Source organism: Pseudomonas sp. NFX224 (genome assembly GCF_048565165.1).
Lineage (GTDB): Bacteria > Pseudomonadota > Gammaproteobacteria > Pseudomonadales > Pseudomonadaceae > Aquipseudomonas.
Genome location: NZ_CP183416.1, coordinates 2,921,486 through 3,036,356 on the forward strand (window position 1 = coordinate 2,921,486; position 114,871 = coordinate 3,036,356).

Annotated in this window: 103 protein-coding genes and 4 pseudogenes (2 of these 107 cut by a window edge); 63 read left to right on the forward strand and 44 right to left on the reverse strand. The window is 58.0% G+C overall.

The genetic code is table 11. The features are described 5' to 3' along the window. Positions 1-174, forward strand: the end of a protein-coding gene (locus ACNYC6_RS13115) for an EAL domain-containing protein (protein WP_419712632.1). It extends 1,440 nt beyond the left edge of the window; the window shows 174 of its 1,614 coding nt (coding positions 1,441-1,614); the start codon falls outside the window, past its left edge; the stop codon is at positions 172-174. A gap of 4 nt (positions 175-178) precedes the next feature. Here the strand turns inward: ACNYC6_RS13115 and ACNYC6_RS13120 are convergent, their stop codons facing one another. Together ACNYC6_RS13120 and algB are read right to left on the reverse strand one after the other, a co-directional pair. After that, positions 179-1,969: a KinB sensor domain-containing domain gene (locus ACNYC6_RS13120; protein ID WP_419712633.1), complete on the reverse strand. Its 1,791-nt coding sequence runs from the start codon at positions 1,967-1,969 to the stop codon at positions 179-181. A 10-nt stretch (positions 1,970-1,979) separates the two neighbouring features. Continuing rightward, positions 1,980-3,326 (reverse strand): sigma-54-dependent response regulator transcription factor AlgB, encoded by a 1,347-nt coding sequence (gene algB / locus ACNYC6_RS13125; protein ID WP_419712634.1) that lies wholly within the window; start codon positions 3,324-3,326, stop codon positions 1,980-1,982. Positions 3,327-3,761: 435 nt separating this feature from the next. Here algB and ACNYC6_RS13130 point away from each other — a divergent pair, with 435 nt between their 5' ends. From ACNYC6_RS13130 to ACNYC6_RS13150, 5 genes are all read left to right on the forward strand, one after another. Then, on the forward strand, positions 3,762-4,049 hold the full coding sequence (locus tag ACNYC6_RS13130) for a hypothetical protein (RefSeq protein ID WP_419712635.1): 288 nt from the start codon (positions 3,762-3,764) through the stop codon (positions 4,047-4,049). Positions 4,050-4,121: 72 nt separating this feature from the next. Next, positions 4,122-4,286 (forward strand): DUF1328 domain-containing protein, encoded by a 165-nt coding sequence (locus tag ACNYC6_RS13135; protein WP_003170804.1) that lies wholly within the window; start codon positions 4,122-4,124, stop codon positions 4,284-4,286. A gap of 2 nt (positions 4,287-4,288) precedes the next feature. Beyond that, positions 4,289-4,756, forward strand: coding sequence for an inhibitor of vertebrate lysozyme family protein (locus tag ACNYC6_RS13140; RefSeq protein ID WP_419712636.1), 468 nt, complete (start codon positions 4,289-4,291; stop codon positions 4,754-4,756). Positions 4,757-5,467: 711 nt separating this feature from the next. Further along, positions 5,468-6,799 (forward strand): glutamate/aspartate:proton symporter GltP, encoded by a 1,332-nt coding sequence (gene gltP / locus ACNYC6_RS13145; protein ID WP_150702318.1) that lies wholly within the window; start codon positions 5,468-5,470, stop codon positions 6,797-6,799. A gap of 127 nt (positions 6,800-6,926) precedes the next feature. Beyond that, the gene (locus ACNYC6_RS13150) at positions 6,927-8,156 is read left to right on the forward strand and encodes a nucleoside recognition domain-containing protein (protein WP_419712637.1); all 1,230 of its coding nucleotides are present in this window, start codon (positions 6,927-6,929) and stop codon (positions 8,154-8,156) included. Between the two features lie 84 nt (positions 8,157-8,240). Here the strand turns inward: ACNYC6_RS13150 and ACNYC6_RS13155 are convergent, their stop codons facing one another. The 9 genes from ACNYC6_RS13155 to ACNYC6_RS13195 form a co-directional block, all read right to left on the reverse strand. Continuing rightward, entirely contained in the window at positions 8,241-8,864 is a 624-nt protein-coding gene (locus tag ACNYC6_RS13155) for an ABC-type transport auxiliary lipoprotein family protein (RefSeq protein WP_419712638.1), read from the reverse strand. Continuing rightward, positions 8,861-9,799 (reverse strand): MlaD family protein, encoded by a 939-nt coding sequence (locus tag ACNYC6_RS13160; protein ID WP_419712639.1) that lies wholly within the window; start codon positions 9,797-9,799, stop codon positions 8,861-8,863. The genes ACNYC6_RS13155 and ACNYC6_RS13160 overlap by 4 nt, the downstream gene beginning before the upstream one ends. Position 9,800: 1 nt before the next feature. After that, the gene (locus ACNYC6_RS13165) at positions 9,801-10,604 is read right to left on the reverse strand and encodes an ABC transporter ATP-binding protein (protein ID WP_419712640.1); all 804 of its coding nucleotides are present in this window, start codon (positions 10,602-10,604) and stop codon (positions 9,801-9,803) included. Beyond that, positions 10,601-11,749 (reverse strand): MlaE family lipid ABC transporter permease subunit, encoded by a 1,149-nt coding sequence (locus ACNYC6_RS13170; RefSeq protein WP_419712641.1) that lies wholly within the window; start codon positions 11,747-11,749, stop codon positions 10,601-10,603. The genes ACNYC6_RS13165 and ACNYC6_RS13170 overlap by 4 nt, the downstream gene beginning before the upstream one ends. A 55-nt stretch (positions 11,750-11,804) precedes the next feature. After that, positions 11,805-12,833: a DUF5924 family protein gene (locus ACNYC6_RS13175; protein ID WP_419712642.1), complete on the reverse strand. Its 1,029-nt coding sequence runs from the start codon at positions 12,831-12,833 to the stop codon at positions 11,805-11,807. Between the two features lie 65 nt (positions 12,834-12,898). After that, a complete protein-coding gene (locus ACNYC6_RS13180) occupies positions 12,899-14,275 on the reverse strand; it encodes a M16 family metallopeptidase (RefSeq protein WP_419712643.1) in 1,377 nt (458 codons plus the stop codon). Between the two features lie 56 nt (positions 14,276-14,331). Next, a complete protein-coding gene (locus ACNYC6_RS13185) occupies positions 14,332-15,990 on the reverse strand; it encodes a Na/Pi cotransporter family protein (RefSeq protein WP_419712644.1) in 1,659 nt (552 codons plus the stop codon). A 208-nt stretch (positions 15,991-16,198) separates the two neighbouring features. After that, positions 16,199-16,966 (reverse strand): TerC family protein, encoded by a 768-nt coding sequence (locus ACNYC6_RS13190; protein ID WP_419712645.1) that lies wholly within the window; start codon positions 16,964-16,966, stop codon positions 16,199-16,201. An 85-nt stretch (positions 16,967-17,051) separates the two neighbouring features. Then, complete coding sequence (locus ACNYC6_RS13195) at positions 17,052-18,359, reverse strand: CitMHS family transporter (protein ID WP_419712646.1); 1,308 nt, start codon at positions 18,357-18,359, stop codon at positions 17,052-17,054. 416 nt (positions 18,360-18,775) lie between these two features. Between ACNYC6_RS13195 and ACNYC6_RS13200 the strand changes: the two genes are divergently transcribed. Further along, entirely contained in the window at positions 18,776-19,177 is a 402-nt protein-coding gene (locus tag ACNYC6_RS13200; protein ID WP_419712647.1) for a GFA family protein, read from the forward strand. Here ACNYC6_RS13200 and ACNYC6_RS13205 read toward each other — a convergent pair whose 3' ends face one another. After that, entirely contained in the window at positions 19,178-19,504 is a 327-nt protein-coding gene (locus ACNYC6_RS13205; protein WP_419712648.1) for a DOPA 4,5-dioxygenase family protein, read from the reverse strand. 84 nt (positions 19,505-19,588) lie between these two features. On the opposite strand from ACNYC6_RS13205, the gene ACNYC6_RS13210 reads away from it, so the two are divergent. Beyond that, positions 19,589-20,251: an NAD(P)-dependent oxidoreductase gene (locus ACNYC6_RS13210; protein WP_419712649.1), complete on the forward strand. Its 663-nt coding sequence runs from the start codon at positions 19,589-19,591 to the stop codon at positions 20,249-20,251. Here ACNYC6_RS13210 and ACNYC6_RS13215 read toward each other — a convergent pair. Continuing rightward, positions 20,248-21,198 carry a choline sulfate utilization transcriptional regulator gene (locus ACNYC6_RS13215; RefSeq protein WP_419712650.1) on the reverse strand — a complete coding sequence of 317 codons (951 nt, stop codon included), beginning with the start codon at positions 21,196-21,198 and terminating at the stop codon, positions 20,248-20,250. The two genes, ACNYC6_RS13210 and ACNYC6_RS13215, sit on opposite strands and share 4 nt — an antisense overlap. Before the next feature lie 114 nt (positions 21,199-21,312). On the opposite strand from ACNYC6_RS13215, the gene betC reads away from it, so the two are divergent. The 3 genes from betC (at position 21,313) to ACNYC6_RS13230 (ending at position 25,520) form a co-directional block, all read left to right on the forward strand. Further along, positions 21,313-22,827: a choline-sulfatase gene (gene betC, locus ACNYC6_RS13220; RefSeq protein WP_419712651.1), complete on the forward strand. Its 1,515-nt coding sequence runs from the start codon at positions 21,313-21,315 to the stop codon at positions 22,825-22,827. Positions 22,828-22,843: 16 nt separating this feature from the next. Continuing rightward, positions 22,844-23,761, forward strand: coding sequence for a choline ABC transporter substrate-binding protein (choX, locus tag ACNYC6_RS13225; protein WP_419712652.1), 918 nt, complete (start codon positions 22,844-22,846; stop codon positions 23,759-23,761). A gap of 190 nt (positions 23,762-23,951) precedes the next feature. Then, positions 23,952-25,520, forward strand: a complete 1,569-nt coding sequence (locus ACNYC6_RS13230) for a SulP family inorganic anion transporter (RefSeq protein ID WP_419712653.1) — start codon at positions 23,952-23,954, stop codon at positions 25,518-25,520. A 125-nt stretch (positions 25,521-25,645) separates the two neighbouring features. On the opposite strand, the gene aroE is transcribed toward ACNYC6_RS13230, so the two are convergent. Together aroE and hemF are read right to left on the reverse strand one after the other, a co-directional pair. After that, positions 25,646-26,467: a shikimate dehydrogenase gene (gene aroE, locus ACNYC6_RS13235; protein ID WP_419712654.1), complete on the reverse strand. Its 822-nt coding sequence runs from the start codon at positions 26,465-26,467 to the stop codon at positions 25,646-25,648. Positions 26,468-26,478: 11 nt separating this feature from the next. Further along, complete coding sequence (gene hemF, locus ACNYC6_RS13240; protein ID WP_419712655.1) at positions 26,479-27,393, reverse strand: oxygen-dependent coproporphyrinogen oxidase; 915 nt, start codon at positions 27,391-27,393, stop codon at positions 26,479-26,481. A 171-nt stretch (positions 27,394-27,564) separates the two neighbouring features. Between hemF and ACNYC6_RS13245 the strand changes: the two genes are divergently transcribed. After that, positions 27,565-28,542: an NADPH:quinone reductase gene (locus ACNYC6_RS13245; RefSeq protein WP_419712656.1), complete on the forward strand. Its 978-nt coding sequence runs from the start codon at positions 27,565-27,567 to the stop codon at positions 28,540-28,542. Positions 28,543-28,622: 80 nt separating this feature from the next. On the opposite strand, the gene ACNYC6_RS13250 is transcribed toward ACNYC6_RS13245, so the two are convergent. The 3 genes and pseudogenes from ACNYC6_RS13250 to ACNYC6_RS13260 all read right to left on the reverse strand — a co-directional run. After that, positions 28,623-29,180: an L-threonylcarbamoyladenylate synthase gene (locus ACNYC6_RS13250; protein ID WP_419712657.1), complete on the reverse strand. Its 558-nt coding sequence runs from the start codon at positions 29,178-29,180 to the stop codon at positions 28,623-28,625. A 54-nt stretch (positions 29,181-29,234) separates the two neighbouring features. Next, positions 29,235-30,341: a DNA-processing protein DprA gene (gene dprA, locus ACNYC6_RS13255; protein ID WP_419712658.1), complete on the reverse strand. Its 1,107-nt coding sequence runs from the start codon at positions 30,339-30,341 to the stop codon at positions 29,235-29,237. An 81-nt stretch (positions 30,342-30,422) separates the two neighbouring features. Beyond that, positions 30,423-31,163: pseudogene (locus tag ACNYC6_RS13260) on the reverse strand (peptidoglycan-binding protein); the annotation flags it as partial. Between the two features lie 255 nt (positions 31,164-31,418). Between ACNYC6_RS13260 and def the strand changes: the two are divergent. The 5 genes from def to ACNYC6_RS13285 all read left to right on the forward strand — a co-directional run bounded on the left by def (position 31,419) and on the right by ACNYC6_RS13285 (position 36,048). Next, a complete protein-coding gene (def, locus tag ACNYC6_RS13265) occupies positions 31,419-31,925 on the forward strand; it encodes a peptide deformylase (RefSeq protein ID WP_007969867.1) in 507 nt (168 codons plus the stop codon). 57 nt (positions 31,926-31,982) lie between these two features. Continuing rightward, positions 31,983-32,942, forward strand: a complete 960-nt coding sequence (gene fmt, locus ACNYC6_RS13270) for a methionyl-tRNA formyltransferase (protein WP_419712659.1) — start codon at positions 31,983-31,985, stop codon at positions 32,940-32,942. Then, positions 32,939-34,249, forward strand: coding sequence for a 16S rRNA (cytosine(967)-C(5))-methyltransferase RsmB (rsmB, locus tag ACNYC6_RS13275; protein ID WP_419712660.1), 1,311 nt, complete (start codon positions 32,939-32,941; stop codon positions 34,247-34,249). The genes fmt and rsmB overlap by 4 nt, the downstream gene beginning before the upstream one ends. A gap of 21 nt (positions 34,250-34,270) precedes the next feature. Next, entirely contained in the window at positions 34,271-35,647 is a 1,377-nt protein-coding gene (gene trkA, locus ACNYC6_RS13280) for a Trk system potassium transporter TrkA (protein WP_104450374.1), read from the forward strand. 86 nt (positions 35,648-35,733) lie between these two features. Continuing rightward, positions 35,734-36,048: a tetratricopeptide repeat protein gene (locus tag ACNYC6_RS13285; protein WP_419712661.1), complete on the forward strand. Its 315-nt coding sequence runs from the start codon at positions 35,734-35,736 to the stop codon at positions 36,046-36,048. Here the strand turns inward: ACNYC6_RS13285 and ACNYC6_RS13290 are convergent, their stop codons facing one another. The 3 genes from ACNYC6_RS13290 to ACNYC6_RS13300 form a co-directional block, all read right to left on the reverse strand. Beyond that, positions 36,049-36,288, reverse strand: a complete 240-nt coding sequence (locus ACNYC6_RS13290; protein ID WP_419712662.1) for a PilZ domain-containing protein — start codon at positions 36,286-36,288, stop codon at positions 36,049-36,051. Between the two features lie 71 nt (positions 36,289-36,359). Beyond that, entirely contained in the window at positions 36,360-37,247 is an 888-nt protein-coding gene (locus ACNYC6_RS13295; RefSeq protein ID WP_419712663.1) for a lysophospholipid acyltransferase, read from the reverse strand. Between the two features lie 40 nt (positions 37,248-37,287). Beyond that, entirely contained in the window at positions 37,288-37,845 is a 558-nt protein-coding gene (locus tag ACNYC6_RS13300; RefSeq protein WP_419712664.1) for a DNA-3-methyladenine glycosylase I, read from the reverse strand. Between the two features lie 81 nt (positions 37,846-37,926). On the opposite strand from ACNYC6_RS13300, the gene glyQ reads away from it, so the two are divergent. From glyQ to ACNYC6_RS13330, 6 genes are all read left to right on the forward strand, one after another. Continuing rightward, entirely contained in the window at positions 37,927-38,880 is a 954-nt protein-coding gene (gene glyQ / locus ACNYC6_RS13305) for a glycine--tRNA ligase subunit alpha (protein WP_003213601.1), read from the forward strand. Further along, a complete protein-coding gene (gene glyS / locus ACNYC6_RS13310; protein ID WP_419712665.1) occupies positions 38,877-40,931 on the forward strand; it encodes a glycine--tRNA ligase subunit beta in 2,055 nt (684 codons plus the stop codon). The genes glyQ and glyS overlap by 4 nt, the downstream gene beginning before the upstream one ends. Positions 40,932-40,937: 6 nt before the next feature. Beyond that, the gene (gmhB, locus tag ACNYC6_RS13315) at positions 40,938-41,471 is read left to right on the forward strand and encodes a D-glycero-beta-D-manno-heptose 1,7-bisphosphate 7-phosphatase (RefSeq protein ID WP_419712666.1); all 534 of its coding nucleotides are present in this window, start codon (positions 40,938-40,940) and stop codon (positions 41,469-41,471) included. A 67-nt stretch (positions 41,472-41,538) separates the two neighbouring features. Then, the gene (locus tag ACNYC6_RS13320) at positions 41,539-42,318 is read left to right on the forward strand and encodes a lysophospholipid acyltransferase family protein (RefSeq protein WP_419712667.1); all 780 of its coding nucleotides are present in this window, start codon (positions 41,539-41,541) and stop codon (positions 42,316-42,318) included. Positions 42,319-43,233: 915 nt separating this feature from the next. Further along, on the forward strand, positions 43,234-43,824 hold the full coding sequence (locus ACNYC6_RS13325; protein ID WP_419712668.1) for a c-type cytochrome: 591 nt from the start codon (positions 43,234-43,236) through the stop codon (positions 43,822-43,824). A gap of 9 nt (positions 43,825-43,833) precedes the next feature. Further along, positions 43,834-44,889, forward strand: a complete 1,056-nt coding sequence (locus ACNYC6_RS13330; RefSeq protein ID WP_419712669.1) for a c-type cytochrome — start codon at positions 43,834-43,836, stop codon at positions 44,887-44,889. A 404-nt stretch (positions 44,890-45,293) separates the two neighbouring features. Here the strand turns inward: ACNYC6_RS13330 and gyrB are convergent, their stop codons facing one another. The 4 genes from gyrB to dnaA are packed head-to-tail and all read right to left on the reverse strand — an operon-like array spanning position 45,294 to position 51,513. Beyond that, entirely contained in the window at positions 45,294-47,711 is a 2,418-nt protein-coding gene (gene gyrB, locus ACNYC6_RS13335; protein ID WP_419712670.1) for a DNA topoisomerase (ATP-hydrolyzing) subunit B, read from the reverse strand. Between the two features lie 5 nt (positions 47,712-47,716). After that, on the reverse strand, positions 47,717-48,820 hold the full coding sequence (gene recF, locus ACNYC6_RS13340; protein WP_419712671.1) for a DNA replication/repair protein RecF: 1,104 nt from the start codon (positions 48,818-48,820) through the stop codon (positions 47,717-47,719). Positions 48,821-48,840: 20 nt separating this feature from the next. After that, positions 48,841-49,944, reverse strand: coding sequence for a DNA polymerase III subunit beta (dnaN, locus tag ACNYC6_RS13345; RefSeq protein WP_419712672.1), 1,104 nt, complete (start codon positions 49,942-49,944; stop codon positions 48,841-48,843). Positions 49,945-49,983: 39 nt separating this feature from the next. Beyond that, positions 49,984-51,513, reverse strand: a complete 1,530-nt coding sequence (gene dnaA / locus ACNYC6_RS13350; RefSeq protein ID WP_419712673.1) for a chromosomal replication initiator protein DnaA — start codon at positions 51,511-51,513, stop codon at positions 49,984-49,986. A 568-nt stretch (positions 51,514-52,081) separates the two neighbouring features. Here dnaA and rpmH point away from each other — a divergent pair. The 25 genes from rpmH to ACNYC6_RS13475 all read left to right on the forward strand — a co-directional run bounded on the left by rpmH (position 52,082) and on the right by ACNYC6_RS13475 (position 78,566). Beyond that, the gene (gene rpmH, locus ACNYC6_RS13355; protein ID WP_003213577.1) at positions 52,082-52,216 is read left to right on the forward strand and encodes a 50S ribosomal protein L34; all 135 of its coding nucleotides are present in this window, start codon (positions 52,082-52,084) and stop codon (positions 52,214-52,216) included. Between the two features lie 16 nt (positions 52,217-52,232). Continuing rightward, positions 52,233-52,634, forward strand: a complete 402-nt coding sequence (gene rnpA / locus ACNYC6_RS13360) for a ribonuclease P protein component (RefSeq protein ID WP_010465490.1) — start codon at positions 52,233-52,235, stop codon at positions 52,632-52,634. Then, positions 52,627-52,872, forward strand: coding sequence for a membrane protein insertion efficiency factor YidD (gene yidD / locus ACNYC6_RS13365; protein ID WP_010207715.1), 246 nt, complete (start codon positions 52,627-52,629; stop codon positions 52,870-52,872). The genes rnpA and yidD overlap by 8 nt, the downstream gene beginning before the upstream one ends. A 2-nt stretch (positions 52,873-52,874) precedes the next feature. Further along, complete coding sequence (yidC, locus tag ACNYC6_RS13370; RefSeq protein WP_419712674.1) at positions 52,875-54,554, forward strand: membrane protein insertase YidC; 1,680 nt, start codon at positions 52,875-52,877, stop codon at positions 54,552-54,554. Between the two features lie 79 nt (positions 54,555-54,633). Beyond that, on the forward strand, positions 54,634-56,004 hold the full coding sequence (gene mnmE, locus ACNYC6_RS13375) for a tRNA uridine-5-carboxymethylaminomethyl(34) synthesis GTPase MnmE (RefSeq protein ID WP_419712675.1): 1,371 nt from the start codon (positions 54,634-54,636) through the stop codon (positions 56,002-56,004). Positions 56,005-56,552: 548 nt separating this feature from the next. After that, positions 56,553-58,451 (forward strand): tRNA uridine-5-carboxymethylaminomethyl(34) synthesis enzyme MnmG, encoded by a 1,899-nt coding sequence (mnmG, locus tag ACNYC6_RS13380; protein ID WP_419712676.1) that lies wholly within the window; start codon positions 56,553-56,555, stop codon positions 58,449-58,451. Next, entirely contained in the window at positions 58,448-59,092 is a 645-nt protein-coding gene (gene rsmG / locus ACNYC6_RS13385) for a 16S rRNA (guanine(527)-N(7))-methyltransferase RsmG (protein WP_419712677.1), read from the forward strand. Before mnmG ends, rsmG begins: the two co-directional genes overlap by 4 nt. An 18-nt stretch (positions 59,093-59,110) precedes the next feature. Further along, complete coding sequence (locus tag ACNYC6_RS13390) at positions 59,111-59,908, forward strand: ParA family protein (RefSeq protein WP_095194531.1); 798 nt, start codon at positions 59,111-59,113, stop codon at positions 59,906-59,908. A gap of 9 nt (positions 59,909-59,917) precedes the next feature. Continuing rightward, positions 59,918-60,790 carry a ParB/RepB/Spo0J family partition protein gene (locus ACNYC6_RS13395; RefSeq protein WP_419712678.1) on the forward strand — a complete coding sequence of 291 codons (873 nt, stop codon included), beginning with the start codon at positions 59,918-59,920 and terminating at the stop codon, positions 60,788-60,790. Between the two features lie 148 nt (positions 60,791-60,938). Next, the gene (locus tag ACNYC6_RS13400; protein ID WP_056854266.1) at positions 60,939-61,346 is read left to right on the forward strand and encodes a F0F1 ATP synthase subunit I; all 408 of its coding nucleotides are present in this window, start codon (positions 60,939-60,941) and stop codon (positions 61,344-61,346) included. A 16-nt stretch (positions 61,347-61,362) separates the two neighbouring features. Next, on the forward strand, positions 61,363-62,232 hold the full coding sequence (atpB, locus tag ACNYC6_RS13405; RefSeq protein ID WP_150702274.1) for a F0F1 ATP synthase subunit A: 870 nt from the start codon (positions 61,363-61,365) through the stop codon (positions 62,230-62,232). A 134-nt stretch (positions 62,233-62,366) separates the two neighbouring features. After that, positions 62,367-62,624 carry a F0F1 ATP synthase subunit C gene (gene atpE, locus ACNYC6_RS13410; RefSeq protein WP_003097235.1) on the forward strand — a complete coding sequence of 86 codons (258 nt, stop codon included), beginning with the start codon at positions 62,367-62,369 and terminating at the stop codon, positions 62,622-62,624. 58 nt (positions 62,625-62,682) lie between these two features. Then, positions 62,683-63,153 (forward strand): F0F1 ATP synthase subunit B, encoded by a 471-nt coding sequence (locus tag ACNYC6_RS13415; protein ID WP_008064601.1) that lies wholly within the window; start codon positions 62,683-62,685, stop codon positions 63,151-63,153. A gap of 12 nt (positions 63,154-63,165) precedes the next feature. After that, positions 63,166-63,702 (forward strand): F0F1 ATP synthase subunit delta, encoded by a 537-nt coding sequence (locus ACNYC6_RS13420; RefSeq protein WP_007934341.1) that lies wholly within the window; start codon positions 63,166-63,168, stop codon positions 63,700-63,702. Positions 63,703-63,723: 21 nt separating this feature from the next. Continuing rightward, complete coding sequence (gene atpA / locus ACNYC6_RS13425; RefSeq protein ID WP_030132553.1) at positions 63,724-65,268, forward strand: F0F1 ATP synthase subunit alpha; 1,545 nt, start codon at positions 63,724-63,726, stop codon at positions 65,266-65,268. Positions 65,269-65,318: 50 nt separating this feature from the next. Continuing rightward, complete coding sequence (atpG, locus tag ACNYC6_RS13430) at positions 65,319-66,179, forward strand: F0F1 ATP synthase subunit gamma (protein WP_008045673.1); 861 nt, start codon at positions 65,319-65,321, stop codon at positions 66,177-66,179. A 27-nt stretch (positions 66,180-66,206) separates the two neighbouring features. Further along, on the forward strand, positions 66,207-67,586 hold the full coding sequence (gene atpD, locus ACNYC6_RS13435) for a F0F1 ATP synthase subunit beta (protein ID WP_060540274.1): 1,380 nt from the start codon (positions 66,207-66,209) through the stop codon (positions 67,584-67,586). A 45-nt stretch (positions 67,587-67,631) separates the two neighbouring features. Beyond that, positions 67,632-68,057 carry a F0F1 ATP synthase subunit epsilon gene (locus ACNYC6_RS13440; protein WP_007985046.1) on the forward strand — a complete coding sequence of 142 codons (426 nt, stop codon included), beginning with the start codon at positions 67,632-67,634 and terminating at the stop codon, positions 68,055-68,057. 113 nt (positions 68,058-68,170) lie between these two features. After that, a complete protein-coding gene (gene glmU, locus ACNYC6_RS13445; protein ID WP_419712679.1) occupies positions 68,171-69,538 on the forward strand; it encodes a bifunctional UDP-N-acetylglucosamine diphosphorylase/glucosamine-1-phosphate N-acetyltransferase GlmU in 1,368 nt (455 codons plus the stop codon). Between the two features lie 136 nt (positions 69,539-69,674). Further along, positions 69,675-70,454, forward strand: coding sequence for a DeoR/GlpR family DNA-binding transcription regulator (locus tag ACNYC6_RS13450; RefSeq protein WP_419712962.1), 780 nt, complete (start codon positions 69,675-69,677; stop codon positions 70,452-70,454). Position 70,455: 1 nt separating this feature from the next. Next, the gene (gene glmS / locus ACNYC6_RS13455; protein ID WP_419712680.1) at positions 70,456-72,288 is read left to right on the forward strand and encodes a glutamine--fructose-6-phosphate transaminase (isomerizing); all 1,833 of its coding nucleotides are present in this window, start codon (positions 70,456-70,458) and stop codon (positions 72,286-72,288) included. A gap of 268 nt (positions 72,289-72,556) precedes the next feature. Further along, a complete protein-coding gene (locus ACNYC6_RS13460) occupies positions 72,557-73,456 on the forward strand; it encodes a TnsA endonuclease N-terminal domain-containing protein (RefSeq protein ID WP_419712681.1) in 900 nt (299 codons plus the stop codon). Next, positions 73,449-75,620 (forward strand): transposase, encoded by a 2,172-nt coding sequence (locus ACNYC6_RS13465; RefSeq protein ID WP_419712682.1) that lies wholly within the window; start codon positions 73,449-73,451, stop codon positions 75,618-75,620. The genes ACNYC6_RS13460 and ACNYC6_RS13465 overlap by 8 nt, the downstream gene beginning before the upstream one ends. Beyond that, entirely contained in the window at positions 75,613-77,058 is a 1,446-nt protein-coding gene (locus tag ACNYC6_RS13470) for an ATP-binding protein (protein ID WP_419712683.1), read from the forward strand. Before ACNYC6_RS13465 ends, ACNYC6_RS13470 begins: the two co-directional genes overlap by 8 nt. Positions 77,059-77,081: 23 nt before the next feature. Beyond that, positions 77,082-78,566, forward strand: coding sequence for a TnsD family Tn7-like transposition protein (locus ACNYC6_RS13475; RefSeq protein WP_419712684.1), 1,485 nt, complete (start codon positions 77,082-77,084; stop codon positions 78,564-78,566). A 43-nt stretch (positions 78,567-78,609) separates the two neighbouring features. Here the strand turns inward: ACNYC6_RS13475 and ACNYC6_RS13480 are convergent, their stop codons facing one another. Beyond that, a complete protein-coding gene (locus tag ACNYC6_RS13480) occupies positions 78,610-79,449 on the reverse strand; it encodes a hypothetical protein (RefSeq protein ID WP_419712685.1) in 840 nt (279 codons plus the stop codon). A gap of 906 nt (positions 79,450-80,355) precedes the next feature. Here ACNYC6_RS13480 and ACNYC6_RS13485 point away from each other — a divergent pair. After that, a complete protein-coding gene (locus ACNYC6_RS13485) occupies positions 80,356-80,583 on the forward strand; it encodes a BPSL0761 family protein (protein WP_419712963.1) in 228 nt (75 codons plus the stop codon). A 484-nt stretch (positions 80,584-81,067) separates the two neighbouring features. After that, entirely contained in the window at positions 81,068-81,484 is a 417-nt protein-coding gene (locus ACNYC6_RS13490; protein WP_419712686.1) for a hypothetical protein, read from the forward strand. Between the two features lie 125 nt (positions 81,485-81,609). On the opposite strand, the gene ACNYC6_RS13495 is transcribed toward ACNYC6_RS13490, so the two are convergent. Continuing rightward, on the reverse strand, positions 81,610-81,819 hold the full coding sequence (locus tag ACNYC6_RS13495) for a hypothetical protein (RefSeq protein ID WP_419712687.1): 210 nt from the start codon (positions 81,817-81,819) through the stop codon (positions 81,610-81,612). A gap of 106 nt (positions 81,820-81,925) precedes the next feature. Between ACNYC6_RS13495 and ACNYC6_RS13500 the strand changes: the two genes are divergently transcribed. Next, a complete protein-coding gene (locus ACNYC6_RS13500) occupies positions 81,926-82,708 on the forward strand; it encodes an SIR2 family NAD-dependent protein deacylase (protein ID WP_419712688.1) in 783 nt (260 codons plus the stop codon). A gap of 528 nt (positions 82,709-83,236) precedes the next feature. Here the strand turns inward: ACNYC6_RS13500 and ACNYC6_RS13505 are convergent. The 8 genes from ACNYC6_RS13505 to peaA form a co-directional block, all read right to left on the reverse strand. After that, positions 83,237-83,689 (reverse strand): MaoC family dehydratase, encoded by a 453-nt coding sequence (locus tag ACNYC6_RS13505; RefSeq protein WP_105641099.1) that lies wholly within the window; start codon positions 83,687-83,689, stop codon positions 83,237-83,239. Continuing rightward, entirely contained in the window at positions 83,686-85,305 is a 1,620-nt protein-coding gene (locus ACNYC6_RS13510; RefSeq protein WP_419712689.1) for an acyl-CoA synthetase, read from the reverse strand. Before ACNYC6_RS13510 ends, ACNYC6_RS13505 begins: the two co-directional genes overlap by 4 nt. Positions 85,306-85,418: 113 nt before the next feature. Next, entirely contained in the window at positions 85,419-86,468 is a 1,050-nt protein-coding gene (locus ACNYC6_RS13515; protein ID WP_419712690.1) for an AraC family transcriptional regulator, read from the reverse strand. Between the two features lie 260 nt (positions 86,469-86,728). Then, positions 86,729-88,216: an aldehyde dehydrogenase family protein gene (locus ACNYC6_RS13520; protein WP_419712691.1), complete on the reverse strand. Its 1,488-nt coding sequence runs from the start codon at positions 88,214-88,216 to the stop codon at positions 86,729-86,731. A gap of 33 nt (positions 88,217-88,249) precedes the next feature. Then, a complete protein-coding gene (peaD, locus tag ACNYC6_RS13525; RefSeq protein ID WP_419712692.1) occupies positions 88,250-89,377 on the reverse strand; it encodes a quinohemoprotein amine dehydrogenase subunit beta in 1,128 nt (375 codons plus the stop codon). Between the two features lie 17 nt (positions 89,378-89,394). Then, the gene (gene qhpC, locus ACNYC6_RS13530) at positions 89,395-89,718 is read right to left on the reverse strand and encodes a quinohemoprotein amine dehydrogenase subunit gamma (RefSeq protein WP_419712693.1); all 324 of its coding nucleotides are present in this window, start codon (positions 89,716-89,718) and stop codon (positions 89,395-89,397) included. A 1-nt stretch (position 89,719) separates the two neighbouring features. Continuing rightward, positions 89,720-91,150: a quinohemoprotein amine dehydrogenase maturation protein gene (peaB, locus tag ACNYC6_RS13535; protein WP_419712694.1), complete on the reverse strand. Its 1,431-nt coding sequence runs from the start codon at positions 91,148-91,150 to the stop codon at positions 89,720-89,722. 87 nt (positions 91,151-91,237) lie between these two features. Further along, a complete protein-coding gene (gene peaA, locus ACNYC6_RS13540) occupies positions 91,238-92,779 on the reverse strand; it encodes a quinohemoprotein amine dehydrogenase subunit alpha (RefSeq protein WP_419712964.1) in 1,542 nt (513 codons plus the stop codon). A gap of 480 nt (positions 92,780-93,259) precedes the next feature. Here peaA and ACNYC6_RS13545 point away from each other — a divergent pair, with 480 nt between their 5' ends. After that, complete coding sequence (locus ACNYC6_RS13545) at positions 93,260-94,726, forward strand: DUF1254 domain-containing protein (protein WP_419712695.1); 1,467 nt, start codon at positions 93,260-93,262, stop codon at positions 94,724-94,726. Then, positions 94,693-94,914, forward strand: a complete 222-nt coding sequence (locus ACNYC6_RS13550) for a DUF1214 domain-containing protein (RefSeq protein WP_146117307.1) — start codon at positions 94,693-94,695, stop codon at positions 94,912-94,914. Before ACNYC6_RS13545 ends, ACNYC6_RS13550 begins: the two co-directional genes overlap by 34 nt. Positions 94,915-95,014: 100 nt before the next feature. On the opposite strand, the gene ACNYC6_RS13555 is transcribed toward ACNYC6_RS13550, so the two are convergent. Next, entirely contained in the window at positions 95,015-96,310 is a 1,296-nt protein-coding gene (locus ACNYC6_RS13555; protein WP_105641089.1) for a DUF1254 domain-containing protein, read from the reverse strand. A 102-nt stretch (positions 96,311-96,412) separates the two neighbouring features. On the opposite strand from ACNYC6_RS13555, the gene ACNYC6_RS13560 reads away from it, so the two are divergent. From ACNYC6_RS13560 to ACNYC6_RS13575, 4 genes are all read left to right on the forward strand, one after another. Beyond that, the gene (locus tag ACNYC6_RS13560; RefSeq protein WP_158259213.1) at positions 96,413-96,571 is read left to right on the forward strand and encodes a hypothetical protein; all 159 of its coding nucleotides are present in this window, start codon (positions 96,413-96,415) and stop codon (positions 96,569-96,571) included. Between the two features lie 92 nt (positions 96,572-96,663). Then, a complete protein-coding gene (locus ACNYC6_RS13565) occupies positions 96,664-97,182 on the forward strand; it encodes a 2,4'-dihydroxyacetophenone dioxygenase family protein (RefSeq protein ID WP_105641088.1) in 519 nt (172 codons plus the stop codon). A 58-nt stretch (positions 97,183-97,240) separates the two neighbouring features. Further along, positions 97,241-98,263, forward strand: a complete 1,023-nt coding sequence (locus ACNYC6_RS13570; RefSeq protein ID WP_218274684.1) for an NAD-dependent epimerase/dehydratase family protein — start codon at positions 97,241-97,243, stop codon at positions 98,261-98,263. Positions 98,264-98,314: 51 nt separating this feature from the next. Next, entirely contained in the window at positions 98,315-99,394 is a 1,080-nt protein-coding gene (locus ACNYC6_RS13575) for a zinc-binding dehydrogenase (protein WP_419712696.1), read from the forward strand. 10 nt (positions 99,395-99,404) lie between these two features. On the opposite strand, the gene ACNYC6_RS13580 is transcribed toward ACNYC6_RS13575, so the two are convergent. After that, positions 99,405-100,445, reverse strand: coding sequence for an AraC family transcriptional regulator (locus tag ACNYC6_RS13580; RefSeq protein WP_419712697.1), 1,041 nt, complete (start codon positions 100,443-100,445; stop codon positions 99,405-99,407). A gap of 313 nt (positions 100,446-100,758) precedes the next feature. On the opposite strand from ACNYC6_RS13580, the pseudogene ACNYC6_RS13585 reads away from it, so the two are divergent. Next, positions 100,759-101,165 (forward strand): annotated as a pseudogene (locus tag ACNYC6_RS13585) (DUF1302 family protein). On the opposite strand, the pseudogene ACNYC6_RS13590 reads toward ACNYC6_RS13585, so the two are convergent. The 5 genes and pseudogenes from ACNYC6_RS13590 to ACNYC6_RS13610 form a co-directional block, all read right to left on the reverse strand. Further along, positions 101,055-101,282 (reverse strand): annotated as a pseudogene (locus tag ACNYC6_RS13590) (transposase); the annotation flags it as partial. The pseudogenes ACNYC6_RS13585 and ACNYC6_RS13590 overlap by 111 nt on opposite strands. Next, a complete protein-coding gene (locus ACNYC6_RS13595; RefSeq protein WP_419712698.1) occupies positions 101,227-101,382 on the reverse strand; it encodes a hypothetical protein in 156 nt (51 codons plus the stop codon). The gene ACNYC6_RS13595 and the pseudogene ACNYC6_RS13590, both read right to left, overlap by 56 nt. Positions 101,383-101,432: 50 nt before the next feature. Further along, positions 101,433-102,206 (reverse strand): transporter, encoded by a 774-nt coding sequence (locus ACNYC6_RS13600; RefSeq protein ID WP_419712965.1) that lies wholly within the window; start codon positions 102,204-102,206, stop codon positions 101,433-101,435. 72 nt (positions 102,207-102,278) lie between these two features. Continuing rightward, positions 102,279-103,385: a DUF1254 domain-containing protein gene (locus ACNYC6_RS13605; protein ID WP_419712699.1), complete on the reverse strand. Its 1,107-nt coding sequence runs from the start codon at positions 103,383-103,385 to the stop codon at positions 102,279-102,281. 149 nt (positions 103,386-103,534) lie between these two features. Further along, positions 103,535-105,040 (reverse strand): DUF1254 domain-containing protein, encoded by a 1,506-nt coding sequence (locus tag ACNYC6_RS13610; protein ID WP_419712700.1) that lies wholly within the window; start codon positions 105,038-105,040, stop codon positions 103,535-103,537. A gap of 400 nt (positions 105,041-105,440) precedes the next feature. On the opposite strand from ACNYC6_RS13610, the gene ACNYC6_RS13615 reads away from it, so the two are divergent. After that, positions 105,441-106,961 carry a DUF1254 domain-containing protein gene (locus tag ACNYC6_RS13615; RefSeq protein ID WP_419712701.1) on the forward strand — a complete coding sequence of 507 codons (1,521 nt, stop codon included), beginning with the start codon at positions 105,441-105,443 and terminating at the stop codon, positions 106,959-106,961. A gap of 144 nt (positions 106,962-107,105) precedes the next feature. After that, a pseudogene (locus ACNYC6_RS13620) lies at positions 107,106-107,254 on the forward strand (transporter); the annotation flags it as partial. An 86-nt stretch (positions 107,255-107,340) separates the two neighbouring features. Here the strand turns inward: ACNYC6_RS13620 and ACNYC6_RS13625 are convergent. Together ACNYC6_RS13625 and ACNYC6_RS13630 are read right to left on the reverse strand one after the other, a co-directional pair. Further along, on the reverse strand, positions 107,341-108,354 hold the full coding sequence (locus tag ACNYC6_RS13625; RefSeq protein ID WP_419712702.1) for a DUF1214 domain-containing protein: 1,014 nt from the start codon (positions 108,352-108,354) through the stop codon (positions 107,341-107,343). Positions 108,355-108,854: 500 nt separating this feature from the next. Continuing rightward, on the reverse strand, positions 108,855-111,488 hold the full coding sequence (locus tag ACNYC6_RS13630) for a LuxR C-terminal-related transcriptional regulator (RefSeq protein WP_419712703.1): 2,634 nt from the start codon (positions 111,486-111,488) through the stop codon (positions 108,855-108,857). Positions 111,489-111,669: 181 nt separating this feature from the next. Here ACNYC6_RS13630 and ACNYC6_RS13635 point away from each other — a divergent pair, with 181 nt between their 5' ends. The 3 genes in view from ACNYC6_RS13635 to ACNYC6_RS13645 are tightly spaced (at most 10 nt apart) and all read left to right on the forward strand, a layout consistent with a single transcriptional unit that may run on beyond the window. Beyond that, positions 111,670-112,902 carry an acyl-CoA dehydrogenase family protein gene (locus ACNYC6_RS13635; protein WP_105641080.1) on the forward strand — a complete coding sequence of 411 codons (1,233 nt, stop codon included), beginning with the start codon at positions 111,670-111,672 and terminating at the stop codon, positions 112,900-112,902. 10 nt (positions 112,903-112,912) lie between these two features. Continuing rightward, a complete protein-coding gene (locus ACNYC6_RS13640; protein WP_105641079.1) occupies positions 112,913-114,157 on the forward strand; it encodes a thiolase family protein in 1,245 nt (414 codons plus the stop codon). After that, positions 114,154-114,871, forward strand: the 5' portion of a protein-coding gene (locus ACNYC6_RS13645; RefSeq protein WP_419712704.1) for an AMP-binding protein. It continues 887 nt past the right edge of the window; the window shows 718 of its 1,605 coding nt (coding positions 1-718); the start codon lies at positions 114,154-114,156; the stop codon falls past the right edge of the window. The genes ACNYC6_RS13640 and ACNYC6_RS13645 overlap by 4 nt, the downstream gene beginning before the upstream one ends.

Below are 114,871 nucleotides of genomic sequence, written 5' to 3' on the forward strand. Positions count from 1 at the left end.
AAAGTGATTGCCGAAGGCATCGAGCATGAAGCCCAGGCAGCGCTCCTGAGCAGTGAAGGTGTGAAGTTTGGCCAAGGCTGGCTGTTCGCCCATGCGTTGAGTGCGGTGCAGTTCATTGAGCTGATTACCCGTGGCCGCCGGCTGGCCAACCGACGCCTGGATGACGAGGCGTAAGGCGCTACACCGTCAACGCCATGTAGAACTGTGTGCCCTGCCCCGGCCGCGAATAGACACCCATCCGCCCGCCATGCAACTGCACGATTTCCTTGCACAACGCCAACCCGAGCCCGGCCCCGCCTTTTTTGCGCCCGACTTGCACAAAGGGTTCGAAGATCCGTCCTTGCTGGCCGTAGGCAATCCCTTCACCGTTATCTTCAACACTGATGATGACCCGCTCGCCATGGCGTCGGGCCTGCAAGCGTATGAGTCCGCCCGCGGATGTGTGGCGCAGAGCGTTGTCGATCAAGTTGTCGAGCACCCGGTCCAATTGCGGCTGATCGGCCTGCAAGCGCGGCAACGGCCCCTGCACTTCCACCAACAACTCGATGCCCTTTTCTCCAGCGCCGCTGGAAAAGCGCAGCTGCGCCTGTTCCAGCAAATCCTCGATGGAACACGGTGCCAGGCTGAGTTTCTGCAGACCGTTCTGGTAACGCGAGAAATTCAGCAGGTCGTTGATCAACTGCATCAGCCGCTGCATTTCTTCGTTCACAGTGTCCAACAAATCGGCTTCACGGGAGTCCTGGGGGAAATGCGCGCGCTCACGGAACAGACCGAACGCCATGTGCATGCCGGTGACCGGCGTGCGCAGTTCATGGGAGGCGCGCAGCACGAACTCGCTGCGCACCCGTTCGAAGGCGCGCTGCTCGGTAACGTCATGCAGCACCATCACCGCGCCGAGAATATGGCCCTGAGTATGGCTGACCGGCGTCAGGCTGTAGGTCAGCAAGCGCGTCTCACCATCGACCTCGATGTTCAGATCCTCCGGCGCCCGCTCCAGCGTGCCGCCGCGCAGTACCAGTTGCAACTGCTCATCGAGTTCAGGACGCTGCAGAGCGGTGCCCAGCCCCTGGCCGAGTCGATCCTCGTCCCAGCCCAATTGACGCTGGGCCACCGGGTTGAGGTGTTCCAGATGCCCCTGGCGATCGATCATCAGCAAGCCGTCGTCGATGCTGTCGAGTACGGCCTGCAAGCGTTGCTGACCCGCCAGCAACTCGTCGACATTGGTAGCCTGATGTTCACGCAGCGCCTCGGCCATGATCCCGAAACGCCGGGTCAACTGGTTCAGCTCCACGGCCGAGGAAACCGGCAGGGTGACATCGAAGTTGCCCTGGCCAATGTTGTCCGCCGCCTGCGCCAGGGCTTCGATGGGCTCGCCGAAACGCCGGGCAATGGCATGCGCGGTGACGAAACCGATGATCAAAACCGCCAACCCGACCAGGCCAAGCAGTCCGGCGATGAGCAATGCACGTTCTCGGGCATGGCGCTCAGTGGCACCGATGTTATCCAGTGCACGCTTGTGTTCATTGATCAAACCATTGCGCAGCGCGTTGAATTTTTCGGTGAGTTCGTCGTTGCCGCTCAACACATGGGCCGGATCGGGCGACATTTCGTAGGCCTGAATGAAACTCAGGTAATCCGCCTTGGCTTTCTTGAAACCGTACTCGCTGCCGTCGATTGCAGGTTCTTGGGCGATTCCCTGCTCCAATAACTCGAAATAACGCTGTTTTGAGGCTTCGAAGGCTTGGGAATCCGGTTGCTCGCTGAGCATGATGATCAGCTGATCACCCAAGGTCTGACGCAGCTTGAGCCCCAGATCCAAGGTGACGAAGTTATTGCGCACCAGCGCTTCCTGGCTTCCGGCCATCTGCATCACGCTGACCAGCCCGAGCAACAACCCGAACAGCGCTACGGTGATCAGCGCGGAAATGCTCAGGAACAGCCGGGTCCGCAACTTCATCGCCAGTTTCATCGGTGACGGCTCACAAGTTGTACTGTTTGCGTTTGCGGTACAGCGTCGACGCGTCGATGCCCAGGGTCTTGGCGGCTTGATCCAGTGTCCCGGCAGTGGCGAGGACCGCGCCGATGTGGGCTTTTTCCAACTCATCGAGGCTCAAGGCGGCGCCGATGCGGGGCGCATTGTTGACCGGTGCTTCAGCCATGCCCAAGTGGCTGAGCTCAACCCGCTCCTGCGGGCAAATGATGCTCGCTCGCTCCACCACGTTGCGCAGTTCGCGAATGTTCCCCGGCCAGCGATAACCCAGCAGCGCTTCCCGGGCCTCATCGCTGAACCCTCGCGCCGGGCGTGCATACTCTTTGACGAAGCGCGCCAGAAAGCGATCGGCAAGGTTGAGGATGTCTTCCCTGCGCTCACGCAGCGGTGGCAAGTGCAAGGTGATGACGTTCAGGCGATAGAGCAAGTCTTCGCGAAAACGGCCGTCGCGGACCATGTCTTCGAGGTTTTGGTTGGTGGCCGCAAGAATGCGCACATCGGCGCGGCGGGTGACCGGGTCGCCCACTCGCTCGTATTCTTTATCTTGAATGAAACGCAGCAATTTTGGCTGCAAAACCAACGGAAAATCGCCGATCTCATCGAGAAACAGTGTACCGCCATCGGCTTGATTGACCCGCCCCAAAGTGCTTTCACTGGCCCCGGTGAACGCGCCACGGCTGTGGCCGAACAATTCGCTTTCCATGAGTTCGGCGGTCAGCGACGGGCAGTTGATGGTGATGCAGGACTTCTTCGCCCGTTTGCTCCAGCCGTGAATCGCCTGGGACAACTCGCCCTTACCGGTGCCGGATTCGCCGAGAATCAAGATATTGGCATCAGTCGTCGCCACCTGCCGGGCGGTTTCAAGGACCACTTTCATGGCCGGGCTGTGGGAGTCCAGACCATCCTTGGGTTTGCGCACCTCGCCTTCGAGGGCTTCCAGACGTGCCGACAGTTGCCGCACTTCCAACTGCTTGGCCGTGGCCAGGCGTAATTGATCGGGGCTGCAAGGTTTGACCAGATAATCGGCAGCACCGGCCTGAATGGCATCGACGGCGGTGTCCACGGCCGAGTGCGCGGTGACGATCACCACGCGCATCCACGGTGCCTGGATGCGCATCTGGGCCAACACGTCGAGGCCGTTGTCTTCACCCAGGCGCAAATCGAGGAAGCACAAGTCGAAGACCTGACGTTGCAACAGCGCATCGGCTTGTGCGGCGCTGTTGGCCGTCGCCACGCTGTAGCCTTCGTCTTCGAGGCAATAGCGGAAGGTTCGCAGGATGGCGGACTCATCATCCACCAGAAGAATACGGCCTTGATGCTCAGTGGCTGATTCCATTTTCCTACGCTCCTTAATGAATAGTCTTGGTTTAGTCCCGGAAAAATCGGGCAAGTTGCATGGTTCATTCTGATCCATTCCCGCCACGCCAGGGTAGATATCTCCCCCCCCGCCGGTTTTCGCCTGATTTTGTAGGCCTTTTATAGGTAACAGCTTTTCAGACGATGAATCACGTCCATTTCTGACAGCTGCGCCCTCCTCTCAATTCAAAAAAATTGCGATCTCTGCCAAGTCGATCGTGCATAACGCACGACCTCGTCAGGGGCCATCGTGCAGGATGCGCACGAAGGGTTTCGCGACACCATCATAAGCTACTGATTTACAAAGTATTTTTAATACAAAAAAACTGGCATGCGGGCTGCAATAACCCAAATAACGCAGGGCACCAATAAAACGCCCTCAACCCGATTACCCCCGAGTGGGAGGAGCTTCAGGATGAATCGCCAACGTGCCACCCAATTGCAACTCTCGCCACTGCATCTCCAGCAAGGTTTGTTTGCGGTACTGGCGCTGTTGATCACGTTGATCGGCGGCCAACAGTTTCTGCGCTGGGAGCAGAGCCAGCAGCAAGATGGGCCAAGCGTTTCGTTTCAACACCCGACCCAAACCCACTTCAGCGCCGCCCGCAGCGGTATGGCCGACAGCACTGCGCTGCGGATGATGGACGTCGACCAGCATCAGGCGATGGACGAATCGCCACGTCAGGAACGCTGGGTGTTCTAAGTACTCACACTTGGCGCGATCGCTGCGCCGGGAAACGCAACACCTCTAAATAGAAGCGTAAGGAGAATCACCATGTTGAGCTGGGCAATCACATTCTTGATCATTGCCATTGTCGCCGCCGTACTGGGCTTCGGTGGTATCGCGGGCACCGCCACGGGTATCGCCAAGATTCTCTTTGTCGTGTTCCTGGTGATGTTCATTGCTTCCTTCTTCTTTGGCCGTCGCGGTCGAGGCTGAATATGAGTTTTTCGTTGTTAAAGACACTGGCAGCCGCCCTGCTACTGGGCGGTAGTGCCATGGCAATTGCCGCCAATGACGGGCAGGCACGGGTCAACGAACTCTTGAACGCAGACCCGCAGTACCGTGAAACCTGGCAAGGCGTGGTGAAGAAAGAAGAACGCCTGCCGGAATGGGTGATGAACCTGTCCGGCGATGCCGAACAGATGAATGCCGTTGAAGAGGACGGCGATCAGTATCTGGTGGGGCCGCTGTGCGAATCGCAAGCGACTTGCCTTGACCGACGCTTGATCGTTGCCGTCAGTTTCGACAAAAAGGACGCTTACGCCATGCTGGTCGAAGTGCCTTCCGGGCTGCCGGCCGACAAGTCGCCGACGCGACATGCCACCTACCGTTTCCTCGGCAAACCGGACCAAGGTATGCAGGAAATGTTGATGGAGCAGCTCAAGAAGGATCCGAACTGGTACTGATTTCAGAATGCGAAAGAAGCGCCGTGCTTCTTTCCCCTGCGCCCACCTGAGGAAGGTCGGCGCATGACCAAGGGGTCGGGACGTTCTGCCTGTTTCAGGGGCGGAGTGACCTACGGGTACAGGGAGTGCCTGCGCAAGGGCCGGGTCAGGAAAAGCTGCGACGCAAGTTCGCCGGTCAAGCATGGCTCGACGGACTTGCGAAGAGCTTGCGTGCAGAGCTTTGCAATAGACCGTTCCCCTCTGTTTCTTCCGCTTCCCGACAATTCCTCTCGCCCATCAATGGAAAATACTTGTCCCGACATTCACCGGCGACCGTATATCGAGAAAAATCCCCCTTCTTTTGACGCGATGCCTTCGCGAGCGCCGGGAGATTTTCCCGAAAATCCTTCTTTATTCGGCTGATCAAAAAACATTCAATCTGCCCTGTGATGACCGGTACACGGCACTTATGCCTGACGAAATGTCGTATTCGAACCGATTGCGACGTCGCTTACAGCTAAAAAACCTCATGCCGATTCGGCATGGGGTAGGCGTTTACGGCATTAGACGTCGCTTCCTTGCATCGGAATAGTTGCGCCTTTTTTCGCCTGCCAGAGAGCCACTAACAAGCGCTCCGGGGCTCCTTATACGGGGGCGGATGCACTGACATTTTCGCCACAAGCGATCCCGTTCATGCATCTGCCCGAGTCAAACTGAAGTAAGGGTAAAGATATGAAGAAGGCAAAGCTTAGCCTCGCCTGGCAGATCCTCATCGGTCTGGTATTGGGGATTGCAATCGGTGCGCTGCTCAACCATTTCAGTGCCGAAAAAGCCTGGTGGATCAGCAACGTCCTGCAGCCAGCGGGCGATATCTTTATCCGTCTGATCAAGATGATTGTGATTCCGATCGTGATCTCTTCGCTGATCGTCGGTATTGCCGGCGTCGGTGATGCGAAGAAGCTCGGCAGCATCGGCCTCAAAACCATCCTCTACTTTGAAGTCGTCACCACCATCGCCATCGTCGTCGGCCTGCTGCTGGCCAACCTGTTCCATCCGGGTGCCGGCATCGACATGAGCACGCTGGGTACTGTGGACATCTCCAAGTACCAGGCAACGGCAGCCGAGGTTCAGCATGAACACGCGTTCATCGAAACCATCCTCAACCTGATCCCGTCCAACATCTTCGCGGCCATGGCTCGCGGTGAAATGCTGCCGATCATCTTCTTCTCGGTGTTGTTCGGTCTCGGTCTGTCGAGCCTCAAGCCTGAACTGCGCGATCCGCTGGTCACGATGTTCCAGGGCGTGTCGGAAAGCATGTTCAAGGTCACTCACATGATCATGAACTACGCCCCGATCGGCGTTTTCGCACTGATCGCGGTCACCGTGGCCAACTTCGGCTTCGCTTCGCTGCTGCCGCTGGCCAAACTGGTGATCCTGGTTTACGTCGCCATCGCCTTCTTCGCCTTCGTGGTGCTGGGCCTGATCGCTCGCCTGTTCGGTTTCTCGGTGATCAAGCTGATGCGCATCTTCAAAGATGAGCTGGTGCTGGCCTACTCCACCGCCTCCTCCGAAACCGTGCTGCCGCGCGTGATCGAGAAGATGGAAGCCTACGGCGCGCCGAAAGCCATTTGCAGCTTCGTGGTGCCGACCGGTTACTCGTTCAACCTCGACGGTTCGACCCTGTACCAGAGCATCGCGGCGATCTTCATTGCCCAGTTGTACGGCATCGATCTGTCGATCAGCCAGCAACTGCTTCTCGTGCTAACCCTGATGGTCACTTCCAAAGGCATCGCCGGCGTACCGGGCGTGTCCTTCGTGGTGCTGCTGGCCACTCTGGGCAGCGTCGGTATTCCGCTGGAAGGCCTGGCCTTCATCGCCGGTGTCGACCGCATCATGGACATGGCGCGTACCGCGTTGAACGTGATCGGCAATGCCTTGGCCGTACTGGTTATCTCCCGCTGGGAAGGCATGTACGACGACGCCAAGGGCCAGCGCTACTGGAACTCCCTGCCGCACTGGCGCAGCAAAGAGAAGCTGCCGGTTGGTGAAGTTTCCAGCAACTGATCGCTGAACCCTGTGGTGGCTGCCACAGTTTGTGAGTCAGCCAAACCGACAAACCCCGGAGAAATCCGGGGTTTGTCGTTTCTGGTCACCCCGCTATCATTCGCGCATCTTTTGGGGGATTTGACTGATGCTTAATGGCCTGTGGCTTGGCTTCTTCATCGTAGCCGCGATATCGGCGCTGGCGCAGTGGCTGATCGGCGGCAATGCCGGAATCTTCGCGGCGATGGTGGAAAGCATCTTCGCCATGGCCAAGCTGTCGGTCGAAGTGATGGTGTTGCTGTTCGGCACCCTCACCCTCTGGCTGGGTTTTCTGCGCATCGCCGAGAAAGCCGGGATCGTCGAATGGCTGGCCAAGGTGCTTGGGCCACTGTTTCTGCGCTTGATGCCGGAGGTTCCGCCCGGCCACCCTGCCTTGGGCCTGATTACCCTCAATTTCGCCGCCAACGGCCTGGGCCTGGACAACGCCGCCACGCCGATCGGCCTGAAGGCCATGAAAGCCCTGCAGGAGCTCAACCCCAGCGCCACCATCGCCAGTAACGCGCAGATCCTGTTCCTGGTGCTCAACGCTTCCTCCCTGACCCTGTTGCCGGTGACGATCTTCATGTACCGCGCCCAGCAAGGTGCGCCGGACCCGACACTGGTGTTCCTGCCGATCCTGCTGGCCACCAGTTGCTCGACCATCGTCGGCTTCCTGGCTGTGTCCTTCATGCAACGCCTGCGTATCTGGGACCCGGTGGTGCTGGCCTATCTGATTCCCGGTGCACTTTTGCTGGGTGGCTTCATGGCCTTGCTGGGGACGATGTCGGCCACTGCTTTGGCGGGTTTATCGTCGATCCTCGGCAACTTGACGCTATTCGGTTTGATCATGCTGTTTCTGATCATCGGCGCGCTGCGCAAAGTAAAGGTCTACGAAGCGTTCGTCGAAGGCGCCAAAGAAGGCTTCGATGTGGCAAAGAGTCTGCTGCCGTATCTGGTGGCGATGCTCTGTGCGGTGGGCGTGCTGCGGGCCTCCGGCGCACTGGATTTCGGTCTGGACGGCATTCGTCACCTGGTGGAATGGGCCGGTTGGGATACGCGCTTCGTCGATGCGTTGCCGACCGCCATGGTCAAGCCGTTCTCCGGCAGCGCCGCCCGGGCGATGCTGATTGAAACCATGAAGACCTCAGGCGTCGACAGCTTCCCGGCACTGGTGGCGGCGACGGTACAGGGCAGTACCGAAACCACGTTCTATGTGCTGGCGGTGTACTTTGGCGCGGTGGGCATCCAGCGCGCGCGGCATGCGGTGGGGTGTGCGTTGTTAGCGGAACTGGCCGGGGTGCTGGGCGCTATCGGGGTTTGCTACTGGTTCTTCGGATAAAGCAAAGGATCGCAGCCTTCGGCAGCGCCTACAGGTGTGCACCTACCCATGCAGGCGCTGCCGAAGGCTGCGATTTTGGCGATTTCAAGGTTTGACCGGCGCTAACAGCCGTCCTTGCTCTACCGCCCAATTCACCACCTGCGCCGTCAGTTGATCACTGGCCTGGCCAAACCCGGCCACCACCGCCGGGACTTTCACATCGCTCAACGGCTGTCGTACTTCGAAGCGGCGGCTGGCGAGGATTCGCTGGTCGTAGCCGCGCACCAGCAACGCATCCAGACGTACCACCACGCTGGCACTGGCTCCTTGGTATTCAGTCTGGAACGCCTGCAACTGGCCACCCAGTTCCAGGTCTGCGTGGAAAAGACTGTCATCGGTGCTCAGCAACGTCACTCGACCATCACGCTGGAAACCATCGAGCAGACGATTGCGCAGCAGCACCGGCGCCGGATCGCTCCAGCGCGAGCCCTTGTAGCTGCTGATCACGTCGCCCTGGGGAATGACCGCAATGTCCGGCCTGTTCAACGCTTCGCTGGCCAAGGGTTTGTTCAAGCGCAACGACCATTGCTGCGCCGCGCCATGACTGCTCGGCGCATTGCTCTGGGCCGAAGGCAATCGATAGACATCGAACGGCTCGGGCTTGGGCAGGATCGAGCACGAACTGATCAGCAAGAAGCCGGCGAGGAGGGCGATACGGGTCAGCTTCATGGGGTGAATTCCTTGTGCTTGTCACTGCCCAGCAAGTAACCGCTGGGGTTGGCCTCCAAGCGTTGAGCGATGGCGCGCAGCGAGGTCAGGGTTTCACGCAGCTCGCGCACCGCCGGGGCCAAACCGTTGAGGCCCTGCATGCCGTTGTTGATCGAGTCCTGATTGGCGCTCAGCAATTTGTTGATCGTCGCACTGCTTTGTTCCAGCGACTTCATCGCGTGCTCAGCGCTGCCGAACATCTGCTTGCCCTGATCGTTGAGCAAGCCGTTGGCGTTGCGCATCAACGCTGAGGTTTGTTCCATCATGGTGCCAGCCTGCTTGCCCAGCGATGCCAGCTGCTGCATCGCCTGACGTATATCGCCGCGCTGCTCGGCAATGACCCCGGTGGTTTTCTCCAGATGCTCAAGCGTCTTGCTGATGCGCTCGATATTTTCTGTGGAGAACATCAGATTGGCGTTGTGCATCAGCGTATTCACGCCAGCCATCAGGTCGTTGCTGTCGTTGAGCAAACGGGCGATAGGCGAGGGCGACGCCACGATGGTCGGCAGATTACCGTCCTTGCCCTTGAGCGTCGGGCTTTGTGGCGTGCCGCCGCTGAGCTGGATGATCGACGTGCCGGTGACCCCGGTCAGCGCCAGTTTGGCCTGGGTGTCTTCCTTGACCGGCGTATCACCACCCAGACGGATCCGCGCCAATACCCGGCGCGGGTCTTTGGGGTCCAGGCGCAGCGAGATCACATCGCCGACCTTGATCCCGCTGTACTGCACCGAACTGCCGTTGGACAGGCCACTAACAGCCTCGTTGAAGACGATCTGGTAATCCTTGAACTCCCGGTCGACGCTGGACTTGGCCAGAAACAGACCAAAGAGCAGGGCGCCTGCCACCACAATCACGGTGAACAGGCCGATCAATACATGATGGGCTCGGGTTTCCATGTCAGACCTCGTTGAGCTGTTTTGCGGCCGTCAGCGCCGCGCGGCCGCGAGGGCCATGGAAGTATTCGTGAATCCACGCATCGTCGGTTTCCGACACCTTGTCGATGGCGTCCGCCACCAGCACTTTCTTCTGCGCCAACACCGCCACCCGGTCGGTAATGGTGTAAAGCGTGTCGAGGTCGTGGGTCACCAGAAAAACACTCAAGCCCAAGGCGTCGCGCAGGGTCAGGATCAACTGATCGAACGCAGCGGCGCCGATCGGGTCGAGACCGGCGGTGGGCTCGTCGAGAAACAGGATGTCGGGGTCGAGCGCCAAGGCCCGCGCCAGAGCGGCGCGCTTGATCATGCCGCCGGACAGCGAGGAGGGGTATTTATCCGCTGCCGACAGCGGCAATCCGGCCAGGGCCAGTTTTACGGCCGCCAGATGCTCGGCATCGTCGCGGCTCAGACCGGCGTGTTCGATCAGGGGCAGGGCGACGTTTTCGGTCACGGTCAGCGAAGAGAACAGGGCACCTTTCTGGAACAGCACGCCGAAGCGCCGTTCAATCAGCGAGCGTTCGTGTTCCGGCAGCGTCGGCAGGTTTTGCCCAAAGACTTTCACCACGCCCTCACTGGGCTGGCGCAAGCCGACGATGCTGCGCAGCAGCACCGATTTGCCACTGCCGGAGCCGCCGACCACGGCGAGGATTTCGCCCTTGTACAAATCCAGATCAAGGTTTTCATGCACGCTCTGGCTGCCGAAACGGTTGCACAGCCCACGGACTTCGATCACCGCCTCGGCGGGCGCTCGGGGTAAACGGCTCACCAGCTCATCTCCATGAAAAACAGCGCGGCCACGGCGTCGAGCACGATCACCACGAAAATCGACTGCACCACACTCGACGTGGTGTGCGCACCCACGGATTCGGCACTGCCGCTGACCTTGAAGCCTTCCAGGCAACCGATCGCCGCGATCAGGAAGGCAAAGATCGGCGCTTTGACGATCCCCACCAGAAAATGTTGAACGCCGATGTCCGATTGCAGCAGCGAGAGGAACATCGCCGGCGAGATATCCAGCGATATCGCACACACCACGCCGCCGCCGACAATCCCCGAGATCATCGCCAGAAAGGTCAGCATCGGCAACGCGATCAGCAGCGCCAGGACGCGCGGGACCACCAGCAATTCCATCGGGTCGAGGCCCAGGGTGCGGATGGCGTCGATTTCTTCGTTGGCTTTCATCGAACCGATCTGCGCGGTGAACGCACTGGCCGTGCGCCCGGCCATCAGAATCGCCGTCAGCAACACACCGAATTCGCGCAGGAAGGCAAACGCCACCAGATCCACCGTGAACACGCTGGCGCCGAACGTGCTCAGCACCGTCGCCCCGAGAAACGCCACCACGGCGCCCACCAGAAAGGTCAGCAGGGCGACGATGGGCGCGGCATCGAGGCCGGTCTGTTCGATGTGCGCCACCATCGGCGTGATGCGCCAGCGGCTGGGGCGGAACAGCCCACGGACGATGGTTTCCAGAATCAGGCCGACGAAACCCAGCAGTTGCAGGGTGTCCTGCCAGACCGTGTCCACCGCGCGGCCAATGCGGGTCAGCAGTTGAATGCCGACGCTGATTTCCGGCTCCTTGATCGGCACACAGAAATCAGCCAGCGATTGGTAGACGGTTTGCAGCAACGCGCGGTCGGCGGAAGAAAGGGTGCAATCGGGATGTTCGGCGGATCGCCCCAGGCGTTCGGAGCCCAGCAACTCCACCAACAGCGAGGCGCCAGCAGTATCGAGAGCGCCGAGGCCGTTGAGATCGATGCGGGTAGTGTCGTCGTACTGACCTTCGAGCTTTTCGCTCAGGTGCTTGAGGTCGGCGTAATGGGCAAGCGTCCAGTCTCCCGTCACCCGAATCTGAGGCGGGGAGTACGAGGTGTCCAGTTGGGCATTGCCGGCCACTGTGCTGCTGGTCATAAGCTCCATGCTTTTTCGGCTAATTACGCTGACCTACGTAATAGCACGAACTGCCTTACTTTTCTTTGACCGGTGTGCTGTCAGGTACTGTGAAGCGCAACACGCCAATCAACTGGCCGTCCTCGGTCAGCACCCGCACCTGCCATTTGCCCGCCGGGTTGCCGGGGAAGTTCTGCTTGTGGGTCCAGGCCCGGTAACCTTCCTTGCGCCCGCCATGGATATCGAGAGGGATGCGATCAACCTCTTTGCCGTTGAATTGCCAGACGTGATAAATCCGCTCGTTCAGGCCTCGCGGCGCGTTGATCGCGGTGTAGGCGTATAAGCCAGTGCCGCGAATCTGCTCGACGCTGACTTCTTCGAGGCTGGCGCCGGGGGTGCGATCCTGCATCTGCGTGCTGATGGCCACGTCGGTCATCCACAATGTCGCCGGCGGCACCCACGAACGCAGCACCCAACCGACGCCGCCGATACCGATGGTGATACTGAGGATCGCCAGCGCGTTGCGCACCGTGCGGATCGGGAAGATCGACGCCAGGCTCGGGAACGACAGCAACACGGCGATCCCCAGCGCCCATTTGAAACTTTGCGAAGTGGTCAGGTGCATGATCACCGGCAACGCGGTGAGCAGGGCGGCGAACAGGGTCAGCGTGTGCAACGCCAGGAACGCCCAGCGCCGAGGCGCCAGCCATTTGTAGTAGAGCGGGTCGACGATGGAAATCAGCGCGGCGATGCCCAACAACCCGGTGAAGAACAACTGGCCGCTGTTCCACGTCGTGGTGATGAAAAAGAACGGCAGGACGAAAAACAGGCTTTCCTGGTGGATCATCTGCGTCGCATACCGCAGCAACGGCTGGGGAATTTCCCGCTTGAAGACCCGGGTGAACAGCTTGGTCAGGCTGTTTTCCAGCATCAGCCAGATCCAGCTGATCAGCATGATGGTGGTGATCCAGCTCGCCAGGCCTTGCTGACGATCCACCAGAATGAAGCTGCCGACCCCGGAGATAAAACCACCGAGCGCAATGACCCCGGGGTAGCGCTTCATCAATTCGAGGATGCGCTGTACGAAGAGGGTCAAAGTCTGCATTCGGATGGTTCACAGTAGTCGTAGGAAAAATCCTCGACAGGGTACCGCCTCATCACAGGAAATGGTTACTTTCTGCGATGAAAACGCCACGCCACCAGACTCAGCACCAGCAACCCCAAGACCCCGGCAATCGCCCACAGCAATTGGTCATCACTGAGCAACGGCTTCTCGATCCGCACATACCCCGGCTGCAAGAGCAATTCGCGCATGGCCTTGTTCGCTTCCGCCAACGTCACCGCGTGCAATTCCTTGGCAGGGTCGGCGAAACGGCCGTCCTCGTAGTCGCCCAGGGCGCTCCAGTAGTAATCGGCCAGCGCGCTGTTGCCTTGCACCGCCCAAGCCTGGCGGGCGATAGCGGCCTGTTTGAGACGATTGAAGGTCTCGGCATTCAGGCCGTCCTTGAGCAGTTGCGCCTTCAACTCCTCCAGCACCTTCTGCGCTTGGGCCACATCGTCGCGCTCAAGGTCGGCATTCAGGCTCATGAAACCCACGCCACCGAACACTTCGCGCTCGGCCCACGGTCCGTAGGACAAGCCGTGCGCCAGTCGTAACTGGCGATACAACGCCCAGTCCAGATAGTCCTTGAGCAGGTTGAAGGTTTCGTCGTGCTGATCCTCCAGCACCGGTTCCGGCACCAGCCAATGTAGCTTGGCCGCGCCACCGACAAGACTGCGTGTCAGCGTACGCTCATGGGCGGCGCTGGCCTGGATTTGCGGCAGCGGCGGGTGGCTGCTCGGTTCGATCGGCACCAACGTGCCGTAAGTCCGCTCCAGATAAGCTGGCAGCAAGCGGTCGAGATCGCCGACCACGATCAGGGTCATGTTGTTGGGCGCGTACCAATCCTTGCGCACTTTCTCCAGTTGTTCGCGGGTCAATTGATCGACTTCGGCGCGTTCCTGGCATTTCAGCCCCAGCTCCACGGCCAGTTGCTTGCTGGCGGTATGCCCCAGGTCCTGGCGGTCCAGCCAGCGCTGCAAATGCGAGTAATGGCCGCCGTCTTCGCGTTCGACCACTTGCTTGGCAGCATTGATGGCGTTGTCGTCGAAGCGGGTCTGGGTCAGCAACGCCAGCAGCAGATCGAGGACTTTGCGCTGGTTTTTCGCCGGTGCTTCGATCACGAACGTGGTGTCGGCATTGCTGGTGAAGGCGTTCCATTCACCGCCCAACGCTTGCATGCGCTCTTCAAGGCCACCTTCGCCGCTGGCGTCGATGCCGCTGAACAACAGATGTTCGAGCAGGTGCGGCAACTCTTTCTCGGCGCAGCTGAAATCATCGATACCAACGCCGACCACCAGCCGGATCGCCACATGCCCGCGTTCCGTGCCGGGTTTGAGCAGCAATTGCAGACCATTGCGCAGGGTGTAGCCCTCGACCTGGAAGCGATCCAGGGCAAATGAAGGCATTGAGCCAAGCAACAGACAGGCGAACAACAGACAACGCATAACGAGCTTCCATACGGCTAGCGTAAGTTCAACAGACTCCAGGCCACTGTGGACGTTCAGGGCGAATGCGTGGTGTCAGCCAAATCGTCGACCACCAGTGCGCCGGTGTCGGACGTTTCCAATACTACATAGGCACTGCTGCAAAACAGCGAATTCAGACGCTTCATATCGGCGATCAGCTCCAGGTGCAGTGAACTGGTCTCGATACTCTGCACAATCTTACGTTGCAAACGGCTGACATGAGCGTGGGCCAAACGGCGTTCCTGTGCGCGAAAGCGACGTTTCTCACGCAGTAACTGTCGGGCACTTTCTTTGTCGGCACTGAGGAATACCGACAACCCCAGGCGCAAGTTAGAGATCAACTGACCATGCAGCCCCGCCAATTCTTCCAGGCCGACCTCGGAAAACGACCGGCGCTGCGAGGTTTTCTGCTGCTGGACCTTGCGCAGCATGCGTTCAATCAAATCGCTGGCGAGTTTGAGGTTGATCGCCAGCTCGATGATTTCCGCCCAGCGCCGGCTGTCCTGATCGCTGAGGTCCTCGCGGGGCATTTGCGCCAGGTAAAGTTTGATGGCGCTGTAGAGCGCTTCCACATCATCGGTCAGGCGACGCATTTCCTGCGTGACGGCGGTTTGCTTGCCGTGCAGCACATCGAGCATGGCTTCAAGCATGTTATCGATCAGGTCACCCATGCGCAGGGTTTCCCGAGCCGCGTTGGCCAATGCCAGGCTGGGCGTGACCAACGCGGTCGGATCAAGGTGACGAGGCTTGGCCATACCATTGACTTGCGGGCGCTCCGGTAGCACCCAGGCACAAAACCTGGCCATCGGCCCGACACAGGGCAGCAGGATCAGGCAGCGCGCGGTGTTGTAGAGCAGGTGGAAGCCGATGACCATTTCCTGAGGGCTGAAATCCAGGCTGTCGATCCAGTGCACCAACGGATCGAGCACTGGAATGATCAGCACCAGTCCGATCAGTTTGTACAGCAGGCTGCCCAATGCCACTTGGCGCCCGGCGGCGTTCTGCATGCTGGTGCTGAGGAACGCGAGTACACCGCTGCCGATGTTGGCGCCGATCACCAGGCCGATGGCCACCGGCAGGCTGATCACGCTGGCGCCGGCCAGGGTCGCGGTCAGCAGGACCGCCGCGAGGCTGGAATAGGAAATCAATGCGAACAGCGCACCGACCAGCGCATCGAGCAGGATGTCGCCGGTCAACGAGGCGAAAATCACCTTCACCCCTTGGGCGTGGGTGATCGGCGTGGCCGCCTCGACGATCAGTTGCAACGCCAGGATGATCAGGCCCAGGCCAATCGCGACGCGGCCCATCTGGCCCAGTCGCGTCTGTTTGCGCGAGAGAAAGAAAATCACCCCGAGAAAGATCAGCAGCGGCGACAGCCATGACAGGTCGAAGGTCAGCACCCGCGCCATCAGCGCTGTACCGACATCGGCGCCGAGCATGGTCGCCAGCGCCGGGGTCAGCCCCATCAGGCCCTGGCCGACGAAGGAGGTGACGAGCATGGCGGTGGCGTTGCTGCTCTGAACCATGGCGGTCACCACAATCCCGGAAATGAACGCCAGCCAGCGTTTGGACATGTTCTGGCCAATGACATGGCGCAGGTTGGAACCGTAAACCCGCAGGATGCCGGTTCGGACGATGTGCGTGCCCCAGATCAGCAAGGCCACGGCAGAGAGCAAATTGAGCAGGGTGAGCATACAGGCCCCCTGTGGTGGTAACGCCCCAAGGGGGCAAGTTGACGGTGCCGCGTGACGTTCTACGTTATGTACTTAAGCTGTAGTTGGCTAACGGTCTGGGCGCCAGCATCGCATAGCTAAAGAAGTGATTGAAACAAAACTGTCATGAAAACAATTTGATGCAGACAAAGAAAAAGGGGGCCAAAGCCCCCCGATTCTACAAAGGTAATTACTGCCCCGGAATGTCCTTGCGCAGTTTCACCGGATCCTGCTGCTTGCGCTTTTTCGCGATCGCGGTGCGCATCTTGATGTTGATCGCTTCCACCGCCAGCGAGAATGCCATGGCGAAGTAGACGTAGCCTTTTGGTACGTGCACGTCCAGGGATTCGGCAATCAGAACGGTACCCACCACCAGCAGGAACGACAGCGCCAGCATCTTCAGCGACGGGTGCTTGTCGATGAACGCGCTGATGGTGCCCGCAGCCAGCATCATCACCAGCACCGCCACGACAATCGCCGCCACCATGACCGGTACATGGGACACCATGCCGACCGCAGTGATGACCGAGTCCAGCGAGAACACGATGTCGATGATCGCGATCTGAACGATGGTGTACAGGAAGTTGCCGCCCTTGACCGAGCTCTCGTCGTGGGTTTCGTCTTCACCTTCCAGTGCGTGGTACATCTCTTGCGAGCTCTTCCACAGCAGGAACAGACCACCGAAGAACAGGATCAGGTCACGCCCGGAAATGCCCTGGCCGAACACTTCGAACAGGTCGGCAGTGAGGCGCATGACCCAGGTGATCGACAGCAGCAACAGGATTCGCGTGACCATGGCCAGCGCCAGACCGAAAATCCGGGTGCGCGCCTGCATGTGCTTGGGCATGCGGCTGACCAGGATCGAAATCATGATGATGTTATCGATGCCCAGAACGATTTCCAGGGCGGTCAGGGTGAAGAAGGCAACCCAGATTTCAGGGTTGGTCAGCCATTCCATGTGTATTCCTTTGAGCGAGTGTTAAACCACAACGGGCCCGGACTTCAAACAACAAAGCCTGGACCCGGGGCGGTGAGTCTTGGGCTTATAGAGTGCTGAACAGCGGAAAAATCCCCATCAGCAACGCGGCAACCAGTATGCACATGCACACCAGCACTGCCCACTTCAGGGTAAAGCGCTGGTGATCACCAAAATCGATACCGGCCAGGGCCACCAACAGGTAGGTCGATGGTACGAGCGGGCTCAACAGGTGGACGGGCTGACCGACGATCGAGGCACGTGCCATTTCCACCGAGGTTATACCGTAGTGACTGGCGGCTTCGGCAAGTACCGGTAACACGCCGTAATAAAATGCATCGTTCGACATGAAAAACGTGAACGGCATGCTCACCAGCGCCGTGATTACTGCCAAGTATGGGCCGAGGAAATCCGGAATCACCGACAGCAGGCTTTTCGACATGGCATCGACCATGCCGGTGCCCGACAGAATACCGGTGAATATGCCGGCGGCAAAGATCAGCCCGACCACTGCCAGCACGCTACCGGCGTGGGCCGCGACGCGATCCTTCTGCTGTTGCAGGCAAGGGTAGTTGACGATCATCGCGATACTGAAGGCCACCATGAACAACACCGGCAACGGCAACAGGCCGGCAATCAGGGTGCACATCAGGCCCAGGGTCAGGGCGCCGTTGAACCAGATCAGTTTCGGACGACGGGCATCCGGGAACTGCGAAACGCTGATTTCGCTGTGATCGATCTCATCGCCCACCAGGTGCAATTCACCCAGACGCGCACGTTCACGTTTGCCGTAGAAGTAGGCGATGGCCAGGATCGCCACCACACCGGCCGCCATCGCTGGAATCATCGGTACGAAGATCGCCGACGGGTCCACGTGCAGCGCACTGGCGGCACGGGCGGTCGGACCGCCCCATGGGGTCATGTTCATCACGCCACCGGCGAGGATGATCAGGCCGGCCATGATTCGCGGGCTCATGCCGATCCGGCTGTAGAGCGGCAGCATGGCGGCCACGCAGATCATGTAAGTGGTCGCGCCGTCACCATCGAGGGAAACGACGAGCGCCAGTACGGCGGTGCCGACCGAAACTTTCAACGGGTCGCCCTTGACCATTTTGAGGATCTTGCGCACGGCCGGGTCGAACAGGCCGGAGTCGATCATCAGGGCGAAGTACAGAATCGCGAACATCAGCATCACGCCGGTCGGCGCGAGTTTGGTGATGCCTTCGAGCATCATCGGACCGATTTTCGGCCCGAATCCGCCGAACAGGGCGAAGATGATTGGAATCAGGATCAGCGCGATCAGCGCGGACAGGCGCTTGGTCATGATCAGGAACATGAACGTGATGACCATGGCGAAGCCAAGGAAAGTCAGCATGGGAATACTCCAGGCGTAGCGCGGCTAGGGAATGAGCGGATCGGGGATCAGCGCAGAACGGGAAGCACGAGGCGTACGGGCGGAGTTGCAGCGAAGCGGCGGGTAGAAGCGGACATCAGAATCACCATTGTTGTTGTTAAATGGGCTGTGCGAGCGATTAAACACTGGCATTGGCCGACCGGTCTGTTGCCGGTAGTGGGGGCGATCCTAATCGGGGAAGCTTTCAGCCAGCTTTCGCCGATGAAAGCGTTGACCGGAAGTACGACCGGTCGTCGGACCGGGGCAGGGAGGGAAACCGAGTTGCGGCCATCGCGAGCAGGCTCACTCCCACATTGGTTTTGCGTACGACACCGATCCATTGTGGGAGCGAGCCTGCTCGCGATGACGTCAGTCGATTCACAACAGGAGGAACCCGCATGGCCAACATCCACACCGGCGGCTGTCACTGCGGACAACTGCGCTATCAGATCAGCGGGCCATTGCACGATATCGCCCACTGTCATTGCTCGATTTGCCGACGGGTCAGTGGCGGCATCGTGACCACCTGGATCACCGTGCCTGCATCGGCCTTTCAATGGCTGGCCGGAACACCGTCGCAGTACGACTCTTCGTCGACCTGCACGCGATATTTCTGCGGCCATTGTGGGGCGCAACTGGCGTTGACCACTCACTTGAGCCCGGAAAGCATCGACGTGACCATCGCCACCCTCGACCATCCCGAGCTGGCGCCGGCCGAGCGGCACATCTGGACCGACAGCCGCTTGCCGTGGCTGCACCTGGACGAGCATTTGCCCAGCGAGCCGGAAGAAACCCTCTGATCAAAAAACAGACAGATTCAGCGGGCGAATCGCGCCCATCCAGATCGCATGCTCGGTGTGGTCGAGCAGATCGTCGCCAGTGTCCGGATGCAGGAACACCACCAAACCCTTGCGGTTGAGCGCCAGCCACGGCAGGACTTCGCCAATCAGCTCCGGCCCGAACGCCAGTTGGCAACTCCAGTCCGGGTGCGGGCCGACCGGGCGTTCGTGCACGCGGCCCATCTTCAGCGGGAACAGTTTCGCCGCTTGCTCGCACAGGGCTCGCGCCTGATCGATGCTGCCGGCGTCGAAATACACATGGGCGTGATAGCCCTTGATCCGTTGCATTGAAATACCTCTGAACCTGAGTCGAACCCTCACCGTTTGCGGTGTGTCACACGCCATATAGACAGTGAAGTACGGAGTCCAGCCATGAAAAACGCCGAAACCCCGGTGGTGAAAGTGGTGCTTTATGGTGCCATGAGTAGCCTGGGCAGCGCGCTGATGGCTGAAATGCTGCGGCGCCAGCATGAAGTGATCGCCATTCTCGATAACCTGACGGCACTCCCGCCACGCCCGGGTTTGCGCACCAAGACCGGCGATCTGTTCGATGCGCAGCGGGTGAAGCAAAGCGTAGCGGGCAGTTCAGCGGTCATCTGTTTACTGGACGCACCAGGCCTGCCGTTCAACAGTGAGTACGTGGAAAAATCCATCGTGCCGGGGCCGGTCGAACAGGTGCTCGCGGTGGATGCGCTGATCGACGGCATGCAGGCAGCCAGCATCAGCCGATTGTTTCTGGTGGGGGATTTCGACGTGCTGGACGATCCGGAAACCGAGGACAGCCTGCAACGCCACGCCGCCGACGAAATCCGCGAAGCGCTGCAAAGCAGTGCCTTGCAGTGGACGCTGGTGAATGCTCCGCGCGGGGTGGCGGGTCTGACCATTGAGCACTTCAGCCAGGTCGCCGGCAACCTGGAACCGGGACTGGCCGAACCGCTGGAACGGCTGGCCCGAACCGCGACGGGCATCGCCGATGAAATGCACCTGAATTTGCACATCCGCGAGCACGTCAATTTCATCGCAACAGACAGCTAAACCGCAATCGACGGCAACGCCAAGCCGTTGAGCGACAGGGCACTGCTGGCCTGCTCGGCCATCAGCCAATCGACAAACTGCTGGATCAGCGCCCCACGTCGTTTGCGCTGGGGCAAAACCACGTAATAGCCCAACCGGGACATCACCGTTTCGCCAATCGGACGGCACAACAAACCTTGCGCCAGCAAGTTATCCACAAGGTGACGCCAACCGATGGCCACGCCCTGACCGCCAATCGCGGCCTGAATCAACAAGGTGTAATTGTCGAAGCGCAGTTGTCCGGGGGCCGGAGGCGAGGTGATGCCCAACTCGCGAAACACGCCGCTCCAATCGAACCAGTTGCTGCTGTTCTCCCCTCGCAGGTGCAGCAGCGGAAACTCCAGCAACGACTGGGCAGGCAAGGGCAGGGCACGCTCGTTCAACAGTTGCGGACTGCACACCGGAAACACTTCTTCGCTGAACAGCCAATGGCTTTCGCCCTGTTTGAAGCGTCCATCGCCGAACAACACCGCCACATCGATATCGGTACGTAGCATGTTATGACTGCGCTCGCTGGTGACGAGGCTGACGTCGACCTGAGGATTGGCCGCGTGGAAGCGGTGCAGCCGTGGCATCAGCCAGTAGGCGGCGAAGGCGAAATCGGTCGCCACTTGCAGTACTTCGTGTTGTTGCTGTGCGCTGATCGCACTCAATCCTGAGTCGATTTGCTGCAATCCGAGCTGAACCTGCTCGAAAAGGATCATCCCGGCTTCTGTCAGCCCGATACCGCGGTAGATGCGGTCGAATAATCGGGTGGCGAGTTGCTCCTCCAGTCGTTTGATCTGTTGGCTGATGGCCGGTTGCGTCGTGCCCAGTTCAACCGCTGCAGCCGTGAAGCTGCGTTGTCGTGCCGCCGATTCGAAAGCGCGGAGCAAATCCAGAGACAGGTCACCGAGGGCGTCATACATAAGCTGTGCTTATCCTAGTCATTGCCGCGCATGGGCTTTACCGCAAAAGCTGTGGGTTCCATCCTCGATCCCAGCACTCTCGCATAAACATCCACTATGGAATGCCGCGATCACATGAAGCGCAAGAACATTCTTTTCATCATGGCCGATCAAATGGCCGCGCCAATGTTGCCGTTCTACGGCCCATCGCCCATCAAACTGCCTAATTTGAGTCGCCTCGCCGCACAAGGCGTGGTGTTCGACGCCGCTTACTGCAACAGCCCGTTATGCGCGCCGTCGCGCTTTACCCTGGTCAGCGGCCAGTTGCCGAGCAAAATCGGCGCCTACGACAACGCGGCGGATTTCCCCGCCGATGTACCGACTTACGCCCACTACCTGCGGCGTCTGGGCTATCGCACCGCGCTGTCGGGCAAGATGCATTTTTGCGGTCCGGACCAGTTGCATGGCTATGAAGAGCGACTCACCAGTGATATCTACCCGGCCGACTACGGTTGGGCGGTGAACTGGGATGAGCCGGATGTGCGTCCGACCTGGTACCACAACATGTCGTCGGTGCTGCAAGCCGGGCCGTGCGTGCGCACCAATCAGCTGGATTTCGACGAAGAAGTAGTGTTCAAGGCCCAGCAATACCTGTTCGATCACATTCGCGAGGATGGCGACCAGCCGTTCTGCCTGACCGTTTCAATGACGCACCCACATGACCCGTACACCATTCCCAAGGCTTTCTGGGAAATGTACGACGACGCCGACATCCCGTTGCCTGCAACGCCGGATCAGAATGATCTCGATCCGCACTCCCAACGTCTGCTCAAGGTTTACGACCTGTGGAACAAACCGCTGCCTGTGGATAAGATCCGCGATGCACGCCGTGCCTACTTCGGTGCTTGCTCCTATATCGACAGCAACGTCGGCAAACTCCTGCAAACACTCGAAGAAACCGGGCTGATCGACGACACCATCGTCGTTTTCTCCGGCGACCACGGTGACATGCTCGGCGAGCGTGGGCTCTGGTACAAAATGCACTGGTATGAAATGGCCGCGCGAGTCCCCCTGTTGATCAGTGCGCCAGGGCAGTTCGGCGCTGGCCGGGTCAACGCCTCGGTGTCTACCGCCGACCTGCTGCCGACCTTCGTTGAACTGGCTGGCGGCACTCTGGAACCAGGCTTGCCGCTCGACGGTCGATCGCTTGTGCCGCATCTGCAAGGGCTGGGCGGGCACGACGAAGTGTTTGGCGAATACATGGCCGAAGGCACCATCAGCCCGCTGATGATGATTCGCCGGGGCGCCTACAAATTCATCTACAGCGAAGACGACCCTTGCCTACTCTTCGACGTACAGAATGACCCGCGTGAAGTGGAAGAACTTAGCCAGTCGCCGCAGCATCGTCAGCTTTTCGACGATTTTCTCGCCGAAGCGCGGGCTAAATGGGACATTCCGGCGATCCACCAACAGGTGCTCGCAAGTCAGCGGCGCCGACGTTTCGTCGCCGACGCCCTGACCATCGGCAAGCTGAAGAGCTGGGATCACCAGCCGCTGGTGGACGCCAGTCAGCAATACATGCGTAACCACATCGACCTCGACGATCTGGAGCGTAAAGCACGTTATCCACAACCCTGCCAAAACCAATAATGTTAAGGGGAAGTCCATGCAAAGGTTATCCACAGTACTGACGGTCGGGCTCCTGGCCCTGGGCAGTGCATCGGCATTCGCCGATCAATGCGAGACGGTGAAAATGGCCGATCCGGGCTGGAGCGACATCGCCGCGACCAACGCCATTACCGGGTTTCTGCTGGACGGCATGGGCTACAAGGCCAAGGTCGACACCCTCGCGGTGCCGATCACCTTTGGCGGGCTCAAGGACGGCCAGGTTGACGTGTTTTTGGGTAACTGGATGCCGGCGCAGCAGGGCTTCTACGACAAGTTCGTCGCCACCGGCGATGTCACGCAACTGGCGAAAAACCTCGACGGCACCGAATTCACCCTCGCTGTTCCGGACTATGTGTGGGACGCGGGTGTGCATAACTTTGCCGACCTGAACAAATACGCCGACAAGTTCGATCACAAGATCTACGGCATCGGCTCCGGCGCACCGGCCAACCTCTCGCTGCAAGAGATCATCAAGAAAAACGATTTCGACATGGGCCAGTGGAAACTGGTCGAGTCCAGCGAACAGGCGATGCTGGCCGAAGTGTCCCGCGCAGTGAAGAAACAAAAGTTCGTGACCTTCCTCGGCTGGACCCCGCACCCGATGAACGTGCAGCTGAAAATGCATTACCTGAAGGGCGGCGAGAAATACTTCGGCGACACCGGCAGCGTTCACACGCTGACCCGCAAAGGTTATGCACAGGCCTGCCCGAACGTTGGCAAGCTGCTGACCAACCTGAATTTCACCCAGGAAATGGAAAACAGCATCATGGCCGAGGTGGTGAACAAGAAAGTCAGCAATGCTGACGCCGCCAAGGCGTGGATCAAGGCCAACCCGGCAGTGCTGGATAAATGGCTGGATGGCGTGAAGACCGTGGATGGCAAGGATGCGTTGCCGGCGGTCAAAGCCAGGCTTTAAGAGCCTTTGTGGCGAGGGAGCTTGCTCCCGCTCGGCTGCGTAGCAGACGCAAACCCGGAAAACTCGGTAACGCTGACAAACTGCGTTGACCGGCTTGGGAGCGCTACGCGCTCCAGCGGGAGCAAGCTCCCTCGCCACAATGATTGGCTGGTGCTGATACCCTTGCACAAACCCCAACCCGAGAGGACCCATGGCCTTCCCCAGCCGCCATTCACTCTTCCCCTTTCTTTCCTGGTTGCCCCGGCAAACCCGCGCCAGCGTCGGGCGTGATCTGATCGTCGGCCTCAGCGGCGCGATTCTCGCGTTGCCGCAATCCATTGCCTACGCACTGATTGCCGGCCTCCCACCGGAGTACGGTCTGTACGCGGCAATCATTCCGGTACTGATCGCTTGTCTCTGGGGTTCATCGTGGCATTTGATCTGCGGTCCCACGGCGGCCATCTCCATTGTCCTGTACGCCAGCGTCAGTCCTCTGGCCGTCCCGGCGACGCAGGACTACGTGATGCTGATCCTGTTGCTGACCTTCCTGGCCGGGATTTTCCAGTGGTTGTTGGGGTTGCTGCGCTTTGGTGCGTTGGTGAATTTCGTTTCTCACTCGGTGGTGCTCGGTTTCACCCTCGGCGCGGCGGTGGTGATTGCCGTCGGCCAACTGCCCAATCTGCTGGGGCTGGACTTGCCCAGCCAGGCCACTGCACTGGACAGTTTCATCACACTGTTGCGCCACCTCGGCGAAGTGGACAAACCCTCGCTGATGCTGGGGCTGGCGACGGTGGTGGGCGGCGTCATTCTCAAACTGTGGCTCCCGCGCTGGCCGACGCTGCTGATTACGCTGGTGTTGGGCTCAATGCTGGTCTGGCTCTGGCCATCGATGTTCGGCCACGTGCAATTGGTCAGCGCGTTCACCGGAAAACTCCCGCCCTTCAGCCCGTTGCCGCTCGACCTCGATCTGATCCTGCGCCTGCTGCCCAGCGCGGTGGCGGTGGGTATGCTCGGGCTGGTGACCAGCCTGTCGATCGCCCGCTCGATTTCTGCACGATCACAGCAACTACTCGACGCTAACCAGGAAGTTCGCGCCCAAGGCCTGTCGAACATCGTCGGTGCGTTTTTTTCCGGATCGCTGTCGGCAGGCTCCTTCACCCGTTCGGGCCTGAGCTATGAAGCGGGCGCGTGTTCACCACTGGCGGGGATTTTTTCGGCGCTGTGGGTGGCGCTGTTCGCGATTTTCGGCGCCAGCCTGATCGCGCATATCCCGATTCCGGCCATGGCCGGCAGCATTCTGTTGATTGCCTGGGGCCTGGTGGACCATCGCGGCATACGCGCATTACTGCGGGTCAGCCGCGCCGAGTTCGTGGTCATGAGCCTGACCTGTGTCGCCACGCTGCTGCTGGAATTGCAGACGGCGATCTACGCCGGGGTATTGGCGTCGCTGTTTTTCTACCTCAAACGCACCTCGCAACCGCGGGTACAACATCTGCGCGACGGCGATGAAGACATTCTGCGAGTCGGCGGCTCGATCTTTTTCGGTGCCAGCCATTACCTGCAAGTGCGACTGCAACGCATGCACGGCGCGCGCGTGGTGATCGAGGCGCAGCAGATCAACTTCATCGACTATTCAGGTGTGGAGATGCTGCATCAGGAAGCGCGGCGGTTATTGCGCCAGGATCGTAGCCTGACCTTGCGCCAGGCTCGGCCGCAGGTGGTGGAAGAGTTGAGGAAACTGGAAGGGGCGGAGAAATGCCCGATTCGGTTTGAGGATTGAACGAATTTCTGGATTAGAAACTGAACGCTGTGGCGAGGGAGCTTGCTCCCGCTCAGGTGCGAAGCGCCTGCAAATATCAGGTCTGCTGCGCAGCCCAGCGGGAGCAAGCTCCCTCGCTACAAATTCTATAGAGCCAATTGTCGGCGAAGTTCGGCCAATACCGGCACCGTATCTGGTCGCACCCCACGCCACAGGAAGAACGCTTCCGCCGCTTGCTCAGCGAGCATCCCCAACCCATCCATCGACACCGCCGCGCCATGTTCGCTGGCCCAACGGCAGAACGAGGTCGGTTCTTTGCCGTACATCATGTCGTAGCAAACCGTTTTACCCGGTTCGATCAGGCTGGCGGCAATCGGCGGCACATCGCCCGTCAGGCTCGCGGACGTCGCGTTGATGATCAGGTCCACTGACTCCTGCAACCAGTCGTAACCACTGGCCGATACCGGCCCCAGATCACAGAACAGTTCCGCCAGCAGCTCGGCCTTGTTCAACGTACGGTTGGCGATGATCACCGACGCCGGTTGCTCGGCGAGCAACGGTTCCAGTGCACCGCGCACCGCGCCACCGGCGCCAAGCAACAGGATGCGTTTGCCCTTGAGGCTGAACCCGGCGTTGACCGTCAGGTCCCTCACCAGCCCGGCGCCATCAGTGTTGTCACCCAACAGGGTGCCATCGTCCAGTTTGCTCAGGGTATTCACCGCGCCGGCCCGTTGCGCCCGCGCGGTCAGGTTGTCGGCCAGGCGATAGGCCTCTTCCTTGAACGGCACCGTCACATTCGCCCCACGACCTTCGAGGAAAAATGCCCGGGCACAGCCGGAAAAATCGTCGAGAGGCGCCAGCGAAGTGCTGTAGTCGAGTTTTTGTGCGGTCTGCTCGGCAAACAGACGATGAATCAACGGTGATTTACTGTGGCCAATCGGGTTACCGAAAACGACATAACGATCCATCAACATTCCTCTCAGGCCTCGGCCAACCAGTCGCGGTCTTGCAGGAAAAACTCGGTCAGGCGCGCTTCTTCGCTGCCAGGCTCGGCTTTCCAGTCGTAGCCCCAGCGGACTTGCGGCGGCAGGGACATGAGGATCGACTCGGTACGCCCGCCCGACTGCAGGCCGAACAGTGTGCCGCGATCGTAAACCAGGTTGAACTCGACGTAGCGCCCGCGGCGGTACTCCTGGAATTCCCGCTGTTTCGCGGTGAACGCGTCGTGCTTGCGCCGCTGCAGGATCGGCAAGTACGCATCGATGTACGCATCACCAATGGCACGCATGAAGGCGAAACTGGTGTCGAAATCCCACTCGTTCAGGTCATCGAAGAACAAGCCGCCGATGCCCCGTGGCTCGTGGCGATGCTTGATGTGGAAGTAGCTGTCGCACCAGGCTTTGTAACGCGAGTAGACGTCCGGGCCGAACGGCGCGCAGGCCTGCTCGGCGACGCGGTGCCAGTGAATGCAATCTTCTTCATTGCCGTAATAAGGCGTCAGGTCGAAGCCGCCGCCAAACCACCAGACCGGCTCTTCGCCTTCCTTTTCAGCGATGAAAAAACGTACGTTGGCGTGGGAAGTCGGCACATGCGGGTTATGCGGGTGGATCACCAGCGACACGCCCAAGGCTTCAAAACCTCGCCCGGCCAGTTCCGGCCGATGGGCGCTGGCGGACGGTGGAAGACCGCTGCCGAAGACGTGGGAAAAGTTGACGCCGCCCTTTTCGATGACCGTACCGTTTTCGATCACGCGGGTGCGACCGCCACCGCCGGCAGGCCGGGTCCAAGCGTCTTCGACGAAGCGCGTGCCACCGTCTTCGGCTTCCAGGGCGGCACAGATTCGGTCTTGCAGGTCGAGCAGGTAGGCTTTTACGGCCTCGGTGCGGGTCGTCATGTCATCACCTTGAATCGGGCGAAGCTACGCGGCGTTTTAAAAGGCCGGTAGCAAATTGCTGCGTAGGATAACACTGCACCTTGTTCCGTCGCAGTTGACGAAGATCAAGCTTAGGAGTCCGATAGGGCGCTTCGCATTTACACAATCAGCAGCGATCTCAGGAGAGTGCAGATGGCAAAGCGTATCCAGTTCCGTGCCCACGGCGGCCCGGAAGTACTTGAGTATGTGGATTACCAACCCGCCGCGCCGGGTCCGAAGGAAGTCCGCGTGAGCAACAAGGCCATCGGCCTGAACTTCATCGATACCTATTACCGCAGCGGTCTCTATCCACCACCGTCCTTGCCATCGGGCGTGGGTTCGGAAGGCGCTGGCGTGGTCGAGTCAGTCGGCAGCGATGTCACCCGCTTCAAGGTCGGTGATCGCGTGGCATATGGCAGCGGCCCGTTGGGTGCCTACAGCGAGATTCACGTTTTGCCCGAAGCCAATCTGGTGAAACTGCCGGACGCCATCAGTTTCGAACAGGCTGCCGGCGTCATGCTCAAAGGCCTGACCGTGCAGTACCTGTTGCGTCAGACTTATGAACTCAAGGGTGGCGAAACCATTCTGTTCCACGCCGCTGCCGGCGGCGTCGGCTCCCTGGCCTGCCAATGGGCCAAGGCCTTGGGCGTCAAGCTGATCGGCACGGTGAGTTCCGCGGAGAAAGCCGCACTGGCCAAAGCCAACGGTGCATGGGCGACCATCGACTACAGCCATGAAAACGTCGCACAACGCGTGCTGGAATTGACTGACGGCAAAAAAGTCCCGGTGGTGTACGACGGCGTCGGCAAAGACACCTGGCTGACGTCACTCGACAGCACCGCGCCACGAGGATTGGTGGTGAGCTTCGGCAATGCATCCGGTGCGGTGGAGGGGGTGAACCTGGGGATTCTGGCGGGGAAGGGCTCGTTGTACGTCACCCGGCCGACGCTGGGAACCTACGCCAACAACGCCGAGAACCTGCAGCGTATGGCTGACGAACTGTTCGAGATGATCAGCAGCGGCAAGGTGAAGGTGGATGTCAGCCAGACATATTCACTGGCGGATGCGGCGAAGGCGCAGACCGAGTTGTCGGCGCGGCGCACGACGGGCTCGGTTGTTTTGTTGCCCTGACGGACGCCATCGCTAGCACGCTAGCTGTGATCGCCACAGATCCAATGTGGGAGCCTGCTAGCGATGGGCGCACCTCGGTCTTAATCCGGGCGCACAACGTGGCCCGTCGCCAGATCCCGAATCACGCTCGGGTTCTTGCGCCCGCCCAGCATTCCGCCGAGCACCATATCAACCTGGCCACGGAAGTACTGCTCGACGCGAATCCGCGTACGCGCCGCCGGCCGGCCTTGCGGGTTGGCGGAAGTCGACACCAGTGGACCGACCAGCGAGCACAAGTCCCGCACTTGCGGATGATCGCTGACCCGCAGCGCGACCGTTTCATGCACGCCGGTAATCCACTCCGGCAACAGGTTCTGATGCGGCACCAGCCAGGTGTTCGGCCCCGGCCAGGTGCTGGCCATGCGATCCATCCACAGTTCAGGGAAGTCTTCGAAGAGGAAGTCGAACTGGCGAATGTTGTCCGCGACCAGGATCAGGCCCTTATCCACAGACCGGCCCTTGATCAGCAGCAGTCGCTCGACTGCTTCTTCGTCCCACGGGTCGCAACCCAGACCCCAGACGGCTTCGGTTGGGTAGGCAAGCACCGCCCCTGCGCGAATGGCTCGTGCGGCTTGTTGCACACGCCAACTGTTGACCATGAAAAACTCTCCAGAATAAGGCTCTGCGCAGTTTACCGATCTTCCTTATAAAACCTAGCTCACCCGTGCAAACCAGCGCCCGTTTTCACACACGGCACTGCCGTCCATTTCCAGTTCGGTCAGCGCCACCAGCACCTTGGGCAACGTCCAGCCGCTGGCATCGGCCAGCGCTTCGCTGGTGTGGGGTGCGGCGTGGAGCAACTTCAACAAGGGATGACGCGTATCCACGACGGGCGTTTCTGTGGATAACGACAGCCGTTGCCAGCCACGCAGCGCTTCGAGGATATGCTCGACCGTCTCCACCAGCACCGCGCCGTCGCGGATCAACTGGTGGCAACCCTTGGCGCCAGGGTGATGGATCGACCCCGGAATCGCATACACCTCGCGCCCTTGTTCCGCCGCCAGCCTTGCAGTGATCAACGAACCGCTGGCGATACTGGCCTCGACCACCAGCACGCCAAGGGACAAACCACTGATGATGCGATTGCGTCGCGGGAAGTTGCTGGCACTGGGGCCGGTGTCCAGCGGGAACTCCGAAAGCACCGCGCTACCTGAGGCGATCATGGCGTCCGCCAGTCGTCCATTGCGCTGTGGATAAAACTTTTCCAGCCCCGTACCAAGCACGCCGATCGTTTGCCCGCCAACGTCCAGCGCCGCCTGATGCGCGACGGCGTCGATGCCCAGCGCCAGACCGCTGGTGATGACAAAACCGGCACCGGCCAGACTGCGGGAAAACGCGGCGGCGGTGTCCATGCCCGGCCTTGAAGCACGGCGACTGCCAACCATCGCTAGCTGCGGTTTTTCCAGGATGCCCGGATCGCCCGCCACGAATAACATCGGCGGGGCATCGCTGATTTCTGCGAGCAGCGCCGGGTAGTCAGGCTGGTCCCACATCAATAAATGTTGGGCCGGATGCTCTAGCCAGGCCAGTGCATGGCTCGCACCATCGCGAATTTCAGCGCAGCGCCTGGCTTCGGAACATGCTAGCGGCAAACCCAGGGCACGCCAGGCACTGGCCGGTGCGCTGATGGCTTTGGACGCCGAGCCGAAGGCTTCCAGCAACTTCTTGAACCGCGCCGGGCCGAGCTCCGGCAAACGGTGCAAGCGTAAACGAGCTTCCAGTTCCGCAGGGGAAACCGGTGCAACAGTAGGCAGTGACATGGATCATCCTTGATCGTTATAAGCCCCCGTCCAAGCGGGAATAAGCTGTGGATAACTCTGTTGGTAACTTGTGAAGCAAGCTTATGGATTTCGCACCTTGTCCATCACCGCCAGCGAGCGTGAAGCGTTGAGCACCAGCCCGTAACTGAGTTTGTCGTAGGTGCGGAAAACCATCAGCAGACCGGCACGTTCATCCGGAACCTTCAGCGGCTGGCCAGTGATCCGGTCGCGCACGGTTTCGCCGGTCTTCATCACCACCAGCATATTGCCCTCGGCAAGGCCATCACGTTGACCCCTGTTCAACGTGACCACGTCCATGGCACCGATATGCGTCACGCCGCGCGGTACATCGATGATCAGACCATTGATTTCGCTGCTCGGTTCGTTGGGCGTGAACGTCGAATTGATCGAACGTTCTTCGCCGCTGAACAAACGGTCGCCGAGGCGCACCTCCTGGGTTGTGCGTTGCAAACTCAGCGTGGCGACGTCGCCTTCGGTGGCAATGATCTCGCCGCCACCGATGTCATCGGCGTTGATCCCCAGAACCTCCCGGGTCTGCGGATCGGTGTAGACCTTGCCTTGGCGGAAGATGCCGTACACCGGTTGCGCCGGGTCGAAGTGGCCGCGGGCGAAGACCCGATCACCGGTGCCGCTGAGCACACGTTCGGCATCACCGGCCACGATGTAGGGCGCCTTTTCGAAATCCTCGGCCTTATCAACGATGCGGTTGCTGAGCAGAAAGCTGTTGATCGACTTCAACGCAATGCTCGGGATGGCCTCGGTTACCGGGCTGGTGCGCACCTGTGGCGACAGCTTTACGGTGGGAATATATTCCTTCGGCGGCACTTGCCCGTGTGCCCAACCTGCCGAGGCCAGAAGGAGCAAGGCGAGTAGTGATTTCCTCATGCGGTGAATCCCTTTATTATGTACGTTCGCGTAAAACGCCAGAGCCGTCAGTGGCTCGCTCCCGGCTTGCTTATGAAGAGAAGGGAGCTACGTTTTACAAAGGTAGCCTGCATCTTCGGACCCGCCAGGCCACCGCCCCGACCTTACTTCACACGTGCAGTCATCAAGCTTATGGCCATTTTGAACATCCTCGAATTCCCTGACCCGCGCCTGCGCACTATCGCCAAACCGGTGGCCGTAGTGGACGACGAAGTGCGTCAGTTGGTCGACGACATGTTTGAAACAATGTATGAGGCACCGGGCATCGGCCTCGCCGCGACCCAGGTCAACGTGCACAAACGTATCGTCGTGATGGACCTTTCCGAAGACCGCACCGAGCCGCGAGTGTTCATCAACCCCGAGCTCGAACCGCTGACCGACGACATGGGCCAGTATCAGGAAGGCTGCCTTTCCGTGCCGGGCTTCTACGAAAACGTCGATCGCCCGCAACGGGTCAAGGTCAAGGCGCTGGACCGCGACGGCAAGCCTTACGAACTGATCGCCGAAGATTTGCTCGCGGTGTGCATCCAGCACGAATGCGACCACCTCAATGGCAAATTGTTCGTCGATTACCTGTCCACGCTCAAACGCGACCGCATCAAGAAGAAACTGGAAAAGCTTCATCGCCAGAACGCTTGATGCCCATCTTCAAAGGCTTGCTGCGGCAAGCCTTTTTCTTTTTAAGAGACTTCATGAATGACTGAGCCACTGCGCATTGTCTTTGCCGGCACCCCGGAATTCGCCGCCGAACACCTCAAGGCCTTGCTGAGCAGCCCTTACGAGATCGTCGCGGTCTACACCCAACCGGATCGTCCGGCCGGTCGCGGGCAAAAACTGATGCCGAGCCCGGTCAAGCAGTTGGCCCTGGAAAACGACATCCCGGTGCTGCAACCGCCAACCCTGCGCAATGAAGATGCTCAAGCTGAACTCGCTGCGCTGAAGCCGGACTTGATGGTGGTGGTCGCCTACGGCCTGATCCTGCCGCAAGTGGTACTGGATATTCCGCGTCTGGGTTGCATCAACAGTCACGCTTCGTTGCTGCCGCGCTGGCGCGGTGCGGCGCCGATCCAGCGTGCCGTGGAAGCGGGCGACGCCGAAAGCGGCGTGACCGTGATGCGCATGGAAGCCGGTCTGGATACCGGGCCGATGCTGCTGAAAGTCACCACGCCGATCAGCGCCGAAGACACTGGCGGCAGCCTCCACGACCGTCTGGCCGAAATGGGTCCACCGGCCGTGGTTCAGGCGATTGCCGGCCTCGCTGCCGGGACGCTGGAAGGCGAAGTGCAGGACGACAGCCTCGCCACCTACGCGCACAAGTTGAACAAGGACGAAGCGCGCATCGACTGGACTCGCCCGGCGGTTGAGCTGGAACGCCTCGTGCGCGCCTTCAACCCGTGGCCGATCACCCACAGCACGTTGAACGGCGAAGCGCTGAAAGTGCTGGCCGCGAACCTGGCCGAAGGCAAAGGCGCACCCGGTGAGATCCTCAGCGCCAGCAAGGACGGCCTGATCGTCGCTTGCGGTGAACAGGCGTTGTGCCTGACTCGCCTGCAATTGCCCGGCGGCAAGGCACTGAACTTCAGCGACCTGTTCAACAGCCGTCGTGAGAAATTCGCCACCGGGACCGTGCTCGGTCAAGCGGCGGACGCTCAATGAACCCGCGTCTGGCCGCCGCCAAGGCACTCGCCGCTGTCCTGAACGGAAAAGCCTCACTCAACAGTTCGCTGCCGACGCAACTGGACAAGGTCGAGGACCGTGATCGCGGCTTCACCCAGGATCTGGCGTTCGGCACCGCTCGCTGGCAGCCGCGCTTATCGGCGCTGGCGGCCAAGTTGCTGCAAAAACCATTCAAGGCTGCCGACGCCGATGTCGAGGCGCTGCTGCTGGTTGGCCTCTACCAATTGCTCTACACCCGTGTCCCGGCCCACGCCGCTATCGGTGAGACTGTCGGTTGCGCCGACAAGCTGAAAAAACCTTGGGCCAAAGCCCTGCTCAACGCCGTGCTGCGTAACGCTCAGCGCGAAAGCGAAACGATTTTCGCCGAACTGGAACGCGATCCGGTGGTGCGCACCGCCCACCCGCGCTGGCTGCAAAAATCCTTGAAAGCATTCTGGCCAGAGCAGTGGGAAGCCATCTGCGCGGCGAACAATGCGCATCCGCCGATGATTCTGCGGGTCAACCGCCGCCATCACACCCGCGATGCTTATCTCGGCTTGCTGACCGACGCTGGCATCGCCGCCACCCCGTGCGTCTACAGCCGCGATGGCATCGTCCTCGAAGCCGCCGCCGACGTGCGGAGCCTGCCGGGTTTCGCAGAGGGCTGGATCAGCGTGCAAGACGAAGCTGCGCAACTGGCCGCTGATTTGCTCGATCTGGCCCCAGGTCAGCGAGTACTCGACGCCTGCTGTGCGCCGGGAGGCAAGACTTGCCATATCCTCGAAGCCGAACCAAAACTGGCCGGCGTGGTGGCGGTCGACCTGGAAGCCAAGCGTCTGGTGCGCGTCCGCGAGAACCTCGAACGTCTGAAACTGAGCGCCGAGCTGATTGCCGCCGACGGTCGCGACACCCAAGCGTGGTGGGACGGCAAGCCATTCCAGCGCATCCTCCTGGACGCGCCATGCTCGGCCACCGGCGTGATCCGCCGCCACCCGGACATCAAGCTGACCCGCCAACCCGACGATATCGCCGCACTTGCCGTGCTGCAAGGCGAGTTGCTCGACGCCATGTGGATAACGCTGGAAGTGGGCGGCATTCTGCTCTATGCCACATGCTCCACATTGCCGACCGAGAACACCGAAGTCATCGAAGCGTTCCTCGCCCGCACACCCGGCGCCCGTGAACTGGACCTCGCTACCGAGGCCGGCATCAAGCAGCCCCATGGTCGCCAGTTGCTGGCCCAGGAAGGCGGACATGACGGGTTCTACTACGCCAAGCTGATCAAGATCGCCGCCGTGCGCGGTTAACCGGTTTAAGGGAGTGACTGGATGAAAATCATCATCCTCGGCGCAGGGCAGGTCGGCGGTTCGCTGGCGGAACACTTGGCCAGCGAGGCCAACGACATCACCGTGGTCGACACCGATGGTGAACGCCTGCGCGACCTCGGCGATCGGCTGGATATCCGCACCGTACAAGGTCGCGGCTCGTTCCCGACCGTGCTGCGCCAGGCCGGGGCCGACGACGCCGACATGCTGGTCGCCGTGACCAACAGCGACGAAACCAACATGGTTGCCTGCCAGGTCGCCCACACCTTGTTCCACACCCCGACCAAAATCGCCCGGGTGCGTGAAGCCGCGTACCTGACCCGCGAAGAGCAGCTGTTCCAGAACGAAGCCATTCCGGTGGACGTGCTGATCAGCCCGGAACAAGTGGTGACCAACTACATCAAGCGCCTGATCCAACATCCGGGCGCCTTGCAGGTAATCGATTTCGCCGAAGGCAAGGCGCAACTGGTGGCGGTGCGGGCGTATTACGGCGGGCCGTTGGTGGGCCAGCAACTGCGGCAACTGCGTGAACACATGCCGAATGTCGAAACCCGCGTCGCCGCGATTTTCCGTCGTGACCGGCCGATCCTGCCGCAAGGCGATACGGTGATCGAGGCCGACGACGAAGTATTTTTCATCGCCGCCAAAGCGAACATTCGCGCGGTGATGAGCGAAATGCGTCGTCTCGACGAGACCTACAAACGCATCGTCATTGCCGGTGGCGGTCAGATCGGTGAACGTCTGGCCGAGGCCATCGAAAGCCGCTACCAGGTGAAGATCATCGAGATGAACCCGGCGCGCTGCCGCCATCTCTCGGACCACCTCGACAGCACGGTGGTGTTGCAGGGCAGCGCCTCGGATCGCGACTTGCTGCTGGAAGAGAACATCGCCGACGCCGACCTGTTCCTGGCCCTGACCAACGATGACGAAGCCAACATCATGTCGTCGCTGCTGGCCAAGCGCCTTGGCGCGAAGAAGGTGATGACCATCATCAACAACCCGGCCTACGTCGATCTGATCCAGGGTGGCGACATCGACATCGCCATCAGCCCGCAACTGGCAACCATCGGCACCTTGCTGGCCCACGTGCGCCGTGGCGATATCGTCAGCGTGCACTCACTGCGCCGGGGTGCCGCGGAAGCCATCGAGGCGATTGCCCACGGCGATGCAAAATCCAGCAAAGTCATCGGCAAGGCCATCGAGAACATCGGCCTGCCGCCGGGCACCACCATCGGCGCGATTATTCGCGACGAAGAAGTGATCATCGCTCACGACGACACGGTGATCGAAACCGGCGACCATGTGATTCTGTTCCTTGTGGATAAAAAGCATATTCGCGATGTGGAGAAGCTGTTCCATGTGGGGTTGAGCTTCTTCTGAGGTTTTGCGCAGACGGCACTGGCCTCATCGCTAGCAGGCTAGCGATAGCAATCTCACCTGACTCACCTATATCAAGGAATCCACCAATGATCGAATCCCTGGAAAAAATGCTCGCCAAGGGTCTGGATAACTCATTGCTGCGCTTCGGCCTGGGCAAGGGTTATCTGGATTTGGGTGAAAACGCCAAGGCTGTCGAGCACTTCCAGCGCTGCGTCGAGATCGATCCGAAGTATTCCGCGGCCTGGAAATTACTGGGCAAGGCCCATCTGGCGCTGGCGGACCATGCAGCCGCGCGTTTGGCCTGGGAGCAAGGCCTGGAAGCCGCCCGCAACCATGGCGACAAGCAGGCAGAGAAGGAAATGACGGTGTTTCTGAAGAAGCTCGATCGTCAGGCGCACTGATCAGAGATAGCGCAAACCAATGCCTTCGGCATCTACCTGCACCACTTCCATACGCACTCGCGGTGCGCCTGTGGGTAAGTCCTGAACCTCGCCGTAGACCACCGCGCCTCTCGGCAAGGCAGACAATGCCGGATGCTTGACGTAAACACCTGTGGTCGAAAGATTGCGCGTCTGGCCCAGGCATTCGCCAAAGCTTTCATGCGTAATCTTGATGCGAAATGATTTGCGATGTTCGGACATCTACCGCGCCCTTGAATGAACGGTTGTGGACAACCTCGATTCAAGGTTATCCACAGATTATGCCAATTGAATCAATACCAACGCTCTTCACCCGGTGGACGCTTCTTGAAGCGCTTCATGCTCCACATGTATTGGCTCGGATACGCCCGCACATAGCGCTCGACCACTTTGCTCATGGCCGCGCAGGATTCGGCGGTGTCGGTGCTGTACATGGCTTCGGGTGCGGCTTCCAGAATCACTTTGTAGCCAGAACCGTCCGGTAGACGCAGGGCGTGCAGGAACACACCGACCGCTTTGTGGCCGGCGAGCATGTTCGGCACAAACTTGCTGGTCAGGGCCTGGGTGGCGAAGAACGGCACGAAGATCCCGGCGGATTCGGCCGGTTCCGGGTCAGCGGGAATGCCCACTGCACCACCTTTGCGCACTTCCTTGATGACGCTGAGGATGCCTTCCTTGGTGGACGCAGCCACTTTGTTGCCCAGCTGTACCCGCTGCTTTTGCAGCAACTCGTCCACCGCCTTCAATTTTGGCGGGCGGTAGAAAATGATCGGTTTGCACTGGCTGCAATAGAAGTGGTTGAGCACTTCCCAGTTGCCCAGGTGGCTGGTGATGCCGACCACGCCTTTGCCGGAGGCGAGGGCGTCTTTCAAAACATCCAGGCCTTCGACTTCGCGCACCAGGTCGATCGAGCGTTGAGCCGGCCAGATCCAGGCGCAGGCGCTTTCAGTCAGTGACTTGCCGATGTCTTTCAGACTCTGGCCTACCAGACGCTCACGCTCTGCCGGGTCCATGTCCGGAAAGCATTTGGACAGGTTGATCCGTACCACGTCGCGGGAACGGTTAGGGAATTTCCACATCATCCAGCCAATCGCAGAGCCGACAGCCTGCACCGCTCGCCACGGGAGCAGGGCAAACAGCCGCAGAGCGCCTACCAGCAAGGCGCCTTTAAACTTATCCACAGGTCACTCCTGATCTTGTGCTGTGCGTGAACCGGCCATTCTAACCGCCGTTCGCCAACTGCGCGTAGCGGTCGCAGTCCCGGGTATGATCCATGACCATGCCAGAGGCCTGCATCAGTGCGTAGCAAATGGTCGGCCCGACGAAGGTGAAACCGGCTTTTTTCAAGCCTTTGCTCATCTCCACGGCGGTCGGCGTGACAGCCGGCACTTCGCCGCGATCCTTGAAATGATTGATCACGGGCGTACCGCCAACGAAGGACCAGAGAAACGCCACCGGGTCCTCCAGCGCCAGCCAGGCCTGGGCGTTGCGTCGGGCCGCGTTGAGCTTGAGGCGGTTGCGGATGATGCCCGGATCGAGCATCAATTCATCGATTTCCGCGTCGCTCATCTGCGCCACGCGCTGCACGTCGAAGCCAAACATCACCTGACGATAATGCTCACGTTTGCGCAGCACAGTGATCCAGGAAAGCCCGGCCTGGAACCCTTCGAGCAAAAGCAACTCGAACAAACCCTGCGCATCGCGTAGCGGCGTGCCCCACTCCTGATCGTGATAAGCCATGTACAGCGGATCTTCGGAACACCAAAAGCAGCGTGGCATAAGGCTCCAGGGGGCGTGCGCAGCAATGAATCGGGTATACTCCCGCTCTTTAAATCGCAGCCCAAGAAACAGGTGAATTTCGTGAGCCAGCCTACGCCAGCCGTGCGTACCTTCCAAGACTTGATCCTCGCCCTCCAGCAATACTGGGCCGAGCAAGGTTGTGTGGTACTTCAGCCCTACGATATGGAAGTAGGCGCCGGCACTTTCCACACTGCAACATTCCTGCGTGCCATTGGCCCGGAAACCTGGAACGCCGCCTACGTGCAGCCAAGCCGTCGTCCGACTGACGGCCGCTACGGCGAAAACCCGAACCGTCTGCAACACTACTATCAGTTCCAGGTAGTGCTGAAGCCGAACCCGGACAACTTCCAGGAACTGTACCTGGGCTCCCTCAAGCACGTCGGCCTGGACCCGTTGGTCCACGACATTCGCTTCGTCGAAGACAACTGGGAATCGCCGACCCTCGGCGCCTGGGGTCTGGGCTGGGAAGTCTGGCTCAACGGCATGGAAGTGACGCAGTTCACTTACTTCCAGCAAGCGGGCGGCATCGAGTGCTACCCGGTGACCGGCGAAATCACCTACGGTCTTGAGCGCCTGGCCATGTACCTGCAAGGCGTGGATTCGGTCTACGACCTGGTCTGGGCTGACGGTCCGTTCGGCAAAGTGACCTACGGCGACGTGTTCCACCAGAACGAAGTGGAGCAGTCCACTTACAACTTCGAACACGCCAACGTCGAGAAGCTGTTCGAACTGTTCGATTTCTACGAGAGCGAAGCCAAGCGCCTGATCGAACTCGACCAGCCGCTGCCGCTGCCGAGCTACGAAATGGTGTTGAAGGCCTCCCACACCTTCAACCTGCTGGATGCGCGCCGGGCGATTTCCGTGACTGCGCGTCAGCAATACATCCTGCGTGTGCGCACCCTGGCGCGTTCCGTTGCGCAAGCCTACCTGCTGGCTCGCGCCAAGCTGGGCTTCCCGATGGCGACCCCGGACCTGCGTGACGAAGTACTGGCCAAGCTGGAGGCTGCACAATGAGTGCTCTGGATTTCCTGGTTGAACTGGGCACTGAAGAACTTCCACCCAAGGCCCTGAATACTCTGGCCGAGGCGTTCCTCGCCGGTATCGACAAGGGCCTGCAAGCTGCCGGCCTGAACTACGAAACCAAAACCGTTTATGCCGCGCCGCGCCGTCTGGCCGTGCTGATCACCTCGCTGTCCACCCAGCAGCCGGACCGCAGCATCAACCTTGATGGCCCGCCACGTCAGGCCGCGTTCGACGCCGAAGGCAACCCGACCCAAGCGGCACTGGGCTTCGCCAAGAAGTGCGGCGTCGACCTGAGCGAAATCGATCAAAGCGGCCCGAAACTGCGCTACAGCCAAAGCATCGCCGGCAAGCCGACCGCGAGTCTGCTGCCGACCATCGTCGAAGATTCGCTGAACGACCTGCCGATCCCGAAACGCATGCGTTGGGGCGCTCGCAAGGAAGAATTCGTGCGTCCAACCCAGTGGCTGGTCATGCTGCTCGGTGACCAGGTCGTCGACTGCACCATCCTTGCCCAGAAGGCGGGCCGCGATTCCCGCGGTCACCGCTTCCATCATCCGGAAAACGTGCGCATCGGTTCGCCGTCGAGCTACCTGTCCGACCTGCGTGCCGCTTATGTATTGGCCGATGCCAACGAGCGTCGCGAGATCATCAGCAAGCGCACTGAAGAACTGGCGACCCGTCAGGAAGGCACCGCGATCGTGCCGCAGGACCTGCTCGACGAAGTGACCGCGCTGGTCGAATGGCCGGTCCCGCTGGTGTGCTCGTTCGAAGAACGTTTCCTCGATGTACCACAAGAAGCCCTCATTACCACCATGCAGGACAACCAGAAGTACTTCTGCCTGCTGGATGCCGACGGCAAGTTGCTGCCACGTTTCATTACCGTGGCCAACATCGAGAGCAAAGACCCGCAGCAAATCATCGCCGGTAACGAGAAAGTGGTTCGCCCACGTCTGACCGACGCCGAGTTTTTCTTCAAGCAAGACAAGAAGCAAAAACTCGAAGACTTCAACCTGCGCCTGCAAAACGTGGTGTTCCAGGAAAAACTCGGCAGCGTCTACGACAAGGCCGAACGCGTTTCCAAACTGGCCGCCTACATCGCCGCGCGCATTGGCGGCAACGCTTCGTGGGCTGCTCGCGCAGGCCTGCTGTCCAAGTGCGACCTGGCGACCGAAATGGTCGGTGAGTTCCCGGAGATGCAAGGTGTCGCTGGTTACTACTACGCCCTCAACGATGGCGAGCCTGAAGATGTCGCACTGGCGCTGAACGAGCAGTACATGCCGCGCGGTGCCGGCGCTGAACTGCCGTCCACCCTGACCGGTGCGGCCGTGGCCATCGCCGACAAGCTCGACACCCTGGTCGGCATCTTCGGTATCGGCATGCTGCCAACCGGCAGTAAAGACCCGTACGCCCTGCGCCGTGCAGCACTTGGCGTGCTGCGCATCCTGATCGAGAAAAAACTCGATCTGGACCTGAACGACGCCGTGGCTTTCGCCGTCGCTGCGTTCGGTGCCAAGGTCAAGGCCGCCGGCCTGAACGACTCGGTGCTGGAGTTCATCTTCGACCGTCTGCGTGCCCGTTATGAAGACGAAGGCGTCGACGTGGCGACCTACCTCTCGGTGCGTGCCCTGAAGCCGGGTTCAGCCCTGGACTTCGACCAGCGCGTACAAGCGGTGGAAGCGTTCCGCAAGTTGCCGGAAGCCGCTGCCCTGGCCGCCGTCAACAAGCGTGTGTCGAACCTGTTGAGCAAGGTCGAAGGCTCGGTACCTACGGTCGTGGAAGCCAAGTACTTTGACAACGCCAACGAGTTCTCCCTGTACTCGGCGATCCAGCAGGCAGACCAGGCTGTCCAGCCGATGGCTGCAGCGCGTCAGTACAGCGAATCGCTGGCACGCTTGGCCGCCCTGCGCGAGCCAGTGGATGCGTTCTTCGAAGCCGTGATGGTCAATGCGGAAGATGCCAACGTTCGCGCCAACCGCTATGCGTTGCTGGCACGTCTGCGTGGTCTGTTCCTCGGCGTCGCCGACATTTCGTTACTGGGGTAAGACTGTTTGAAACTGCTGATTCTCGATCGGGACGGAGTGATCAATTACGACTCCGACGCTTACATCAAGTCGGTGGAGGAGTGGATTCCGCTCCCCGGTTCGATCGAAGCCATCGCGCAGTTGAGCAAGGCCGGCTGGACGGTAGCGGTCGCTACCAACCAGTCGGGCATCGCTCGCGGCTATTACGACATCGCCACTCTGGACGCCATGCACGAGCGCCTGCGCTCACTGGTGGCAGAGCAGGGTGGTGAGGTCGGCCTGATCGTCTACTGCCCGCACGGGCCGGACGATGGCTGCGATTGCCGCAAGCCAAAACCCGGGATGTTGAAAAACATCGCCGCACATTACAACGTGTCGCTGACCAATCTCTGGTTCGTCGGCGACAGTCTCGGTGACCTGGAAGCCGCCAAAGCCGTCGATTCTCAGCCAGTTTTGGTAAAGACCGGGAAAGGCGAAAAGACTTTGGGCAAGACCCTTCCGGTAGGCACATTGATTTTCGACGATCTGGCGGCGATTGCCGCAGAACTTATCCATAATTAGAGCGCTTTCGAAATCCTGACCAAGGAATGTTCGGGAGTGCGCTTGAACCGTAACGGTAAACGTCGCCATGTCGATACTGCAGGCCATCAAGACCTTTCTTTTTTACCTGCTGCTGGGCACCAGCTCATTGCTGTGGTGCAGCCTGAGTTTTTTTATCGCGCCCTTTCTGCCGTTCAAGGCGCGCTATCGCTTCATCAACGTCTACTGGTGCCGTTGCGCCTTGTGGCTGAGCAAGGTGTTCCTCGGTATCAGCTATGAAGTTAAGGGCGCCGAGAATGTACCGGATCGGCCTTGCGTGATTCAGTCGAATCACCAAAGCACTTGGGAAACGTTCTTCCTCTCGGCGTACTTCGCGCCTTTGAGCCAGGTGCTCAAGCGTGAATTGCTGTATGTGCCGTTCTTCGGCTGGGCGATGGCCATGCTGCGTCCTATCGCCATCGACCGTGATAACCCGAAAGCCGCACTCAAGCACGTGGCCAAGAAGGGCGACGAGCTGCTCAAGGACAACGTCTGGGTGCTGATCTTTCCGGAAGGCACGCGCGTTCCCTACGGCACCATCGGCAAATTCTCGCGTGGCGGTACAGCGTTGGCGGTCAACGCCGAGCTGCCCGTTCTGCCGATTGCGCACAACGCCGGCAAGTTCTGGCCGAAAACCGGTTGGGCCAAGAAGCCTGGTGTGATTACGGTAATCATCGGCGCACCGATGTACGCCGAGGGCAGCGGGCCTCGCGCCATTGCCGATTTGAACGATCGGGTCCAGGCCTGGAACGAGCAGATGCAACGGGAAATGGGCTCTCTGCCACCGGCTCCGCAAGCACCGGTGGCCAATGATCAGGCCGTGGTCTGAGCTTCTGTGGATAACCTGTGTACCGTTTGTGAGAAAAGCTCCGAAATTAAATCTTAACTTAATGATTTATATAGATATTTCTTAAGTGGATAATAAACAGAAAAACGTGCATAAGTTTTTTTCGGGCGCAAAAAAACCGGCTGATATAGCCGGTTTTTTTATGCCAGCAACGTGGATGTTTCACTGTTGCAGAGGATTTTGTTTTTGACACAAAAAAGGCCAACGCATAACGTTGGCCTTTTTCATTTAGCGGGTTAACCGGGTGTAGGGTCACAAAATAATTGCTTCAGGACCTCCAGCAAACACTGGTAGAGAATCATTTATTTGGTGAATCCACTGGCCGGGATCTGAATAAATGAGAAAAGCCTACTCGTTTCACACAAAAGTTGGTTCCACGTGGAACAGGGGCATAGCAAAGCGTGCTGCGAGAAAGCGCGCGGCGCCAGCCAGGCCAGTTCTCTTAAGCGGGGTTGGGCTCAGTTGCTGGGGCAACCTCCAGACACTTGTCGCTACGCTCGCTCCCATCTTCCCCCGCATAGTGAATAACCAACTGGCTGTGCTCCTCATCGTACGACATGCCCTCGACAAGGCATTCACGGGCCATACTTGGATACGCCTTGAGCAGAGAGTGTTGGCGCTGACGCCGAATTGACCCAGTGGGGGTGCGGCGGCCGATACCACACTGACCCAACACCAATCGGCAAAAATCCAGAACTGGTAATAGTTCACAAGGTAGGAGCCTGAGTCAGTCAAATTTCGGTAACTGGATCAATCCTGCGCAGGCGATAACACTTGGTCTTTGAGAGCGTTGTTAGTTAATTTTACGTCTATCCCGGTTGTTTTGAGATCGCCCTTAGGTGCGACATGCGTCGTCTACACTCAGCGCAATCACAGCAGATTGAGGCGGGATATTCGATGATCAGATGGCAAACTCTCGTACTGCTGTCATGCATTGCCGGAGCGGCCATCGCCAATGAGCTGCCGGATGCTGCGCAAGCCTGCGTGGCCTGTCATGGCTTACATGGCGAGGGGATGGCGCAGGGACCAGCACTGGCTGGTCTTTCGGCAAGCTATATCACTGCGCAAATCGAGCACTTCAACACGCGGCGACGCAGCAATGCGCTGATGACACCAATAGCCGAGGCCTTCGCCGCCCCAGATCTACTTGCACCCGCCGCCGCCTATTTTGCCGCGCAAGGAAAGCGACCGGCGTTGCAAGTACGCGGTCAGCAACCTGCCGCTTCGCCGGGGGAGAAACTCTATTACGAGGGCGATATGGCCCGCGATATCCCCGCCTGCTTCAGTTGTCACGGACCCTCGGCCATTGGCGGTGGGCCGTTCCCGCGGTTGGCCGGGCAGCAGGCGAGCTATTTGGCAGCCCAACTGCACGCATGGCGCAAGGGCGAACGCAGCGGCGACCCCGACAACATGATGGGAGCGATCGCCAAGCGTCTGAACGACAAGGACATTTCCGCAATGGCCAGTTACTTGGCCGCGATCCACTGAGGAGCTCCCATGAACAGATCAGTGCTCTACATGGCGTTGGTGGGAGGCATGGCTCTGCCGCTGCTGTCGGCCGCCGAGGCGAACACAGACATGGTGGAAATCACCGCACAACCCAAGGCTAAAGACCTACATTACTTCGTGCCACGCGATCTTATGCAGATCCCCCCTGGGGCCTTTGGCGACAAAATCCGTCGTGGCCACCAGTTATTCGTCAATACCCAGCAGCTCAAGGGCCGCTACGTCGGCAACCAGCTGAACTGCACCAATTGCCACTTGGATGCCGGTACCAAAGCCTATGCTGCGCCCATGTGGGCGGCCTACCTGGCCTATCCGGCATTTCGCAAGAAAGACAACCGGGTGAACAATTTCGCTGAGCGTATCCAGGGATGCTTTAACTACTCCATGAACGGCAAGGCCCCCGAGCTGGGCTCGCCGGAGCTGGTGGCAATGTCAGCCTATTCCTATTGGCTGTTGATGGGCGGTTTGCTGGATATGTTCGGCATGAAGGACAAACCGGTCCCGGAACTCAGTGACGAGCAATTGCAACTTGGCGGTCGGGAAGAGACCTTCGTCCTCCCAGGCCCGTTGGCGGATAAGGTGAAAATGGAAGGGCGTGAGCGCATGCCCGGTCGAGCCTTTGCCGCTTTACCGGAGCCACCGTTGCCTTACTCACCACAACGGGGTGATGCGGTCTATGCGCAACATTGCGCTGTTTGCCATGGCAAGCAAGGGGAAGGTCGCAAGATGGCCGACGTCCCGGTGATTCCCGCTTTGTGGGGGAGCGACTCGTATAACTGGGGTGCTGGCATGCACCGCGTCAATACAGCGGCCACTTTCATTTTCGAGAACATGCCACTAGGCAAGGGAGTGCAGCTGGATGTGCAGCAGGCCTGGGATGTGGCTGCTTACATGAACAGTCGGGAACGGCCGCAAGATCCTCGCTTCGATGGTGGCATAGCCAGTACAGCGAAACACTTCCACGCTTCCGATCAAGGCTATTACGGCAAAACCCTCGAAGGCGTGGTAATTGGCAGCCATGCGTACCCTTCCGGGGTCAAACCCTGAGGGCGGTTGCGAAGGATGTTCCAGCGGAAACAAGAAAAACCCGACAAATGTTCTCGGGCGAGCTTGCGCCGTTGTCGCGTATTGAGATGCGCAAGGAAGGTTGAATTTGAATTCACATCCTGTTGGCGCTGACGCCGAATTGACCCAGTGGCCGATACCACACTGACCCAACACCAATCGGCAAAAATCCGGTATTGGCAATGGTTCACAAGGTAGGAGCCTGGGTCATTGCGACTTCGGTAACTGGGTCAATCCTGCGCTGGCGATAACAGGCTGCGGGATGGTGTGTACATTTGTTTAGGCTCGGGCCACAAAGAAAAACCCCGACGCCAAGGCCGGGGTTCTTCTTAGATGGCGACAATAATTCGCCCACTTGCGACACTTAATGTGCCCATCGACAGGGATCAGAAGTCCAGATTGGAAACCGCCAGGGCGTTGCTTTCGATGAAGTCACGGCGAGGTTCGACTGCATCACCCATCAGGGTGTTGAAGATCTGGTCTGCGCCAATGGCGTCTTCGATGGTCACTTTGAGCATGCGGCGTACGCTTGGGTCCATAGTGGTTTCCCACAGCTGATCCGGGTTCATTTCGCCCAGACCTTTGTATCGCTGAATGGTGTGACGCTTGGTGCTTTCAGCCATCAGCCAGTCCAGGGCTTCCTTGAACTCGGTGACCGCTTTCTTGCGTTCGCCACGCTGGATGTACGCGCCTTCGTCCAGCAGGGTGCTCAATTGAGCGCCCAGGGAAACGACGGTCTTGTAGTCGTTGCTACCGAAGAAGTCACGGTTGAAGGTGACGTAGTTCGACAGGCCGTGGGAGATCAGTTCGACCTCTGGCAGCCAGACGTTACGTTCACGGTCTTCACGCAGGCTGGCCTTGTAGACCAGACCGGATTTCTCGACGGTGCGCAGACGGACTTCGTACTGAGCCAGCCAATCCTGCATCGCTGCGTGATCGGACAGTTTCTCCAGGCTGACGGCCGGCAGGTAGATGAAGTGCTCGGTCAGTTCCTGCGGGTACAGGCGCGACAGTCGCTTGAGGGTCTTCATCACCAGACGGAAGTCATTCACCAGACGTTCCAGCGCTTCGCCGGAGATACCTGGGGCCTCTTCGTTCAGGTGCAGGCTCGCATCCTCCAGGGCCGACTGCGTCATGTACTCTTCCATGGCGTCGTCGTCTTTGATGTATTGCTCTTGCTTGCCTTTCTTCACTTTGTACAGCGGCGGCTGAGCGATGTAGATATAGCCACGCTCGATCAACTCCGGCAACTGACGGAAGAAGAAGGTCAGCAGCAGGGTACGGATGTGCGAACCGTCGACGTCAGCATCGGTCATGATGATGATGTTGTGATAGCGCAACTTGTCGATGTTGTACTCTTCGCGACCGATGCCACAGCCCAGCGCAGTGATCAAGGTGCCCACTTCCTGGGATGAGATCATCTTGTCGAAGCGTGCCTTCTCGACGTTCAGGATCTTGCCCTTGAGGGGCAGAATCGCCTGGGTCTTGCGGTTGCGTCCCTGCTTGGCGGAACCGCCAGCAGAGTCACCTTCTACGAGGTACAGTTCAGACAGGGCAGGGTCCTTTTCCTGGCAGTCAGCCAGCTTGCCCGGCAGGCCGGCGATGTCCAGCGCACCTTTGCGGCGGGTCATCTCACGGGCTTTACGCGCCGCTTCACGGGCACGGGCCGCGTCGATCATCTTGCCAACGACCAGTTTGGCTTCGTTCGGGTTTTCCAGCAGGAAGTCGGAGAAGTACTTGCCCATTTCCTGTTCGACCGCGGTCTTCACTTCGGAAGACACCAGCTTGTCTTTGGTCTGGGAGCTGAACTTCGGATCCGGTACTTTTACCGAAATGATCGCGGTCAGGCCTTCACGGGCATCGTCACCGGTGGTGGCGACCTTGTGCTTCTTCGCCAGACCTTCAGCTTCGATGTAGGTGTTCAGGTTACGCGTCAGAGCGGAACGGAAACCCACTAGGTGAGTACCGCCGTCGCGCTGAGGAATGTTGTTAGTGAAGCACAACAGGTTCTCGTTGAAGCTATCGTTCCACTGCAAGGCGATTTCCACGCCGATGCCGTCTTCACGCTGAATGTTGAAGTGGAACACCTGGTTGACCGGCGTCTTGTTGGTGTTCAGGTATTCAACGAACGCACGCAGGCCGCCTTCGTACTTGAACAGCTCTTCCTTGCCGCTGCGCTCATCCTTGAGGACGATGCCGACACCGGAGTTGAGGAAGGACAGTTCACGAATCCGCTTGGCCAGGATGTCCCAGCTGAAGTGGATGTTTTTGAAGGTTTCGCTGGAAGCCTTGAAGTGGATCTGAGTACCGGTGGTTTCGGAGTCGCCAACGATCTTCATCGGCTCTTGCGGAACACCGTGAACGTAAGTCTGTTCCCAGATCTTGCCGCTACGGCGAACGGTCAGGATCAGTTCTTCAGACAGGGCGTTAACCACCGACACACCTACACCGTGCAGACCGCCAGATACTTTGTAGGAGTTGTCGTCGAACTTACCGCCGGCGTGCAGCACGGTCATGATGACCTCGGCTGCCGAAACGCCTTCTTCTTTGTGCACGTCTACCGGGATGCCACGACCGTTGTCGCGAACGGTGATGGATTCATCCGGGTGAATGATGATGCTGATGTCGTCGCAGTGGCCGGCGAGCGCTTCGTCGATCGAGTTATCGACCACCTCGAACACCATGTGGTGCAGACCGCTGCCATCATCGGTGTCACCAATGTACATACCGGGACGTTTGCGTACGGCATCCAGGCCTTTCAGCACTTTAATGCTCGTTGAGTCGTACGTATTTTCTTCGCTCAATGCCTTCACTCCCGATGGTCGTGGGTCTGGGTGATACGGCCCTGTTCCACGTGGAACAGAGCAACTGGCGTTTCCGTCTGCCAGCCTTCCCTCAATAATTCGTGATCTACACAGGTGATAAACACCTGGCAGCGTAAGTCTTCCAGCAAGCGGCAAAGCGCACGGCGGTGTTGCTCGTCCAGTTCGGACGGCAAGTCATCCACCAGATAAATACACTGACCGCGTCGGGCCTGGCTCACCAAGTGCCCCTGGGCAATCCGCAATGCGCAGACCACTAACTTCTGCTGTCCACGAGACAATATGTCCGCGGCATTGTGTGCGCCCAATCTGAGGCGCAAATCAGCACGTTGTGGTCCGGCCTGGGTATGACCCATTTGCTGATCCCGCTGAAGGGATCCGGCGAGCACAGCGCTCAGCTCACGGTCTTTGTCCCAACCTCGGTAATAGCTGAGCGTTAAGCCCTCAAGCTCAACCAGTTCGCTCAAGGTCTGTTCAAAGACTGGCTTCAAGGCTTTGATATAAGCGCGGCGGTATTCATCGATTTCAGCGCTGGCCTGGCACAGTTCCCTGTCCCAAACCGCTTGCGAAACGGCGTCAAGTGTACCATGCCGCAGCCAAGAGTTTCTCTGGCGCAGGGCCTTCTGCAAGCGCTGCCACGTTGACATGAAGCGTGGTTCCACGTGGAACACACCCCAGTCGAGAAACTGTCGGCGAATTTTCGGTGCGCCCTCCAGCAAGCGGAAGCTGTCAGGGTTGATCAACTGCAGTGGCAGGGTTTCCGCTAATTGAGCAGCGCTACGAGCGTTTTGCCCGTCGATGCGAATTTGGAACTCCCCTTGGCGGTCTCGCGAAATACCGAGTGCGCTATGTCCACCCTCTGCCAACTCGACCTGACCAAACACCGTGCACGCCAATTGCTCGTACTGAATAACCGGCAACAGGCGGGTGCTGCGAAACGAACGGGCAAGCCCCAGCAGATGAATGGCTTCCAGAACACTGGTTTTGCCGCTGCCGTTGGCGCCGTAAAGAATGTTGATTCGGGGGGAAGGGGAGAAGGTCACCGGGTGCAGATTTCGCACCGCGGTGACAGAGACGCGACTTAAGGACATCTAGCTTCTGCTGAACATGATTACAGACGCATCGGCATGACAACGTAAGCCGAGTCATCGTTGTCGGACTCTTGCACCAGCGCACTGCTGTTGGAGTCGGACAGGATCAGGCGAACCTGCTCGGTGGTCATCACGCCCAGCACGTCGAGCAGGTAGCTCACGTTGAAGCCGATTTCCAGAGAGCCGCCGTTGTATTCAACGCCCACTTCCTCTTCCGCTTCTTCCTGCTCCGGGTTGTTTGCCTGGATCTTCAACTGACCATTGGCCAGTTGAAGGCGGATACCACGGTACTTTTCGTTGGACAGAATCGCGGTACGGCTGAATGCTTCGCGCAGCGCCTGGCGGTCACCGAGCACCAGCTTGTCACCGCCCTTAGGCAGAACGCGCTCGTAGTCCGGGAATTTGCCGTCTACCAGTTTAGAGGTGAAGGTGAATTCGCCGGTGGTGGCGCGAATGTGGTGCTGGCCCAGCACGATGCTGACGTTACCATCCGGTTCGGTCAGCAGACGTGCCAACTCGAGAATACCTTTGCGCGGAACGATGACCTGGTGGCGATCCGGCTGACCGATATCGGCCTGCATGGAACACATCGCCAGACGGTGACCGTCGGTGGCCACGGCACGGATGATGCCGGCAGAGACTTCCAGCAACATGCCGTTGAGGTAGTAACGCACGTCTTGCTGAGCCATGGCGAAGCTGGTGCGTTCGATCAAACGGCGCAGCTTGCTTTGCTCAAGGCTGCAAGTCAGCGAGCCTGGACCTTCTTCTACTGTCGGGAAATCATTGGCCGGCAGGGTCGACAAGGTGAAACGGCTACGGCCGGCCTTCACGACGAGTTTCTGTTCGTCGACCTTGATGTCGATCAGCGCATCGCCCGGCAAGCTTTTGCAAATGTCCATCAGTTTGCGCGCAGGCACAGTGATGGAACCTGGCTCGGCAGACTCTTCAAGCTGAACACGACCGACCAGCTCGACTTCCAGGTCGGTACCGGTCAGCGACAATTGCTGGCCTTCGACAACCAGCAGCACGTTGGAGAGCACCGGCAAGGTCTGTCGGCGCTCAACGACGCCTGCGACCAGTTGCAGGGGTTTCAACAGGGCTTCGCGTTGAATGGTGAAATGCATGGTCTAGTCCCTTGCCTTAATAAGCTGCGCTGGTGTGCATCAAGTGGTCAGTGTACGCAGCAGGTTCTTGTAGTCCTCGCGGATGTCCGCGTCGGATTCCTTAAGTTCATTGATCTTGCGGCAGGCGTGCAAAACCGTCGTGTGGTCTCGTCCGCCAAACACGTCGCCGATTTCCGGCAGACTGTGGTTGGTCAATTCCTTGGACAATGCCATGGCGACCTGACGCGGACGTGCGACCGAACGCGAACGGCGTTTGGACAGCAAATCGGAGATCTTGATCTTGTAGTACTCGGCGACGGTGCGCTGAATGTTATCCACAGAGACCAGTTTGTCTTGCAGCGCCAACAGGTCCTTCAAGGATTCACGAATCAACTCGATGGTGATGTCGCGGCCCATGAAGTGCGAGTGAGCGATCACGCGTTTGAGCGCGCCTTCCAGTTCACGGACGTTGGAGCGAATGCGCTGGGCAATGAAGAACGCCGCGTCATGGGGCAGGTCGACTTTGGCCTGGTCGGCTTTCTTCATCAGGATCGCGACACGGGTCTCCAGCTCCGGCGGCTCGACGGCTACCGTCAGGCCCCAGCCGAAGCGGGATTTCAGGCGTTCTTCAAGGCCTTCGATTTCTTTCGGGTAGCGGTCACTGGTGAGAATGACCTGCTGGCCACCTTCAAGCAGGGCGTTGAAGGTGTGAAAGAACTCTTCCTGGGAACGCTCCTTGCGGGCGAAGAACTGAATGTCATCGATGAGCAAGGCATCTACCGAGCGGTAGAAACGCTTGAACTCGTTGATCGCGTTCAGCTGCAAGGCCTTGACCATGTCGGCCACGAAGCGCTCGGAATGCAGGTACACGACCTTGGCATTCGGGTTCTTCTTTAATAGATGGTTACCCACAGCATGCATCAAGTGGGTTTTACCCAAGCCCACGCCACCATAAAGGAAGAGCGGGTTGTAACCGTGCTTTGGGTTGTCCGCCACTTGCCAGGCCGCAGCCCGGGCCAGTTGGTTGGACTTGCCCTCGACGAAGTTTTCGAAGGTAAAGGTGCGGTTCAGATAGCTGGTGTGCTTAAGCGCCCCTTCTACCTGCACGGTACGTTGTTCGGAGCGAACCGGAGCCTGTTGCGAGCTAGCGCCGGCCATTGGGTCGAAACTGTCTCGCGACGGCTCCTCCTCAATGACCTCTGCGACTTTTTGCGTTGCGCGCTTGCTGGGTGCGGCGACCGATGGTTGCGCCGGAGCACTGACCGGTGCCGAAGTTGCCTGAACCTGGGACGCAACCGCAGCAGCGGCCAACGGAGCATTTGGCGCAGCACGCGGCGCAGAGCTGCGCTTGCTGCCTATTAATAAGGAAAGGGCTGGCGCCATTCCATTGCCATGTTCATCGAGCAATTCCAGGACGCGGCCCAGGTACTTTTCGTTGACCCAGTCCAGGACAAAACGATTGGGCGCGTAGACACGCAACTCGTCGCCTTCGGCTTCGACCTGTAGTGGACGGATCCAAGTGTTGAATTGTTGGGCAGGCAGCTCATCGCGCAAAAGCTCCACGCACTGCTGCCAAAGTTCCACTGACACGGATATCCCCTAAGTTGAAAGCCGGTGAGGCAAAAACAAGCGGCCATTGTAGCGACCAGACGCTGACTTATCCACATGTAGGTGGCTCATCGACCAAGAAGAATCAACGTTTTGTACGCAAAAAAGACGACCAGTGGTCTGTGCATAAGCTCTGTGGATAACCGCGGTTAAGCTCATTGCACAACTGGGGGTGAAACTCGGTGGATAACCCACCTGTGGATAAACCGACCTTTCACACACAGGTTTTCCGACAGCGCAGCACAGGCTGAACACGGCTTTCCACTGTAGTTGTCATTCTCTGTACATCACGTAATCAAAGGGATAGATACACTTATCCACAGATGGACACGTCTTAAGCTTTTATAAGCTTTACAGAAAAGCTTTAAATACTTTCCTTCTTTATTTTTATAGCTAGCGGATGATCGATGTCCGGCCGAACCGCCCGGAGATCTATTTATAAGGAAACGTTGGTTGGAAATTGACCTAGAGGCTTGCTTTCTCTAGAATCCCCGGTCTCTTAAAACGGGGGCCATTCCGGCCCGTTGTGGACGAACCAGGTAACACGACAATGAAACGTACTTTCCAACCAAGCACTATCAAACGCGCTCGTACCCACGGTTTCCGTGCTCGCATGGCTACCAAGAACGGTCGTGCCGTCCTGTCGCGTCGTCGCGCCAAAGGTCGTGCGCGTCTGGCAGTTTGATAATCCGGCACTGGAGGTGAGTCAGGACTTCAGTCGGGAAAAGCGTCTGCTTACACCCCGGCATTTCAAGGCAGTCTTTGACTCCCCTACCGGCAAGGTTCCGGGGAAAAATCTCCTGCTCCTTGCGCGCAACAACGATCTTGATCACCCCCGTCTCGGGCTGGTTATCGGGAAAAAGAGCGTAAAGCTCTCCGTCGAGCGCAATCGCCTCAAACGTCTGATGCGCGAATCGTTTCGTCTGAACCAGGATTCACTGGTCGGCTGGGACATTGTTATCGTCGCGCGCAAAGGTTTGGGGGACGTAGAAAACCCCGAATTGATTCAGCATTTCGGCAAACTCTGGAAGCGTCTGGCACGTAGCAAGCCGGTACCAGCAGTCAAAACCGAAACTGTAGGGGTAGACAGTCCAGATGCGTAAACTGGCACTCGTTCCGATCCAGTTTTACCGCTATGCCATTAGTCCCCTGATGGCCAGTCACTGTCGTTTCTACCCCAGTTGTTCCTGCTACGCGTTGGAAGCCATCGAAAATCATGGCCTTCTACGCGGTGGCTGGCTGACCTTTCGTCGTTTAGGTCGCTGTCATCCGTGGAATCCCGGTGGTTATGACCCGGTTCCACCTATCCCTACCTCCCGTTCTTCTTCGATGGCCGAGTAATCATGGATATCAAACGCACGATCCTGATCGTCGCCCTGGCAATCGTGTCCTACGTTATGGTTCTTAAATGGAACCAGGACTATGGCCAGGCTGCCTTGCCGACTCAGAATGTTGCTTCCAGTACGACCGCCCCGGGCCTCCCGGATACGGCAACTGGCAATAAAGCGTCCGTCAGTGACGACATTCCACACGCCGCAAACGATACCAGCGCACCTGCCGAAACTCCGGTAGCTGTAAGCACCGACCTCATCCAGATCAAAACGGATGTGCTCGATCTGGCCATCGATCCACAAGGTGGTGATGTTGCACAACTGAAGCTGCCGCTGTATCCGCGTCGCCAAGACCATCCGGAAATTCCGTTCCAGTTGTTCGACAACGGCAACGAGCGCACTTATCTGGCTCAGAGTGGCCTGATCGGCACCAATGGCCCGGACGCAAGTCCTGCCGGTCGTCCGGTTTATTCCTCGGAGAAGAAGATTTATCAACTGGCTGACGGTCAGGACCAATTGGTCGTGGACTTGAAGTTCAGCAAGGACGGCGTCAACTACATCAAGCGTTTCACTCTGAAACGTGGCCTGTACGACGTAACTGTTTCCTACTTGATCGACAACCAGAGTGCTCAGCCCTGGTCCGGTGCAATGTTCGCGCAATTGAAGCGTGACGCCAGCTCCGATCCTTCTTCCAGCACCGCCACCGGCACCGCGACTTACTTGGGCGCCGCCCTGTGGACAAGTTCGGAACCGTACAAGAAAGTGTCCATGAAGGACATGGACAAGGCCGCGCTGAAAGAAACCGTCACCGGTGGTTGGGTTGCCTGGCTACAACACTACTTCGTAACTGCATGGATTCCGGAAAAGGGCGAAAACAACGTCGTCCAGACCCGTAAAGACAGCAAAGGCAACTACATCATCGGCTACACCGGTCCTTCGTTGACCGTTGCACCGGGTGCCAAGGCTGAAACCAGTGCCATTCTGTACGCCGGTCCGAAAAGCCAGGCTGTACTGAAAGAGTTGTCCCCAGGTCTGGAACTGACTGTCGACTACGGCATTCTGTGGTTCATCGCTCAACCGATCTTCTGGTTGCTGCAACACATCCACGCGATTGTGGGTAACTGGGGCTGGTCGATCATCTTCCTGACCATGCTGATCAAAGGGATTTTCTTCCCGCTGTCGGCTGCCAGCTACAAATCCATGGCGCGCATGCGTGCAGTGGCACCGAAACTGGCCGCACTGAAAGAACAACATGGCGATGACCGGCAGAAAATGTCGCAAGCCATGATGGAGCTGTACAAGAAAGAGAAGATCAATCCGCTGGGTGGTTGCTTGCCAATCCTCGTGCAGATGCCGGTTTTCCTGTCCTTGTACTGGGTTCTGCTGGAAAGCGTTGAAATGCGCCAGGCGCCATTCATGCTGTGGATCACTGACCTGTCGATCAAGGATCCGTTCTTCATTCTGCCGATCATCATGGGCGCAACCATGTTCATCCAGCAGCAGCTGAACCCGACGCCTCCGGATCCGATGCAAGCGAAGGTTATGAAAATGATGCCAATCATCTTCACCTTCTTCTTCCTGTGGTTCCCGGCCGGTCTGGTGCTGTACTGGGTAGTGAACAACTGCTTGTCGATCGCACAACAGTGGTACATCACTCGTAAGATCGAAGCGGCTACCAAAGCAGCTGCCTGATTTACACTGTGGATAACCACTCAAAACGCCCCCTAGTGGGGCGTTTTGCTATCTGTCACTTTTGTCTGGATACCGGTTTATGAGCGCTCCTCGTGAAACCATCGCCGCCGTCGCCACCGCTCAAGGTCGCGGCGGTGTAGGCATCGTTCGTATTTCCGGGCCGTTGGCCAGCGTTGCGGCCAAGGCCTTCAGCGGTCGCGAACTCAAGCCGCGTTTTGCTCACTACGGTTCATTCCTTGGTGAATACGACGAGGTGCTCGATCAGGGCATCGCACTGTATTTCCCCGGACCGAACTCCTTTACAGGCGAAGATGTATTGGAGTTGCAGGGGCACGGCGGCCCGATCGTTCTGGATATGTTGCTGCAGCGCTGCCTTGGATTGGGTTGCCGTCTCGCCCGACCGGGGGAATTCAGTGAACGTGCGTTCCTCAATGACAAACTCGACCTGGCACAGGCCGAAGCCATCGCTGACCTGATCGAAGCCAGCTCTGCACAGGCGGCCCGAAATGCACTGCGTTCCTTGCAAGGCGCATTTTCCACACGTGTGCATAACCTCACGGAGCAACTGATCGACCTGCGGATTTATGTCGAAGCCGCAATCGACTTCCCGGAAGAAGAAATCGACTTCCTCGCCGATGGCCACGTGCTCAGCATGCTCGATAAAGTCCGCGAAGAGTTATCCACCGTGATGCGCGAAGCCGGGCAGGGTGCTTTGCTGCGTGATGGCATGACGGTAGTAATTGCCGGTCGTCCGAATGCTGGCAAATCCAGCCTGCTCAATGCGCTGGCCGGTCGGGAGGCGGCGATCGTGACCGAGATTGCCGGCACAACCCGCGATGTACTGCGCGAACATATCCACATTGACGGCATGCCGCTACACGTCGTCGACACCGCTGGTTTGCGTGATACCGACGATCATGTGGAAAAGATTGGCGTTGAACGCGCGTTGAAAGCCATTGGCGAAGCGGACCGTGTGCTGTTGGTCGTGGATGCGACGGCCCCCGAAGCCCTTGATCCGTTCGCCTTGTGGCCGGAATTCCTCGAAACCCGTCCGGATCCTGCCAAAGTCACACTTATCCGCAACAAGGCAGACCTTACGGGTGAAGCCATTGCTCTGGAAGTCAGCGAGGATGGTCATGTCACTATCAGCCTGAGCGCGAAGTCTGGCGGTGTTGGTCTTGAGCTACTGCGCGAACATCTGAAAGCCTGCATGGGTTATGAACAAACGTCCGAAAGCAGCTTTAGCGCTCGCAGGCGTCACCTGGAAGCCTTGCGCCATGCCAGTGACTCTCTGGAACACGGCCGTGCCCAACTGACCCTGGCCGGAGCCGGAGAATTGCTGGCAGAGGATCTGCGACAGGCTCAGCAGTCCCTCGGGGAAATTACCGGTGCATTCAGCTCCGATGACCTTTTGGGGCGAATCTTCTCCAGTTTTTGTATCGGTAAATAGTTCTTCCGCGGTTCCACAGACAGGCCGTTCGTGCCTGTCTGCTTCCTTCTTTCTGAAACGAGCACTCGAACGCCATGCGGACTCTTTCTGCATGGCGTTTTTTTGTGTCCGGATTTTTTTCCCGAGGGCTTTTCTGTGGATTAAGCCCTGTGAATAACCGCGGCTAAGGGCAGTTGATAACAGGGCCCTAAAACTGAACATAACTGCCTCTGTGGATAACCATCTCTTTCATCCACAGGCTTAAACCGGTTATCCAAGGGCCTCATTGGCACATGGACACAGGGTTTTGAATCTCTGTACAGTTCGTAAATAAAGGCCTGTAGCGATCTATCCACAGAAAGGTGCTTCAGTAAATATAAACATAAAAACAAAGATTTAATAAATTTCTCTCTTTTTAATTTCTATAACCTCGACTTCTCCACAGCTGGTTAAATTTTGTGCAAAGGGTTCTTTAGGAAGGGCGAAGTCCCTATACTTATCGACCAGGTCCAAAAACCTGAGCTCAAACTATTCCTGAATTACCTACTTAAGCAGGCACGAGGTGCGTGGTGGATTTCCCTTCCCGTTTTGAAGTGATCGTCATCGGCGGCGGTCATGCCGGTACCGAGGCAGCACTGGCCTCAGCACGTATGGGGGTCAAAACCCTGTTGCTGACGCATAACGTGGAAACCCTCGGTGCCATGAGTTGCAACCCGGCCATTGGCGGGATCGGCAAAAGCCATCTGGTCAAGGAAATCGATGCCCTTGGCGGCGCGATGGCCATCGCTACCGATAAAGGAGGTATCCAGTTTCGTGTATTGAACAGCCGCAAAGGCCCGGCCGTGCGTGCAACTCGTGCGCAGGCAGATCGAGTTCTGTACAAGGCCGCTGTCCGCGAAATCCTGGAAAACCAGCCGAACCTGTGGATATTTCAACAAGCCGCTGACGATCTGATCGTCGAACAGGAACAAGTGCGCGGCGTAGTGACCCAAATGGGCCTGCGTTTCCTCGCCGATTCCGTGGTTTTGACCACAGGTACATTCCTCGGTGGACTTATCCACATCGGTTTGCAGAATTTTTCCGGCGGTCGCGCCGGCGATCCGCCATCGATTGCCCTGGCTCACCGTCTGCGTGAACTGCCATTGCGCGTAGGTCGTTTAAAAACAGGTACGCCACCGCGTATTGACGCCCGGTCTGTGGATTTCTCGGTGATGACCGAGCAAGCGGGCGATACGCCGATTCCGGTCATGTCGTTCATGGGCTCCAAAGAGCTGCATCCGAAGCAAGTCAGTTGCTGGATTACCCACACGAATGCGCGTACCCACGAAATCATTGCTGCGAACCTCGACCGTTCGCCGATGTATTCCGCTGCCGGTGAAATCGAAGGCATCGGCCCGCGTTACTGCCCGTCGATCGAAGACAAGATCCATCGCTTTGCCGACAAGGAAAGCCACCAGGTCTTCATCGAACCGGAAGGTTTGACGACAAACGAGCTGTACCCGAACGGGATATCCACAAGCTTGCCTTTCGACGTGCAATTGCAGATCGTGCAATCGATCCGCGGCATGGAAAACGCGCACATCGTGCGTCCTGGCTACGCCATCGAATACGACTACTTCGATCCCCGCGACCTGAAGTACAGCCTGGAAACCAAAGTCATCGGCGGTCTGTTCTTCGCCGGGCAAATCAACGGCACCACCGGTTACGAAGAGGCCGGCGCCCAGGGTTTGCTGGCCGGAACCAACGCCGCGCTGCGTGCTCAGGGCAAAGACGCCTGGTGTCCGCGTCGCGATGAAGCGTATATCGGCGTCCTGGTTGACGACCTGATTACCTTGGGTACTCAAGAGCCGTACCGGATGTTCACTTCCCGTGCCGAGTACCGTTTGATCCTGCGTGAAGACAACGCCGACCTGCGCTTGACCGAAAAAGGTCGCGAACTGGGTCTGGTGGATGACGCGCGCTGGGCGGCTTTCTGCAAAAAACGCGAAAGCATCGAGCTGGAAGAACAGCGCCTGAAAAGCACATGGGTTCGCCCGGGCACCGAAAAAGGCGATGCTATTTCGGAAAAATTCGGTACGCCGCTGACTCACGAATACAACCTGCTCAACCTCTTGAGCCGTCCGGAAATCGACTACGCTGGTCTGATCGCCGTGACCGGTGGGGGCGCAGAAGATCCACAGGTCGCCGAACAGGTCGAAATCAAGACCAAGTACGCCGGCTACATCGATCGTCAACAGGATGAAATCGCTCGTCTGCGCGCAAGTGAAGACACGAAACTGCCTGTGGATATCGATTACAGGAATATTTCCGGTCTCTCCAAAGAGATCCAGAGCAAGCTCGGTGCGACCCGTCCGGAAACCCTGGGCCAGGCGTCGCGGATCCCGGGCGTCACGCCGGCAGCCATTTCGCTGTTGATGATTCATTTGAAAAAACGCGGCGCGGGCCGTCAGTTGGAGCAAAGCGCTTGAGTTCGTTGGTCACTTCGCAACACGCAGAAGAGTTATCCACAGGTGCCCGCCAGCTTGGTGTCACGCTGACAGAAACCCAGCACGCGCAGCTGCTGGGCTATCTGGCCCTGTTGATCAAATGGAACAAGGCCTACAACCTGACTGCGGTCCGTGATCCCGATGAAATGGTCTCTCGTCATTTGCTCGATAGTCTGAGCGTGATGTCGTTCATCGAAAACGGCCGTTGGCTGGATGTTGGCAGCGGCGGCGGCATGCCTGGCATCCCGTTGGCCATCCTGTTTCCAGAGTCGCAAGTGACCTGCCTGGACAGCAACGGCAAGAAAACCCGCTTCCTGACCCAAGTCAAACTCGAACTCAAACTGGGTAACCTGCAAGTTATCCACAGTCGCGTCGAAGCGTTCCAGCCTGCGCAGCCGTTCAACGGGATTATTTCCCGGGCGTTCAGCAGCATGGAAAACTTCACCAACTGGACTCGCCACCTTGGCGACACCGATACACGTTGGCTGGCAATGAAGGGCGTTCATCCCGCCGATGAGCTGGTAGCATTGCCGACAGACTTCCACCTCGATAGCGAACACGCCCTGGCCGTACCCGGTTGCCAAGGCCAACGCCATCTGCTGATACTGCGCCGCACGGCATGATTGGGAACACAAGCAAGAATGGCTAAGGTATTCGCGATTGCGAACCAAAAGGGTGGTGTGGGCAAGACCACCACCTGCATCAACCTCGCAGCATCCCTCGTCGCTACCAAGCGCCGGGTGTTGTTGATCGATCTCGATCCACAGGGCAACGCCACCATGGGTAGCGGTGTGGATAAACACGGCCTGGAAAATTCGGTCTACGACCTGTTGATCGGTGAGTGCGACCTGGCCCAGGCCATGCATTATTCCGAGCATGGTGGTTACCAGTTGTTGCCGGCCAACCGTGATCTGACGGCTGCGGAAGTGGTTTTGCTGGAAATGCAGATGAAGGAAAGCCGCCTGCGCAGTGCGCTGGCACCGATCCGTGAAAACTACGATTACATTTTGATCGACTGCCCGCCGTCGCTGTCGATGCTGACGTTGAACGCACTGGTTGCCGCCGACGGGGTCATTATCCCCATGCAGTGCGAGTACTTTGCACTCGAAGGTTTGAGCGACCTTGTGGATAACATCAAGCGTATCGCTGAATTGCTCAATCCGAACCTCAAGGTCGAAGGCTTGCTGCGTACGATGTACGACCCGCGCCTGAGCCTGATGAACGATGTCTCGGCCCAGCTGAAAGAGCACTTCGGCGATCAGCTCTACGATACGGTCATTCCACGCAACATCCGTCTGGCCGAAGCGCCCAGCTACGGCATGCCGGCACTGGCGTACGACAAAGCATCGCGCGGTGCCGTTGCCTATCTGGCTCTGGCGGGCGAAATGGTTCGTCGTCAGCGCAAAAACTCACGCATCGCCGCTGCTCAGGCAACTTAAGGAATCCCCATGGCCGTCAAGAAACGAGGTCTCGGACGTGGACTGGATGCACTGCTGAGTGGTCCGACCGTCAGCTCGCTGGAAGAACAAGCGGCGCAAGCCGATCAGCGTGAGCTGCAGCACTTGCCCCTGGACTTGCTCCAGCGTGGCAAATACCAGCCGCGTCGCGATATGGATCCTCAGGCTCTCGAAGAGCTGGCACTGTCGATCAAGGCGCAAGGCGTGATGCAACCGATCGTGGTACGCCCGATTGGCGGCGGCCGCTTTGAAATCATTGCCGGCGAACGTCGCTGGCGCGCCAGCCAGCAAGCCGGGCAGGAAACGATCCCGGCGATGGTTCGCGATGTGCCGGATGAAACCGCCATTGCCATCGCGCTGATCGAGAACATCCAGCGCGAAGACCTCAACCCGATTGAAGAAGCCGTGGCCCTGCAGCGTTTGCAGCAGGAGTTCCAGCTGACCCAGCAACAAGTGGCCGAAGCGGTGGGCAAGTCCCGGGTGACGGTGGCTAACCTGCTGCGCCTGATCTCGTTGCCGGAAGTCATCAAGACCATGTTGTCCCACGGCGACCTGGAAATGGGTCATGCCCGTGCTTTGCTCGGTTTGCCGGACAATCAACAGGTTGAAGGGGCGCGACATGTTGTCGCACGCGGGCTGACCGTGCGCCAAACTGAGGCACTGGTTCGCCAGTGGTTGAGTGGCAAACCGGAGCCTGTCGAACCCGCAAAACCAGACCCGGATATCGCCCGCCTGGAACAACGCCTGGCCGAGCGCCTAGGCTCTGCGGTGCAGATCCGCCACGGTAAGAAGGGAAAAGGGCAGTTGGTGATTGGCTACAACTCCCTGGATGAGCTTCAAGGCGTACTTGCACATATCCGCTGAAACATTTCCTCATGTAGCGCGCAGTCGGAAATCACTACCTGACAGTTGAATAGGGGCTGAACCGCCCCTATACTCTGCGCGCATTTTGTCGGCACAAATTATGCCAAGTTATTGAATTTCGGCAGCCGACCATTGGAGAGCAATAGTGATGGAAACCCGCACGCCAAACCGCTTGCCGTTCCATCGCCTGGCAGTTTTTCCGGTGTTGATGGCTCAATTCGTGGTCTTGCTCATTGCCGCTTTGGCGCTTTGGCAATGGCACGGAGTCGTTGCCGGATACTCGGGACTTTGCGGAGGCCTGATAGCCTTGCTGCCCAATGTTTATTTCGCTCACAGGGCATTTCGGTTTTCCGGCGCCCGAGCAGCCCAGTCCATCGTCCGGTCATTTTATGCCGGCGAGGCGGGGAAACTGATTTTGACGGCAGTGCTGTTTGCACTGGTGTTTGCAGGTGTGAAGCCATTGGCGCCGATTGCAGTATTCGGTGCCTTCGTGCTGACTCAGTCGGTCAGCTGGTTCGCTCCCCTGCTGATGAGAACAAGACTTTCGAGACCTTAGGGCGTTTGAGGCAACCATGGCAGAAACAACCGCTTCGGGCTATATCCAGCACCACTTGCAGAACCTGACCTTCGGTCAGCACCCTACCGGCGGATGGGGCTTTGCCCACACCGCAGCAGAAGCCAAGGAAATGGGCTTTTGGGCTTTCCACGTCGATACCCTCGGCTGGTCGGTCGCATTGGGTCTGATCTTCGTTCTTCTTTTCCGCATGGCGGCAAAGAAAGCGACTTCCGGTCAGCCAGGTGCTTTGCAGAACTTCGTTGAAGTTTTGGTCGAATTCGTCGATGGCAGCGTGAAAGACAGCTTCCATGGCCGTAGCCCGGTGATTGCACCGCTGGCACTGACCATCTTCGTCTGGGTGTTCCTGATGAACGCCGTCGACCTGGTACCGGTCGACTGGATTCCTCAACTGGCCATCCTGATCTCCGGCGATGCACACATTCCGTTCCGCGCCGTGTCGACTACCGACCCGAACGCTACCCTGGGCATGGCCCTGTCGGTATTCGCGCTGATCATTTTCTATAGCATCAAGGTCAAGGGCATCGGCGGCTTCATCGGCGAACTGACCCTGCACCCGTTCGGCAGCAAGAACATCTTCGTTCAAGCCCTGCTGATCCCGGTGAACTTCCTGCTGGAATTCGTGACCCTGATCGCCAAGCCGATCTCCCTGGCTCTGCGTCTGTTCGGCAACATGTACGCCGGCGAGCTGGTCTTCATTCTGATTGCTGTGATGTTCGGCAGCGGTCTGCTCTGGCTGAGTGGCCTGGGCGTTGTTCTGCAGTGGGCGTGGGCTGTGTTCCACATCCTGATCATCACCCTGCAGGCGTTCATCTTCATGATGCTGACCATCGTCTACCTGTCGATGGCGCACGAAGAAAACCATTAAGACCAGTCTCGACTAGTCTGATGTCCTTCCCGGTAAAACGGGAAGGGGCTCCTGACGGGGCATCTGAAACGATTTGTTTTACCGCTTTAAATTAAAAAAACCTAAACCATACGACGTAAAAGTCGGGAGGAAAGATGGAAACTGTAGTTGGTCTAACCGCTATCGCTGTTGCACTGTTGATCGGCCTGGGCGCACTGGGTACCGCAATTGGTTTCGGCCTGCTGGGCGGCAAGTTCCTGGAAGGCGCAGCGCGTCAGCCAGAAATGGTTCCAATGCTGCAAGTTAAAATGTTCATCGTTGCCGGTCTGCTCGACGCCGTAACCATGATCGGTGTTGGTATCGCTCTGTTCTTCACCTTTGCGAACCCGTTCGTTGGTCAGATCGCTGGCTGATTACTCGGATCTTCCGGGTAATTTGGTGTGATGGACAACGTAACTGCGAGGTGTTGGCGTGAACATTAATGCGACCCTGATTGGCCAGTCCGTTGCGTTCCTGATTTTTGTACTGTTCTGCATGAAGTTCGTATGGCCTCCGGTCATCGCGGCACTGCACGAACGTCAAAAGAAGATCGCTGATGGTCTGGACGCTGCCAGCCGTGCAGCTCGCGACCTGGAGTTGGCCCAAGAGAAAGCGGGTCAGCAACTGCGCGAAGCGAAAGCTCAGGCAGCTGAAATCATCGAGCAAGCCAAGAAACGCGGTAACCAGATTGTTGAAGAGGCTGTTGAAAAAGCCCGTATCGACGCTGACCGTGTGAAGGTTCAGGCTCAAGCCGAGATCGAACAGGAACTGAACAGTGTCAAAGACGCGCTGCGTGCCCAAGTGGGCTTGCTGGCAGTCGGCGGCGCCGAGAAGATCCTGGGTGCCACAATCGATCAAAACGCGCACGCAGAGCTGGTTAACCAACTGGCTGCTGAAATCTAAGCGAGGGCGATCATGGCAGAACTGACCACGTTGGCCCGACCTTACGCTAAGGCGGCCTTCGAGCACGCTCAGGCCCACCAGCAACTGGCCAATTGGTCAGCCATGCTCGGCCTGGCTGCAGCGGTGTCGGAAGACGACACCATGCAGCGCGTGCTCAAGGCCCCGCGACTGACGAGCGCAGAAAAGGCCGCCACGTTCATTGACGTGTGCGGCGACAAGTTTGATGCCAAGGCACAGAACTTCATCAACGTCGTTGCCGAAAACGACCGTCTCCCGCTGTTGCCGGAGATCGCCGCTCTGTTCGACCTGTACAAGGCCGAACAAGAGAAATCGGTAGACGTAGAAGTGACCAGTGCTTTCGCATTGAACCAAGAACAGCAAGACAAACTCGCCAAGGTTCTCAGTGCACGACTCAACCGGGAAGTGCGCCTGCAAGTTGCGGAGGACGCTGCCCTTATTGGTGGTGTCGTCATCCGCGCCGGCGACCTGGTTATCGATGGCTCGATTCGCGGCAAAATCGCGAAACTTGCCGAAGCATTGAAATCTTGAGTTTGAAGGGGCAGCAGAGCAATGCAGCAACTCAATCCTTCCGAAATAAGTGAAATTATCAAGGGCCGCATCGACAAGCTCGATGTGACCTCCCAAGCCCGTAACGAAGGCACTGTCGTCAGCGTATCTGACGGTATCGTGCGGATTCACGGTCTGGCCGACGTCATGTACGGCGAGATGATCGAGTTTCCGGGCGGCGTCTTCGGTATGGCCCTCAACCTGGAGCAAGACTCCGTAGGTGCCGTTGTATTGGGCGCATACCAGTCTTTGGCTGAAGGCATGAGCGCCAAGTGCACCGGCCGCATCCTGGAAGTTCCGGTTGGTAAGGAACTGCTGGGTCGCGTAGTCGACGCACTGGGTAACCCTGTTGACGGCAAAGGTCCACTGGGCAACACCGAGACCGACGCGGTCGAGAAAGTTGCTCCAGGCGTGATCTGGCGTAAGTCGGTAGACCAGCCTGTACAGACTGGCTACAAGGCTGTCGATGCCATGATTCCTGTCGGCCGTGGCCAGCGCGAGCTGATCATCGGTGACCGTCAGATCGGTAAAACCGCTCTGGCGATCGACGCGATCATCAACCAGAAGAACAGCGGCATTTTCTGCGTCTACGTAGCTATCGGTCAGAAACAATCGACCATCGCCAACGTGGTTCGCAAGCTGGAAGAAAACGGCGCCCTGGCCAACACGATCATCGTGGCTGCCAGTGCTTCGGAATCTCCTGCGCTGCAATTCCTGGCACCGTACTCCGGTTGCACCATGGGTGAATTCTTCCGCGACCGCGGTGAAGACGCGCTGATCGTTTATGACGATCTGTCCAAGCAAGCAGTGGCTTACCGCCAGATTTCCCTGCTGCTGCGCCGTCCACCAGGCCGTGAAGCTTACCCAGGCGACGTGTTCTATCTCCACTCCCGTCTGCTGGAGCGCGCATCCCGCGTTTCGGAAGAATACGTAGAGAAGTTCACCAACGGCGCAGTGACCGGCAAAACCGGTTCCCTGACCGCACTGCCGATCATCGAAACCCAGGCTGGCGACGTTTCCGCGTTCGTTCCGACCAACGTGATTTCCATCACCGACGGTCAGATCTTCCTGGAATCGGCGATGTTCAACTCGGGCATCCGCCCTGCAGTGAACGCCGGTGTTTCGGTATCCCGTGTGGGTGGTGCCGCTCAGACCAAGATCATCAAGAAGCTGTCCGGTGGTATCCGTACCGCTCTGGCTCAGTACCGTGAACTGGCGGCATTCGCCCAGTTCGCTTCTGACCTGGACGAAGCGACCCGTAAGCAACTTGAGCATGGTCAGCGCGTTACCGAGCTGATGAAGCAGAAGCAATACGCACCAATGTCGATCGCTGACATGGCGCTGTCGCTGTATGCCGCTGAGCGTGGGTTCCTGACTGACGTTGAAATCGCCAAGATCGGCAGCTTCGAGCAAGCGCTGATTGCTTTCTTCAACCGCGATCACGCCGATTTGATGGCGAAGATCAACGTGAAAGGTGACTTCAATGACGAGATCGACGCTGGCATGAAAGCCGGTATCGAGAAGTTCAAGGCCACCCAAACCTGGTAAGCCGCAGCGGGAGCCGCAAGGCTCCCGCTTGCTAACCTGATAGGTGTTACATGGCAGGCGCAAAAGAGATTCGCAGTAAGATTGCGAGCATCAAAAGCACGCAAAAGATTACCAGCGCCATGGAAAAAGTGGCGGTCAGCAAAATGCGCAAGGCACAAATGCGCATGGCTGCTAGCCGTCCTTATGCGGAGCGTATCCGCCAGGTAATTGGGCATCTGGCCAACGCCAACCCGGAATACCGCCACCCGTTCATGATCGACCGTGAAATCAAGCGTGTTGGTTATGTCGTAGTGAGCAGTGACCGTGGTCTGTGCGGCGGCTTGAACACCAACCTGTTCAAGGCCCTGGTCAAGGACATGGCGGTAAACCGCGAAAACGGCGTCGAGATCGATCTGTGTGTCGTTGGTAGCAAGGGTGCGGCCTTTTTCCGCAACTTCGGCGGTAACGTCGTTGCAGCTATCAGCCACCTGGGTGAAGAGCCGTCGATCAATGATCTGATCGGCAGCGTCAAGGTGATGCTGGATGCCTACCTGGACGGCCGTATTGACCGCCTGTCCGTGGTGTCCAACAAGTTCATCAACACCATGACGCAACAGCCTACCGTGGAGCAATTGATTCCACTGGTGGCAACCCCGGATCAAGACCTCAAGCACCACTGGGACTATCTCTACGAACCGGATGCCAAGGAGCTGCTGGACGGCTTGATGGTCCGTTACGTGGAGTCGCAGGTCTACCAGGCGGTGGTCGAGAACAACGCGGCTGAACAAGCTGCGCGGATGATCGCGATGAAGAACGCTACCGACAACGCCGGTGATTTGATCAGCGATTTGCAGCTGGTCTACAACAAGGCGCGTCAGGCTGCGATCACCCAAGAGATCTCGGAAATCGTCGGCGGCGCTGCCGCGGTTTAACGGTTCAAATATTCAGAGGATCCAGCTATGAGTAGCGGACGTATCGTTCAAATCATCGGCGCCGTTATCGACGTGGAATTTCCACGCGACAGCGTACCGAGCATCTACAACGCGCTGACTGTACAAAGCGCGGCCGGGACCACCCTGGAAGTTCAGCAGCAGCTGGGCGACGGCGTGGTTCGTACCATTGCGATGGGTTCCACCGAAGGCTTGAAGCGCGGTCTGGACGTTGTCGACTCTGGCGCAGCCATCTCCGTACCGGTTGGTAAAGCAACGCTGGGCCGGATCATGGACGTTCTGGGCAACCCGATCGACGAAGCAGGTCCAATCGATACCGACGAGCGTTGGGGCATTCACCGTCCAGCGCCTTCGTTCGCTGAACAAGCAGGCGGCAACGACCTGCTGGAAACCGGCATCAAGGTTATCGACCTGGTTTGCCCGTTCGCCAAAGGCGGTAAAGTCGGTCTGTTCGGTGGTGCCGGTGTAGGCAAAACCGTAAACATGATGGAACTGATCCGTAACATCGCCATCGAGCACAGCGGTTATTCCGTGTTCGCCGGTGTGGGTGAGCGTACTCGTGAGGGTAACGACTTCTACCACGAGATGAAGGATTCCAACGTTCTGGACAAAGTGGCACTGGTTTACGGTCAGATGAACGAGCCGCCGGGTAACCGTCTGCGCGTAGCACTGACCGGCCTGACCATGGCCGAGAAGTTCCGTGACGAAGGTAACGACGTTCTGCTGTTCGTCGACAACATCTATCGTTACACCCTGGCCGGTACTGAAGTATCCGCACTGCTGGGCCGTATGCCTTCGGCAGTAGGTTACCAGCCGACCCTGGCTGAAGAGATGGGCGTTCTGCAAGAACGTATCACTTCGACCAAGGAAGGTTCGATCACTTCGATCCAAGCGGTATACGTACCTGCGGACGACTTGACCGACCCGTCGCCAGCGACCACCTTCGCCCACTTGGACGCCACCGTCGTTCTGTCCCGTGACATCGCTTCCCTGGGTATCTACCCAGCGGTCGATCCACTCGACTCGACTTCGCGCCAGCTGGACCCGAACGTAATCGGCCAGGACCACTACGACACCGCTCGCGGCGTTCAGTACGTTCTGCAGCGTTACAAAGAACTGAAGGACATCATTGCGATCCTGGGTATGGACGAGCTGTCGGAAGCCGACAAGCAGTTGGTAAACCGTGCTCGTAAGATCCAGCGTTTCTTGTCGCAGCCGTTCTTCGTGGCTGAAGTCTTCACCGGTGCTTCGGGTAAATACGTTTCCCTGAAAGACACCATTGCTGGCTTCAAAGGCATCCTCAACGGTGACTACGACCACCTGCCAGAACAAGCGTTCTACATGGTTGGCGGCATCGAAGAAGCGATCGAGAAAGCCAAGAAACTGTAATCCCGGCGCCCGGAAACGGGCGCTAATTTAGGTTGAGGCAATCAGATGGCTATGACAGTCCATTGCGATATCGTCAGCGCGGAAGGGGAAATCTTTTCCGGTCTGGTCGAGATGGTGATTGCGCACGGTGCACTGGGTGATCTTGGTATCGCCCTGGGTCACGCGCCGCTGATCACTAATCTGAAGCCAGGTCCGATCCGCCTGGTCAAGCAGGGCGGGGAAGAGGAGGTGTATTACATCTCCGGTGGTTTCCTCGAGGTTCAGCCGAACATGGTCAAGGTTCTTGCCGACACCGTGCAACGTGCTGCCGACCTGGACGAAGCCGCAGCTTTGGAAGCCGTTAAGGCTGCCGAGAAGGCCTTGCATGAGCGGGGCGCGGAATTCGATTACGGTTCTGCTGCCGCACGTCTGGCCGAGGCCGCAGCTCAGCTGCGCACCGTCCAGCAGATCCGCAAGAAGTTCGGCCACTAAGGTTGCGCTTGTTGTGTGATTGATTAAAAAGGGTAGCCTCGGCTACCCTTTTTTCTTTTCCGATATTCACCCGATGGTCGCAGCCGCTGACCACCCAGGATTGGTAGCCAGTCATGTCTCTTGAAATCGTTATTCTCGCTGCTGGCCAAGGTACGCGTATGCGTTCCGCGTTGCCGAAAGTCTTGCACCCGATTGCCGGCAACTCGATGCTCGGTCATGTTATCCACAGCGCCCGACAACTTGATCCACAGCGCATCCACGTGGTGATCGGCCATGGTGCCGATGCTGTGCGTGAACGTCTGGCCGCTGACGATCTGAATTTCGTTCTTCAGGACAAACAACTAGGGACCGGCCATGCCGTGGCCCAGGCTGTACCCTTCATTGAAGCCGACACCGTGCTGGTTCTTTACGGTGACGTGCCGTTGATCGAAGTTGAAACCCTGCAGCGCTTGCTCAAGCTGGTCGTGCCGGGGCAAATGGGTCTGCTCACCGTCGAGCTGGACGACGCAACCGGTTATGGCCGTATCGTTCGCAACACCGACGGTAAGGTCGCTGCCATCGTCGAGCACAAGGACGCGACTGAAGCTCAACGCGCCATCAACGAAGGCAACACCGGTATCCTCGCGGTACCAGCCGATCGCCTGGCCGACTGGACGGGGCGTCTGTCGAACAACAACGTGCAGGGCGAGTACTACCTGACCGACGTGATCGAAATGGCGGTCAACGACGGTCTGGTGGTGGCCACCGAACAACCCCACGATGCGATGGAGGTGCAGGGCGCCAACGACCGCAAGCAGCTTTCCGAGCTTGAGCGTCACTATCAATTGCGCGCTGGTCGCCGCTTGATGGCCCAAGGCGTAACACTGCGTGACCCGGCGCGTTTCGATGTGCGCGGTGAAGTCAGCGTTGGCCGCGACGTGCTGATCGATATCAACGTGATCCTTGAAGGCAAAGTCGTTATCGAAGACGACGTGGTGATTGGCCCGAACTGCGTGATCAAGGACAGCACCCTGCGCAAAGGCGTGGTCATCAAGGCCAACAGCCATATCGAGGGTGCCATTCTCGGTGAGGGCAGCGATGCCGGTCCGTTCGCACGTTTGCGTCCAGGCACCGTGCTTGATGCACGAGCGCATGTGGGTAACTTCGTTGAGCTGAAAAATGCTCACCTGGGTGAGGGCGCCAAGGCTGGACACCTGACCTATCTGGGCGATGCCGAAATTGGTGCACGCACCAACATCGGCGCTGGCACCATTACCTGCAATTACGATGGCGCCAACAAGTGGAAAACCGTCTTGGGTGAAGACGTGTTCATCGGTTCCAACAACTCGTTGGTAGCGCCTGTGGATATTCTGGACGGTGCGACCACGGCGGCCGGTTCAACGATTACCTCGACTGTGGATAAAGCCCAGTTGGCGGTAGGTCGTGCGCGTCAGAAAAACATCGACGGCTGGAAGCGACCGGAGAAGATCAAGAAGGGCTGAGTTACCCACAACTCCCTTGTAGGAGCGAGCTCGCTCCTACACGTTATCCACAGTTCTTTTTATCGCATGGCGCTTGACGAAGTGTTACCAATAGGTTTTGATTGCTTCCGTTATCTTTCGAATCGAAACTTACCAAATCATGTCGAAGCGCAACACCCCTCAACGTCGTCACAATATCCTTGCCTTGCTCAACGAGCAGGGCGAAGTCAGTGTGGATGAGCTGGCGAAGCGCTTCGAAACGTCGGAAGTTACGATTCGCAAGGACCTGGCGGCACTCGAAAGCAACGGCTTGTTGCTGCGTCGTTATGGCGGCGCGATCACCATGCCTCAAGAACTGGTGGCCGACCTCGGTCAGCCGGTTTCGAAGTACAAGAAAGCCATCGCCCGCGCTGCAGTGACGCGTATTCGCGAACATGCGCGAATCATCATCGACAGCGGCAGTACCACCGCTTCCATGATTCCGGAACTCGGTCAACAACCGGGTCTGGTGGTGATGACCAACTCGCTGCATGTCGCCAACGCCCTCAGCGAGCTTGAACACGAGCCGGTGCTGTTGATGACCGGTGGCACGTGGGACCCGCACTCCGAGTCCTTTCAGGGGCAGGTTGCCGAGCAGGTACTACGCTCCTACGACTTTGATCAATTGTTCATCGGTGCCGATGGCATCGATCTGGTTCGCGGTACAACCACCTTCAATGAATTGCTTGGGCTGAGCCGGGTCATGGCTGAAGTCGCCCGTGAAGTGGTCGTGATGGTGGAGGCCGACAAGATCGGTCGCAAGATTCCTAACCTGGAACTGCCCTGGAGCAGTGTCCATACCCTTATTACCGATGATCGCCTGCCGCTCGAGGCTCGCGATCAGATTCAGGCCCGCGGCATCACGTTGATTTGCGCGGCCGTCAGTCAGGAGAAATAGCATGTGTGGAATTGTCGGCGCAGTCGCAGAACGTAATATCACCGCCATCCTGGTCGAAGGCCTGAAGCGTCTGGAATACCGTGGGTATGACAGCGCCGGCGTGGCGGTCTACACCAACGACCAGAAACTCGAGCGCCTGCGTCGACCGGGCAAGGTCAGCGAATTGGAACAGGCACTGTCCGAAGAGGCGCTGGCCGGTCGTCTGGGCATCGCCCACACCCGCTGGGCCACTCACGGTGCACCGTGCGAGCGCAATGCGCACCCGCATTTTTCCGGTGACCTGGCGGTGGTGCACAACGGCATCATCGAGAACCACGAAGCTCTGCGCGAGCAGCTCAAGGCTTTGGGGTACGTGTTCACCTCGGATACCGACACCGAAGTCATCGCCCACTTGCTCAACCACAAGCTCAAAGACCTGCGTGACCTGACCGTGGCCCTCAAGGCAACCGTTAAAGAACTGCATGGCGCTTACGGTCTGGCAGTGATCAGTGCGCAACAACCGGATCGCCTGGTTGCAGCCCGCAGCGGTAGTCCGCTGGTGATCGGCCTGGGTCTGGGGGAAAATTTCCTCGCGTCCGACCAACTCGCCCTGCGTCAGGTCACCGACCGCTTCATGTACCTGGAAGAAGGCGATATCGCCGAGATCCGTCGCGACAGCGTGCAGATCTGGGACGTGACCGGCCAAGCGGTAGAGCGCCAGACAGTGCAGTACAGCGACGGCGCCGAAGCTGCCGACAAAGGCGAATTCCGCCACTACATGCTCAAGGAAATCCACGAGCAGCCGTCTGTAGTGCAGCGCACTCTGGAAGGCCGCCTGAGCCAGAACCAAGTGCTGGTGCAAGCCTTCGGTCCACAGGCTGCCGAGCTGTTTGCCAAAGTGCGTAACGTGCAGATCGTCGCGTGCGGCACCAGTTATCACGCCGGCATGGTCGCCCGCTACTGGCTCGAAGAGCTGGCCGGCATCCCGTGCCAGGTCGAAGTCGCCAGCGAGTTCCGCTACCGCAAAGTCGTGGTGCAACCCGACACGCTGTTCGTTACCATTTCCCAGTCCGGCGAAACTGCCGACACCCTGGCTGCGCTGCGTAACGCCAAGGAACTGGGGTTCCTCGCCAGCCTGGCGATCTGCAACGTTGGCATCAGTTCTCTGGTGCGTGAATCCGACCTGACCCTGCTGACTCAGGCCGGTCGCGAAATCGGCGTAGCGTCGACCAAAGCGTTCACCACGCAACTGGTGGGTCTGCTGTTGCTGACCCTGTCGCTGGGTCAGGTTCGCGGTACCTTGACCGCTGGCGTCGAAGCTACGTTAGTCGAAGAACTCCGTCGCCTGCCGACCCGCCTGGGTGAAGCGCTGGCGATGGACAGCACCGTTGAGAAAATCGCCGAGCTGTTTGCCGAGAAAAACCACACGTTGTTCCTCGGTCGTGGCGCGCAATTCCCGGTCGCGATGGAAGGAGCGCTCAAGCTCAAGGAAATCTCCTACATCCACGCCGAAGCCTACCCGGCTGGCGAACTGAAACATGGCCCGCTGGCACTTGTGGATAACGACATGCCTGTGGTCACTGTGGCGCCAAACAACGAACTGCTGGAGAAGCTGAAGTCCAACCTTCAGGAAGTTCGTGCCCGTGGTGGTCAGCTTATCGTCTTCGCCGACGAGAAGGCCGGCATGACCAACGGTGAAGGCACGCACGTTGTGCAAATGCCGCACATCCACGACATCCTGTCGCCGATCCTCTACACCATCCCGCTGCAGCTGCTTTCGTATTACGTGGCTGTGCTGAAAGGCACTGACGTCGACCAGCCACGCAACCTGGCGAAATCGGTGACTGTGGAATAAGTTATCCACAGGTGATCGAACCTTTGTGTTTTTAAACAATAAAGGTTGTCACAAAAGAATAAAGGTTGTCACAAGTTAGGAAAGATTGTCACAGGTCTCTGCCCCGGCCGTTAGTCGGGGCAGAGCCTTGTCCTTGGATATAGGATCACAATCCCTTCTGCACCACAGTGACTGCAGTCCTGGCTGAGCCCGCTCCTGATTTCGCCACAACTCCCTGTGCCGTTCCGATCCGATCGAGTGGGTCACTCTACGATGAGCGACTCGTGAAATGACATCTGTACCCGCTGCACCGACTAAACCAGCCACCTCGAAACTGATGACCCAGAAGAGAATTGATAGAAAAATCAAATCGGGTCGTGGATCTGGCGTCAGAGAGTCCTATGAGCCTTGGATCAAGATATGGGATATCAAGTCGAGTGGAGTGTCACATCTTGTACCAGGAGTGAAATTTCATCGCAGTCATCATTTGCTTTCCAACGCTGAGCGCGATTATCACCTGATCCTCGAGCATGACCCTTCCATCATCGACATCCGCGAGCAGTTTCCACTCCTAACACAAGCTGAAACTCAGGCGATAGCTTCGAGCTTGAATTACCTTCACCCTGTGTATCCAGGTACTCAGGTCCCAGTGGTTATGACCACTGACTTCCTCATTACGTTTATAGATTCGGCGGGCGAAGCGAGGCTAGCTGCACGCTCGGTGAAATACCGCAAGGAATTTGAGGAGGCCGACCGAAGGGAGCAGAATCGCATGGCGGAAAAGCTCGAGATCGAAGCTAAGTACTGGGCCGTGAGGAACGTAGAGTGGAAACTGGTTCTCCATGAAAATCTCTCTCGAATCAAAATATCAAATCTCGTCATTCTTAGAACTTATGCGAACATTCATCCTTCGTTGCCTACTGATAAAAACATAAATAGCCTCCTCGAGTTTATAGCGGGATGTAATACTGAACAATTACCACTTAAGGTACTACTTCAAAAAGCCTCACGAATAATTTTTATCGAGTATATGGGTGTTAAACGCCTCTTTCATCATCTTCTCTGGACGGGCAAGCTGGAGACGGACCTCACCGATAGGTTGATAAGCTTATCTGAACCTTTGCGAGTTTGGGTTAGTGATACATTTGCTTCCAGTACACCAAAAATAGAGGTGCTTCGTCATGCTTAGTCTTGGGGTTAACTGTATCGTTTCTCCAGGTGAGGGCTCTGGGCTTCTGAATAAGCCGGTCAGGGTTTTAGGCATTAAGGATGAATTTGTCTTAGTCATTGAACTCGGCTTAAAGCCGAGGAAACCATGGCGGGTTGTAAGCTCTTTGCTGATCGAAGAGATCAATAGCGGAGCGGCAGTTATTAATCCAGAACTGGTACCTCTGCACTTGCTTCGAAATGATGACGAGATCGGTGAGAATGAAAAGGCCAGCCGAGATAGGAACTGGGAGCGGGTGCGTGGTTTGGTGGAAGACCATGGCCCCCTCGATATCTTGACGTCGAACTTCGGCGCTCTTATTGCTGATCATGCAATGATGGAGGGGGTTGACCGGAAGCAAATTTATAGACTGCTCTATCGGTATTGGAGCATGGGGCAGACACGTAACGCCTTTTTGTGGAATACCAGCGCGTGCGGAGGACCAGGGAAGAAAAAAAGTCGTGCCTCAGGTATCGTTCCTGGTCGACCGCTTAAATATCGTGGTGTAGTTGTGGATGACGGTGGTGCAATTCTGCTCGAGTCGCGGCACATCGAGCACATTCGCTTGGCCTATGGGCGCTTTGCCAGTGGCAAGTGCGGTAAGCTAAAAAAAGCTTATGATTGGATGCTCAATAAGTTTTACAGGTCGGTTAAGCCCGATGGTTCGAAAGGGAATCTGGTTCGCGGCAGCTACCCGTCTATAAACCAATTTGAACATAATGGGAAAAACTTCTTTGATGAACTCTATAAGCTGAAGAAAAGTGGTGGTGCAATCCGCTATAATAAAGACCACCGCGCGTTAGTTGGATCTGCCTCTCAAGGGTTGATCGGTGCAGGCCATCGTTACGAGATCGACTCGACGATTGCTGATGTTTATTTAGTGCATCGTGTAAATCGATTGTGGCTGATCGGCAGGCCAGTATTGTATGTAGTGGTTGATACGTTTACCAGAATGATTGTAGGCATTCATGTCGGTCTTGAAGGGCCTAGTTGGAATGGCGCTCGACATGCCATTTATAATGCTTGCACGCCGAAGAAAGAGTTTTGCAAGCGCTACAACATTGAGATCGATGAGGCTGACTGGCCTTGCTCTCATCTTCCTGTCGAGCTTGTCGCAGATCGCGCCGAACTACTCAGTGAAGCTGGGGAGACGATGACGAAAACACTCGGCACCGCATTGAAGATTTTGCCACCGTTCCGGCCTGACTGGAAAAGCATCATTGAAAGCCGATTCCGGCTGATAAACGGACAACTGGATTTGAAGTTCGTCCCAGGTGGCGTAGACGCTCGGAAGATGGAGCGAGGTGACCGTGACTATCAGCTCGACGCAATCTTCGACATCGATGAGTTCACTGAGATGGTCATCGCCGGTGTTTTGGCTCACAACAAAAGCCTCCGCGTTCCTCATCTCCTGACCCGGGAGATGATCACGGCAGAAGTGGAGCCAACACCGATAGCCATGTGGAACTGGTCAATGGCAAACAATCTTCTGAATTCGAAAGTCGTGTCACCGGCGGAGCTAAAGATCGCATTACTGCCATCGCAGGAGTGTCGAATCAGTCGAGGAGGCATCAATTTCCAAGGTGTGCAGTACACGTGTGAAACCGCCATACGCTCGGAGTGGTTGGAGCGATCTCACAACTTTAAAACGAGGTACGTAAGGGTTTTTTACGACCCAAACTCTATCGAGAACTGCTGGATGAAATCTGAGGTGGGTTTCGAGCCTTTAACCATCGTACCGCAGCAGCGAGCTAAGTACGGCGGGCTTCGTATGGAGGAGGTTCTCGATATGATCAAGATTTTGAGTCAGGTCGCTCCTGATGCTAGGTACGAGGATGCCAACACTGGAGCACTCCTTCAAGGCCACCAGGAGGAGATCTATCAGCGGGCGCAGGCAAAACGCAAAGGCCAAGGGGATCCGACATCACACGCGGAATTCAAGCGTGACAAGCGCTCGAAACGTGCCGCAGAAACTCAGAATGAGCGCGACCTGCAGACAGCTGATCTAAATCAGCTTCGCCTTGTGGATAAGTCCCCCGCTGCGGCGGAAACTCCTAAACCAGACTACGTAAAGCCTGTCTCGGGCAGGAGCGCGGCCTTCTTGAAGCTGGTAATCAACGCGGACAACGAGGCTAACCATGAGTAAGGTCAGATTTGCGCCAGCAGATTACAACCTGACTGGCATGCCTCAATACGACGGTAACCCACTGATTGAGTGCCTTCCGAAGATTCTGTCGGACGTTGATGTGGTCCGGCGCATCGGATACTTGCCTCCTCGGCCTGATGAGGCAGAGCGAGCCTTGGACCCGAAGCTACGTGGCCATGGCATCAACAGAATGAAGGATGTAGTCGTACCTTTTCATATCCACCTCAGACTTGAAGATCTGTTCAGTCAGTTGATTCGATATGGGTACACCGGGCGCAACCCATTGCATGCGTCAACCGTTAGGCATCGCTTACCTTCTTCTGCGGAGATCAAGGGGCATGGGTTCATGTCCACCGCTGAAACTTTGACTCTGATAGGGTTGAGTGGCATGGGTAAAACGACTGCGCTGAACTCCATTGCCAAGCTTTATCCACAAGTAATCAGCCACAGTAAGTATAAGCGGCAGATCTTCATCGAGACGCAGGTGGTCTGGCTCAAGATCGACTGTCCGCACGATGGCTCGTTGGGCGGTTTTTGCGCCGCATTCTTCTCGTCGTTGGATGACGCATTGGGCATTGAGAAGTACTCAGGCAGAGCCGCTACTGGCCGCAGCATCAGCGTCATGCTTCAAAGAATTAGTCAGCTGTGCAAGGCCTACTTCATCGGGGTTCTCATCATTGATGAGATGCAGCATCTTTGCTCATCCAGAGGCGGGAAAGACCGCGAAAAGCTGCTCAATTTCTTCGTGCAGCTATCGAATGACGCCGGTATCCCGCTGGTCTACGTCGGCACGAATGCCATGCTTCCACTGTTTTCTGGTGTTGTGCGAAATGCCCGGCGTGCGGCGGGAATGGGTCCTATCGCCTTTGATAGGTTTCCCGAGGGTGACCCGTATTGGGCGCATCTGGTGTCACAGCTTTGGGCATACGACTGGACCGAAACTCCCGTTCCGTTGACGGGGGAGCTCCTTTCCAAAACTTATGATCTCACCCAAGGAGACACGGATTTCCTGGTCAAACTTCTTCAGCTAGCTCAACGGCACGCGATCTGGGAGAACATCGACTCGATCACACCGGCGCTTCTGCAGGAGGTGTACGACGATCAGATGGCGATCCTTCACAAGCCCATTGAGGCTTTGCGAAGTGGGGATCCGTTGCAGATTGCTGACTTCGAGGATTTGATGCCCACGAAGGACCAGATTGCTCAGATGATGAATTACGATTTGGCGCGTCGCGCAGACAGATCGTATCTCTCTTTGATCACCCAGGCCGTGATCGCACCTGTTACGCACAGCCAAAAAACAGCAGAAACGCCTGTTAGTAAACCGGTAGTTCCAATTTCCAACGAGCCAACACCAACTGCCCATTTCGCCGAAGGCGTTGATGTGGAGACTCAGCTCGAACAGAGGGGCTGGGTGGATAAGGAGTCAGCCTGGTGACATGAGCCCTGGAGATCAGATTAATGGATCGCTTGCATGGATTTCCTCAACCGTTCCCTGACGAATCTCTCTACAGCCTGGCGGTCCGTTATCACAGGCTGTTGTCGAACGACAGCTATCGCCGGACAAGCCAGGAACTGTTTGGTGTGTATTCCAGAACCTGTGGCTCTATCTTGCCGTGCTGTTTGGGGGCTCTGTCGCAACGGTTGGCATCAGCTTATTCGGTAGAGCAGTTGATTGACCGTTTTACCCTTTTGCCTCTGTACGAACCTTTCTTAAATGACACGAAGAGCCGCGCTGCGCGTATCGCCATGACTGGTAACGACGGCACAGGCCTTAAAATGAGCCTTGGCATCACAGCCTCAGGATTCCTCAAGCACGCATCTTTTAGATACTGCGAGAGATGTGTTGAAGAAGACATTCAACATTGCGGCTCGGCCTACTGGCATCGTATTCACCAGGCGACGGGCACTTGCATCTGCCCCCTCCATGGAGAGGTGCTCTGCGGGACTAGGTTCCCGGATGGAGCAGACTGGCGTTGCATGCTGTTTCCGGCAGAAGTGGCAGGGTCGCCAGTGATGCAGGCTCCTGGCGGGCCTGCAGCTAATGAAGTAAGTGAAATGCAACTTTGGGGACTCGAACACCCTGCGGATGTGCATAGTCTACTGGCCGGGAACTTCTTTTGGCATCGTCTGGATGAGATGGGGTTTCTCAAGGCAGGCCGGGTGAGGCTACGGGCATTAAAGAGTTTCTTGACCCCTCGTCTGCTCTGTAGCCCTCGCGGTAACGAGTTTCAGGAGCTCAGTTGCTCCTGGGAATGGGTGTTGGGTGTCGTGCGCCCACGCAGGACGGTCGTACAGCCCTTGAAATTCTACTTTCTCTGCTGGCTCCTAGAGGCAGGCCTTGAGCATCTCAAATCCTTCCATCCCCAAGCTAATATTTGCAGTAAGGAAGCTACTGAGAGCAGCGATACTGGTGCCCCCGTGGAGGAGAGCGAAATTGAAGCGCGTCGGCAGGCGTTCTCCAGCAGCAAGAACGTGAAGTGCCATGAAAAGCCTGGCTACCATTGGTTATACCGCCATGATAGAAATTGGCTAGCCCAGTATGTATCTGGCCATCCGTTCATTAGGCGAATAACGGGTTGGGCCGATTGGGCGGCAAGGGACGAGGCTCTTTCTCGAGATTTGCTGATCGCCAGGGACCAGATCCTGTTTTCGCAGGGCAAACCCCAAAAGGTTACCCGCGCCGCGCTGAGCAGAAGAGTCGCCCATTCCCAAGACTTTTTGAGGATGCCTGATAAATTCCCAATCAGCACTCTGTTGATGAGCCATATGCTCGAATCTGATCATGACCATCAAGTTCGTAAAATAAGGTGGGCGGCGAGGCAGTATCTTCTATCTAAACGAAGCGCTTTGAGCGTCGTATACCGATTTGCTGGGATTAGGCTGCCTCATGTAACTGAAGAGGAGGTGTTAGACATCCTCTCTGTTGCGGGGGAGCTACGTTGACCTCAGAAAGCCCTGAGGTCGACTCAAATATTTTAGCTACTGATCAGCACTGAGGAGCTGAACTGATGACCGTTTCGCGTGGATTTGGTTTACTTATAGGTCGTTGAATAAACGAGATGAATGAATCTGCGTTTTTGAATACAAGAAAAGCCAGCGCTAAGGACATATCAAAAGAGTGATATTCACTGTTTGTGTCTTTGAATGCCATTCCTAAAAATCGACTGATATCGCTGCGGTATGAAGAGCAACCAAGGGCATAATTTTCCCCATACATCAATCTTACATATTTTTCAGAAAGATGACGGCTTACGCTTAAATTGTTAAAAGTCGAACCCCGAAAATTTAACAGATCTTTAACGAAAAGCGCGTAGTCGTGATGGGGTGTTCCTATAGCGGTAGCAGACTCAGGAAACGAAGCGCTACAGTCGGTAAGGGACGCCATTTGATGCGCGTAGATCGAAATTCCACAAGATGGGCATTTATCATGTAGTTGAACAGCATGTTTATAGCACAGCGTTACAGAACGAGGCAGGTGCGCTACGTGTATGTACGGAGAGCCATAACTCTTTATATCCTCGGTCACGCACGTTCTGCAGATTTTCCATCCCTGTGTTGGGGTGTATTTACTATCGTGTACGTCACGACCTAAAACTGTATACAATGGATAAAGCGTATTTTCATTTACGGCTTGTTTTGCAATATTGTCATCCACGAAGAATGATGGCAACACAAGACTCCAACTACCCTTGCCTCTGGATAGTCTGATTTTCTGGATGTGAAAATCATTTTTCCGGAAATTTCTTATCCCCTGAATCTCCTTCCCTCTACGTAACGCTGATGCCATAAATTCGCCAGGGAACGGAGCGTAGATCACTTTCTTCACCAATAGAAATTTGTTGGCAATACTCGCGTAGGGGAAAAGGGTACACAAGATTTACTGTCGGTTTCGCATAAGCCTACACGCAGCTCGTCCGCTACCTACCCTGGACAGCGGGTTTACTGCTGGATGGGCGAGGTATGTGGCTGGGCTCACTCGGCTCACCTCGGAGGTGTTGTGGGCTGATTTATCAGAAGACTTGGTGGGTCGGGAAAGCGCATCAACACAGGTTCAAAGCCGGCTGCGGGATTTGGGTCGCCCGATAGCGCCGGTATTCACATCAATGCTACAGCAAGCTGCCAAAGAACCTATGCGCAGCAAGTATGTGTATGCATACAACACCAATGCGGACCAGCGCAGTTATGCCCTTGATGCGTTCTCGAAATTGGGTAAAAGCGATGTTGCGTTAGGGGCTGCAATGGTGACCGTGCTTGAATGCCGGATCATCCGAAACGTGAAATCCATGGACCCTTTTGTGGCCAGTCGGGTCGACCAGGTTAAGACCATAAACATTCCAAAGGCCTCGACCAGATCAGCCAATGCCAGCTCGGGAGGTGGTTACTCCGAACCTGACTGTAGCTGCGGCGGCGGGAATTTTTGCTATGGGCCTCGAGGTGGGCATTACTGCATCACATCAGGTGGACATAAGGACTATGTAAAACACTGATGGTCTATGCAGGCCTGGGTCAAACATTCGTTTTTGGTATCCCGCAGTATCTGGTCAAGATCAGGCATCGCAAAGGTGATGCGCCACCACTAAGGCGTATCACCGATGCTGCCTGATGATTACAGCACGCTAAACCAGGGGAAAACGCCCACCAGCAGCGCAGTAAGGTTCTCCTGACAGGCAGATAGGTATTCGATTACCCTTGTAGTGCGCTACGACTTCAACGTATGGAGGTTTAGATGACGATGCCATTTGAACGTACTAGATCTGTCGCACAAGCTCACAGTTTTCTGACAGAACTTGCTTACGACTCGGAGGTGCCTGAACGTGTTAGACGAAATGCTCAATTTCTTTTACGCCACTTTCCCACGAAGAATGATGTTCTGCGTGCTGGTCTCATTGAAGAGCAAGCGAGAAAACTAGGGATAGGTAGTATCAGCCCCGTGTTTAGCTCCTCAACTGAGGACTGGTAGCTATCGGCAGGCCTACCTGTTGCCGCTGCCTTTTCACCGTGCAGTAAATAGGTGTCCGACGGAGGGCTGAAGCCGCCCGTCCTCACGGCTGTTTCGTGCCGTGTGGAGTGGCCGTTCCTCGTTGTTAATACATGCTCTGATCTGAAGGGGCAGCCGAACGCATTGTGGGCTGAGGTGGTCGGACTTTGAGCTGGGCCAGACTCTAAGGGAGCCTCGACGGCTGAATGGCTGAGGAGGGTCTGGCAGGAGCGCCCATGCTGGTGACGAACTTCGATTCGTTCATTCAGGTGCTTGTTGCCGTATGTACTGCCGCGAACTTCCCGTGGGCGTACACAGGATTCCGGTGGTTTCATTGGGCTCGCGCTTGCAGTATGTTGGATTCGCTGGCGCATTGATTCAATGACAGCCACCTGATAACGATGGGCCGTACGTTGCCGTATGGTCTTGCTCATCACGGCGTTCCACTCAAGGCGGGTGTCCGAAGATGACTGATCAGCCTCTGAGATATGGCAGTTACCAATGGTTTGAAGAAACCGCAGAGGAGCTCCCGCTCAACGCGAGTGAGATCGAGGTACGTCTAGCCATCGCCGAGTTCGTGATACGGAGGGTGGCCGGAACTCCGGCCGGGGAAGAAATTTTCAATGGGTTGTTACAGCATTTTGAGAATCGATATCCCCAGCACAAGCTACTTTCGCATTATTTGCTCAGCCCAGGGTACTTGGCACCAGACGCCGAAGACCTTGAGCCAGAGGCGGAAGAAACGACTTTTGGGTTTGGCGCGCTCGATGAGCGGCTGATCAATAACCTGCGCCATCGCGATGAAAGCCAAGAGCCACCCGGCCCGCTGGCGGGAGTAGGTGCGGATCTCCAGCCTGGCGACACTCGTCGTCGAAAACCGTAAGTCAGCAGTCCTGACAGTGCCAAAAGCGGATCGACAGACGATGCCCTCTCCTCTCTGGCTGTGATGAATGGGGTAAGTCACTCCCCCGTTGTGGCGTTTCGTGGGTTACAGCTCGCTTTTGATCTTCATTCCGGCGTCATCATTACAGCGAGGGTCATCTTGATGAATTCTTCATTTCGGTCGATCGCCACCAAGGCGCCGCGTACATTGTCCGCGACTTCAACCGCACCACGCTGCTCTACCCAGTTTGAAAGTTCTAGGATGGCCGCTTCCAGGGCAAGTTGGTTTTCATTGAGCTTGGACAACAAGGAAGGCAGCAGGTCTGAGGTGGGCATGGCGTTTCCTCCGTGAAGACCAAAGCGTAGCAGGGCGGGGTGACCTTCGACGGAATTAGCTGGCAGTTGCTGCTTGTGGAAAGCAACTGAGGCTGGGAGGGGTAGCATGACGGTCATAGAGCAAGCTGTAGACGCACTGCAAAAAGCCAGAAAGGTGGTCTTTTTCACCGGCGCTGGCATCTCCGCCGATAGCGGCATTCCCACTTATCGCGAAAAACTGTCTGGAATCTGGGCAGGATACGATCCAAGGGATTTAGAGACGGCCAAGGCCTTTCGGGAGAACCCAGCATTGGTGTGGGGCTGGTATTTGTGGCGGCGGCTCCGCATTGCTCAAGCAGAGCCCAATGCCGCACATCTTGCAATACCGCGGATGGCTAACTTCCAGTGCCAGGTGTCTGTTGTCACCCAGAACATTGACGATCTCCATGAGCGAGCCGGCTCGTTAAATGTGGTGCATTTGCATGGCAGTTTGGCAATGCCAAAATGCTTCGCCTGCCATCGGCCTGCGGTTGTGACACCCGATCAATCAGCAGTGCCGGATGAAGGTGCTCTGATCGACCCTCCTAGGTGTCAGCGTTGTAATGGCAAGATGCGTCCTGCGGTGGTCTGGTACGGAGAGGATTTACCCCCCCAGGCTTGGAAAACTGCGGTGCAGCTGGTGAAAGATTGCGATCTGCTGGTCTCAGTCGGCACCTCCGGGATCGTCATGCCTGCAGCAGGCCTTCCCGATCTTGCATTGGCGTCTGGAGCTTCGGTCATTCATGTGAACAAGGTCGACGTTGCAATGGGTGAACCGAAGGAACTCATGCTGATTGGAGCTGCCGCCGAAGTACTGTCGATGCTGCTCGAAAGGATAAAGGCGGGTAAAACCAGGAAGCTTGAGCTTTGAAGCTGCGTTTTGTTGAGGCCGATGCCGAATTGACCCACGTGCCGATGCAAGGCTGCCCACCTTCAAATCGGCACAAACCCCGCGCAGGCAATGTTTTTCGAGGAGTCAGACTGGGTCAGTGACATCTCGGCCACTGGGTCAATGCGGCGTCAGCGCCAACACTCTGACAATATCTCGCAAAAAAGCTTCGGTTTGGACAACGCTGCGGGTACGTTCATGGACCATTGTCATGTCGCCGGGCGCTCCTTTGGTACAGATCAATGGAATTATAGGCGGACAACCATGGCGGAGAAGGGTAAATGGCTGGAAAATACACCTTCCTGAGGCAGCAGACGATTCCAAATTACTTAACCTTCGCTATTCGCCAAGCCAGCACCAGACAGAGAGGCACTACTCAAGTCGACCGGCGTTACACGGGCCTGGGAGGGACCTCCCGGCTACGATGCCATATTGGGTGGACATGCATATCGTCGAAAGGGGCCCGGCGTCGAGATATCGGAGCCGTATGCCGGTAACGTTGGTCAACGATTACCGGTCCTTGGCTTGTCGGTTGATCAGCATTATTTTCCCGGCAGCATTGGCCACGATTGCGCCTCGTTGATTGACGCAGATGCCCTGCAGTACGGCTATACCGCCATTGACCTTTGGCTTCGGGAGCTTTTGTTCTACAGACCAGGTAACAGTCAGTGTGTCACCTGCGAATACGGGTGCAACAAAGTTGCAGTTATGCTCTAGGTACGCCACGGCAGTCCCGTAGAAATACATGCCGATAGACGCTGACATGAACGCACCCGTCATGGGGCCATGCAGAATTCGCTTGCCAAAGCGGCTATTGGCGCAGAACACCTCATCACTGTGCAGTGGGTTGAAATCTCCAAACAAACCACACGCCTGGCTGATGTGGGCGTTTTCAATGGTCAACGTCTGCCCGAAGCTGTCACCGGTTTGCAGCTCGTTGAATGCTTTTCCAATGAAGTTCATGCGACCTCCTCCTCACGGGAGCGCAGGGCGCCACGAATGATCTTGCCCGTGGCCGTCATCGGCAGGGTTGGCAGAAACTCGATTTCCCGCGGGTACTCATGGGCGGCCAGGTACTTGCGTACATGCTGCTGCAACTCTGCAATCAGGCTGTCACTGGCGCTGAATCCATCACAGAGCACCACATAGGCCTTCACGATTTCGGTGCGCGTGGCGTCTTTTTTGCCGATGACGGCGGCCAGCTTCACCGCCGGGTGCTTGAGCAGGCAGTCTTCAATGGGCGTTGGCCCGATGCGATAGCCGGCGCTGGTAATCACATCATCGTTGCGGCCCAGGAAGTAGACGTATTGGTCCGCGTCCATGTAGCCGCGATCCCCGCTGATCAGCCAGCTGCCGATGTATTTTTCCGCTGTGGCACCGGGGTTGTTCCAGTAACCGAGCATCTGGTTGCGGTTGGGCGTCCTGATTGCAATATGGCCGACCGTACCCGGGGCGGCAATGTCCCCCTGGTCATCGACGATAGCGACGTTGAAACCGGGTACGGCCTTGCCGATGGCGCCCGGGCGATAGACGCCACTGGCAGCGGCGGAGGACAGCACCAGGTTGCATTCGGTTTGCCCGTAAAACTCATTGATCTGCACATTGAAGCTGTGCTTGCCCCAGGCGAGCAGCTCTTCGCCCAAGGATTCCCCGCCACTGGCGATCGAACGCAATTTCAGGTTCCACCGGGTTTGCGGATCAGCCACCTGGCGCAGCAGTTTCAACGCGGTAGGCGGGAAAAAGACATTGCGTATGGCCAGTTCTTCCAGCAGGGCGAAAGCCTGTTCCGCCTGGAATTTTTCCGCACGATGGGCCACCACCGCGACCCCCAAGTACCAGCTGGGCAACAACACATCCAGCAGGCCGCCGATCCAGGCCCAGTCAGCGGGCGTCCACATGATGTCGCCGGGCTGGGGAAAGTCGTCATGGGACATTCGCACTCCGGGCACATGCCCCAGCAACACTCCATGTGAATGCAGGGCGCCCTTGGGGTGACCGGTGGTTCCGGAGGTATAGATGATCAGCGCGGGGGACTCGACGGTACTGCGGCAGGTGCTGAATTCGCTGGATTCGCCGGCCATGCAAGCGTGCAGGTCGAGCAGTCGCGGGTCGCTGCTGTCAGTGCCAGGTGCGGTGCTCAGGCACAGGGTCAGTGCCGGAAGGCGCTGCCAGATTTGCTGCAGTTTGTCGGTGCCGGTGCGGTCGGTGATCAGTGCGCTCATGGCACAATCCCGGGCGCGATGCTCGATGGCATCGAGACCGAACAGGCCGAACAAAGGCACGGCAATCGCACCGATTTTGTACAGGGCGATATGCGCGATGCCTGCCTCCAGGGATTGCGCCAGCATGATGCCCACCCGATCGCCGGATTTGACACCGTGTCGTGTCAGGGCGTTGGCCAACTGGTTGGCTTGCTCCTGCAGGTCTTTGAAGCTGTAGCGGCTGATACTGCCGTCGGGGTTTTTCTGGATCAGCGCGATGCGGTGTGGATCGCTCATGGCCCAGCGATCACAAATGGCATCGGCCATGTTGAAAAACGCTCCGGGCTGCGGGTTTTCTTGTTCTTGGGGAAAGTACACGGGATATCTCCAGGGCATGAGCATGGACGAGTGCAATGACCATAGCCTGGAGCTTCAAGCGGAAAAACTCTTAACTGGCGGCCACTATAACTTGACCGTCGATCACAAAAAAACTAGAGGGGACTCCACGCCGGGCGGGACTGGCGCCACTGCCGCGGGCTCATGCCGTGGGTGCGACTGAACGCCCGGGAGAACGCACTAACCTCGGAAAAGCCCAGTTGTACCGCCAGCTCGGAGATCGGCAGCGACGATTGCGAGAGCTTGTTGCAGGCGATGGTCCAGCGCACGTCGTCGACCAGGGCGGTGAAGGTCATGTCCAGGTCATTGAGCCGGCGCTGCAGGGTCCAGCTCGTCAGGTTGAGGCGCCCGGCGATCAGCTTCAAGTTCAGGTCATGATGGTCAAGCGCCTGCTGGATCTCGCGACGCACACTGTCCACCAGGCTGGTCTTGCAATCGATCATGGGCATGTTGCGTTGCATGGTCGCCGTCAACAGCTGCAGAAGCAGGGCGTCCTGGTCCGGCATAGGCCGCTCCAGGCAGCTGCGCTTGAAAATCATCGCGTTGCGAGTCTGGCCATACAGCACCGGTGCATCAAAGAATTTGCTGTGCTTGTGCCAGCCTTCGGGACGCTGATGCTCGAACAGCACCTGTTCCGGCGCCCAGCGATTACCCAAGGCGTGACGGGCCAGGTTTGTGAACGCCGCCAGGGTCATTTCGGCGTCCTGGCGCTTGTGCGCAATGGCGCAATGCAGGATCTGGTATTCGAGGCGACAGACGCTGCCTTCGTCGCAAAGACGCATCAGGGTGTTTTGCTGGTGGCCGGCAAACAGCCGCGACATGGCGCAAAACGCATCCCCCAGTGTTGGTGAACTCAAGGCGATGTAGCCGAGCAGGCCGATGTTGGCCGGCTTGAACTGACGGCCAAAATCGAGGCCGAAATTGTCATTTCGGGTCTGCCGGCTGCCCTCTTCAAAAGCGCCGCAGAAACCGGTCAATGGAAGATGGAGGGTAGGGTCGGCCAGCAGTTTGGGGTTCAGCCCGGCGTTGCCGAACACACTGTCGGGGTCACCCCCTTGCAGGGCAATGAATTCACCCAAACCATGGGCCGCCGATGCCACCACCGTTACATCGGCGGTACTGCTGTGCTGATGTGCGTTATCCACCGGGATGCTCTCTCTGAATCAAGGCTTTCAGAAAAAACAGCATCTTTTATGCCATTGGCACCCACCCTTGAGACCTTCCTCGACAGATGGCCGAGGCCCGAAAACACGGGACTCCACGTCCCCCGGAAGGAATGCAACGATATGACAGTGATGACGAAATCGAAGGATTGTGTGTCACGGGGAGACGAAGCTGTAACATTCTGTATCGAAATGATACGGGCATGTCGGGACGGCGCTTTGACGTGCCGCCCCAGACCTCTTCAGACCTGGATCAGTACCGATTTCAACTCGGTATAGTGTTCGATCACCGCACTGCCCATTTCCCGTCCTAGGCCCGATCCCTTGTAGCCACCAAAAGGCAGCGACGCATCCAGCATCGTGTGGCAATTCACCCACACCGATCCTGACTTGATTTTCGGAATCGCCCGATGGGCCGTGGCCAGGCTGGACGTCCAGATACTGGCCCCCAGGCCATAAGCCGTGTCGTTGGCCATGGCCAGCACTTGTTCAAGATCATCGAAGGGCAGGGCCGTCAGTACCGGGCCAAATATTTCTTCACGCACCACCCTGTGGTCTTGGCCCACGTTGACCATGACCGTGGGTTCGTAGAAGTAACCGGGGCCGCTCGGCTTGCCGCCGCAGACGACTTCCGCTCCTTCACTGAGCCCCACGTCAATGTAGGAATCGACTCGGTTCACCTGGCGCAATGAAATCAACGGGCCCATTTGCGACCTCGCGTCGAGACCATTGCCAAGCGTGATGGAGCGCGCGATGTTCGCCACGTCGGCCACTACCCGATCGAATACCTTGCGGTGGACGTAAAGCCTGGAACCGGCACAGCACACCTGGCCCTGATTGGCGAAAATGGCGTTGGCAGCGCCGATGGCAGCGGCATCCAGGTCGGCGTCCGGCATGACGATGACCGGTGATTTGCCCCCCAACTCCAGCGTCACCCGCGCCAGGGTATCCATCGCCGCCTTGCCCACCTGCTTGCCCACCGCGGTGGATCCGGTGAAGGTCAGTTTGTTTACCGCCGGGTGGCTGGCCAAGGCGGCACCCACTTCGGCGCCCGTGCCGGTTACTACGTTGAACACACCGGCCGGGTAACCGGCTTCCATGACCAACTCGGCCAGGCGCAGGGCTGTGAGCGGCGTTTCATCCGCCGGCTTGAGCACAATGGTGCAACCGGTGGCCAACGCGGGTGCAAGTTTCCAGCACGCCAGCAAGAAGGGAACGTTCCAGGCGACGATCGCACCGACCACGCCGACCGGTTCGCGCCGGGTGAAGCCGCTGAACACTTCGCCCAAGCCCAACTCGGTGGAAACGTTGAGGCTGGCGCCTTCGATCTTGGTCGCCCAGCCGGCCATGTAGCGCAGGTAATCGATGGCGAACTGTATATCGCCCAGGGAAACCGACAGCAGCTTGCCGTTGTTGAGGGTTTCCAGCTCGGCCAGGTGCTGCTTGTCGCGCTCGACCAGGTCGGCCAGGCGCCACAACAGGTTCTGCCGATCCCGTGGTTTCAGGCGGCTCCAGGCGGAGTTTTCAAAAGTTTGCGCGGCGTTGCGCACGGCGCGGTCGATATCGGCCCGGGTGCCCGCAGGCACCTTGCCCAGCGGCTCGCCGGTGGCCGGATCATGGAAGGACATGGAGCGGCCTTCGACGGCGGGTGTCCAGCCGCCATTGATGAACATCTGCAAGTCACGGCCGAGAAATTGTCGGGTTTGGGGCAGTATCGAAAAGACAGTCATGATCGATCCTTTGATAGGGGGGCGGGTAGAGAGCTAGAGCTGCGTCTGGCGCACGAATACCTGCAGGGTGCTGTCGGACATGTCGCCACCTGGCAACTTGATCTTGCCCAGGGGCTTGAGGGTTTCCGGGTCGAAGATGGCGACGTCATCGAGACTGCCGCCCAGGTACAACTTGCTCCCGGATTTATTGAACGCCACGCAGTAATAGGTGTGATCGAGATCGGCCCGACCTAGCAGCTTCTGTGACTTGATGTCGTACCGCGCCAGCTTGTTGAGCACGCCCCAGATCTGCCCGGGGTGTTGGGGCGAGCGCAAGCCGGTGAAGTAGATTTCCGTGAACGGGGCAAAATCCTTGACCGTGCTTTTCCCAGTCTTCAGGTCGATGCTGATGTAGCCGTAGACATAGTCGGCGGTCTGCAGGTCCTGTTTGCCGTCCTTGAATTTCGGCGCCGTGTACAGCAGCGTGAAATCGTTCATGTCGGTCTGGTGCGGCCACACGTAGAGGATGTCCGGCGCGCCGTAGCCGGGACGCTTCCAGTCCCGGGTCGCCACGGCGGTGGTGTATTTACCGGTGTGCACGTCGGTTTTGAAGATGCCGGTGACACCTGCCATGTACAGGCTGCCGTCATCGGCCGCCATCAGGATGGAGATCTGCCTCGGCACTTCGAAGGTACGGGTGGGTTTGGCCTGCAACCCGCCATCGGCGGCGTACACCTGCAAGCGTGGAGGCAGCGCTTTCATGTGGTCGCTGTACAGAGTTGAGGGATTCGCCACGCTGTAAATTTCCTTGCCGTCGTGGCTGACGGCAATGGAGAACATGGCGCGCGCGGACTCGTTCGGATTGATCGCCAGTCGCGCATGAAACACGGTTTCGCAGCTGTCCATGTCGACGCCATATAGGTCGCCGTAGTGGTTGTTGAGGATGTAGGCGATCTTGCCATCCGGCGACACTTGCGCTGTTCCCGGCCCGTAGGAATCCGGCAGGTCACAGGACTTGTAGATCTGGTCCGTGGCCATGTCGATCACGTGCAGGTTGTTGGGGAAATTCAACGCCACCATGTACTCATGTCCGTTTTCCAGGGCACGGTTATCCTGGGCGACCACCAGGGTGCTGACGCCTGTGAGGCAAACGAGAAGTGAGAGGGCTTTAATTGTTTTCATAGTCACTTCCTGATCAGTTATTTGTCGTCCGGGAACACGGTTCCCAGATTGCGCCAGCCTTGTGCCGAGGCGTGGGCATCCTTGTTCCAGTCTGGGTAGGTGTTCATCATGTCGGGCACCTGGGCCGGCCACCAGCAGGGGTCGGAGCAGCCGTAGAGATCGGCTTCCATGGGTTGGCACAACGACGACACGCCACCGAACGCATCCACTTCCCAGCCCGGGTCGGTGGTCGAGGTGCAGCCCGCCACCGAACTCATCGCGACCACTTCTTCAATGCGGTTCTCGTCCGCGGCCTGATCCAGCTTCAACGCTTTGTTATTGATTGCCTTGAGATGTTTCATATCAGTGAGCCTTGCGCGGAGTGATGTAACTGCTGATGAACGCAGGGTTGTGGGCCATGATCCGGGTGTAGACCTCGATGCCGAAGTCGACCCAGTCACGCATCAGTTCGCAGTAGTGATAGGTCGGGTGAGTCGGGTCGCCGTACCGCGCGTAACTCTCGTGGTAGCAGCCGCCGGAGCACAGGTTGCGGATCTGGCAGTCTTCGCAGCCAGTATTGGTGCGGTCCAGGCGCTGGGACAGGAAGTCGTTCAGCTCGACCTGTTTCACGCTACTGTGAACGTTGCCGAAGGTCGGCAGGCTGGAACCGGTGAAGCGGTGGCAAAGGTTCAGCTCGCCCTTGTGATCCACCGCCAGCATCTTCAGACCCGCGCCGCAGGGCAGGGCTTTCTTGTGGCCTTCGTGGATGTCGGTGATTAACTGGTGCAGGTTGGAGAAACCGATGTTGCGGTGCTCCAGTGCCGCTTCCAGGTAACGCCGGCCTAGGGCCTTCATGTTGGCGAACACCTGCACCAGTTCATCGCTGGTGAGGTTGAAGCTGCTGATGTCGCCGGAGGTCACAGGGGCAAAGCCGACTTCGGCGAAACCCAGCTCGTTGAACAGGTGATCCCAAATGGTTTCGACGTCAGTGACGCCGGTGGTCAGGGTCACTCGCGCGCCCACCGGGCGGCTGTTGTAGCGCGACAGCAGCATCTCGGCCTTGCGCCGTACTACGTCATACGTGCCCTGGCCACCGACGGTGATGCGGTTGCGGTCGTGCACGGTTTTTGGTCCGTCGATGCTCACTGAAAGCCCAAAACGGTGAGCATTCAGATAGTCCACGGTTTCTTCGGTGAGCAGCGTGGCATTGGTGGTCATCACGAACTCGACGAACTTGCCCGCCTCGCGAAAACGCTTCTCGCAATAGTCGACCATGTACTCGATCAGCTTGCGGTTGCTCAGCGGTTCGCCACCGAAGAACACCACGGTGAAACGCTCTTCATCCGGTGACTCGCGCAGCAGCATTTCCACCGAGGCAATCGCCGTTTCGACGTCCATCTTCTTGCCGGCCGAGGGCTTGTCGAGGTCTTCCTTGTAGCAGTAGGTGCAGCTCAGGTTGCAGCCGGTGTTGACGTTCAGGACCACGGTGTTGATCGCCGTGCGCTCGACGCGCTTGGTGGCGATGTCCGGGGTGAGCGGCGAGCCGTCGCTGACCAGTTCCAGGGCCATCAGCTCGCGCAGGGTCTCGGTGATTTCCTCGCCGTTGAACCGCGCGGCCAGGCGCTGGATCAAGTCGTCCGAGGAGCAACCCGGACCGCGCAGGGTGTCGATGATGGTGCCCGTCAGTTCGTCGCTGGCAAACAGCGAAGAGCTGGGGATGTGAAACAGCATGCGGTCGGCATCGACCTGCACTTCGTGCAGGTTGCGTTCGACCAGATTCAAGATAGCGCCCATGGCAAACCTCCTGTGCAAACCCCGTTCGACGGGGCCTGCGATCATTCCGAAAAAGTCTCTGAAGCCGTTGCAGCCCAGGTTTCAACATCATGGAATGGGTGGGTTGTTCCAGCGTTGCACGCCAACGATCATGTGGCCTTCGCCGGTCAGAAGTTTTCCTGCGTCATTGACGGCGGCGATCACCTTGAGGTTGCCGGCATTGTTGGTGGACATCTTGCGCGCCGGATTCGGTCCGGCATCGCCCGGGGTGAATACGCCGCTGTCGGCCTGCATGGTGCCGGCGAACTTGACGTCTTCATCCTCTTTGGCGCGGTCGTCGAAGGCCTCGACCTTCCACTGCGCCGGGAACACGCCGATGCGATACGGCTTGCCATCGGCGCCCTTGCCCCAGGCTTCGGCATCGAAACGGCCCTGGACTTTCGGTGTTGAACCGCCACCTTCGCCAATGCGCGCGACCAGGTATTGCGGCACCACCTTGACGCTGGCGATATCGTCGTAGACCGCAAGGTTTGCGCCTTTCAGCGAGCCGACGCTGATCGCGTGCAGGCCCGGGGCCGCATCGCTGGCGGCCTTGATCCTGACCTTGATGCGCTCCGGAGTCTGTTCCAGCACCTGGACCACTTCAACACCTTTGCCGAAGTCCGGCACACCCTCAAGACCGCTGCCGATCAGGTTGACTTCGGCTTCGCCTCCTGCTTTCAGGTAGCCCGGCTGGATGTCCAACAAGCGCTGTGTACCTTGCTGTGCCGCCTGGAAATCCAGGCCCCGCTCATCATGGGATTTGTCGAACATCCGGCCATCGAGGCCACCCTTGCTGGCGGCAAACACCTGGCGCATGGTCACGCCGTCGATGCTCACGTTGCCGCGCCATTCGTAGCCGTTGTAGAGCACCGCGCTGCCTTCGCCGTTGAACGGGCTACCATCGGCGTATTGGCCCTTCATGATGACTTTGAAAGCGTCACCGCCTGCGTTGGTGACGTCCATAAGGCCGGATAACTCTCCCTTGCCCGGCATATGCCCGCTGAAACTCCACTGCCCGACCAGCGATTGCGCCTGTGGCCGGGTTGCCTGCCAATCGGTCCAGGCTTTGCTGTCCAAGGGGTATTGGCTAGCCAGTTGCGGCAGTATTTGCTTCATCGCAATCGGCAACCAGTCACGATCTCGCGCTAGAGCGTGGTATTCAAGTGACGGAAATTGTGCCATGTGGAAATTGATCAGGTGTTCCCATTCCTGGGCCGGGCGACGCTGCAAAGCGATACGGGCGCCGGTGTGGCAGCGTGCGCACATGTCCGAAAACGGCTGTTCGAACGGCTTGATCGTGTTGAGACGACGCTCGATGGCATAGCGCATGCCGTCGGTTTCGGAAGGCGCCAGACCTTGCTTGTCGGCAAGGTACTTGACTACGGTGCGCCGGTCTTCATCATTGATGCTCAGGCCTCGCATGTTCTGCATGCGGCCGATCGTCATCAGCCAGCCTTCTGGCGTCTTGCGTTGATGACTGATACGGCTGAATGAATCATTACCTTCGGCGATATGACAGCCCACACAACGTTCCTTGATGATGGTCAGGCCATCACGCTGATTCGTATCGGTAGGTTGCGCCGCAGGCGAGGCTGCGCTCCACAACAGCCCGAGCCCCAGTACATAGAGTCGTCTATTTATCTGCAACTGCCACCTCCACCGAATCGACCTTATTATTGGAGCCAACACGGTTGCTCTCGGTGGGGCATAGCCCGCCGTGCGCTGGCTGTGGCCATAGCATCAGGGGTTGCAAGCAAAAGTTTCTTTTCTTGCCGACACAAAAAATTGACCGCTAGTTACAAGCAATCGTGTTTAGAGATAAATAGCGAGGCCTGAAGAGGCTAGTTTTTCTGCAGAGAGAGGACTGTAGAAGCGAAGTGACAGACCGCTACTGGCCAATTTCTGGCTGTCGTGTCAGGCGGCTGTTGGCCGATTGTTGCCCGTCGCGAGAGGCACGAAACAACCCGTAGCCGACTCAATACGGGCATCCTTTTCGCAGCTACCTAAAACTGGGGCTATCCATCGAATCTCAAAAAAATTCGTCTAGGGTTATCAATCGAACTGATTACTCAAACGGAGTTTGAACCGATGAAAACCACTTTCAGCTACTCCTTGCTGGCTTTGGCAATGTCCGTCGTGCTGGCGGGTGGTGCCCAAGCCGATGGAGAAAACTCCTCCGGTAAACTAGCCGCCGAGGTGCCAGGCGTCCCCGCCGGCACCGTCATCACGCCTTCCAGTGCCACGGTGATCGCTCAGGATGCCTACCTGTGGGGCTGGCCAATCGTGAACGCGTTCAATCGTCGCGCATCCTTTGCCAAGGCACCCGAGCCGGGTCTGATGGGCGGCATTCTGCCAACGGCGCCGACCGGTTATGTCAGCATGCTCACCGACTATATCTCGCCGGCGCAGCGTTGGGTGGCGCACCCTAACCAGGACGTGGTGTACGGTTTCGGTTTCGGCGCGACCGACGACGATCCGATGGTGTTGCAGGTCCCGGATTTCGGCGACCGCTTCTGGGTGTACGCACTGTACGACGCGCGCAGTGAGGAGTTCTCCAAACTGGGCAAACAGTACGGCACCAAACCCGGCAACTACCTGGTGGTCGGCCCGAACTGGAAGGGCACCGTGCCCGAAGGCATCACTGAAGTGATCAAGTCACCGACAGAGTTCGTCGGTGCAGGGCCGCGCGCCTTTATGGACGACAGTGCCGAAGACCGCAAGGCAATTCAGGCGGTCCTCAACCAGGTGGTGGTTTATCCCCTGAGCAAATACACCGGCAAGACCGTCACAAAGGACTGGAAGGCCACGCCACACTTCCCTCAGGCGGAAAAATCCGCTGCGGAATCACGCTGGGTGATCCCCGAGAAGTTCTTCGACCAGTTGCCTGAAGTACTCGACAAGGTGCCGCCGTTGGCCGGCGAAGAGAGCCGCTACGCCATGATGAGAGCCATGCTCGATGCAGCGGCGAAAGACCCGGCGGTCAAGGCAGCTATCGTCAAGGCCGCGGTCGATACCGAAGAGAAGGCCGTCAACCCGCTGTTCTCCTTTCGCACCAATGGTTCGAAGTTGCCTAACGGTTGGAACTCACCGACTAACGTGGCGCGTTGGGGTAACGACTACCTCTCCCGGACGGCGACATCGAAATCGAACATGTACACCAACCAGCCGGAAGAGACCCGTTACTTCTTCCTTGAAGTGGACGACAAGGGTGAGCGGCTCAAAGGCGATCACCGCTACACGCTGACCTTCGCGAAAGGCCAGACACCGCCGGCCAATGGCTTCTGGTCGCTGACGATGTACGATCCGCAGCATTTCTTCGCCCCCAACGACCTAAAGCGCTATTCCCTGGGCACCAAGAACAGCAAGAACATGAAGTACAACGACGATGGTTCGCTGACCCTGTACGTGCAGCACCAGTCACCGGGCAAGGACAAGGAAGCGAACTGGCTCCCGGCGCCCAACAGCGAGTTCGAGGTGACCATTCGCACCTATTGGCCAAAACCGGAAGTGCTTAGCGGTGAATGGACGCCGCCTGCGGCCATGCGTGTGAAGTGATGAATGCCCGGGCAGCGGCTGACGGCAGCGCTACGATTTACTTCGGTCCCAATGCTCCGGTCGGGCTGGAAATCAACTGGATTCCGACTGCGGGTAAACGGCCGTTACCCGCGATGCGCTTCTACGGTGGCACCGAGGCCTTGAATAACAAGACCTTCAAATTGCCGGACATCGAATTGGCTGAGTGAATAGCGCAACAGCCATTGAGATCGAGACAAGCGCAGTCGAGATAAGTCAGGCACCCGGGCCCATCGGTGGCTGCACGGCAATGCCGTGCAGCCAGCATGATTACTCGGCAACTGTCTCAATGGCCGGGAACGTGTACGCGCCTTCCTGCACCGCTTTGCTCGGGCCGTACATGCGCATGATGATGTAGATGTCTTTCTCTGGAATCGGCAGGTAGTTGGGATTATTGGCGTCGCCCTTGGCGCTCATCTCGATGGTGTAGGTGCCATCTGTGTTGGGCTTGAGCGTACGGTCGCCGCGGCTGTGACGGTTCAATTCGTTGTGGGCCATCAGGCGATTGTCCGAGGCATACACCGTGAACGACCAGAACTGGCTGACGTCGGGGGCCTTGAAGTGCATGCGGTACTTCTGGCCGTTGGCACCGCTCAGATGTTTGCCGGTGCTGTCGGTTTCCGATTTGAGGTAGACGCTTTCATCCGGTGGCAGGCCCCATTGGCCCAGGTAAGTACCTTCGGCAAACAGGTCACGTTCACCGTCACCCAATTGATTGCGGGTGCCCAGCAACTTGCCGGCGACGGTCATTTTCGGCGCCAGTTCCTTGATGTGCTTCATGCCCAGTTCTTCACCCTTTTTCGCTGTGGCGAGTTGGTCCGGGGTGAATTTTTCATTGCACGGTGCCAGGCCGATGTCTTTGTACTGGTCCAGCCACTTCTTGTCGGCGTTGCCCATGGTGCCATCGCACAGTACGGCGTTGACCCGTTGCAACCAGTTGGTCTTGGCCGGGTCGAGGTAAGTTCGTTGTTTTTCCTTTGGCCCCGGTTCGCCCAAATAAGCGGACAGCGTGCGCACATTCCAGTCGTCCATGTAGGTGAGCGCGACTTTTTCGTCTTCGGGGCTGGTGGCCATGATTCGTCCCATGACTTTCACCAGATTGGAATCCACGCGGATCACTTCGTCGACGCTCGGCGGCACATCGCCTTTCCAGTCCTTGGCGGCGAACATGAAGTGGCCGCCTTTGGTGCCACGGGTGCGGGCGCCGATCATGGAGGTGGTGTAGTGGCCCATGTCCATGGTATGCAGCACCCAGTAACGCCCCTTATCCATGTCGGGCACGCTAATGATCACCGGTTCCGACGCGACGTCCAGCCAACCCATGAGGTGGAGAGTGTCGTTGTTGATTGTCGGGTGCGCGGTGTAGGTATCGTCGGCCAAGTGGCGGATGTTCTGGAAACGGTTCAGCGGAGTGTCGGTTTTCACCGCCGTTTCGTAGAAAAACTTGTAGGCCTCATCGATCGAGTAGGCGTAGATGAATGCGTCCTCGGCGACCTTGTCCGGTATCTGCGCAAAGGCTGGGAATGCAATCGAGAGTAAGGATGCCGCTAGTAGTGAGTTCTTCATGGACACTCCGGGTTGTCGAGAAACTTCATATTGTGTAATCGCTGCTTTTTTTAGTTATCACCGTGTCAAAATAAAAGTAAAGCATTGTTTGTAATGATTTAAATGACGCGCAAACAAACTTTTAGGCAGACGTTAGATGCTAAAAAAATGAAGCAAAGTGCGAAGAAGGTTAGACGCGATTTCCTGCCAGTGCCCGCTTCAATGCAAATGATGCACTTGATCGTGGTGGCAATTGATTGGCAGCAAATGCCAAGTGCCTGACGGCAAATGACAATTCTTCAGCCGGTAACCGTCGCAGTATGGAGACGTCGTAACAACCGTTACCCACCTTTGCATGCATGAGGAAAACAATAATGCCAATGCCTGTGCCGTTCTTCGATCACAAGGAACTGCTGACCCTCAATACCAACGAACTGCCGATCTATAAAGATGCCATGGCACCTTATTTCCCCGGCGTCGATGTACAGCCGTTGTACCTGGACCCGAATCTGGGTGTCTGGACGTTGCGCGTGATCTTTCAACCCGGCGTGCGCCTGCCATGCCATTACCACACCGGCCCGGTTCACCTGTTCACGATGTCGGGTAAATGGCATTACGTCGAATACCCGGATCAGCCGCAAACTGCTGGCAGCTACCTCTACGAGCCGGGCGGTTCGATCCATACCTTTATGGTGCCGGCCGATAACACCGAGCCCACCGACACCTTCATGGTGGTCTATGGCGCCAACATCAACTTCGACCAGGACGGCAATTTCGTGAATGTCATGGACGCCACCGACATCATGCAAATCGTCGATCGTCTGGTGAAGGAGCGCGGTCTGGAACCGGCCCGTTACATCCGCCCCGGCAATGCCGGTTACACGGTCGGTTGAGCATTCACGGCGGGCGCCGCAGCGCCTGTCAATCCCGCTACTTTGTGGAGAGTGCTCAATGAGCCATCCTGTCATGCCCGTCGGGGCTCAGGGCCAGTCGCCCGACGTGCCTCGTTCGGTTTTCATTACCGGTGCCAGTGGCTTTATCGGCCAGGCACTGGCCCGTCGCTACCGGGCACTGGGTGCCGAGGTTCGTGGCATGGATCTGCGTGCTGACCTGGCCAACGGTGTGGTCGCCGGCGACCTGACCCGCCCGGAACAGTGGGCGGAACACGCCCGTGGTTGCGAGCTGTTCATCAACACGGCCGCCGTGGTTTCGCTCGCCGCTGACTGGCAGCTGTACCGCGAGGTGTCGGTTCGCGGCGTGCGCAATTGCCTGGATGTCGCGATCAAAAGCGGCGCGCGGCGTTTCGTGCAGTTCTCCTCGATTGCCGCCCTTGGCTGGAATTATCCCGAGCAGGCAGACGAGCGCAGCGACGTGGTGATCGGTGATCACTACCGCTATGGCGTGGCCAAGGGTGCGAGCGAGCACGTGGTGCTGGCGGCGCACGCGGCCGGTGAAATCGAGTGCACGGTAGTGCGGCCGGGCGACGTCTATGGCCCCGGTTCCCGTGCCTGGTTGAGCGAGCCGTTGAAGATGGCCAAGGCCGGCGCGCTGATCCTGCCCAATGGCGGCAAGGGCCGCTGGACCCCGGTGTTCATCGATGACTTGCTCGATGGCGTCATGCTCGCCGCCGGCTTGCCGCAGGCGAGCGGGCAAATCTTTCACATCAGTGCAAGCGAGTCGGTGAGCTGCCGTGAGTTCTTCGGCAATCACTGGCGCTGGGCCGGACGCAGCGGTGCACCGCGTAGCCTGCCTTTGGGCGTGGCGCTGGCGCTGACCTGGGGCATCTGGACCCTCAATCGGATGATTCGACGGGCCGATGAGGTGACTCCCGACACCATGTACATGTTCGCGCGCACCGGTGGCATCTCGATCGACAAGGCCCGGCGCCTGCTCGGTTATGCCCCCAAGGTCAGTCTCGACGAAGGACTGCGCCGCTCCGAAGCCTGGCTTCGCGAGATCGGCCAGTTGAGCTGATGCCTCTGGGCCGCCGAATGCCGGCGGCCCGACCCGATAAGGAGAATTTCCATGAAAGCTGTTGTCATGCGTGACAAACAACTGCTTTTCGATTCGATCGCCGCGCCTACGCCAGGGCAGGGCGAGGTGCTGGTCAAGACACTCGCCTGCGGTATCTGCGGGTCCGACCTGCACATGTTTCACCACTGCGAACATGTACTGGCCAACTTCAAGCGCGGGCACATTCCGATTGCCTTTGATGACCAGCAAGACGTGGTGTTCGGCCACGAATACTGCGCCGAGATCCTCGATCACGGCCCCGGCAGCGACAAGAAGCTCAAGGTGGGAACGCGGGTGTGTTCGTTGCCGTTCGTGATCACCGCGCAGCATTTTCACCACATCGGTTTCTCCAATCGCTACCCGGGTGGTTACGGCGAGCAGATGGTCCTGGCCGAGCAGATGTTGATGCCGGTGCCGGGTGATCTGCCGCCGGACATTGCGGCATTGACCGAGCCTTTGACCGTGGCCGCACACGCAGCGAACCGTGCGCGCCTGGATGGCAGCGAGGTGCCGGTGGTGATCGGTTGCGGGCCGATTGGCCTGGCGCTGATCGCGATACTCAAGTCCCGTGGCATTGGCCCGATCGTGGCCTCGGACTTCTCGGCCGGGCGTCGTGCCCTGGCGGAGAAAATGGGCGCCGACGTGGTGGTCAACCCGGCCGAGCTGTCGCCGTATCAATCGTGGCTGCAAGTCGCGGCGCCCGAGGGTTACGACATCAACGGCCCGATGGCGCTGTTGGGGCTTGGCCCGCAACCCAAACCATGCGTGGTATTTGAGTGTGTGGGCGTTCCGGGGCTGATCCAGCAAGTCATCCAGAATGCACCGCCGCGCTCGCGGCTGATCGTGGTTGGCGTGTGTATGGAGAGCGACCGCATCGAGCCGCTGATCGGTATCGGCAAGGAAATGAACGTGCACTTCTCCTTCGGCTACACCGGGGAAGAGTTCGCCCACACCTTGCAAGCCTTGGCTGACGGAAAACTCGATGGCGCACCGATGATCACCGGGCGCGTGACCATGGATCAGGTGGCCGGTGCTTTCGCCGATCTGGCCCAGCCGGACGAACACGCGAAAATCATCATCCGCTTCGACTGATTCGTCGTCCTCAACCCCGTTTGTGCCGGCCGGCAGGTTGTTGGTCGGCACGTAATTGCGTGCGTCGCTCCCGTGGCGCCACACCGTACCAGCGCTTGCAGGAGCGGTTGAACGAACTCTGTTCGGCATAACCGAGCAGGCCGGCGATCTGTGCCATGGGCATGCTCGCTTCGGTCAGGTACAGCTCGGCCAGTTCGCGGCGTGCTTGCTCGACCATGTCCTCGAACACCAGCTCGTATTCGGCCAGGCGACGTTGCAGGGAACGTTCGCGCATCCCCAATTGTTCGGCAATCAGCGGCAGCGCGCAGCGCTGGGTGGGCAGCAAACGGCGAATCGAGGCTTCGACCTGGCTGCCGATGTCCAGTGGGTTGGCGGCACCGATGTTGCTGACGTAATCCATCATGGTGTCGTGCAACTGGCTGTTTTGCTGGTCAATGGGCTTGCTCAGATATTCCGGCAGCAAGACCAGCGCATTGTGCGCCTGACCGAAATAGGTGCGAGCGCCGAAGAAGCGCTGATAGCGACTCTGGGGTAATCGGGCCTCAGTGCGCGAGAGCACCGAGTGGGGGCGAAATCCCGGCACGTAGAGCATTTGCAAGGTCTTGAACATGACCCCCAGGGACAGCTCGATGATCTGTCGCTGACGGGGTGCCGGGCGCAGGCGCAATTCATAGATCAGGTAGGCGTGTTCGGGGTCGATTTCGGTGTCCAGGTGCACTTGCACACCCGGGCTGTAGGTATGCAGGAAACGGGTGATTTCGATCAGGGCTTCGCCGACGTTGCGCGCGTTCTGCGCCACCACGGCCAGCGGTCCGAGAATCATGATGCTTTGGCGCTCGGCCAGGCGCAGGCCGAAGTCGATGCATTGCAGCTGATCGGCGCTCAGTTCGAGCAGGTTGATCATGGCGCGGTAGGGAAGCACCGCATTGCCGTTGTCGAGCAGCTTCGGCTCGATCTGCATCTGCTGCAGCAGGTCTTCGGGGTTGCCGCCCAGGTCTCGGACAAGTTGCGCATACCCGGTCAACGATGTGGTTTTGATCATCGCGGTCATGGTTTTTATTGTCTGGTTTTGTGTGAAACGGTGGCCTGACGCAATGGTCTGCGTTTTTACACCGTGCTGACAGCTTAATGGATTGGCTGACAGCTAATGACAAATATCTGACGTGAACGGACAAATGATTCTGCCCGGTCTCTCGGCATGCTTGTTCAAACAAACAAGAACGCTCACCCAAGGGCCGAGTCCGGCTCGCACGGTAAGGGCGATGGCGGAGATCTGCATGCGCAACAAGAACCATAACGTCCGTAGTTTCGTTAAACCGCTTGCTTTGGCCATTTCCTGCGCGTCAACCGGAGCGGTGCAAGCCATGCCTTTCCAGCTGGAAAACGGTTGGGAAGGTGAGTGGAACACCACGCTGTCCGTGGGCTCGCAATGGCGCGCCGAAGGTCAGGACCACGACCTCTACAGCGGTGCCAACGGCGCCTTGTTGGGCAAGTCCGGCGGTACCGGCGGTTCGGTGGACTCCGGTAACTCAACTACGACAAGGGCGACCGCGTCTCGACCATCGCCAAGTTCGTCACCGACCTGTCGTTGCGCAATCGCGACATGGGCGGCCTGGTCCGGGTCAAGGGCTGGTACGACGAAGCGCTGAAGGACGAAGACGTCAGAGCGAATGCCGTAGCAGTAGCCCACGATCAGCAGGCGAATCATCAGTTCAGGATCAATCGAAGGACGCCCGATTGGGCTATAAAAGTCGGCGAGATAATGGCGTAGATCGCTTAGATCGAGGCATCGATCAATGTTGCTCAGGAGGTGATTGGCTGGGATGTGATCTTCAATGTTGAACGAGTAAAACAGTCTCTCTTGCCCACTCGACAATTGTCCCATCATGCTGCGAATCTCCCCGCTGGCCGATGACCTGATTTTGCCGCAGGCCAGGCAGGAGATCTACTTTTTCAACAGAATCGGCCAAAAGCAGACCATCAACCAAGGCAGCTCGCCATAGCTTTCATTCATGAACTAATTCAAGTCGCATCTGACTCACCGTGGGAATAACAACGTCACAGCGAAACGAAAACCCCAGCCTTGTGGACCATCGTCAGGGCTGTTGAGCCAGTAACGTGGCCCCGCTTGCACCGTCAGTGGCTGGCCACCGATTTTCAACAATTGAGTCACCGTCAGGTTGACCGGCACTGACCATTCGCGTGATTGCCAGTTGTAGGTTGATTCGGTGTTCACGCCCCATGTGGTCAGGGTGCTGGTGGTGTAGGAAAGGAAGGGTTGCAGGAAGGTCTGGTTGACCTTGTCCTTGTCATCCGGTGGGCTGCCGTCCAAGCCCCAGATATGATTGGCCAGGATGCCGTGAGTCCAGCCATTTTCCTGTTTAAGGGCAACCGCTGTCGGGCCTATCCCCCATTGCTCGCTGCCGAGCAGTTCATCACTGCCCGTGGGAATCAATATCGCCGGGCCGACCCCGAGTATCCAGCCACTTTCCGTGGGTTGTTTGGGCGAGAAGAAAAAACTCTGCGTGATATCGCCGACACCGGATTTGTCCGCCGCGCCATTCGGCGCCAGGCCATGCTGATCGATGACTGGCAAAATGGTGCGGGAAATCAGGTTCCAGTCATCGTTGAGAGTGAACGGCAACACGGGCTGAATATTGGTGACACTGTGCATGCCCTCACCGGTTGGCCCCATTTTCTGATCCCAGTTGTACTGCACCGGCAGGCTGTACATGGCCGCAACCGGGTTGAGAGCTTTCTTCGCCAGCTCCGCCGAATCCTCAGCTTGGGCCCCCGGCATGACCCCCAGCATGGCGACCAGCGTCACTCCAGCACTTATAAACTGCTTGTTAGCGCCCATATCTGGTCACCTATGGCTTGATGGTCAATGGGTGACAGGCTTTGGCTCTGGCAATTTGTACTCATTGTTCTGAACGGATTTGTCGGGCATGTAGACACGGAACGCGAGTGTCCAGTTGTCTGTAGGCGCGGTCAGCAGGTTCGCTGCATCCTTGCCGCAGCTTTGGGGACTGCCAAAGTGCAGGGTGAAGGTCTTGCCATCCTTGTTGGGCACGATCTCGTGGTTCGAAAGGCTGGAGCCCTCCTCGGTGTGCAGGTAAAGATCATCACCGTAAATCGTCATGGAATAGAAACCCAGCTGTGGGTTGGCCATGCCAGGCACTGGGTAGTTTGCGGCGTAGCAGATGTCTTTTTTGACCTTGTACGATTTGAAGGAATACCAGGCATGCTGGTCGGGCAATAGTCCGGTTGCCACGGCCACACCGACGTTGATGTCATCCTGCGGGATCGTGCCGCGGCCCCCCATGGTTTTGCTCACCCCACGGGTGTCTGCCACCTTCACGTAGTGCGCTTTAACTTGCTTGAGCTGCTCCTGGTTCCAGTCAATTGCCTTGAAGGCTTTCGGCGTGTAACCGGCCGGGAAGCTGACCTTGTACTCATCCTGAATCGCATTGGCCTTTGCTATGTCCGCAGGATCATTCGGGTTTACTTGCGTACGGATATTGACCACGACAAAGTCTGTGACGGTTTTCGGGTCGATGGTGTATTCACCCTCGCCGTAGTAGACGTTGTCGGTGACGTGGTCGTGCTGCATGACGTGCACCGAGGTGTAACGGCCATCGCCCTTGGGCACATGGATGGTGGCGCCGTGAGACGCGTCGATGATGGCGAAGGAATACAGCGTATCGCGATTCATCAGCACGGCAGGCTGCTTGTCGAGTTCCATGGGTTTGCGGTGGTTGTAGAACTTGTTGGTCGCTCCGAGTTTCACCTCGTTCTGCATGGACTCATCCAGTGTGGCGAAAGCAAAGTTCTCTTGGGTGACAGCAACGTTCTTTTCGTTGACCAGCGTCGACTCCAGTTTTCGGGCTGCATCCAAGGTAAGGAGGGGTGTTTTATCCTCGGCCTGTGCAGCATGGATACTCGTTGCCAATACGCTCAACAGAACAGCAGTTGGGGCCAGTAAATTCATCGAGAACGCTCCTTGCATAGATTAAAGTAGAGCTTGTCAGTGATTCAGCAGTGCGGTGCCGCCGGTTGATGCGAGGTCTAATGCCATTCGGCAAATGCGGTGATCTGGTACGCCGCTGCCACCATCGATTGGCCTGATTTTTTAGTCCGTTACTTCACCTTGACGACATCGTCAGGCTTCCAGGTTTGGTCGTAGAACGCGTCTTCCGCGCCATAGAGGCGCAAGGCGACCAGGAAATTGCGACCGGGGATGGTCTGGATGAATGCGGAGTCCGCGACATCAGCAGGTTTGTCCGGCCCGAACCAGATTTCGATGGAACCGTCCGACTGCTTGGGAATGTCGTAATAACCGTTGGTGGAGGGCATCAGTTGCTTGGTCTCCGGCATTGTGCCGTCGGTGATGTTGTAGGCCGTAACAGCCCAGAACAACGCTGCCGGAGCGTTCGGCGGCAGACGCAGCTTGTAGGTGCTGCCACCTTCGAGGTATTTCCCGTCCTTGTCGCGAGCGGTGAACGGATACTTCGAACCGGCGCCCGTGGTGTGCATCACCATTGCCGGTGCCGATGAATAGGCGAACTGGAAGAAGTTGGCGCGCTGACTCACGTCCAGGTAACTGTCTTGCATCCACTCCGCCGTGCCGCCTGCCCATGTGTTCTCGTACTGGCGATCCGTATAGTAGAGATTACGCTTGTCCTCGCGTCCCAACTGGCGGTTAGCGAGGATCATTCGAGGCGCCATCTCGACCGCCTTCTTCAGCAGGGCCTGCTGCTGCTCGGTGGGTTTGAACGGCTCGCCCTTGATAATACCGATGGACGCCAGCACCCCGCGCAACTCAGGATCAATCGCTTCCACCGGCTCGTAGTCGACAAACGCCTTCAACTTGGTCCAATACTCGTTGTCCGTCGGATACATCATATTCAACGCCTTGCCACTGGCGTCAGGGAACTCCATGGGCTTGACGTCCTTCTCCGTCGCCCACAGTGGATAGACACGGGTAGTCTCCGCAGACTTGACTGCCGGCGCCGGGTCAGGCTTGCCCTCGCCCTTGGCCATGACGGTGCGGAAGAAGAGAAACACGTTATAGGTGCGCGACTTGACAACGAAATAGCTGGCCGGCACCGGCCCGGTGTAGTCCGGTGGCAAAATCAGATACAGGCCGCCTCGCGCACGGTCTGGCCCCACGGCACCGACATCGGTGAGCGTGCGCTGAAAGAAGTCGGTAAACATGCCGATGACGTTGGGTGGCGCCTTGACCACCAGCGGCCCGGTTTTCTTCAGATCCAGGTAGCTCATCGAATAGATCACGTCAGCATTGGGCGTCGGCACCATGGCGCGTGAATCCATACGCTGCTTCCAGATTGGCAGCACGTTGTAGCCACTTCCGAACGCTTTCTCCGATCCGTCACGCAAGCCAATGACGTTGAGTGCCGGTAGCATGGTCATGTACGCGTGAATCGCGCGCTGGTAGTACAGCTCGTCACGCAGGGACTCGGCCTCCTTCGGATCGAGCCAGTTGCCATTGTTGAGCTGTTTGAGCAGCGCAGAAGAAGGCGCCTGTTCCTCCGCACTGACCATTGGCGTGAAGCATAGCGCGATGGCCAACGTCGAGGCGGTCAGCGCCATGGCGACTGAAAGTTTCTTTAACGCGTGAGTCATCTTCGATGTCCTTGCATGGAAGCGTTTTCAAACGAAGCGTCGGATTGCTGCAAGGCCATCTATAGAGGCTTTCTTTCAGCATCCGTGCTCCTCATTTATGTGCTCGGGAGTCTAGATGCTGAGCGTGATATTACAAGGAAGGCGGGCAAGCCAGCGCTGAATATAGAGCCTGAATTGAGTCATTTACAGAGCGCTTATAAGGACTTCTATCAGCGGATGACTCTTCGCCACAAACTGAATACGTCTGACCCACAAGCGGAGACTTCGATACAGCGAATCCGCTTGTGCGTTTGCACCCCTCGTGGCTGTGGACTTTAATCAGCCATCAACTGTCGCGGTTTCGTTAAGCAAATTTGAGTGACGCCGCCTCTCTTTCGAGGAGTAAACACGGATGTATGCAATGAAATCACTTTCTGCTCTCGCCACCGTCGTGGCCTTGGCAGCGAGTTCGACGATGTCGTTTGCCCAAACCGACCATTATCAGGATCTGGTAAACCTGCCGACGGAAAATAATCGTCCTACCGCAGCGACCACCCAAACCCTGATGGACGAACTCACGTTCCAGCGCGCCATGCAGACCTATCTCTGGGCCATGCCGCTGCTGAACACCGCCGGTATGCGCGATGGAGCGGCTCAGGCCTTTGGCACCGGCTATAACATCATGCCGGTCTGGGCCAAACGTCTGGATGCCAAGACCAAGATCACGACTCCCAACTCCGATCTGATCTACGGCATGGTGTTCGAGAACCTCGCCAAGACAGGCCCTTTGGTGTTCGAGGCTCCGGCCAAATTGCAGGGCATCCTGTTGGACTTCTGGCAACGGCCGATGCCGGTGGACGGTCTCGACTATGCGGGCGATGTCGGTCTGCCAGGGCCGGACAAAGGCGCCGGCGGCAAATTTTTGATCCTGCCACCGGGCTACAAAAAAGAAGTACCAAAAGGCTATTACGTTTACCGGTCAACCACCAATAACGTGTTTATTTTCCTGCGTTCCTTCTACACCGACCCGGCCGATACCAGCCCCGCAGTAGCGTTACTCAAGCAATCACGGATTTATCCGCTGGGCCAGAAGGAGAGCGCGAAGCCGATGCAGTTTCCGGACGGCTCGGGTCGTGAGCTGAACATGCTCCCGCACAGCGACTTCAGCGCTTTCGAACAACTCAAGCAGATCGTTGACGACGAGGGATTGAATTTGGCCAGTCCCGACTGGCTGGGCATGCTGGCCGGTATCGGGGTCGTCGCCAACCAGCCGTTTGCGCCTGAAGCTCGCACCCGCGAGTTGCTCGATGCCGCTGCCAAAACCGGTTATAAGACCAGCCGCGCCATTGGCTTCCAGCCTGGCGTGGGCAAGGCTGACTTCCATGTGTACAAGGACCGCAAATGGTTGAACCCGGTCAATAACCTCACCTCCCGCTGGCCCAACGCACCTCTCGACCTGACTTTCCAGGCCAAACAAGGTGACTACCGCCACCTGGATGTGCGCACCTGGTTTTTCACTGATTACTACTCCATCAGCCCAGGCATGGTCTCAATGACCCCCGGCAAGGGCGCGTTCTACATGATGACCTTTGAGGATGCAGACGGCGACCAGCTCAATGGAGACCAGAGTTACAAAGTGAATTTGCCAGCGAATATACCCGCTGAGCTGTTCTGGTCAGTGACGCTCTATGAAGCGGAGAATGCTTCGGGCCTGGCCAACGGCCAACCTTTCCCGTCTCTGGGAAAACTGGACAAGCCAGTGCAGAACCCTGACGGCAGTACCGATTTGTACATCGGCCCCAAAGCGCCAGCAGGGCATGAGAAAAACTGGCTTGCTACTGCGCCGGGCCGGGGCTTTTTCAGTATCCTGCGGCTCTATGCGCCAGCCAAGCCGGCTATAGACGGCAGTTGGAAGCCGGGAGATCTGGAAAAAGTTAAGTAGCCCCTGCAAAGCTGCCCGCTGAATGACAGCGGCGTAGCTTCGCATACAGACCAATCCCTATTAGTTACAGCGTGCGGCAAGTCTTTTCATGGGGCGGGCAACCGAGTAGAACGTCAGCTATGGGTTCTCTGCCGGTCTTCACTTTTGCCGATCAACCTGATGGTCACGCAGCTACTGAAAATTGGTAGTCAGCCACTGACGCTGCAAGCGGGGCCGCGTGACTGGGTAGCCCTGACGAAGGCCCGCAAGGTTGGGGGTTTCGTTTCGCCGTCACCTTGTTGTTCCCACGCTGAACAGCACTTTGGCCAACGGCAGGCGCTCCCGTTGGCCAAAGCTCATTAAAGGGTTTGCAGCATTTTCAGCTTTGAAACGATACCCCCTAATTGACGGCAGTCGGTTCCGGTATGGTGTATTTGCCGCTGATAACACTTTCGCCAGGGCGATAGATGCGCATGCCGAGGTACCAGTTATCACCCGGTGTAGGCAGCCAATTCGCAACCTCCCCACACTTCTCCTTCGGCCCGTAGTGCACCGTGAAAGTACCGTCTTCATTGAAGTGTATGGCGCGATTGTTCAGGTTGGAGTTTTCACTTTTCAGGTATTTATCGGCCCCATACATCGTGAAAGAAAAGAACCCGCCCTCCAGAAACTCAGGCTTGGCATAGGTCGCCTTGTAGCATTTATCACCACTCAAGCCGTAATCACGATAGAGGTACACGGCATCTTTTGCCGGCAGTAGCCCGAGTGCAACTGACGCACTGAGCCGAAGCATTTCCGGTTTGATGACCCCGCGAGCGCCTGATGTGTCGTTGAAGTTCGTCAGCTTCGCGGCCTCTTTTTGATATTCGGAACGAAGTGTCATGCGGCTGGCTTCATCCCAGTCGACGATTTTGTATTCCTTGGGCACCGTGCCCTCTGGCCAATTGACCTTGATGCCATCCTGAAGCGTTTTGACGTTTTGGGTGTCGGCAGGATCGTTAGGATTGATCTGCGTGCGCATGACCACCGCAGCAAACTCGGTTTTCGATTTGATCTCGAAAGTCCCTGGTGCGTAAAAAACCTGATCGGTGAAGTCGTCGTTCTGCATGATCATGGCCGACTGGTATCGATTGTCAGCTGATTTCGGCAAAGTGATGGTTGTGCCCTCGGGCACGTAAAACACACCAAATGAATACACCGTGTCACGGTTCATGGTGACCGCAGGCTGCTTGTCCAAGGGCATGAGCGCCCTGTCGTGGCGAAAGGCGTTCGACCCCACATCTTTGACGATATTTTTATAGGATTCGTCCACTTCGGCGCGGGCGTAGTTTTCAGGCGTTACCTGCATCCCGGCGTGTGCAGTGGTCGCCCCCAATAGGGTGGTACAGAGCAAAATCTTTCTCATGCCTATCATTGGTTCTATTCCTTTATTTCCCATCGACTGCAATTAAAAAGTAGTGCTAACCATGCGATGCATGTCGACCAGGTAAGCGAGATTGTGTGAAGGAAAGTGCGATTAACTTCCAGCCCGAAGCGTAGTCGACAAACGAGATGAGGAGGGGCTTGCCGAATGCCAACGGCACTTTTGAAAACGAACCAACTATTGAGTCTGTTTTTGGCAGATTCTGTTGAAAAAGTCGGCCATTGCTTGCGCAGCAGAAAAGTACGCGTCCGAGATTGAAATCTTTACTTTTGGCAAAGACTTTTGGACTTAGATTTCACGTGCCCGCGTGCAAAAATGGCATTTTCACCCGTCAATGATCAGGCAGTTTGGGCAGACCGACTTTTTCAATAGAATCGGCCGAATTCCGCCTTGTCGCGAAGGGCGGCAACTCAAAGCAGTCGGTCAATGTTTAAGGGGATGGGTCGACAGCGTTTCAAAAAACTCCAATGAATAGAGCTCAACTCAACCAGCTAAATCAAGCCGTGGGCCTTGGCAATGACAGCGGCTTGGGCGCGGCTGTCTACCTTCAACTTACTGAAGATATTTTTCATATGACTCTTGATGGTTTCGGGGGTGATGCCCAGCAGCTTTGCCATCTCCTTGTTTGATTTACCGTGAGAAACCAACTCCAGCACATTGCGCTCTTTGCTCGTAAGCGCTATTGCCGTGCGTGCCTGGATTGTCTGCTGGGTGGCCGTATTGTTGTCGGGTATCAGACGTTGCAATTGGGCCAGCCGGGCCTGGCTCAGACGTTTGTCCTGCAAGGCGTAGCGAGTGAGCTGCTGCAGGCAATCCGTGGCTGGTAGGTCCTTGAGCAGGCGATAGGCGCCGCTGTGATCGGCCAACTGGCAGGCTTCGAGCAGGCAGGTTACAGCTGTCTCCTTTTGCTGCCGTACCCAGTAAACCTGGGCTAGGCTGGCTGCTAGCCGAGCTTGCTTGAGTCGTTGATTGAGGCCTGCCGCCAACTTGTAGATTTTTTGCGCTTGCACCAGATCCGCCGGCCTGGAAATGCCCGCCGTTTCACACCAGAGTGCCGCCAGGCTGGCCAGGTATTGATAATCAGTGAAATTGTCTGTCGCAGGCGCTGAACGGTCAGTCTGTATCTGTTCCAACTGCTGAGCGCAGGCCTGCGCCTCATGCTGTTTATGGTCGATCAGGCTGACCCGGATGCGTTCCAGCAATAGATATGCTTGCAGGCGTGGCCATTGGCGAGTTTGTGCCAAACGCTCACCGTCCTCTAGAAAGTAGCGAGCACCCTGATGGCTGGAATGGCTGCTGCTCAGGCGGCTGGCAGTTATGTAGACGCTGGCGATGCAATCGAGGAAACCGCCGAGTTTGGCAAACTCGATATTTTCCAGGCTCAGTTGCGCGGCTTCTTCCTCGCGTCCTTGCAAATAACGCACGGCAGCGAGAAAGCTCGCGGGCAGCGCACGAAGTACCGAATGTCCCTGGCCACTGGCATTGACCGGCGTGGTAAGGCGCAAGGCTTCCTCCAGAATCGCCGCAGCTTGTGAGAAGCGCCCCTGAAGCGATTCGCCGAAGCCCACCAGGCTCAGGCGGTAGATTTGGTTAAACAGGTAGCGGCTGCGTTCCAGCGGTTCGCAAATGACTGGGGGCAGGCTGTAGAACGCCTCCCAGCGACTGGCACTCAGATGGCTGAAACACACCACATTGAGCAAGGTGTTGCAGATCCACGGGCGGTTGCTCAAGTGCGGCAGGCAGCGAATAGCCAGTTCTCCACCGGCCTGACCATCATCGCCGAGCGCCTTGAGCATGGCGTGCAGGGCCTGGCATTCCCAGAACAACGCATCGGTCGACTCCAGCCGACCCAGGGCGGCGAGGTCGGCCTCCACCTCGCTGAGCAGGTGAAGCGAATTGCTATGGGTCATGGCCAGGCCCGATGCCCAGGCCATTGCCAGCTTCAGTTGCGGCGGGCTTTGCAACAGATGGTCTCGCAACTGGCGTTGCCAGTCGAGCAGGATGATGAAGTCACCTCGTTCAACCAGGTCCATCGCACAGTGGGCAATCCATTGTTGGGCACTCTCATTGTCACCGGCGGACAGCGCGCTGCGCACGGCATCGGTCCACAGCTGTTGATCGGCGAACCAGCGCGCGGCCAGGCTCAAGGTATAGCTCAACTGCACCGGTGACAGGCGTCGACGCAGATGCTCGCGGAACAACGGGTGAAAACTGAACCAGTCGCCAGCGTCGTCCAGGCAGCTGAGAAACAATTGCAGGCGGTCCAGTTCATCGATCAGGGCACGTGCGTCCGGGTGGCCGGTGAGGCGTGCCGTCAACTCAGTGTTGAATTTATCGACGCAAGCCAGTCGGCTGAGCTGCTCGACCATGGACGGGGGCAGGTGCTTGAGCAATTCGTCCAACAGACCCGAAATACTTTTTGGCAAGCGGGCGCTTGCGCCAGGGCGTTGACGAATGGACAGCAGGCTGGCGCGCAAGGCCGCGATCCAGCCTTGGGTGGAACGGTGCAGATCAAGCAAATCGCCTGCATCTATTTCTGCAAAGCCCGAGCGCAACAACAGGTCGCGGGTTTCATCCAGGTCAAAGCGCAGCTGGCCAGCGTCAACCTCCAGGCAGGCATCGCTGTAAAGGTGAGCGTAGAGGCTCGCCGGCAAGTCGTTGCGTCCGCAGAACACCAGGTGAAGGTTGTCAGGTGCGTAGCGGATCAGTTGATCGAATGCGGCTGCGAATGCCTCGGCGGGTGCGCAGTGGCAATCATCGACAAACAGAAAGCAAGCCTGCTCCCGGCGTCCGAGGTCGTTGAGCAGCAGTGTGCTCAGGTGCTCGGCAGGCAGTAATGCGAAATTCTTGAGCAATGACTGTTCGGCTTCCACCGCCTGGCTTTGCGCAATGGCAGCGGCCACGTACAGCAGTATGCGCTCCGGACTGTCATCCGCTTCGTCGAGGGTCAGCCAGGCCACCTGTGCACCACGGGCCAACGCGGCTTGGGCCCAGGCGCTGGCCAGGGTGCTTTTGCCAAAGCCGGGGGGGGCCTTGAGTACGGTCAGGCTCGACTCTGCGATCTGGTCGATCAGTTGTTCCAGGCGCGGGCGAGGCAGGTTGCCTCGTCCTCGGCGCGGTGGCATCAGTTTGGTCGTCAATAGCGGCGAGTTTGTTGTTTTTATGGGTGCTTCTTGATTCATCGGTCATCCCCCATCGAGGGGGTCAATCCCTCAAAGTGAGGCGAATAGTATCTAACTCGCCTCAAACGCGACAGCCGCACTCACGGGTGTGACTGCTCACCGCCATTGACCGGAGAGAATAAGAATGACCGGGTATGCCTTGCGCACCGAGCTCGAACCTACAGGCCTGGATGCAGATCTCAACGAGCTGGAAACCTCGATGCAGCTCAGCGCCCGGCGCTTCGCCACCAAGGTGATGCGCCCCATTGGCCAACGACTGGACCACATGACCCCAGCTGAGGTGATCGCCGCAGATTCGCCACTTTGGCAGGTGTTCGACGAGTTCTCCAAACTCGGCATTACCCTGGCCGACATGCTGGCCTTGCCGCCCGCCGATCAGGCACGGCTGATGTGCCTGGTGTTCGAAGAGTTGGGTTATGGCGATGGCGGCCTGGCGGTGGTGCTGGGGGCTGCCATGATCCCCAGTATCGTTCTCAACCTGATGGGTCGGCAGGATCTGATCGCGCGATACGCCGACCAACCTGTCGGTTGCTGGGGCATCACCGAACCCGACCATGGCTCGGACATGCTCGACAGCAGTGGCCATACCCGTCACCCGGGGGTGAATCATGGTCGCCTCAACTGCTACGCAAAGATCCAGGGCGAACGCATCGTCATCAGCGGGCAGAAGTCTGCTTGGGTCTCCAACGGCCCGATCGCCCAGACCTGCATTCTGTTCTGTGGTTACGACGACGGTTCGGGTACCGACAAGCGCTGTGTGGTTCTGGTGCCGCTGGACAGCGCCGGTGTGAGCCGCGGCGCGCCGCTGGACAAGATGGGCCAGCGCGCGCTGCCACAGGGTGAGTTGTATTTCGACAACGTCAGCCTGCCTCTGGACCACCTGGTTGCCGGCCCCGAAGACTACGTCAAGGCCGAGCAAGGCATTCTGACCGAGGCTAACGGCCTGATGGGTGTGATCTGGACAGGCGCTGCAAGGGCTGCCTATGAGCATGCCCATGAGTATGCCCACCAGCGCAAACAGGGTGGCGTACCGATCATCCAGCACCAGAACGTGCGCCATCGCCTGTTCCACATGTTTGTCCGGGTCGAGGCATCCCGCGCGTTGGCGCGTCGTGCCATCTACTTCAACCACGTGGCGCCGCAGCCGGCACTGCAAGGTTCCATCGCCGCAAAAATCACCGCCACCCAGACAGCGTTCGATGTGGCTTCGCAAGCCATCCAGATGTTCGGCGGCAACGGCGTCACCCGTGAGTACCCGGTCGAGAAACTGTTGCGCGATGCCCGCGCCTCGATGATTGAGGACGGTTGCAATGAGATGCTCGCCATCAAGGGCGGCACCCTGATTTCCCGGATCTGAGGCACATGGCATGAAGATGAATGCATACATCGCCGGGGTCGGCATGGTGCCGTTCGGCAAGCACCAGGATAAGACGCTCAAAAGCCTTGCGGGCCAGGCTATTCAATTGGCGCTCAACGATGCCGGGCTGGACAAGTCTCAGTTGCAGGCCGCATGGATGGGAAACGCCGCGGCAGGCGTGGTGACCGGTCAGGAAATGATTCGTGGTGAAGTGGTGCTGCGAGGCATGGGCATCGGTAAGATCCCGGTGATCAACGTGGAGAACGCGTGCGCCTCTTCATCGACGGCTTTTCAACAAGCCTGCGCCATGGTCAGTGCCGGTTACTACGACATCGCACTGGTGTGTGGCTATGAAAAGCTGTTCCACGAAGACAAGGCGCGCAGCCTGGGGGCGTTTTCCAGTGCCGTGGATGTGGAAGACCCCGACGGTGCGGTCAATGTCATCAAGAAACTCGCCGAGGCGGCGGGTGAGCCTTTTGTGGCCGAGGGCGCGGGCAGCACTCGGTCAGTGTTCATGGACATCTACGCGATGATGGCCAAAAAGCACATGAAACAATACGGCTCCACAGCCGAACATTTCGCCATGATCGCCGCCAAGAACTCCCTTCACGGCAGCCTCAATCCCCGCGCGCAATTTCGTGAAGTGCTGACCGTCGAACAGGTCCTTGCAGCACGCGCAATCATTGATCCACTGACGCTGCCGATGTGCTCGCCGATCGGTGATGGCGCGGCGGCGGTGATCGTGGTCAGTGAGCGCAAGGCCCGGCAGCTGGGCCTGAGAAATCCGGTGCGCGTCGCGGCTTCGGCATTGGTGTCCGGGTGGGACTTCGAGCAACCGGGAGAAAGCGTCGGCGCCCTCGCGGCCCGGCAGGTTTATGAAGCATCCGGTATTGGCCCTGGCGAGCTGTCCTGCGTCGAGCTTCATGATGCCTCGGCGCCTTCGGAACTCATGGCCTACGAATACCTCGATTTGTGCCAGCCAGGCGAAGGCATTCACCTGCTTGAAAGCGGTGCTACCCGCCTGGGCGGGCGGATACCGGTCAACACTTCCGGCGGCCTGCTGCGCAAAGGCCACCCGATCGGTGCCAGCGGTTGCGCACAAATCGTTGAGCTGACAGAGCAATTGCAAGGGCGCGCGGGTGACCGACAAGTGCAAGGCGCGCGCATCGGCATGGCCCATAACGGCGGCGGTGCAATCGGCCTGGATGCCGCCGCTACGGTGGTAAGTCTGCTGGTACGGGAAGAACTGAAATGACTGTCTATAGCGATTTGAACCTCGCCGGCCTTATCGGCAATCGAGCCCTGGAAAAACCCGATTTTGCCGTGTTAGCCGTTGAAAACGGCAGCCGCAGCCTGGTCGAGAAACGTACCTATAGTGATCTGTGGCGCAACGGGCATCGCCTGGCATGGGGGCTGAGCCGACTCGGTTTGCAACCGGGCGACTGCTTCGCATTACTCATGGCCAATCACGTCGAGTTTGTCGATGCCATGGTGGCGGCGGCGATCACCGGCACGGTGTTCGTGCCAATCGATCCACGGGCCAAAGGCGACAAGCTGGCGTTTTTCCTCGACAACGCAAAGTGCAAGGGCGTGATTGTCGCTGACTATGCGATGGGCAACCTGTTGGCGGTACGTGAGCAGTTGCAACATACGCGGTGGATCGTCGGGTTGCCGACCGATGAGTGTGATAGCGCCGCGCTCGATGCTCCAGGAGTGACCCTGTACGCAGACGCCCTGGCGACACACAGCGAAGAGCATCCGCTGGCGCAATTGGGCGCGGATTCGCCCATGCAGTTGATCTTCACCTCCGGTACGACGGGCGACCCGAAAGGGATTGTCATGACGCACCAGCGCTACTGCGAAACAGCACTTATTACTGATCGCATCTTTGGCTACCGGGCTGATGACAAACCGTACTCCGGACTGTCGCTGACCCATGCCAATGCGCAGTTGGTAACGCTGGGTGCTT

Excerpts from the sequence above, each read along its gene's own strand:
- ACNYC6_RS13120 (WP_419712633.1), bottom strand. The coding sequence starts at position 1,969 with ATGAAACTGGCGATGAAGTTGCGGACCCGGCTGTTCCTGAGCATTTCC.
- algB (WP_419712634.1), bottom strand. The coding sequence starts at position 3,326 with ATGGAATCAGCCACTGAGCATCAAGGCCGTATTCTTCTGGTGGATGAT.
- ACNYC6_RS13130 (WP_419712635.1), top strand. The coding sequence starts at position 3,762 with ATGAATCGCCAACGTGCCACCCAATTGCAACTCTCGCCACTGCATCTC.
- ACNYC6_RS13135 (WP_003170804.1), top strand. The coding sequence starts at position 4,122 with ATGTTGAGCTGGGCAATCACATTCTTGATCATTGCCATTGTCGCCGCC.
- ACNYC6_RS13140 (WP_419712636.1), top strand. The coding sequence starts at position 4,289 with ATGAGTTTTTCGTTGTTAAAGACACTGGCAGCCGCCCTGCTACTGGGC.
- gltP (WP_150702318.1), top strand. The coding sequence starts at position 5,468 with ATGAAGAAGGCAAAGCTTAGCCTCGCCTGGCAGATCCTCATCGGTCTG.
- ACNYC6_RS13150 (WP_419712637.1), top strand. The coding sequence starts at position 6,927 with ATGCTTAATGGCCTGTGGCTTGGCTTCTTCATCGTAGCCGCGATATCG.
- ACNYC6_RS13155 (WP_419712638.1), bottom strand. The coding sequence starts at position 8,864 with ATGAAGCTGACCCGTATCGCCCTCCTCGCCGGCTTCTTGCTGATCAGT.
- ACNYC6_RS13160 (WP_419712639.1), bottom strand. The coding sequence starts at position 9,799 with ATGGAAACCCGAGCCCATCATGTATTGATCGGCCTGTTCACCGTGATT.
- ACNYC6_RS13170 (WP_419712641.1), bottom strand. The coding sequence starts at position 11,749 with ATGACCAGCAGCACAGTGGCCGGCAATGCCCAACTGGACACCTCGTAC.
- ACNYC6_RS13175 (WP_419712642.1), bottom strand. The coding sequence starts at position 12,833 with ATGCAGACTTTGACCCTCTTCGTACAGCGCATCCTCGAATTGATGAAG.
- ACNYC6_RS13180 (WP_419712643.1), bottom strand. The coding sequence starts at position 14,275 with ATGCGTTGTCTGTTGTTCGCCTGTCTGTTGCTTGGCTCAATGCCTTCA.
- ACNYC6_RS13185 (WP_419712644.1), bottom strand. The coding sequence starts at position 15,990 with ATGCTCACCCTGCTCAATTTGCTCTCTGCCGTGGCCTTGCTGATCTGG.
- ACNYC6_RS13190 (WP_419712645.1), bottom strand. The coding sequence starts at position 16,966 with ATGGAATGGCTGACCAACCCTGAAATCTGGGTTGCCTTCTTCACCCTG.
- ACNYC6_RS13195 (WP_419712646.1), bottom strand. The coding sequence starts at position 18,359 with ATGCTGACTTTCCTTGGCTTCGCCATGGTCATCACGTTCATGTTCCTG.
- ACNYC6_RS13200 (WP_419712647.1), top strand. The coding sequence starts at position 18,776 with ATGGCCAACATCCACACCGGCGGCTGTCACTGCGGACAACTGCGCTAT.
- ACNYC6_RS13205 (WP_419712648.1), bottom strand. The coding sequence starts at position 19,504 with ATGCAACGGATCAAGGGCTATCACGCCCATGTGTATTTCGACGCCGGC.
- ACNYC6_RS13210 (WP_419712649.1), top strand. The coding sequence starts at position 19,589 with ATGAAAAACGCCGAAACCCCGGTGGTGAAAGTGGTGCTTTATGGTGCC.
- ACNYC6_RS13215 (WP_419712650.1), bottom strand. The coding sequence starts at position 21,198 with ATGTATGACGCCCTCGGTGACCTGTCTCTGGATTTGCTCCGCGCTTTC.
- betC (WP_419712651.1), top strand. The coding sequence starts at position 21,313 with ATGAAGCGCAAGAACATTCTTTTCATCATGGCCGATCAAATGGCCGCG.
- choX (WP_419712652.1), top strand. The coding sequence starts at position 22,844 with ATGCAAAGGTTATCCACAGTACTGACGGTCGGGCTCCTGGCCCTGGGC.
- ACNYC6_RS13230 (WP_419712653.1), top strand. The coding sequence starts at position 23,952 with ATGGCCTTCCCCAGCCGCCATTCACTCTTCCCCTTTCTTTCCTGGTTG.
- aroE (WP_419712654.1), bottom strand. The coding sequence starts at position 26,467 with ATGGATCGTTATGTCGTTTTCGGTAACCCGATTGGCCACAGTAAATCA.
- hemF (WP_419712655.1), bottom strand. The coding sequence starts at position 27,393 with ATGACGACCCGCACCGAGGCCGTAAAAGCCTACCTGCTCGACCTGCAA.
- ACNYC6_RS13245 (WP_419712656.1), top strand. The coding sequence starts at position 27,565 with ATGGCAAAGCGTATCCAGTTCCGTGCCCACGGCGGCCCGGAAGTACTT.
- ACNYC6_RS13250 (WP_419712657.1), bottom strand. The coding sequence starts at position 29,180 with ATGGTCAACAGTTGGCGTGTGCAACAAGCCGCACGAGCCATTCGCGCA.
- dprA (WP_419712658.1), bottom strand. The coding sequence starts at position 30,341 with ATGTCACTGCCTACTGTTGCACCGGTTTCCCCTGCGGAACTGGAAGCT.
- def (WP_007969867.1), top strand. The coding sequence starts at position 31,419 with ATGGCCATTTTGAACATCCTCGAATTCCCTGACCCGCGCCTGCGCACT.
- fmt (WP_419712659.1), top strand. The coding sequence starts at position 31,983 with ATGACTGAGCCACTGCGCATTGTCTTTGCCGGCACCCCGGAATTCGCC.
- rsmB (WP_419712660.1), top strand. The coding sequence starts at position 32,939 with ATGAACCCGCGTCTGGCCGCCGCCAAGGCACTCGCCGCTGTCCTGAAC.
- trkA (WP_104450374.1), top strand. The coding sequence starts at position 34,271 with ATGAAAATCATCATCCTCGGCGCAGGGCAGGTCGGCGGTTCGCTGGCG.
- ACNYC6_RS13285 (WP_419712661.1), top strand. The coding sequence starts at position 35,734 with ATGATCGAATCCCTGGAAAAAATGCTCGCCAAGGGTCTGGATAACTCA.
- ACNYC6_RS13290 (WP_419712662.1), bottom strand. The coding sequence starts at position 36,288 with ATGTCCGAACATCGCAAATCATTTCGCATCAAGATTACGCATGAAAGC.
- ACNYC6_RS13300 (WP_419712664.1), bottom strand. The coding sequence starts at position 37,845 with ATGCCACGCTGCTTTTGGTGTTCCGAAGATCCGCTGTACATGGCTTAT.
- glyS (WP_419712665.1), top strand. The coding sequence starts at position 38,877 with ATGAGTGCTCTGGATTTCCTGGTTGAACTGGGCACTGAAGAACTTCCA.
- ACNYC6_RS13320 (WP_419712667.1), top strand. The coding sequence starts at position 41,539 with ATGTCGATACTGCAGGCCATCAAGACCTTTCTTTTTTACCTGCTGCTG.
- ACNYC6_RS13325 (WP_419712668.1), top strand. The coding sequence starts at position 43,234 with ATGATCAGATGGCAAACTCTCGTACTGCTGTCATGCATTGCCGGAGCG.
- ACNYC6_RS13330 (WP_419712669.1), top strand. The coding sequence starts at position 43,834 with ATGAACAGATCAGTGCTCTACATGGCGTTGGTGGGAGGCATGGCTCTG.
- recF (WP_419712671.1), bottom strand. The coding sequence starts at position 48,820 with ATGTCCTTAAGTCGCGTCTCTGTCACCGCGGTGCGAAATCTGCACCCG.
- dnaN (WP_419712672.1), bottom strand. The coding sequence starts at position 49,944 with ATGCATTTCACCATTCAACGCGAAGCCCTGTTGAAACCCCTGCAACTG.
- rpmH (WP_003213577.1), top strand. The coding sequence starts at position 52,082 with ATGAAACGTACTTTCCAACCAAGCACTATCAAACGCGCTCGTACCCAC.
- yidD (WP_010207715.1), top strand. The coding sequence starts at position 52,627 with ATGCGTAAACTGGCACTCGTTCCGATCCAGTTTTACCGCTATGCCATT.
- yidC (WP_419712674.1), top strand. The coding sequence starts at position 52,875 with ATGGATATCAAACGCACGATCCTGATCGTCGCCCTGGCAATCGTGTCC.
- mnmE (WP_419712675.1), top strand. The coding sequence starts at position 54,634 with ATGAGCGCTCCTCGTGAAACCATCGCCGCCGTCGCCACCGCTCAAGGT.
- ACNYC6_RS13390 (WP_095194531.1), top strand. The coding sequence starts at position 59,111 with ATGGCTAAGGTATTCGCGATTGCGAACCAAAAGGGTGGTGTGGGCAAG.
- ACNYC6_RS13395 (WP_419712678.1), top strand. The coding sequence starts at position 59,918 with ATGGCCGTCAAGAAACGAGGTCTCGGACGTGGACTGGATGCACTGCTG.
- ACNYC6_RS13400 (WP_056854266.1), top strand. The coding sequence starts at position 60,939 with ATGGAAACCCGCACGCCAAACCGCTTGCCGTTCCATCGCCTGGCAGTT.
- atpB (WP_150702274.1), top strand. The coding sequence starts at position 61,363 with ATGGCAGAAACAACCGCTTCGGGCTATATCCAGCACCACTTGCAGAAC.
- atpE (WP_003097235.1), top strand. The coding sequence starts at position 62,367 with ATGGAAACTGTAGTTGGTCTAACCGCTATCGCTGTTGCACTGTTGATC.
- ACNYC6_RS13420 (WP_007934341.1), top strand. The coding sequence starts at position 63,166 with ATGGCAGAACTGACCACGTTGGCCCGACCTTACGCTAAGGCGGCCTTC.
- atpA (WP_030132553.1), top strand. The coding sequence starts at position 63,724 with ATGCAGCAACTCAATCCTTCCGAAATAAGTGAAATTATCAAGGGCCGC.
- atpG (WP_008045673.1), top strand. The coding sequence starts at position 65,319 with ATGGCAGGCGCAAAAGAGATTCGCAGTAAGATTGCGAGCATCAAAAGC.
- atpD (WP_060540274.1), top strand. The coding sequence starts at position 66,207 with ATGAGTAGCGGACGTATCGTTCAAATCATCGGCGCCGTTATCGACGTG.
- ACNYC6_RS13440 (WP_007985046.1), top strand. The coding sequence starts at position 67,632 with ATGGCTATGACAGTCCATTGCGATATCGTCAGCGCGGAAGGGGAAATC.
- glmU (WP_419712679.1), top strand. The coding sequence starts at position 68,171 with ATGTCTCTTGAAATCGTTATTCTCGCTGCTGGCCAAGGTACGCGTATG.
- glmS (WP_419712680.1), top strand. The coding sequence starts at position 70,456 with ATGTGTGGAATTGTCGGCGCAGTCGCAGAACGTAATATCACCGCCATC.
- ACNYC6_RS13460 (WP_419712681.1), top strand. The coding sequence starts at position 72,557 with ATGACATCTGTACCCGCTGCACCGACTAAACCAGCCACCTCGAAACTG.
- ACNYC6_RS13465 (WP_419712682.1), top strand. The coding sequence starts at position 73,449 with ATGCTTAGTCTTGGGGTTAACTGTATCGTTTCTCCAGGTGAGGGCTCT.
- ACNYC6_RS13470 (WP_419712683.1), top strand. The coding sequence starts at position 75,613 with ATGAGTAAGGTCAGATTTGCGCCAGCAGATTACAACCTGACTGGCATG.
- ACNYC6_RS13475 (WP_419712684.1), top strand. The coding sequence starts at position 77,082 with ATGGATCGCTTGCATGGATTTCCTCAACCGTTCCCTGACGAATCTCTC.
- ACNYC6_RS13485 (WP_419712963.1), top strand. The coding sequence starts at position 80,356 with ATGCCATTTGAACGTACTAGATCTGTCGCACAAGCTCACAGTTTTCTG.
- ACNYC6_RS13490 (WP_419712686.1), top strand. The coding sequence starts at position 81,068 with ATGACTGATCAGCCTCTGAGATATGGCAGTTACCAATGGTTTGAAGAA.
- ACNYC6_RS13495 (WP_419712687.1), bottom strand. The coding sequence starts at position 81,819 with ATGCCCACCTCAGACCTGCTGCCTTCCTTGTTGTCCAAGCTCAATGAA.
- ACNYC6_RS13500 (WP_419712688.1), top strand. The coding sequence starts at position 81,926 with ATGACGGTCATAGAGCAAGCTGTAGACGCACTGCAAAAAGCCAGAAAG.
- ACNYC6_RS13505 (WP_105641099.1), bottom strand. The coding sequence starts at position 83,689 with ATGAACTTCATTGGAAAAGCATTCAACGAGCTGCAAACCGGTGACAGC.
- ACNYC6_RS13520 (WP_419712691.1), bottom strand. The coding sequence starts at position 88,216 with ATGACTGTCTTTTCGATACTGCCCCAAACCCGACAATTTCTCGGCCGT.
- peaD (WP_419712692.1), bottom strand. The coding sequence starts at position 89,377 with ATGAAAACAATTAAAGCCCTCTCACTTCTCGTTTGCCTCACAGGCGTC.
- qhpC (WP_419712693.1), bottom strand. The coding sequence starts at position 89,718 with ATGAAACATCTCAAGGCAATCAATAACAAAGCGTTGAAGCTGGATCAG.
- peaB (WP_419712694.1), bottom strand. The coding sequence starts at position 91,150 with ATGGGCGCTATCTTGAATCTGGTCGAACGCAACCTGCACGAAGTGCAG.
- ACNYC6_RS13545 (WP_419712695.1), top strand. The coding sequence starts at position 93,260 with ATGAAAACCACTTTCAGCTACTCCTTGCTGGCTTTGGCAATGTCCGTC.
- ACNYC6_RS13550 (WP_146117307.1), top strand. The coding sequence starts at position 94,693 with ATGGACGCCGCCTGCGGCCATGCGTGTGAAGTGATGAATGCCCGGGCA.
- ACNYC6_RS13555 (WP_105641089.1), bottom strand. The coding sequence starts at position 96,310 with ATGAAGAACTCACTACTAGCGGCATCCTTACTCTCGATTGCATTCCCA.
- ACNYC6_RS13560 (WP_158259213.1), top strand. The coding sequence starts at position 96,413 with ATGACGCGCAAACAAACTTTTAGGCAGACGTTAGATGCTAAAAAAATG.
- ACNYC6_RS13565 (WP_105641088.1), top strand. The coding sequence starts at position 96,664 with ATGCCAATGCCTGTGCCGTTCTTCGATCACAAGGAACTGCTGACCCTC.
- ACNYC6_RS13570 (WP_218274684.1), top strand. The coding sequence starts at position 97,241 with ATGAGCCATCCTGTCATGCCCGTCGGGGCTCAGGGCCAGTCGCCCGAC.
- ACNYC6_RS13575 (WP_419712696.1), top strand. The coding sequence starts at position 98,315 with ATGAAAGCTGTTGTCATGCGTGACAAACAACTGCTTTTCGATTCGATC.
- ACNYC6_RS13580 (WP_419712697.1), bottom strand. The coding sequence starts at position 100,445 with ATGACCGCGATGATCAAAACCACATCGTTGACCGGGTATGCGCAACTT.
- ACNYC6_RS13600 (WP_419712965.1), bottom strand. The coding sequence starts at position 102,206 with ATGCTGGGGGTCATGCCGGGGGCCCAAGCTGAGGATTCGGCGGAGCTG.
- ACNYC6_RS13605 (WP_419712699.1), bottom strand. The coding sequence starts at position 103,385 with ATGAATTTACTGGCCCCAACTGCTGTTCTGTTGAGCGTATTGGCAACG.
- ACNYC6_RS13610 (WP_419712700.1), bottom strand. The coding sequence starts at position 105,040 with ATGACTCACGCGTTAAAGAAACTTTCAGTCGCCATGGCGCTGACCGCC.
- ACNYC6_RS13615 (WP_419712701.1), top strand. The coding sequence starts at position 105,441 with ATGAAATCACTTTCTGCTCTCGCCACCGTCGTGGCCTTGGCAGCGAGT.
- ACNYC6_RS13625 (WP_419712702.1), bottom strand. The coding sequence starts at position 108,354 with ATGATAGGCATGAGAAAGATTTTGCTCTGTACCACCCTATTGGGGGCG.
- ACNYC6_RS13630 (WP_419712703.1), bottom strand. The coding sequence starts at position 111,488 with ATGCCACCGCGCCGAGGACGAGGCAACCTGCCTCGCCCGCGCCTGGAA.
- ACNYC6_RS13635 (WP_105641080.1), top strand. The coding sequence starts at position 111,670 with ATGACCGGGTATGCCTTGCGCACCGAGCTCGAACCTACAGGCCTGGAT.
- ACNYC6_RS13640 (WP_105641079.1), top strand. The coding sequence starts at position 112,913 with ATGAAGATGAATGCATACATCGCCGGGGTCGGCATGGTGCCGTTCGGC.